The 115,343-nt window shown below is 76.9% G+C and carries 97 protein-coding genes and 3 tRNA genes (1 of these 100 running past the window's edge); 48 read left to right on the forward strand and 52 right to left on the reverse strand.

From position 1 onward, the window contains the following. Positions 1–604: 604 nt before the first annotated feature. From Q0848_RS08860 to Q0848_RS08870, 3 genes are all read right to left on the reverse strand, one after another. Complete coding sequence (locus tag Q0848_RS08860) at positions 605–1,771, reverse strand: zinc-dependent alcohol dehydrogenase (RefSeq protein ID WP_299036741.1); 1,167 nt, start codon at positions 1,769–1,771, stop codon at positions 605–607. A 73-nt stretch (positions 1,772–1,844) separates the two neighbouring features. Beyond that, positions 1,845–2,372 (reverse strand): hypothetical protein, encoded by a 528-nt coding sequence (locus tag Q0848_RS08865; protein ID WP_299036742.1) that lies wholly within the window; start codon positions 2,370–2,372, stop codon positions 1,845–1,847. Between the two features lie 142 nt (positions 2,373–2,514). Beyond that, entirely contained in the window at positions 2,515–3,669 is a 1,155-nt protein-coding gene (locus tag Q0848_RS08870) for an iron-containing redox enzyme family protein (protein WP_299036743.1), read from the reverse strand. Between the two features lie 104 nt (positions 3,670–3,773). Here Q0848_RS08870 and Q0848_RS08875 point away from each other — a divergent pair, with 104 nt between their 5' ends. The 5 genes from Q0848_RS08875 to Q0848_RS08895 all read left to right on the forward strand — a co-directional run bounded on the left by Q0848_RS08875 (position 3,774) and on the right by Q0848_RS08895 (position 7,489). After that, a complete protein-coding gene (locus tag Q0848_RS08875; RefSeq protein ID WP_366146508.1) occupies positions 3,774–3,983 on the forward strand; it encodes a CDGSH iron-sulfur domain-containing protein in 210 nt (69 codons plus the stop codon). Between the two features lie 251 nt (positions 3,984–4,234). Beyond that, positions 4,235–5,293: a CDP-glycerol glycerophosphotransferase family protein gene (locus tag Q0848_RS08880; RefSeq protein ID WP_299036745.1), complete on the forward strand. Its 1,059-nt coding sequence runs from the start codon at positions 4,235–4,237 to the stop codon at positions 5,291–5,293. A 50-nt stretch (positions 5,294–5,343) separates the two neighbouring features. Further along, positions 5,344–5,718, forward strand: coding sequence for a hypothetical protein (locus tag Q0848_RS08885; protein WP_299036746.1), 375 nt, complete (start codon positions 5,344–5,346; stop codon positions 5,716–5,718). 177 nt (positions 5,719–5,895) lie between these two features. Beyond that, positions 5,896–6,612 (forward strand): hypothetical protein, encoded by a 717-nt coding sequence (locus tag Q0848_RS08890; protein WP_299036747.1) that lies wholly within the window; start codon positions 5,896–5,898, stop codon positions 6,610–6,612. Between the two features lie 151 nt (positions 6,613–6,763). After that, positions 6,764–7,489, forward strand: a complete 726-nt coding sequence (locus tag Q0848_RS08895) for a hypothetical protein (protein ID WP_299036748.1) — start codon at positions 6,764–6,766, stop codon at positions 7,487–7,489. Positions 7,490–7,621: 132 nt separating this feature from the next. On the opposite strand, the gene trxA (Q0848_RS08900) is transcribed toward Q0848_RS08895, so the two are convergent. Both trxA (Q0848_RS08900) and Q0848_RS08905 read right to left on the reverse strand, forming a co-directional pair. Then, positions 7,622–8,023, reverse strand: a complete 402-nt coding sequence (trxA, locus tag Q0848_RS08900; protein ID WP_299036749.1) for a thioredoxin — start codon at positions 8,021–8,023, stop codon at positions 7,622–7,624. Between the two features lie 79 nt (positions 8,024–8,102). Further along, entirely contained in the window at positions 8,103–9,434 is a 1,332-nt protein-coding gene (locus Q0848_RS08905) for a GNAT family N-acetyltransferase (RefSeq protein ID WP_299036750.1), read from the reverse strand. Between the two features lie 202 nt (positions 9,435–9,636). Between Q0848_RS08905 and Q0848_RS08910 the strand changes: the two genes are divergently transcribed. From Q0848_RS08910 to Q0848_RS08945, 8 genes are all read left to right on the forward strand, one after another. After that, the gene (locus Q0848_RS08910; RefSeq protein ID WP_299036751.1) at positions 9,637–11,187 is read left to right on the forward strand and encodes a GAF domain-containing protein; all 1,551 of its coding nucleotides are present in this window, start codon (positions 9,637–9,639) and stop codon (positions 11,185–11,187) included. A 40-nt stretch (positions 11,188–11,227) separates the two neighbouring features. Next, on the forward strand, positions 11,228–11,941 hold the full coding sequence (locus Q0848_RS08915; protein ID WP_299036752.1) for a carbonic anhydrase: 714 nt from the start codon (positions 11,228–11,230) through the stop codon (positions 11,939–11,941). Between the two features lie 188 nt (positions 11,942–12,129). Next, positions 12,130–13,470 (forward strand): ABC transporter substrate-binding protein, encoded by a 1,341-nt coding sequence (locus Q0848_RS08920; protein WP_299036753.1) that lies wholly within the window; start codon positions 12,130–12,132, stop codon positions 13,468–13,470. A 227-nt stretch (positions 13,471–13,697) separates the two neighbouring features. Continuing rightward, positions 13,698–14,564 carry a carbohydrate ABC transporter permease gene (locus tag Q0848_RS08925; protein WP_299036755.1) on the forward strand — a complete coding sequence of 289 codons (867 nt, stop codon included), beginning with the start codon at positions 13,698–13,700 and terminating at the stop codon, positions 14,562–14,564. Then, positions 14,564–15,481, forward strand: a complete 918-nt coding sequence (locus tag Q0848_RS08930; protein ID WP_299036756.1) for a carbohydrate ABC transporter permease — start codon at positions 14,564–14,566, stop codon at positions 15,479–15,481. Before Q0848_RS08925 ends, Q0848_RS08930 begins: the two co-directional genes overlap by 1 nt. Before the next feature lie 230 nt (positions 15,482–15,711). After that, the gene (locus Q0848_RS08935; protein ID WP_299036758.1) at positions 15,712–16,548 is read left to right on the forward strand and encodes a DeoR/GlpR family DNA-binding transcription regulator; all 837 of its coding nucleotides are present in this window, start codon (positions 15,712–15,714) and stop codon (positions 16,546–16,548) included. Between the two features lie 79 nt (positions 16,549–16,627). Beyond that, complete coding sequence (galT, locus tag Q0848_RS08940; protein WP_299036759.1) at positions 16,628–17,797, forward strand: galactose-1-phosphate uridylyltransferase; 1,170 nt, start codon at positions 16,628–16,630, stop codon at positions 17,795–17,797. After that, the gene (locus tag Q0848_RS08945; protein WP_299036760.1) at positions 17,794–19,140 is read left to right on the forward strand and encodes a galactokinase family protein; all 1,347 of its coding nucleotides are present in this window, start codon (positions 17,794–17,796) and stop codon (positions 19,138–19,140) included. The genes galT and Q0848_RS08945 overlap by 4 nt, the downstream gene beginning before the upstream one ends. A gap of 45 nt (positions 19,141–19,185) precedes the next feature. Here Q0848_RS08945 and Q0848_RS08950 read toward each other — a convergent pair whose 3' ends face one another. From Q0848_RS08950 to Q0848_RS08960, 3 genes are all read right to left on the reverse strand, one after another. Continuing rightward, the gene (locus tag Q0848_RS08950) at positions 19,186–21,336 is read right to left on the reverse strand and encodes a S8 family serine peptidase (RefSeq protein ID WP_299036761.1); all 2,151 of its coding nucleotides are present in this window, start codon (positions 21,334–21,336) and stop codon (positions 19,186–19,188) included. Positions 21,337–21,466: 130 nt separating this feature from the next. After that, the gene (locus Q0848_RS08955) at positions 21,467–21,685 is read right to left on the reverse strand and encodes a hypothetical protein (RefSeq protein WP_299036762.1); all 219 of its coding nucleotides are present in this window, start codon (positions 21,683–21,685) and stop codon (positions 21,467–21,469) included. 617 nt (positions 21,686–22,302) lie between these two features. Beyond that, positions 22,303–24,723: a S8 family serine peptidase gene (locus Q0848_RS08960; RefSeq protein WP_299036763.1), complete on the reverse strand. Its 2,421-nt coding sequence runs from the start codon at positions 24,721–24,723 to the stop codon at positions 22,303–22,305. A gap of 273 nt (positions 24,724–24,996) precedes the next feature. Between Q0848_RS08960 and Q0848_RS08965 the strand changes: the two genes are divergently transcribed. Together Q0848_RS08965 and Q0848_RS08970 are read left to right on the forward strand one after the other, a co-directional pair. Then, positions 24,997–26,622, forward strand: a complete 1,626-nt coding sequence (locus tag Q0848_RS08965) for a methyl-accepting chemotaxis protein (RefSeq protein ID WP_299036764.1) — start codon at positions 24,997–24,999, stop codon at positions 26,620–26,622. 181 nt (positions 26,623–26,803) lie between these two features. Further along, entirely contained in the window at positions 26,804–28,222 is a 1,419-nt protein-coding gene (locus tag Q0848_RS08970) for a four-carbon acid sugar kinase family protein (protein WP_299036765.1), read from the forward strand. Positions 28,223–28,369: 147 nt separating this feature from the next. On the opposite strand, the gene Q0848_RS08975 is transcribed toward Q0848_RS08970, so the two are convergent. The 7 genes from Q0848_RS08975 to Q0848_RS09005 all read right to left on the reverse strand — a co-directional run bounded on the left by Q0848_RS08975 (position 28,370) and on the right by Q0848_RS09005 (position 35,946). Beyond that, positions 28,370–29,224, reverse strand: coding sequence for an ABC transporter ATP-binding protein (locus tag Q0848_RS08975; protein WP_299036766.1), 855 nt, complete (start codon positions 29,222–29,224; stop codon positions 28,370–28,372). Then, on the reverse strand, positions 29,221–30,291 hold the full coding sequence (locus Q0848_RS08980) for an iron chelate uptake ABC transporter family permease subunit (protein WP_299036767.1): 1,071 nt from the start codon (positions 30,289–30,291) through the stop codon (positions 29,221–29,223). The genes Q0848_RS08975 and Q0848_RS08980 overlap by 4 nt, the downstream gene beginning before the upstream one ends. After that, positions 30,288–31,364: an iron ABC transporter permease gene (locus Q0848_RS08985; RefSeq protein ID WP_366146507.1), complete on the reverse strand. Its 1,077-nt coding sequence runs from the start codon at positions 31,362–31,364 to the stop codon at positions 30,288–30,290. Before Q0848_RS08985 ends, Q0848_RS08980 begins: the two co-directional genes overlap by 4 nt. A 47-nt stretch (positions 31,365–31,411) precedes the next feature. Next, entirely contained in the window at positions 31,412–32,506 is a 1,095-nt protein-coding gene (locus tag Q0848_RS08990) for an ABC transporter substrate-binding protein (protein ID WP_299036769.1), read from the reverse strand. Positions 32,507–32,725: 219 nt separating this feature from the next. After that, entirely contained in the window at positions 32,726–33,745 is a 1,020-nt protein-coding gene (locus tag Q0848_RS08995; RefSeq protein ID WP_299036770.1) for a quinone oxidoreductase, read from the reverse strand. Between the two features lie 76 nt (positions 33,746–33,821). After that, positions 33,822–34,637 carry a GAF and ANTAR domain-containing protein gene (locus tag Q0848_RS09000; RefSeq protein WP_299036771.1) on the reverse strand — a complete coding sequence of 272 codons (816 nt, stop codon included), beginning with the start codon at positions 34,635–34,637 and terminating at the stop codon, positions 33,822–33,824. A 394-nt stretch (positions 34,638–35,031) separates the two neighbouring features. Continuing rightward, the gene (locus Q0848_RS09005; RefSeq protein ID WP_299036772.1) at positions 35,032–35,946 is read right to left on the reverse strand and encodes a manganese catalase family protein; all 915 of its coding nucleotides are present in this window, start codon (positions 35,944–35,946) and stop codon (positions 35,032–35,034) included. A gap of 153 nt (positions 35,947–36,099) precedes the next feature. Here Q0848_RS09005 and Q0848_RS09010 point away from each other — a divergent pair, with 153 nt between their 5' ends. Beyond that, on the forward strand, positions 36,100–36,948 hold the full coding sequence (locus Q0848_RS09010; protein WP_299036773.1) for a TetR/AcrR family transcriptional regulator: 849 nt from the start codon (positions 36,100–36,102) through the stop codon (positions 36,946–36,948). Positions 36,949–36,961: 13 nt separating this feature from the next. On the opposite strand, the gene Q0848_RS09015 is transcribed toward Q0848_RS09010, so the two are convergent. The 5 genes from Q0848_RS09015 to Q0848_RS09035 all read right to left on the reverse strand — a co-directional run bounded on the left by Q0848_RS09015 (position 36,962) and on the right by Q0848_RS09035 (position 43,250). Further along, positions 36,962–37,555 (reverse strand): GNAT family N-acetyltransferase, encoded by a 594-nt coding sequence (locus tag Q0848_RS09015; RefSeq protein ID WP_299036774.1) that lies wholly within the window; start codon positions 37,553–37,555, stop codon positions 36,962–36,964. Beyond that, positions 37,552–38,580, reverse strand: a complete 1,029-nt coding sequence (locus Q0848_RS09020) for a zinc-binding alcohol dehydrogenase family protein (RefSeq protein WP_299036775.1) — start codon at positions 38,578–38,580, stop codon at positions 37,552–37,554. The genes Q0848_RS09015 and Q0848_RS09020 overlap by 4 nt, the downstream gene beginning before the upstream one ends. Before the next feature lie 147 nt (positions 38,581–38,727). Beyond that, positions 38,728–39,963, reverse strand: coding sequence for a cysteine desulfurase-like protein (locus Q0848_RS09025; protein ID WP_299036776.1), 1,236 nt, complete (start codon positions 39,961–39,963; stop codon positions 38,728–38,730). Positions 39,964–40,036: 73 nt separating this feature from the next. Beyond that, positions 40,037–42,490 (reverse strand): SpoIIE family protein phosphatase, encoded by a 2,454-nt coding sequence (locus tag Q0848_RS09030; protein ID WP_299036777.1) that lies wholly within the window; start codon positions 42,488–42,490, stop codon positions 40,037–40,039. Positions 42,491–42,620: 130 nt separating this feature from the next. After that, a complete protein-coding gene (locus Q0848_RS09035; RefSeq protein ID WP_299036778.1) occupies positions 42,621–43,250 on the reverse strand; it encodes a class I SAM-dependent methyltransferase in 630 nt (209 codons plus the stop codon). Between the two features lie 210 nt (positions 43,251–43,460). Between Q0848_RS09035 and Q0848_RS09040 the strand changes: the two genes are divergently transcribed. Beyond that, positions 43,461–44,963: an NAD(P)/FAD-dependent oxidoreductase gene (locus tag Q0848_RS09040; protein ID WP_299036779.1), complete on the forward strand. Its 1,503-nt coding sequence runs from the start codon at positions 43,461–43,463 to the stop codon at positions 44,961–44,963. Between the two features lie 13 nt (positions 44,964–44,976). Here Q0848_RS09040 and dnaB read toward each other — a convergent pair whose 3' ends face one another. Next, positions 44,977–47,547, reverse strand: a complete 2,571-nt coding sequence (gene dnaB, locus Q0848_RS09045; protein ID WP_366146509.1) for a replicative DNA helicase — start codon at positions 47,545–47,547, stop codon at positions 44,977–44,979. A gap of 409 nt (positions 47,548–47,956) precedes the next feature. Here dnaB and Q0848_RS09050 point away from each other — a divergent pair, with 409 nt between their 5' ends. After that, entirely contained in the window at positions 47,957–49,315 is a 1,359-nt protein-coding gene (locus Q0848_RS09050; protein WP_299036781.1) for an MATE family efflux transporter, read from the forward strand. 297 nt (positions 49,316–49,612) lie between these two features. Here Q0848_RS09050 and rplI read toward each other — a convergent pair whose 3' ends face one another. The 6 genes from rplI to Q0848_RS09080 all read right to left on the reverse strand — a co-directional run bounded on the left by rplI (position 49,613) and on the right by Q0848_RS09080 (position 55,677). Beyond that, the gene (gene rplI / locus Q0848_RS09055) at positions 49,613–50,062 is read right to left on the reverse strand and encodes a 50S ribosomal protein L9 (RefSeq protein WP_299036782.1); all 450 of its coding nucleotides are present in this window, start codon (positions 50,060–50,062) and stop codon (positions 49,613–49,615) included. Positions 50,063–50,076: 14 nt separating this feature from the next. Continuing rightward, positions 50,077–50,313: a 30S ribosomal protein S18 gene (gene rpsR, locus Q0848_RS09060; RefSeq protein ID WP_299036783.1), complete on the reverse strand. Its 237-nt coding sequence runs from the start codon at positions 50,311–50,313 to the stop codon at positions 50,077–50,079. Positions 50,314–50,532: 219 nt separating this feature from the next. Further along, positions 50,533–51,096, reverse strand: coding sequence for a single-stranded DNA-binding protein (locus Q0848_RS09065; protein ID WP_299036784.1), 564 nt, complete (start codon positions 51,094–51,096; stop codon positions 50,533–50,535). A 110-nt stretch (positions 51,097–51,206) separates the two neighbouring features. Beyond that, a complete protein-coding gene (gene rpsF, locus Q0848_RS09070) occupies positions 51,207–51,497 on the reverse strand; it encodes a 30S ribosomal protein S6 (protein ID WP_299036785.1) in 291 nt (96 codons plus the stop codon). 133 nt (positions 51,498–51,630) lie between these two features. Next, the gene (locus Q0848_RS09075) at positions 51,631–53,289 is read right to left on the reverse strand and encodes a hypothetical protein (RefSeq protein ID WP_299036786.1); all 1,659 of its coding nucleotides are present in this window, start codon (positions 53,287–53,289) and stop codon (positions 51,631–51,633) included. Positions 53,290–53,394: 105 nt separating this feature from the next. Next, positions 53,395–55,677 (reverse strand): transglycosylase domain-containing protein, encoded by a 2,283-nt coding sequence (locus Q0848_RS09080; protein ID WP_299036787.1) that lies wholly within the window; start codon positions 55,675–55,677, stop codon positions 53,395–53,397. Between the two features lie 457 nt (positions 55,678–56,134). On the opposite strand from Q0848_RS09080, the gene Q0848_RS09085 reads away from it, so the two are divergent. Next, positions 56,135–57,652, forward strand: coding sequence for a hypothetical protein (locus Q0848_RS09085; RefSeq protein ID WP_299036788.1), 1,518 nt, complete (start codon positions 56,135–56,137; stop codon positions 57,650–57,652). Positions 57,653–57,825: 173 nt separating this feature from the next. Here the strand turns inward: Q0848_RS09085 and Q0848_RS09090 are convergent, their stop codons facing one another. Beyond that, positions 57,826–59,328 carry a CCA tRNA nucleotidyltransferase gene (locus tag Q0848_RS09090; protein ID WP_366146510.1) on the reverse strand — a complete coding sequence of 501 codons (1,503 nt, stop codon included), beginning with the start codon at positions 59,326–59,328 and terminating at the stop codon, positions 57,826–57,828. 490 nt (positions 59,329–59,818) lie between these two features. Here Q0848_RS09090 and Q0848_RS09095 point away from each other — a divergent pair, with 490 nt between their 5' ends. From Q0848_RS09095 to Q0848_RS09135, 9 genes are all read left to right on the forward strand, one after another. Continuing rightward, the gene (locus Q0848_RS09095; RefSeq protein WP_366146511.1) at positions 59,819–60,253 is read left to right on the forward strand and encodes an NUDIX hydrolase; all 435 of its coding nucleotides are present in this window, start codon (positions 59,819–59,821) and stop codon (positions 60,251–60,253) included. Next, on the forward strand, positions 60,246–62,939 hold the full coding sequence (locus Q0848_RS09100; protein WP_299036791.1) for a DUF6049 family protein: 2,694 nt from the start codon (positions 60,246–60,248) through the stop codon (positions 62,937–62,939). The genes Q0848_RS09095 and Q0848_RS09100 overlap by 8 nt, the downstream gene beginning before the upstream one ends. Beyond that, positions 62,936–64,645 (forward strand): murein biosynthesis integral membrane protein MurJ, encoded by a 1,710-nt coding sequence (gene murJ, locus Q0848_RS09105; RefSeq protein ID WP_299036792.1) that lies wholly within the window; start codon positions 62,936–62,938, stop codon positions 64,643–64,645. Before Q0848_RS09100 ends, murJ begins: the two co-directional genes overlap by 4 nt. Positions 64,646–64,768: 123 nt before the next feature. After that, positions 64,769–66,841, forward strand: a complete 2,073-nt coding sequence (locus tag Q0848_RS09110; protein WP_299036793.1) for a hypothetical protein — start codon at positions 64,769–64,771, stop codon at positions 66,839–66,841. 27 nt (positions 66,842–66,868) lie between these two features. After that, complete coding sequence (sigM, locus tag Q0848_RS09115) at positions 66,869–67,648, forward strand: RNA polymerase sigma factor SigM (protein ID WP_299036794.1); 780 nt, start codon at positions 66,869–66,871, stop codon at positions 67,646–67,648. Beyond that, complete coding sequence (locus Q0848_RS09120; RefSeq protein WP_299036795.1) at positions 67,645–68,754, forward strand: hypothetical protein; 1,110 nt, start codon at positions 67,645–67,647, stop codon at positions 68,752–68,754. The genes sigM and Q0848_RS09120 overlap by 4 nt, the downstream gene beginning before the upstream one ends. 179 nt (positions 68,755–68,933) lie before the next feature. Beyond that, positions 68,934–69,947 carry a thioredoxin-disulfide reductase gene (trxB, locus tag Q0848_RS09125; RefSeq protein ID WP_299036796.1) on the forward strand — a complete coding sequence of 338 codons (1,014 nt, stop codon included), beginning with the start codon at positions 68,934–68,936 and terminating at the stop codon, positions 69,945–69,947. Positions 69,948–70,035: 88 nt separating this feature from the next. Further along, positions 70,036–70,359 (forward strand): thioredoxin, encoded by a 324-nt coding sequence (gene trxA / locus Q0848_RS09130; RefSeq protein WP_299036798.1) that lies wholly within the window; start codon positions 70,036–70,038, stop codon positions 70,357–70,359. 206 nt (positions 70,360–70,565) lie between these two features. Next, entirely contained in the window at positions 70,566–71,729 is a 1,164-nt protein-coding gene (locus Q0848_RS09135; protein ID WP_299036799.1) for an N-acetylmuramoyl-L-alanine amidase, read from the forward strand. Positions 71,730–71,771: 42 nt separating this feature from the next. Here Q0848_RS09135 and Q0848_RS09140 read toward each other — a convergent pair whose 3' ends face one another. The 10 genes from Q0848_RS09140 to rpmH form a co-directional block, all read right to left on the reverse strand. After that, entirely contained in the window at positions 71,772–72,464 is a 693-nt protein-coding gene (locus tag Q0848_RS09140; RefSeq protein ID WP_299036800.1) for a GNAT family N-acetyltransferase, read from the reverse strand. A gap of 121 nt (positions 72,465–72,585) precedes the next feature. Next, on the reverse strand, positions 72,586–72,780 hold the full coding sequence (locus Q0848_RS09145) for a hypothetical protein (RefSeq protein ID WP_299036801.1): 195 nt from the start codon (positions 72,778–72,780) through the stop codon (positions 72,586–72,588). After that, positions 72,777–73,895 (reverse strand): ParB/RepB/Spo0J family partition protein, encoded by a 1,119-nt coding sequence (locus Q0848_RS09150; protein WP_299036802.1) that lies wholly within the window; start codon positions 73,893–73,895, stop codon positions 72,777–72,779. The genes Q0848_RS09145 and Q0848_RS09150 overlap by 4 nt, the downstream gene beginning before the upstream one ends. 35 nt (positions 73,896–73,930) lie before the next feature. Then, positions 73,931–74,851, reverse strand: coding sequence for a ParA family protein (locus Q0848_RS09155; RefSeq protein WP_366146512.1), 921 nt, complete (start codon positions 74,849–74,851; stop codon positions 73,931–73,933). Positions 74,852–75,944: 1,093 nt separating this feature from the next. Then, entirely contained in the window at positions 75,945–76,580 is a 636-nt protein-coding gene (gene rsmG, locus Q0848_RS09160) for a 16S rRNA (guanine(527)-N(7))-methyltransferase RsmG (protein ID WP_366146513.1), read from the reverse strand. A gap of 149 nt (positions 76,581–76,729) precedes the next feature. Further along, positions 76,730–77,338 carry a R3H domain-containing nucleic acid-binding protein gene (locus Q0848_RS09165; protein ID WP_299036805.1) on the reverse strand — a complete coding sequence of 203 codons (609 nt, stop codon included), beginning with the start codon at positions 77,336–77,338 and terminating at the stop codon, positions 76,730–76,732. A 148-nt stretch (positions 77,339–77,486) separates the two neighbouring features. After that, on the reverse strand, positions 77,487–78,719 hold the full coding sequence (gene yidC / locus Q0848_RS09170) for a membrane protein insertase YidC (RefSeq protein ID WP_299036806.1): 1,233 nt from the start codon (positions 78,717–78,719) through the stop codon (positions 77,487–77,489). Positions 78,720–78,839: 120 nt separating this feature from the next. Continuing rightward, the gene (gene yidD / locus Q0848_RS09175; RefSeq protein WP_366146514.1) at positions 78,840–79,124 is read right to left on the reverse strand and encodes a membrane protein insertion efficiency factor YidD; all 285 of its coding nucleotides are present in this window, start codon (positions 79,122–79,124) and stop codon (positions 78,840–78,842) included. Between the two features lie 71 nt (positions 79,125–79,195). Further along, positions 79,196–79,582, reverse strand: a complete 387-nt coding sequence (locus Q0848_RS09180; protein WP_299036808.1) for a ribonuclease P protein component — start codon at positions 79,580–79,582, stop codon at positions 79,196–79,198. A 7-nt stretch (positions 79,583–79,589) separates the two neighbouring features. After that, entirely contained in the window at positions 79,590–79,727 is a 138-nt protein-coding gene (rpmH, locus tag Q0848_RS09185; protein ID WP_299036809.1) for a 50S ribosomal protein L34, read from the reverse strand. Between the two features lie 610 nt (positions 79,728–80,337). On the opposite strand from rpmH, the gene dnaA reads away from it, so the two are divergent. The 11 genes from dnaA to Q0848_RS09240 all read left to right on the forward strand — a co-directional run bounded on the left by dnaA (position 80,338) and on the right by Q0848_RS09240 (position 93,911). Beyond that, complete coding sequence (dnaA, locus tag Q0848_RS09190) at positions 80,338–81,741, forward strand: chromosomal replication initiator protein DnaA (protein ID WP_366146515.1); 1,404 nt, start codon at positions 80,338–80,340, stop codon at positions 81,739–81,741. A gap of 997 nt (positions 81,742–82,738) precedes the next feature. Beyond that, positions 82,739–83,881: a DNA polymerase III subunit beta gene (dnaN, locus tag Q0848_RS09195; protein WP_299036811.1), complete on the forward strand. Its 1,143-nt coding sequence runs from the start codon at positions 82,739–82,741 to the stop codon at positions 83,879–83,881. 190 nt (positions 83,882–84,071) lie between these two features. Further along, complete coding sequence (gnd, locus tag Q0848_RS09200; RefSeq protein WP_299036812.1) at positions 84,072–85,115, forward strand: phosphogluconate dehydrogenase (NAD(+)-dependent, decarboxylating); 1,044 nt, start codon at positions 84,072–84,074, stop codon at positions 85,113–85,115. A gap of 81 nt (positions 85,116–85,196) precedes the next feature. Next, the gene (gene recF, locus Q0848_RS09205; RefSeq protein WP_299036813.1) at positions 85,197–86,588 is read left to right on the forward strand and encodes a DNA replication/repair protein RecF; all 1,392 of its coding nucleotides are present in this window, start codon (positions 85,197–85,199) and stop codon (positions 86,586–86,588) included. Continuing rightward, positions 86,581–87,186 (forward strand): DUF721 domain-containing protein, encoded by a 606-nt coding sequence (locus tag Q0848_RS09210; RefSeq protein ID WP_299036814.1) that lies wholly within the window; start codon positions 86,581–86,583, stop codon positions 87,184–87,186. The genes recF and Q0848_RS09210 overlap by 8 nt, the downstream gene beginning before the upstream one ends. Positions 87,187–87,674: 488 nt before the next feature. Further along, complete coding sequence (gene gyrB, locus Q0848_RS09215) at positions 87,675–89,705, forward strand: DNA topoisomerase (ATP-hydrolyzing) subunit B (RefSeq protein WP_366146516.1); 2,031 nt, start codon at positions 87,675–87,677, stop codon at positions 89,703–89,705. A gap of 417 nt (positions 89,706–90,122) precedes the next feature. Continuing rightward, complete coding sequence (locus Q0848_RS09220) at positions 90,123–90,284, forward strand: hypothetical protein (protein WP_299036815.1); 162 nt, start codon at positions 90,123–90,125, stop codon at positions 90,282–90,284. Between the two features lies 1 nt (position 90,285). Then, the gene (gene gyrA, locus Q0848_RS09225; protein ID WP_299036816.1) at positions 90,286–93,057 is read left to right on the forward strand and encodes a DNA gyrase subunit A; all 2,772 of its coding nucleotides are present in this window, start codon (positions 90,286–90,288) and stop codon (positions 93,055–93,057) included. Continuing rightward, a complete protein-coding gene (locus Q0848_RS09230; RefSeq protein WP_299036818.1) occupies positions 93,054–93,608 on the forward strand; it encodes a DUF3566 domain-containing protein in 555 nt (184 codons plus the stop codon). The genes gyrA and Q0848_RS09230 overlap by 4 nt, the downstream gene beginning before the upstream one ends. Positions 93,609–93,736: 128 nt before the next feature. Continuing rightward, a tRNA-Ile gene (locus Q0848_RS09235) sits at positions 93,737–93,810 on the forward strand. Between the two features lie 28 nt (positions 93,811–93,838). Beyond that, positions 93,839–93,911 (forward strand) — tRNA-Ala (locus tag Q0848_RS09240). A gap of 82 nt (positions 93,912–93,993) precedes the next feature. Here Q0848_RS09240 and Q0848_RS09245 read toward each other — a convergent pair. Then, positions 93,994–94,875: an aldo/keto reductase gene (locus Q0848_RS09245; protein WP_299036820.1), complete on the reverse strand. Its 882-nt coding sequence runs from the start codon at positions 94,873–94,875 to the stop codon at positions 93,994–93,996. A gap of 228 nt (positions 94,876–95,103) precedes the next feature. After that, positions 95,104–95,967, reverse strand: coding sequence for a DUF5324 family protein (locus Q0848_RS09250; RefSeq protein ID WP_299036821.1), 864 nt, complete (start codon positions 95,965–95,967; stop codon positions 95,104–95,106). Between the two features lie 244 nt (positions 95,968–96,211). Between Q0848_RS09250 and Q0848_RS09255 the strand changes: the two genes are divergently transcribed. Then, positions 96,212–96,739: a peptidylprolyl isomerase gene (locus tag Q0848_RS09255; RefSeq protein WP_299036823.1), complete on the forward strand. Its 528-nt coding sequence runs from the start codon at positions 96,212–96,214 to the stop codon at positions 96,737–96,739. Beyond that, entirely contained in the window at positions 96,736–97,608 is an 873-nt protein-coding gene (locus tag Q0848_RS09260) for a rhomboid family intramembrane serine protease (RefSeq protein ID WP_299036826.1), read from the forward strand. The genes Q0848_RS09255 and Q0848_RS09260 overlap by 4 nt, the downstream gene beginning before the upstream one ends. Before the next feature lie 234 nt (positions 97,609–97,842). Here Q0848_RS09260 and Q0848_RS09265 read toward each other — a convergent pair whose 3' ends face one another. Further along, complete coding sequence (locus Q0848_RS09265; RefSeq protein ID WP_299036828.1) at positions 97,843–98,139, reverse strand: cell division protein CrgA; 297 nt, start codon at positions 98,137–98,139, stop codon at positions 97,843–97,845. A gap of 176 nt (positions 98,140–98,315) precedes the next feature. On the opposite strand from Q0848_RS09265, the gene Q0848_RS09270 reads away from it, so the two are divergent. The 4 genes from Q0848_RS09270 to Q0848_RS09285 all read left to right on the forward strand — a co-directional run bounded on the left by Q0848_RS09270 (position 98,316) and on the right by Q0848_RS09285 (position 100,875). Next, complete coding sequence (locus Q0848_RS09270) at positions 98,316–99,056, forward strand: DUF881 domain-containing protein (protein ID WP_299036830.1); 741 nt, start codon at positions 98,316–98,318, stop codon at positions 99,054–99,056. 93 nt (positions 99,057–99,149) lie between these two features. Continuing rightward, entirely contained in the window at positions 99,150–99,965 is an 816-nt protein-coding gene (locus Q0848_RS09275; protein ID WP_299036832.1) for a class E sortase, read from the forward strand. Continuing rightward, positions 99,962–100,174 (forward strand): hypothetical protein, encoded by a 213-nt coding sequence (locus Q0848_RS09280; RefSeq protein WP_299036834.1) that lies wholly within the window; start codon positions 99,962–99,964, stop codon positions 100,172–100,174. The genes Q0848_RS09275 and Q0848_RS09280 overlap by 4 nt, the downstream gene beginning before the upstream one ends. Positions 100,175–100,242: 68 nt before the next feature. Next, complete coding sequence (locus Q0848_RS09285; protein WP_299036835.1) at positions 100,243–100,875, forward strand: aminodeoxychorismate/anthranilate synthase component II; 633 nt, start codon at positions 100,243–100,245, stop codon at positions 100,873–100,875. An 83-nt stretch (positions 100,876–100,958) separates the two neighbouring features. Here the strand turns inward: Q0848_RS09285 and Q0848_RS09290 are convergent, their stop codons facing one another. The 8 genes from Q0848_RS09290 to Q0848_RS09325 all read right to left on the reverse strand — a co-directional run bounded on the left by Q0848_RS09290 (position 100,959) and on the right by Q0848_RS09325 (position 110,926). Beyond that, positions 100,959–102,962: a protein kinase domain-containing protein gene (locus Q0848_RS09290; protein ID WP_299036837.1), complete on the reverse strand. Its 2,004-nt coding sequence runs from the start codon at positions 102,960–102,962 to the stop codon at positions 100,959–100,961. Between the two features lie 104 nt (positions 102,963–103,066). Next, a complete protein-coding gene (locus Q0848_RS09295) occupies positions 103,067–105,004 on the reverse strand; it encodes a serine/threonine-protein kinase (RefSeq protein WP_299036839.1) in 1,938 nt (645 codons plus the stop codon). Then, positions 105,001–106,476 carry a penicillin-binding protein 2 gene (locus Q0848_RS09300; protein WP_299036841.1) on the reverse strand — a complete coding sequence of 492 codons (1,476 nt, stop codon included), beginning with the start codon at positions 106,474–106,476 and terminating at the stop codon, positions 105,001–105,003. The genes Q0848_RS09295 and Q0848_RS09300 overlap by 4 nt, the downstream gene beginning before the upstream one ends. Next, on the reverse strand, positions 106,473–107,858 hold the full coding sequence (locus tag Q0848_RS09305; RefSeq protein WP_299036842.1) for an FtsW/RodA/SpoVE family cell cycle protein: 1,386 nt from the start codon (positions 107,856–107,858) through the stop codon (positions 106,473–106,475). The genes Q0848_RS09300 and Q0848_RS09305 overlap by 4 nt, the downstream gene beginning before the upstream one ends. Positions 107,859–107,861: 3 nt before the next feature. Beyond that, positions 107,862–109,250: a Stp1/IreP family PP2C-type Ser/Thr phosphatase gene (locus tag Q0848_RS09310; protein WP_299036844.1), complete on the reverse strand. Its 1,389-nt coding sequence runs from the start codon at positions 109,248–109,250 to the stop codon at positions 107,862–107,864. A 5-nt stretch (positions 109,251–109,255) separates the two neighbouring features. Then, positions 109,256–109,765 (reverse strand): FHA domain-containing protein, encoded by a 510-nt coding sequence (locus Q0848_RS09315; RefSeq protein WP_299036846.1) that lies wholly within the window; start codon positions 109,763–109,765, stop codon positions 109,256–109,258. Next, complete coding sequence (locus Q0848_RS09320; RefSeq protein WP_299036848.1) at positions 109,762–110,508, reverse strand: DUF3662 and FHA domain-containing protein; 747 nt, start codon at positions 110,506–110,508, stop codon at positions 109,762–109,764. The genes Q0848_RS09315 and Q0848_RS09320 overlap by 4 nt, the downstream gene beginning before the upstream one ends. Positions 110,509–110,779: 271 nt before the next feature. Then, positions 110,780–110,926 (reverse strand): hypothetical protein, encoded by a 147-nt coding sequence (locus Q0848_RS09325; RefSeq protein ID WP_299036850.1) that lies wholly within the window; start codon positions 110,924–110,926, stop codon positions 110,780–110,782. Positions 110,927–111,197: 271 nt separating this feature from the next. Between Q0848_RS09325 and Q0848_RS09330 the strand changes: the two genes are divergently transcribed. Continuing rightward, positions 111,198–111,280: transfer RNA gene (locus Q0848_RS09330), tRNA-Leu, on the forward strand. Between the two features lie 93 nt (positions 111,281–111,373). On the opposite strand, the gene Q0848_RS09335 is transcribed toward Q0848_RS09330, so the two are convergent. Beyond that, positions 111,374–111,718 (reverse strand): Lsr2 family protein, encoded by a 345-nt coding sequence (locus Q0848_RS09335; protein ID WP_299036851.1) that lies wholly within the window; start codon positions 111,716–111,718, stop codon positions 111,374–111,376. Positions 111,719–111,856: 138 nt separating this feature from the next. Between Q0848_RS09335 and Q0848_RS09340 the strand changes: the two genes are divergently transcribed. Both Q0848_RS09340 and Q0848_RS09345 read left to right on the forward strand, forming a co-directional pair. Further along, complete coding sequence (locus tag Q0848_RS09340) at positions 111,857–113,122, forward strand: PP2C family protein-serine/threonine phosphatase (RefSeq protein WP_299036853.1); 1,266 nt, start codon at positions 111,857–111,859, stop codon at positions 113,120–113,122. Between the two features lie 408 nt (positions 113,123–113,530). Further along, entirely contained in the window at positions 113,531–114,604 is a 1,074-nt protein-coding gene (locus tag Q0848_RS09345) for a homocysteine S-methyltransferase family protein (protein WP_299036855.1), read from the forward strand. A gap of 44 nt (positions 114,605–114,648) precedes the next feature. On the opposite strand, the gene Q0848_RS09350 is transcribed toward Q0848_RS09345, so the two are convergent. After that, complete coding sequence (locus tag Q0848_RS09350; RefSeq protein WP_299036856.1) at positions 114,649–114,843, reverse strand: hypothetical protein; 195 nt, start codon at positions 114,841–114,843, stop codon at positions 114,649–114,651. A gap of 313 nt (positions 114,844–115,156) precedes the next feature. Then, positions 115,157–115,343 carry the 3' portion of a M14 family zinc carboxypeptidase gene (locus tag Q0848_RS09355; protein ID WP_366146517.1) on the reverse strand. Its footprint extends 1,091 nt past the window's final position, so only the last 187 of its 1,278 coding nucleotides appear in the window; its start codon lies off the right edge, out of view — the gene reads right to left on this strand; the stop codon is at positions 115,157–115,159.

Raw genomic sequence — 115,343 nt, forward strand, 5'->3', positions numbered from 1 at the left:
TCCTGAACGCCGCGAAGACGGCATAGTTCAACCCGCAGAGCAGCACGCGCACCTACACCACGCCACGGGACTCAATCTCGCCAAGTGCCTCGGCGGGCAACGGCGTCTCCGACGCCGGCGGTCGGTTGCGCCAAGGGCGTCCCAGCAGGCGACCCCCTACCGGCGACGGCGCAGGTCACAGGCGCGTCGAGGCACTGGCTCGAGGGCGACGTCCCAGCAGACCCGTCCGGACGGTCCGTCCCGCGCAGGTGTCGTACGGGACGCCTTCGGTGGCGCCGGCGGCGGTATGACCGCCTGCCCCTTGTCACCGCTCGGCTTCCTCGCTGGACTCGCGGAGCAGGCGGGTGACGCTCTGTCGGCCACGTCAACCGGCAGCGGTGGACCCGACCACTTCCCCGCCCTCCCAGAGCTCGCCTCGAGGCACCGGCGCAGAGCGAGGTGGCCCGGCCAAGGACCGCGACGAGACCCTGAGACAACGGCACTGCTGGACATCGAGGCGCCGCAGGTCAGCTGGCCGTTCCTACGACAGGTCCGGCGAGTTCCTGCAGCCGGCACCCGTGGCGCTCGTGGCGCCCGCCGCCGGCGGCGGCGGGCGCCACGCCGGTCACGGGCGGAAGACGCTGCGGATGCAGCCGTCCTCCTTCTCCTTGAAGATCCGGTAGCCCTCGACGGAGTCCTCGAGCGGCATGGTGTGCGTCGCCAGCGGCGTCGGGTCGATCTCGCCACGCTGGATGTGCTCGAACATGCGCGGCACGTAGGCCTGCCCGAACTGCTGGGCCGAGCGGATCGTCAGGCCCTTGTTCGTGACGACGCCCATGGGGAAGGAGTCGGTGAGCCCGTACACCCCGAGCACGGACACGGTCCCGCCCTTGCGGCACGCGAGCAGGGCCTCGCGCAGCGCCGTCGCCCGGTCGGTGGACGCGCGCACGGCCTGCTTCGCCTTGTCCACCACCTGCTGGACGCCGGTGCCGTGCCCCTCCATGCCGACGGCCTCGATGACCGAGTCGGGACCGCGCCCGCCCGTCATCTCGCGGAGCGCCTCCTGCACGGAGTCGATCGAGGAGTAGTCGAGGACCTCCGAGCCCTGCGCGCGGGCCAGGTCCAGCCGCTCCGGGAGCCGGTCGACGACGATCGTCCGCCCAGCCCCCAGCGCGCGGGCGCTCGCTGCGGCCATGAGCCCGACGCCGCCGGCGCCGAAGACGGCCACGGTGTCGCCCTGCTGGACGTCGCAGAAGACCGCGCCGGTGTAGCCGGTCGCCAGGGCGTCGGAGACGAAGAGTCCCTGCACGTCGGTGACGCCGTCGGGGACGGTGAAGCAGTTGACGTCGGCGAAGGGCACCCGCAGGTACTCGGCGTGCGAGCCCTGGTAGCCGCCGAAGAGGTGGGTGTACCCGTAGATGCCGCCGCTGGGGTAGCCGAGGGCGGGCTGCTGCAGCGCGGCGTTCGGGTTGGTGGTGTCGCACAGGGACGGCATGTCGTGGTGGCAGTACCAGCACTGGCCGCAGGAGATGAAGGACGGTACCGTCACGCGGTCGCCGACCTTCGTGCGGGTCACCTCGCGGCCCACCTCGACGACCTCGCCCATGAACTCGTGGCCGAAGACGTCCCCCGGGCGCATGCCGGGCAGGTAGCCGTCGATGAAGTGCAGGTCGGAGCCGCACGTCACGGTGAGGCCGATCTTCAGGATGACGTCGTGGGGGTTGAGGATCGTCGGGTCGTCGACGGTCTCGACCGCCAGGTCGTTGACGCCGTTCCAGCACAGGGCGCGCATGGTCAGCTCCTCGCGGTCGTGGTGGTCGTGCGGTGCGGGCGGGTGCCCTCCGCGGCCGTGCGCTGCGCGCCGGTCACCGCTCCGCGCTCCGCGCGGCCGGCTGCGGCGTGATGGTCGGCACCTCGCCGGTCATCACCAGGGCACGGGCCCGGTAGCCGAGCGCCAGGGCCATCGCCCCGGCGGCGAGGCCGGGCACGGGCAGGTCGAGGCGCACGACCTGCTCGGTGCCGAGGTCCTGCGGGGCCTCGCGCAGGACGACGACCACCTCGGAGGCGCTCTCGGAGCCGTCCTCGGGGTCGGCCCAGCGCAGCGTGCGCGGCGAGCCGCCGTCGGACAGGGTCGTCCGCCACTCGGTCGGCTCGTCCGAGCCGGGGCGGGCGATCCGCCACGTCCAGCGGTCGCCCACGACGTCGACGGTGCCGAGCTCGCCGAGCACCTGCGCCATCGCCGACGGGTCGCGCCAGACGGCGGCGACCTCGTCGGCCGGACGGCCGACGGTCAGGGTCTGCTGGACGGCGCCCGAGCGCTTGCCGGTCGCCTCCCCGACGCGCTGGGCGACGCCGCGGACGGCGTTCGCGATCTTCTCCCCTGGTCCGCTCACGGTCTCCTCCTTCGACGGGGGCCGACGAGGCGGCCCTGCGGGTGGTGCGTGCGGGTCTGAGACGTGCGGGTCTGAGACGTGCGGGTCTGAGACGTGCGGACGCCGGCGCCGGGCGCGCCGACGACGCGGCGGGGCCCCGCGGTCAGGCGGCGGCCGCCGCGAGGAGGTCGTCGACGGCCCGCCCGCCGAGCAGCGACGAGCGGCCCGCCTCCCACGACGAGCGCAGGTGCCCTCCCACGAGCTCGTCGAGCGCCAGGCCGGCGGCGGCCCCGAGGAGCACCTCGGAGGTGCGGTCGGGGTGCTGGCGGGCGAACCCGCCCGCCAGGTCGTGCGCGGCGATCTGCTCGTGGACGGCGTCGGCCTCGACGTGCTCGTCGTAGAACCACGTGGCGTCGCGGTCGAGGCCGAGGCGCCGCATCCCCGCGCCGTAGCGGCGGCTCGGCAGCGAGGACGTCATCTCGATGGCCGCCAGGTGGCCCACCACCGCGCCGACGAGGCGCCGGTTGAGCCCGAAGAGGGCCATCGCCGTGGACCCGACCAGCGTCGTCGCGGGCACCTCGTCGACGTAGAGCCCGTAGGTGTCGTCGAGGCCGAGGGCGCGCATGGTCCGCGCGAAGAGGGCGGCGTGCATGCGCTCCGGCCGTCCACCGCCGTACTCGTCCGCCTGGATCTCCACCATGGCGGCCTTGACCGACCCCTCCAGGCGCGGGATGGCCCAGGTGTGGGGGTCCGCCTCCTTGAGGTGGTAGATCGAGCGGTGGACCACGAGCTCGCGGAACTGCTCGAGGGTCCCCCGGCGGGCGAGGTGGTCCGACATCCCGGGCGCGCCGTCGTCGGCCGTCATGGCGAAGAGGACCTCGGGCACCTCGGACGGCGCGACCCCGGTCGGCACGTCGACGACCTGCCGCAGGGCCGCCTCGAGCGCCCCCTCCAGGAGCTGGCGCGCGCCGACGAGCTCGAGGTCCCACTCGAAGCGGTCGCCCGCGCCGCCGAAGCCGCGGAAGGACAGCTCCTGCAGCGTCCACAGCGCCAGCTGGAGGTCCTCGTCGCGCAGCACCTCGTCGGCGCCGAGCGCGCGGCGCTCCAGCTCCGCGGCCGTGGTGCGGCGCGCGTCGGCGGGCGTCGTGCTCCCGCTCGCCAGGACGTCGACGACGGCGGCGGAGACGGGGCCCCGGGGGGTCGGGAGGCCGACGGGGCGCGGCAGCGGGGCCGTCCGCGCGCGTCGTGCCGGCGCGGCGAGCCGCGCGGCGTCGGTGGTCGGTCCTGCGGTGCTGGTGGCGGTGCTCGTCGCCGTCATCGGCTCTCCCGGTCGCGGTGCGTCCCGCCCTGGCTCAGGCTCGGGCGGTGGTCTTCCCGAACCGCCCCCAGGGCGATCCGGTCGGTCAGGACGCTGCCGACGACGTGCTCCCGCTGCCCGGCCCCGAGGGGGCCTCCATCACCGTCTGCCCCGACGGGCCGCTGCTCGTGCGCGGTGACGTCGAGATCGTCGGGACGGACGGCGAGCCCGTGGAGCGGCGCCGCCAGACGGTGGCGCTGTGCCGGTGCGGTCGCACTTCGATCGCCCCGTACTGCGACGGGAGCCACAAGGTGCGCGGTCCGCGGCGGAGGTGACGCGCACCAGCGGGAGCAGGGCTGGGGTGCTGCGCGACGTCGCTGCGGCGTCGTCGGCCCGGGTCCGGACCGAGCCCCACCCTGCTCCGCGCGAGCGGGAGCCGCACGCCGGAGCCCTCCCGGCGCGGCCGTGCTGCTCGGCCGGGACGCCCGCGGCGCGAGCCGGGGCCGGTGCCGCGCGCCACTACCCTCGTCCACCGGCTCCCGGGCACGACCGGCGGAGCCGCACGGCGACGAGAGGAGGCCGGCGCGTGCGCGTCGTCTACAACAGCTTCGGCGGGCGCTACGCCGACAACCCCCGCGCGGTCCACGAGGCGCTGCTGGCCCGCGGGGACGGCGCGGAGCACGTCTGGCTGCTCGACGAGCGGCACCGCGCGGGCTTCCCCGACGGCGTCGCGACGGTCGGCATCGGCACCCCCGAGGCCGAGGACGTCCTGCGTCGCGCCGACGTGGTCGTCGCGAACACGCACATGCCCCTGGACTGGACGCCCACGCCCGGCACCACCTACGTGCAGACGTGGCACGGGACCCCGCTGAAGCGCATCCACGGGGACGCGCACACGAAGTACACCGACGAGGAGATGGCGGCCCTCCAGGCCGAGGTGGACCGCTGGAGCTGCCTCGTCGGCCCCGGCGCCGCGGGGAGCGAGCTGCTGGGCCGGGCCTTCCGCTACGCCGGCCCCGTGCTCGACACGGGGTACCCGCGCAACGACGTCCTGCACGCCCCCGACGCCGGCGAGCGCCGCGCCGCCGTCCGCGAGCGGCTCGGGCTGGGCGCCGACGAGAAGGTCGTCCTGTACGCCCCGACGTGGCGCGACGACGAGGACCTCGCCGAGCCGGGGATCCCGCTGGGGCTGGACGCCGCGCGGCTGGCCGACCGCCTCGGCGAGGGCTGGCGCGTGCTCATGCGCCTGCACTACTTCGTGCGGCGCACGCCCGGGGTGGAGCACGAGCGGGTGCTGGACGTCGGGGACCACCCGGACATCGCCGAGCTCTACCTGGCGGCGGACGCCTTCGTCACCGACTACTCCTCGTCCCTGTTCGACGTCGCGCCGACCTCCCTGCCGGTGCTGCTCTACGCCTACGACCTGGAGCACTACCGCGACCGGCTCCGCGGCTTCTACCTCGACCTCGACGAGGAGTCGCCCGGCCCGGTGCTGCGCACGCAGGACGCGCTGGAGGAGGCCCTGCTCGCGCTGCCGGCGGTCACCGACGCCTGGGCCGAGCGCCGCGCCGCCTTCGTGCAGCGCTGGTGCCCCCTCGACGACGGCCGGGCCACCGCCCGCCTGCTCGAGCTGGCGCGCCTGTGAGCGGAGCGAGCCCTGAGGGACCTGTGAGCGGAGCGAGCCCCGAGGGACCTGTGAGCGGAGCGGCCCCCGGGCCCGAGCGCTCGGTGGGCGCCCGGCTGCCGCGCGGGAAGGGGCTGCCGCGCACCGCGATGCCGCCGTCCGGGCTCGGGGCGCGCCGCACGCGGAAGGGCCTGGCCGTCACCGCCCTCGGCAGCAGCTCGTGCCCCCCGTACCCCGTGCGGGTCGTCCTGGAGCCCGGCGCGGGGACGGGCGGCGCCGGGCGGGTGCGCGTCGACCTCGACGACGCCCACCCCGGGCGGGCCGGGACCGCGGACCGCGTCGCCACCACGCACGTCGTCGCCCTCCCCGAGGGCGCGCCGGCCGACGGCCACCTCCAGGTGCTGCTGGTGCTCGGGGAGCTCGAGGAGCACGTGGCGGTGCACTGAGCCGAGCGGCTCGGCTTGCGAGAGCGGTCCGGTCCTGCTCCCCTTGGGGAAACCACCCCGGACCCGGTGGCGTCCCCCGCAGGAGCTCGCGCGACAGCGCGCCCTCGGACCACGACCCGGACGCCGGCCTCGAGCTCCCACGGAGCGCTGGCGCCCCACTCGCCACGAGGAGATCCCATGGTGCACCAGAACCCCGGCACGCCCGGCGCAGCACGCGCGGCCGGCGCAGGACCGACGCCCGACGGCTCCCACCCCGTCGCCGACACCCGGGCGCCGCGCGAGCAGCCGGCGCAGGCCCCCGCCCCCCACGTCGACGTCGACGTCGTCACGCCCGCCCCGACCGGCGACCAGGTCCGCTGGGGCTCGGTGTGGGCCGGGCTCGTCGTGGCGATCGCCACGTTCCTGCTGCTCGAGATCATCTTCTTCGCCGCGGGCTGGCTCACGCTCGGCCAGAGCGACCCCGAGGCCGGCTCCAGCGCCGACGTCGTGACCAGCGTCATCGCGCTCGTCTCGTTCTTCCTCGGCGGCCTGACGGCCGCCGCCACCGCGCGGTGGAGGAGCATCGACACCGGGATCCTGCACGGGATCCTCGTCTGGGCCCTCGGCCTGGTCGTCTTCCTGCTCATCGCGCTGATCGGCGGGGGCGCGCTCCTCGGCAGCGTCGGCCGCGTGGCCACGGACTTCCTCAGCCTCGGCCAGGTCACCTCGGCCGTGCCGTCGGTCCAGGTCGACGAGGCCATCGCCACGGCCCGCAGCAGCGCCTCCTGGGCCGCCCTCGGCCTCGGCCTGTCCATCATCGCCTCCGCCCTCGGCGGGGTCGTGGGCGCGAAGTTCTGGCCCCGCAAGAGCACCCGCGACGACGCGCAGGCCAGCACGCACGTCGAGCGCGGCTGACCCACCCCTCCGCACCCCGGCCCGGCGGTGGGCGGCCCCGACGACGGCAGCGCCGAGAGCGCGCGCGTCGGGAGCCGCCCGTCGGCGCGCCGACGCCGGCCACACCTGATGACGCGCCCCCGCGGTGCGCCCGACCGAGACGAGCCCCCTCATGAGCACCACCCCCGCCCAGCCCGGCCCTGACGGGTCGCACCCCGTCGACCCCCCGAAGAAGGGCCTGCCCGGCTGGCTCATCCCCCTGATCGCCGCCCTGGTCGCGCTCGCCCTGCTCCTGCTCCTGCTCTCGCAGTGCGGCAACGACGAGGACGAGGAGGACACCGCCGCCGTGGCGCCCGCCCCGACCGCGACCGAGCCTGAGCCGACCGCGCCCCAGACCGTGGAGGACCTCGAGACGCCGTCGCCGACCGCGAGCGCCCCGGCAGCGCCGACGACGCCCGCGGCGACCCCGTCGGCGACGGGAGCCCCCGGGGCCCCCGCGCTGCCGCAGGCCGGCCCTGACGACGTCCTCGTCACGGCGTCCGGCGTGGCCGTGCTCCCCCTCGTCACCGGCGCCACCGACGGCTCGCTCACCGGGGTCGTCGGCGAGCCCGTGACCGCCGACGGCGTCGTCGTCCAGTCCGTCGTCACCGACAAGGGCTTCTGGGTCGGCCCGAGCGCCGACGAGCGCGCCTTCGTGCGCTTCGTCGTCGAGGGCGAGTCCGAGGTCGACATCACCGAGGGCCAGACGCTCGACTTCGAGGGCGTCGTCGTCGAGGCCCCGGTCGGCTTCGCCGAGGAGATCGGCCTCGCCGAGGACGAGGGCCTGTCGCTGCTCGAGTCCCAGGGCGCCTACATCCAGGTCGAGCCGTCCGCGCTCGAGGTCGTGGCCCCCGCCTGATCCGCCGCGCCGGGTCCTCCCGGCAGCTCTCCCGCGCACACGCCGACGGCGCCGTCCCCCACGGGGGGCGGCGCCGTCGGCGTCGGTGCTGGGTCGTCCTGGGTGCTGGGCCGTGCTGCGGTGCTGGGTGGCTCAGCGGGCCTGGTCGGCGCCCTGGTGCTGCTCGGCCTCGTGCTGGGCCATGGCCTCGGTGTAGCGCTGGCGCACCTCGTCCATGTCGAGGCCGCGCAGCTGCCCGATCAGGTCCTCCAGCGCCGGCTGCGGCAGGGCGCCGGGCTGGCTGAAGACGGGGATGCCGTCGCGGTAGGCGACCAGCGTCGGGATCGAGGTGATGCCGTACCGGGCCGCCAGCTCCTGCTGCGCCTCGGTGTCGACCTTGGTGAAGGCGATGTCCTCGTTGGCCTGGGAGACCTTCTCGTAGACCGGGGCGAAGCTGCGGCACGGGCCGCACCACTCCGCCCAGAAGTCGATGAGGACGATGCCGTCGGCGACGGTCTCGTCGTGCTCGGCCAGCGTCAGCTCACGGGTGCTCATGCCGGGCCCAACCAGTGCCCCGGCGCACGTGTTCCCGGGCGCCCCGGCGCGCGCACCCGGGAGCGTGGTGCGCCCGCCGTCAGAACCAGGTGCGCCCGAGCACGGCGGGAGAGGGGTCCCACAGCAGCGCGCCGAGCCGGCGGGCCGCGCCCGGGACGCGCTCGTCCACGGAGCCGGCGGCGACGTGCGGGGCCAGCGGCACCTGCCCGAGGTAGGCGGCGCCGAGCACCGCCACGGGCAGGACGACGTCGGGCTCCGCCGCGGTCGCCTCGGCGCGCCCGGCGCCGTCCGCCCCGACCTCGAGCCGCCAGCGGCCGCCGGCGAGCCCGGCGTCGTCGACGACCTCCAGGACGCACGCGCCGCTGGTCGCGTAGCGGCGGGCGGCGAGCGCTCCCGGGACGTCGAGCAGGCGCACCCAGTGGAAGTCGTTGCGCTCGGACTGCTGGGCCGCCCGCTGGTCCGTGAGCAGGTGCGGCAGCGGCTCGTGCGGCGAGCGGTCCCCCGCCGTGGCGGTGATGACGAGGTCGAGCTCGGCGAGGAAGCGCCACAGCGCCGTCGTCGCGTCCGGGCCGTCCGCCAGCAGGTCGAGGACCCGGGCGCCGGTCGTGGACCGGCGCGAGTCCCAGCTCTCGGCGGCGCGGTAGCGCAGCACCCCGACGACCTCGCCGCCCCGGTCGCGCGCCACGACGGCGGGCCGCTGGGCCAGCGCGTCGTCGCCGTCCCCCAGGTCCTCGACGCCGAGGGCGGTGCGCCACCACAGCCCCTCGCGCGGCGTGGCCCCCGGCGAGGCCGCCGCGAGGCGGTCGTGGAGCGGGGGCGCGACGTCGAGGAGGTCGCCGTCCTCGACGAGCTCGAGCTCGACCCGCCCCTCGCGCACCGGGTCGGTGCGGAAGCGGGCCGCGCGGGCGTCCAGCGTCCAGGTGCAGGCCTCCGTCGCGGCGCCGAAGCCGAAGCGCCCGTAGATGGGCGCCTCCATGGCGATGAGGACGGCGAGGGCGTCGCCCCGCTCCCGGGCCTCGCGCAGGTCGCGGGTCATGTGGCGGGTCAGCACGCCGCGACGGCGGTGCGTGGGGGCGACGACGACCGAGCTGATGGCGTCGGCCGCCACCGCGCGTCCTGCTCCTGCGCCGACCGCTGCCGAGCCCTCCGCTGCCGAGCCCCCGATGCCGGCGGGCACCGGGAGGTCCAGGCCGTAGGAGCGGAAGGTCGAGACGACCCGCCCCCCGGCGACGGCGACGCGGCGCCGGTGGCCGGCGAGGGCCCGCCGTCGGACGTCGGTGGCCTCGGGGGTGGCGCGTCGGGGCTCGAGGAACCCGCGCCGCCCCAGGGCGACCCACTGCTCGTGCTCGTCCTCGCGCAGGTCCCGCAGCTCGAGCCCGTCGCCCTGGCTCCCCTGCTCACCGGTGCTCACGGGCGGCGACGCTAGCGCGGCCCGGGACCGGGGAGCCCGTCCCCACCGCGCCCGCGGGACGTCCCACCGCGGGGAAATCTTCGACGCTCGACTAACCCGTCCGGGCGACGCCGCCCCTCCGGAGGGCGGCGTCTCGCCCCCGCGCGTCAGCCCGACGGCGCGGGCGCCGACGGGAGGAGGGCCACCACACGAAGGAGCCCCGGTGTTCAGCAGAGACAGCACCGCCACGACCCGCCTCCGCGAGGAGATGGAGACCTACCAGGCCGACGTCGCCGCCCTGACCGACGTCGTGCGCGCCGTCGGCGAGGCCTCGACGCCGCACGAGGCCGTCCAGGCCGCCCTCGAGGCGGTGCGGCTGCGCTTCGGCTGGGCCTACGCCTCGTACTGGACGCTGGACCGGGCGGACGCGGTCCTGCGCTTCTCCCAGGAGAGCGGGGACGCCGGCGCCGAGTTCCGCCAGGTCACCCGGGGGGCCTCCTTCGCCGAGGGCGTCGGGCTCTCCGGCCGCGCCTGGCGCCGCCGCGAGCTCGTCTTCGTCGCCGACCTGGCGGAGCTGACGGACTGCGTGCGCGCCGGGGCCGCCGGCCGGGCGGGCGTCCACAGCGGCATCTGCTTCCCCGTCCTCGAGCGCGGCCAGGTGGTCGGCACGATGGACTTCTTCAGCACCGAGCGCCTGGCGCCCGCCGAGGGCCGCCTCGCCGTGCTCCGCTCGGTCGCCATCCTCGTCTCCGGCGCGCTCGAGCGACTGCACGAGGCGGTGCGCCAGGAGAAGGCCGCCCAGGACGTCGAGGCCGTCTCCACGGTGCTCCGGGAGCTGACGACCGCGCCGAGCGAGGTCGAGGCCCTGCGCGTGGCGCTGGAGACGATCCGCCGCGACTTCGACTGGCAGTACGGGTCGTTCTGGCGCCTGGACGAGGACGCCCAGGTGCTGCGCTTCGCCCAGGAGTCCGGCGACGCCGGCGCCGAGTTCCGCCGCGTCACGCTGGAGGCCTCCTTCGCCCGCGGCGTGGGCCTGTCCGGTCGCGCCTGGGACCGCGGCGACCTCGTCTTCGTCGAGGACCTCGGCGAGCTGACCGACTGCGTGCGGCGACCGGCCGCCCAGCGGGCCGGCGTGAAGTCCGGTGTCTGCCTGCCCATCACGGTCGGCGGCCGGCTCATCGGCACCATGGACTTCTTCGCCACCCGCAAGCTGATCATGTACCCGGGCCGCGAGAGCGCCCTGCGCAACACCGCCTTCCTCGTGGGGCAGGCCCTCGAGCGCTTCGCCGCCCAGCAGAAGCTGCGGACGGCCGGCGAGGAGCTGCTCACCTCCATCGGCGAGGTGGAGCGCGGCGTGGTCTCCGCGACCGACGTCGCCACGCGCTCGGGCGCCCTCACCCAGGAGGCCAACGAGCAGGTCGACGCCCTGGGGCGGGCCAGCGCCGAGATCCACGAGGTCGTCGCCGCCATCCAGTCGATCGCGGCGCAGACCAAGCTGCTCGCCCTCAACGCGACCATCGAGGCCGCCCGGGCCGGTGAGGCCGGGAAGGGCTTCGCCGTGGTGGCCGGGGAGGTCAAGGGCCTGTCCGGGGAGACCGAGCGGGCCACCCACGACGTCGACACGCGGGTGCAGAGCATCCAGGAGCGCGTCGACGCCGTGACCGCGTCCCTCGCGGAGATCAACAGCGCCGTCGAGGAGATCAACAGCGTCCAGACCATGATCAGCGGCGTCCTCACGGAGCAGCTGGCCACCACCCGCGCCATCCTCGGCTGACCCGAGCCCAGCGACCCTGACGGCTCCGGAGGAGAACCCCGTGCCCGCTCACCAGACCCCGCCGACCGGGGTCCCCGCCCCGCGCACCGCCCCCGGCACCACCCCCGGCACCGGCACCGGCCCGGGGCCGGGCGCGGGCCACGAGGGCCCTGGCGCGTGGCTCGCCCTGCTCGGGGCCAACGCCCGGTGGGCGCAGGGCCGCAGCGGCGCCGACGAGTCCCGCTCGCCGCTGCGCCGCGCCGCGTTCGTGGGCTCCCAGGCCCCCGTCGCGGCCGTGCTCGGGTGCTCGGACTCCCGCGTGCCCGTCGAGCTCGTCCTGGACCAGGGCGTGGGCGACCTCTTCGTCGTCCGCACCGCGGGGCACGCGCTCGACACGACCGTGCTCGGGTCCCTCGAGTACGCCGTCGGCCAGCTCGGCGTCGGCCTCGTGGTGGTGCTCGGGCACGAGGGCTGCGGCGCCCTCGCCGCGGCCGGGGCCGTCCTCGACGGCGCCCCGCGGCCCCCGGGCGCGCTGGGCGAGGTGGTCGACGCCCTCCTGCCGGCCGTCCGGGACGCCCGCCGGCGCGGCGCGCGCACCCCGCTCGAGGTCACCCACCACCACGCCGGGGCGACGGCGCAGCTGCTGCAGCGCTCGGCGCTCCTGGGGGCGGCGCACGAGCGCGGCGCCGTCGAGGTCGTCGCCGCCAGCTACTCCCTGTCCACCGGACTGGTCACCGCGGCGGTCGGGGCGGTCACGGCCGGGGCAGCGGGGTGACGGCGCGCGGCGGACGCCGTCGCTGATCCGCCTCTGCGTGGTCTGCGGCCACCCTCCGTGTTGTCCCCTCCGCCGGGCCCCGCCTATGTTGGCCGGACCGGCGCCCCCAGACCCTGCTGCGCCTGCCGATCCTCGACGCCTCCCACGGGGGCACCCCGAGGCCGCACGTCCCGTCGACAGGAGCACACATGCGCACACCGGCCACCGGTCCCCGGCTCTCGCCCCCCTCGCTGCGGAGGGGGCCGCTCGCGGCCGCCTCGACCGCCCTGGTGCTCGTGGGCCTGACCGCCTGCGGCGCGGGCTCCCGCACGGCGACGTCGTCCGCGGCCGAGGTGCCGTGCGAGGTGGAGGTCGCCGAGCCGACCACCGTCAACGTGCTCGCCTACAACTCCTCGGCGATCGACCCCTTCACGAACACGATGGTCGCCAGCTGCACGCAGGGGGACCTCACCGTCGCCCACGAGCCGATCGACTTCGACGGCCAGACGCAGCGCACGACGGCGACTCTGGCGGGGGAGGTGGGCACGTACGACGTCCTCGAGACCTACGGCTACATCATCCCGCAGCTGGCCACCGAGGGGTCCCTGCTCCCGCTCGACGACCTGGTGGAGACCTACGGCGAGGAGTACGACCTCGGCGCCCTCAACGAGGGCATGCTCGAGGCGATGTCCTACGACGGGCAGCTGTACGCCGTGCCCATGCAGGCCCAGATGTTCGTCATGGCCTACCGCCAGGACGCCTTCGAGGAGCTCGGGCTCGAGCCGCCGACCACCTTCGCCGAGCTGCGCGAGGTCTCGGCCGCGCTGCAGGAGTCTGGGCAGTTCGAGTACCCCCTCGCGCTCCCGCTGCTGGCCAGCGGCGACCTCGCCACGGCCTACGACGCCGCGCTGGGCTCTCTCGGGGTCGACTACGTCGACCCCGAGACCATGACGCCGAACTTCGACACCCCCGAGGCCGCGCAGGCCCTGGAGGAGCTGAAGTCCCTCGTGCCGTTCATGGACCCGCAGGTCACGACGTTCGACCAGCCGAGCGTGCAGCAGCAGATGTACAACGGCGACGCCGCCATGGCGATCATGTTCTCCGGCCGCATGAACGACCTGACGCTGGAGTCCAACACCCAGTACGCCGCCGACTTCGGCTTCGCGCCGCCGCCCACCGTCGGCGAGGACGGCGCCCAGTACAGCGCCCTGTCGGTCGACGGCTGGTCGATCCCGACCAACTCGGCCGTCGACCCCGAGGTGCTCTTCGAGGTCATCGCCACGTCGGTCTCCCAGGAGGCCTCCGAGGAGGCCGTCCCGGCCGCCTTCCCGGCGCGCGACGGCGCGGTGAGCGAGGACAGCTCCCCCTACGCCGCGGCGGCGATCGACGCCATCGACAACGCGCCGGCCGCCGAGCCCTTCCCGTGGACCGCGCCCATCGCCAACGAGACCCTCCCCGTCGTGGCGCAGGCGATGCTCGACCAGATCACGGTCGAGGAGGCCACCGCGCGCATGCAGGAGATCGCGACCGGCGTCCTCGCCGACTACTGAGCGGCCCCGCACCGACGGGTCCACCGGCACGACCCACCGCGGTGGGCGCTCCCCCCGGGGAGCGCCCACCGCCGGGCACCTGCGGGCGCCCCACCACCGCGGCACGGCGACGGCGCCGGCCCCGCCCCCGACGTCAGCGCGGCCCCGTCGCGCGACCCCGTCCCCGGCGGACGTCCGAGCCCACCCCCGCAGGGGGCGCCGGCGCCGCCTCTCTCCGAGGAGCCGCCGTGCGCCGTCGCGAGTACCTCTACCTGGTCGCCCCCAGCGTCCTGGTCATGTTCGGCCTGCTCGTCATCCCGCTCGTCCGCACGATCCAGTGGAGCTTCGAGCGGGTGCGCTACGGGTCTCCGGGCACCTTCGTGGGCCTGGACAACTACCGCGACGCCCTCACCGACCCGCGCTTCGGCTCGGCGGTGGCGTTCACCGTCGTGGTGACCATCGCCGTCGTCAGCGTGCTGGTGGTCGGCGGCTACGTCCTCGCCGTCCTCGTCAACGGCCTGGGGAAGATGCGCCCGATCGTGCTGGGGCTGCTGCTCGTCTCCTACGTCGTGCCCGGGCTGATCGGCGGGACGATGTTCTCCTGGCTGTTCAACGACAACTTCGGCGGCATCGTCAACCAGGTCATCCGGCTCGTGGGCCTGCCCGAGGTGCTGTGGTTCACCGACACCTGGGCCAACCGCGGGCTCGTGGCGGCCGCGGTGGTCTGGAGCATGATCCCGTTCGCGATGCTCGTCATCCTCGCCGGGCTGCAGGGCGTGCCGAAGGAGATGCTCGAGGCGGCGCGCATGGACGGCGCCGGCTCGCTGCGCACCCACTGGAGCGTCATCGCCCCGAGCATCCGCGGCGTCCTCGGCTTCGTGACGCTGATCTCGATCATGGACGTGCTGCGGCTGTTCGACCAGCTCATCCCGCTCTCGCCGCAGGCGGTGCAGATCGGCAACGAGTCGCTCGTCCTCTACATCTACAACCGGGCGTTCCTCGACGGCGGGCAGCAGCTCGGGCTCGGCAGCGCGATGAACGTGCTGCTCATCCTGCTCATCGTCGTGATGCTCCTGCCCTTCATCCGCGACACCGCACGAGAGGGACGCAGCTGATGGCGAGCTCGGAGGCCGCCCAGCGGCCCACCACCACGCAGGGGCGCGACGCCGGCCGGGGCCGCGCGAAGCTCCCGACCGGCCCGCGCGGGCCGCACACGTCCCGGGCGCGCAAGGTCGCGGCGAACGTCGTCCTCGCCGTCGTGTGCCTGCTGATGCTGAGCCCGGTGCTGTGGACGGCCTTCTCGGTGATCAAGCCGACGAACGTGGCCTTCCTCAACCCGCCGGCGTTCACCTTCACCCCGACGCTGGACGCGTTCGTCAACCTCTGGCAGACGACGAACTTCTACCAGTACCTCGGCAACACCCTCGTGGTCGCCGTGGTCTCGACGGTCGTCGCGCTCGTCATCGGCCTGCCCGCCGCCTACGCGCTCTCCCGCTCGCCGGGCTGGGTCTCGGTGGCGCTGCTCGTGGCGGCGCTCGTGTTCCGCGCCCTGCCGCGCACGGCGGTCGTGCTGCCCATGTACGAGATCTCCCGCTCCCTGGGCATCTACGACACGACCCTCGCGCTCGCCCTGGCGCTGGTGGCGATCAACCAGCCGTTCTCCATCTGGCTGCTGCGGAACTTCTTCGCCGCCGTCCCGAAGGAGATCGACGAGGCCGCGATGATCGACGGCTGCACGCGCTTCTCGATGCTGCGGCTCGTGATCATCCCGCTGATGGGCCCGGGCATCATCACGGCGGCGCTGTTCATGTTCCTGTTCGCCTTCCAGGAGTACCTGACGGCGGTCATCCTCACCGACGTCAGCAGCGCCACGGTGCCCGTCTTCATCGCCACCCAGCTCGGGCAGACGCTGCCGCTGCTGCAGCAGGCCGGCGCCGCGTCGCTCCTGCTGACGCTGCCGGTCTTCGTGTTCGCCTTCGTGGCGCAGAAGTACCTCATCGCCGGGCTCAACTCGGGCTCGGTCAAGGGCTGAGGCGCGCCGCCGGCGGGGGTGTCCCCGCCGGCGGCAGCCCTCCCCGGGGTCGGCCACGATCAGCGATCGCTTCCCCTCGCCACGTCCAGGGTGACGACGAGGGCGTGACCTCTGCACCCCCGGGGGTCCGCCTCGACGGCGACCGCCCGCTGCCCCCAGCGGGAGCACGCCCAGCGCCTGGGGCCCGGACGCCTCCCGACCGCCCCGTGCTTGTCAGGTCCGGACAGGAGATGACACGCTCGGACGCGTCAGCGTCGTGGTCGACCACCGAGGGGGCGCACGTGCTCGCCGAGGAGCGCCGCCAGGCCGTCGTCGACCTCGTCCGCGTCCGAGGAGCCGTCCGGCTCGCGGAGCTGGCCGAGGCGCTCGGCGTCTCGGAGATGACGGCGCGCCGCGACGTCGCCGAGCTCGCCGCCCGGGGCCTGGTCGACCGCGTCCACGGCGGGGCGATGGCCCCGCGCGCCACGAGCACGGACGAGCCGGGCTTCGCCGCGAAGTCCGCGCTCCACGTGGGGGCCAAGACCGCGATCGCCCGCGAGGCCGCCGCCCTGGTGGGGCCGGGCACGTCCGTGGCGCTCTCGGCGGGGACGACGACCCACCTCGCCGCCGGGCTGCTCCGCGAGGTGCCCGGGCTCACCGTCGTCACCAACTCCCTGCCGGTCGCCGAGCTCCTCAGCGGGCCCGGCGGCGGGGACGACGACCGCCAGGTGCTGCTCGTCGGCGGGCGCCGGACGCCGTCCCGGGCGCTCGTCGGGCCGCTGGCCGTCCGCGCGCTCGAGGTGGTCAACGTCGACGTCCTGCTGCTCGGCGCCCACGGGCTCGACCCGCAGCGGGGCCTGACGACGCCGACGCTCGAGGAGGCCGAGACCGACCGCGCCCTCGTCCGCGCGGCGCGCCGCGTCGTCGTCCTCGCGGACTCCTCGAAGTGGCGCGTCGTCGGTCTCGCAACCGCCGTGCCGCTGGAGGACGTCGACGTGCTCGTCACCGACGACGGCCTGCCGCCCGGCGCGCGCGCCGAGGTCGCCGCCCGCGTCGGCCGGCTCGTCGTCGCCGGGGACGCCCCGTGACCCCCTCGGCGCGCGACCGCCTCGTCCCGTGCCCGCCCGACCTGATGACCGCCTCGCACCACCGACCGCGGAGGACCCCGTGACCGCTCCCCCGACCAGCGCCGGCGCTCCGGCGTCCGCCGTGCGCGGCCCCGGCAGCGAGCAGCTGCTCGCCGACGGGCGCACGCTGCGCTACTACGACGACGAGGGGGGCTCCGGGGCGGGCCGCGAGCGCCCGGACGAGCGCCCCCTCACCGCGGCCGACCGCGGGCGCGCCGGCGAGGTGCGCCAGGACCCCCTGACCGGGGACTGGGTCGCCGTGGCCGCCCACCGGATGACGCGGACGTTCCTGCCGCCCGCCGGCCAGTGCCCGCTGTGCCCGAGCGGGAGCGCCGGGTCCTCCGGCGCACCGTCGGAGGTGCCCGCCGCGGACTACGACGTCGTCGTGCTGGACAACCGATTCCCGTCCTTCTCCGCCGGGGCGGTGGGCCCCGAGCCCGGCAGCCTCCTCGACGGGGAGGAGCTGTGGCCCGTCGGCCCCGCGGGCGGGCGCACCGAGGTCGTCTGCTTCTCCGCCGACCACGACGCCTCCTTCGGCGACCTGGGCGTCGAGCGCCTGCGCACCGTGGTGCGGGCCCTCGCCCACCGCACCGAGGAGCTCTCCGCGCTGCCCGACGTCGCCCAGGTGTTCTGCTTCGAGAACCGCGGCGAGGAGATCGGCGTCACCCTCAGCCACCCGCACGGGCAGGTCTACGCCTACCCGTACCTGCCCCCGCGCACGCAGGCGCTGCTGGCGCGGGCGCGCGCGCACCGCGCTGCAGGAGGCGGCAACCTCCTCGCCGACGTCCTCGCGGCCGAGAAGCGGGCGGGCACCCGGGTCGTGCTGGAGGCCGAGCACTGGACGGCGTACGTGCCGGCCGCCGCCCGCTGGCCCGTCGAGGTGCACCTGGCGCCGCACCGCGACGTGCCCGACCTCGCCGCCCTCGAGGACGACGAGCGCGAGGAGCTGGCGCACGTCCAGCTCGACCTCGTGCAGCGCCTCGACCGCTTCTTCGACGAGGTCGAGCACCTGCCCTACATCTCGGGCTGGCACCAGGCGCCGACCGGGGAGGGCCGCGACCTGGGGCGCCTGCACCTGCAGGCCTTCTCGCTGCTGCGCTCCCCCGGGCGCCTGAAGTACCTCGCCGGCTCGGAGTCCGGCATGGCGGCGTGGGTCAGCGACCGCACCCCGGAGGCCATCGCCGAGCGCCTGCGGGAGGTGGCCCGATGAGCCGCGAGCAGGGGGACCAGCGCCGGGGCGACGTCGACTGGGTCGCGGCGCCGGACCCGGACCGGGCCCTGGAGGACGTGCGGGCGCTCTTCGCGCAGGTGCACGGCGGTGAGCCGGCGGGGGTCTGGGCCGCGCCCGGCCGCGTCAACCTCATCGGCGAGCACGTGGACTACGCGGGCGGCACGTCCCTGCCGCTGGCCCTGCCGCACCGCACGCTCGTCGCCGTCCGCCCGCGCGAGGACGGCCGCGTGCGCGTCGTGTCGGCGTGGGCGCCCGAGGACGTCTGGGAGGGCTCGCTCGCCGACGTCCGCCCCGGCACCGGCGGCCGCGCGGGCACCGTGCCCGGGTGGCCGGCCTACCCGGCCGGCGTGCTCTGGGCGCTGGGACCCGACGCCGGGCGGGGCGGCGTCGGGCCGGGCTGGGACGTGCCCGGGGTGGACCTGGCCGTCACCTCCGACGTCCCCGTGGGGGCGGGCCTGTCGAGCTCGGCGGCGCTGACGTGCTCCACGGCGCTCGCCGTGGCCGACCTCGTGGGGCAGGGCACCCACGAGCAGGGCACCCACGAGGAGGGCACCCACGAGGAGAGCACCCACGAGGAGGGCACCGACGAGGACGCCCTGCGCCGTCAGCTCGTCGCCGCGTGCGTGCGCGCGGAGAACGAGGTGGCCGGCTCCCCGACGGGCGGGATGGACCAGCAGGCGTCGCTGCGCGCCCGCGCGCAGCACCTGCTGCTGCTCGACTCCGCGGACGGCTCGGTGGAGCACGTCCCGCTCGCCCTGGAGGAGCACGGCCTGGTGCTCCTCGTCGTCGACACGCGCGCGCCGCACCGGCTCGTGGACGGGCAGTACGCGGACCGCCGGGCGGGCTGCGCCCGCGCGGCCGAGCTGCTCGGCGTCCCGCACCTGGCGCGGGCGGCCGACACCAGCGGCGTCGAGGAGGTGCTCGACCGGCTCCGCGCGGCCAGCGCCGAGGACGACGTCGTGCGGCGGGCCCGGCACGTGCTCACCGAGGAGCAGCGCACCCGCGCGCTCGTGGACCTGCTCCGGCAGGGGAGGCCGCAGGACGTCGGGCCACTGCTCGACGGCTCGCACGCCTCCCTGCGCGACGACCACGAGGTCTCCTCGCCCGAGCTCGACGTCGTCACCGACGCTGCCCGCGCGGCCGGCGCGCTCGGCGCGCGGATGACGGGCGGGGGCTTCGGGGGCTCGGCGGTCGCCCTGGTGCGCGAGGGCGACGTCGACGCCGTCGCGCGGGCGGTCACGCGGGCGAGCGCCGAGGCCGGGCACCCCCGGCCGCAGCTCGTCTCCGTCGTCGCCGCCGGGGGGGCCGAGCGCCTCGCGTGACCCGTGCGGCGGGGCCCGCCGGGGGGGCGGCGGGGCGCGGTGGCGCTACCGCGCGACGGCGGCCGCGGTGCGCGCCGAGTCCGGTCCGACGCCGGCGGCGTTGACCGCCCGGACGACCGCGGTGTAGCGCGCGCCGTTCCGCAGTCCCTTCGCGGTGAGCGACGTCGCGCCCTTCGGGGCGGCGAGCGTGACGTCGCGCCGGGTGCCGCTCTCCCGCACGACGACCTGGTAGCCCGTGATGGCCGCGCCGCCGTGGCTGCTCGGCGCGGCCCAGCGGAACGTGACCGTCCGGTCCGAGCTCTTCGAGGACCCGCCGGCGGCGGAGACCGACCGGGGCGCGGACGGCAGGGTGCGGGGCCGGGCGACGACGGAGGCGGCCGGCGAGGCCCCCGGGCCGTTCACCGCCGTGACGCGGACCTCGTAGCCGAGCCCGTTGACGAGCCCCCGCACGGTCACCGAGCCGCCCGTCGTGGTCAGCCGCTGGTCCTCCTGCCCCTTGCCCCGGACGAGCACCTCGTACCGGGTGATCTTCGAGCCGCCGTGCGAGGCCGGGGCCGCCCAGGTGACGACGGCCGAGCGGTCGCCGTCGCGCACCGCGAGCCGCTGCGGCGCGGTCGGCGTCGTGGCGGGGCGGGCGACGGCGGTCGGGGCCCACGGACCGGCCCCGCCCGCGTTCCGCGCGCGGACCCGCACCTCGTAGCCGAGCCCGTTGACCAGGCCCGTGGCCGTCCACGTCGTCGTGCCGGCGGGCAGGACGGGGCGCTGCACGGGCTGGCCCTTGCCCCGGACCTCCAGCTCGTAGGCGGTCGGACGCCCGCCGCCGGACGTCGTGGACGGCGCGCTGAAGGAGACCGCGGCGCGCCGGTCGGTGGAGACGACCCGGACCCGCTGCGGGGCGGCGGGCAGCACCGAGGTGCTGGCGCGCAGCAGCGCGAGCGCCTCGTCCGGGTCCACGAGCCCGTAGCCGGTCGCGACGTCGCGACCGGGCGCGCCGAGGTCCTCGGCCGTCGACGTGAGCGCGGCCGAGATCTCCGCGGGCGCGGCCGTCGGCACGGCGGCGGCCAGGGCGGCAGCCGCCGCGGCCACGTGCGGGGTGGCCATGGAGGTGCCGCTCGAGCCGCCGTACCGGTTCCCCGGCACGGTCGAGAGGACGCCCGAGCCCGGTGCCGCGAGGTCGGCGTGCGAGCCCTGGGAGGAGTACGGGGCCCGGGCCAGCGAGCGCTCCAGGGCGGTGACGCCGAGCACCTCGGGCAGCGCGGCGGGGTAGGACGTGGGGGACCCCCGCAGCCCCTCGTTGCCCATGGCGGCCACGACGACGACGCCGCGGCGGACGGCGTGCGCGACGGCGGCCGCGAGCACGCGGTCGCTCTCCGGGCCGCCCAGCGACAGGTTGATGACGTCGGCCCCGTGGTCCGCGGCCCACGCCACGCCCTCGGCGATGTCGGAGGTGTACCCCGTGCCGGTCGCGTCCAGCACGCGGACGGGCAGCACCTGCACCCGGCCCAGGACGCCCTGGCCGCCCAGGCCGTTGCCGACCAGCGCCGCGACGGTGCCCGCGACGTGGGTTCCGTGCCCGTTGCGGTCCCTCCACCCGTCGCCGGCCCCCACGTAGTCCGTGCCGCGCAGGACGACCCCGGCGAGGTCCTCGTGGGTCCCGTCCACCCCGGTGTCCACGACGGCGACCACGGGAGCGGTCGGCGCCGCCGCCGCGCGCAGCGCCTCGGCGCCCAGGGCGTCGAGCCCCCACTGCTCCCCCCGTCGCGGGTCGGTCGCGGCCGCGGTGGCCCTGCCGGCCGTCGCCGCCGGGGGGGCGACGGCCCCGATGGCCCGCATGGTGCTGTCGACCGCGGCCGCCTCGACCGAGGGGAGCTCGTCGAGGACCTGGGCGACCTCGGCGGCGTCCGACGCCTCGACGGCGACGCGCTCCACGGCGAAGGACCCGTCGTCCCCCTCGACGGCGACGGAGACGACGGCTCCCTCGCCCGGGTCGACGAGCGCGTCGAGGACCTCGGCGGCCGCGGGGGCGGCCAGGTCCTCCACGACGTCCTCGGGCAGGACCTCCTCGAGCGCTTCGACGGCGGCCGCGGCCGGCACCGTCGCGACGGCCGTCGCGGCGGAGGCGGGAGCGGCGGCGGGCACCGAGACGGCGGCGACGGCGATGACGGCCAGGGCGCTGGCGCGGCGGCGGAGGGTCACGAGGTCGATCATCGGCGTGCCGGGCGCCGCTCCGAAGCCCTTTCACCCCATCGGTGCGCGGGCCCGGTGCGACGGCCCACGTCCGGCCCTGCTCGTGCGGGGGCGGGCGGTCGCCGCACCTCCCGCGCGCTCAGCCGCCGGTCGAGGGAGGGGGCGCCAGCTCCTGCGGGGGCGACGCGGGGTCGGCGAGGTGGACCCGCCCGTCGAGGAGGACGGCGTCCTCGAGCGCCACCCCGTCGAGGGCGCGCACGGGCACGGGGACCGGCGTCCGCGGGACGCCCTCGTGCAGGTCCGCGTCCCCGCACGGCGGGACGACGCCGCGCAGCTCGGGCCCCGTGGGTGCCGGCACCTGCGCCCCGGCGGGCGGATCCCACCGGACGTACCGGCGCCCGTCGACCTCGACCGCCGCGAGGCAGGAGCTCCCGACGGCCGGTGGCACCGGCGCGGCGGGGGTCGGTCCGCCAGGGGTCGGTCCGGCGGGGGTCGGTCCGGCGGGGGGCGGTGCGACGGGGGGCGGTGCGGCGGGCGTCGTCGGCGCGCCGCCGGTCGCGGCCGGCGGGGAGGGCGGCGGGGAGGGCGGCGGGCCCGGCCCCCCGCCGGGTGCGCCGCACGCCCCGAGGAGCAGCGCGACGGCGACGGCGAGGGCGGGCCGGTCCCGGCGAGCGCGTCGTGGTCCCACGGGACCTGGGACGCGGGCGGGCCGCATCGCGGTTCCCGCCCTGCCACGGGCGCCCGCTGGTTCCGCAGCGCTCGCCGGTCCCACAGCGCTCGCCGGTCCCACAGCGCTCGCCGGTCCCGCAGCGCTCGCCGGTCCCGCAGCGGCTCGCCGGTCCCGCAGCGGCTCGCCGGTCCCGCAGCGGCTCGCCGGTCCCGCAGCGGCTCGCTCCAGCGCACCGCCCGCACCGCCCGAGGCGGTGCGGGCGGGCGTCGGCGGGCGGCCGGCTACCGGGTCACCGGGTCACCGGGCTACCGGGCCGCCACGAGCGCGGTGCGCGCGGACGCGGCGCCGGCGCCGGCCGGCGTCACGGCCTGGACGGCGACGCTGTACCGGACGCCCTTGCGCAGCCCCGTCACGGCGGCGGTCTGCGCCGCACCGCCGGACGTGGTCGCGCGGACGGTGACGACCGAGTCCTTCCGGGCGCCCTCCGCGCGGAGGAGGAGGCGGTAGGCCGAGACGGCCGTCCCGCCGTCGGAGGCCGGGGCCGACCAGGTCACCGAGACACCGGTGGCCCGGTCCCTCGTCGAGCCGGAGGCCGAGGAGACCGAGAGGGGCGCCGAGGCGGTCGTCCGCGGGCGGACCGCGACCGTCGCCGCGGGCCCCGCGCCGTCGGCGGTGAGCGCCCGGACGTGCACCGCGTGGTCGACGCCGTTCACCAGTCCGGTGACGGTGGCGGCGCGGGTCGTTGCGGCGGTCCGCACGACGACGTCCGCCCGCCCGGGGGCGGAGACGACGACCTCGTAGCCGGTCAGCGCCGACGCCCCGGTGCTCGTGGGCGCCGTCCAGCTGACGGCGGCGCGGGCGTCGCCCGGCACGGCGCGCGGCGAGCGCGGGGCCGTCGCGGGCGCCACCGGGCGGACGGCCGTGGTGGCGGGCTCTCCCAGGCCGACGCTGCTGCGGGCGCGCACGTCGACCTGGTAGGTCGTCGCGTTGACCAGGCCCGTGACGGCCAGCGAGCGGACCTCCGCGGCCGTCGTGAGGACGCGGTCGGTGCGCCCCCTCGTCCGCAGCCGCACCTTGTAGCCGGTGACCTCGGCGCCGTCGACCTGCGGGGGCGCCGTCCAGCTGACGCTCGCGCGCGCGTCGCCGGCGACGGCCGTGACGGACGCCGGCGCGGCCGGCAGCGCCGGCTGCACCTCCGGCTCCGGGGTCGGGATCGGCTCGGGCTCCGGGGTCGGCGTCGGCGTCGGCGTCGGGGTCGGCTCGGGCGTCGGGGTCGGCTCGGGCTCCGGGGTCGGCGTCGGGGTCGGCTCGGGCTCCGGGGTCGGCGTCGGGGTCGGCTCGGGCGTCGGGGTCGGCTCGGGCGTCGGGGTCGGCTCGGGCTCCGGGGTCGGCTCCGGGTCCGCGGCCGGGGTCGGGGCCGTCCCCGCCAGCTGCGCGGCGCGCTCGACGGCCGCCACGGGGGCGACCCGGCCGTGGCCGTGGAGGTCGTCGAACCCGGCGGCGCCGAGGTCGAGCGCCGTGCTGGTGAGCACCTCGGTGACCTGGGCCGGCGTCAGCGCCGGGGCGACGCCGCGCACGGCGGCGGCGGTCGCGGCGGCGTAGGGCGAGGCCATGGAGGTGCCGGACATGCCCACGTACTCACCGCCCGGGTACGTGGAGACGATCGCGGCGCCGGGCGCGGCGACGTCGGCGTGCGCACCCGTGGAGGAGAAGGGCGCCCGCACGTCCCGCGCGTCCGTCGCCGTCACGGCGAGCACCCCCGGGTAGGCGGCCGGGTAGGACGTCGGGTAGCCGCTGCGCCCCGCGTTGCCCATGGCCGCGACGACCAGGACCCCGTGGTCGGTGGCGTACCGGACGGCGCGGGCGAGCACCGGGTCGTCCCCGGGCCCGCCGAGGGAGAGGTTGAGGACGGAGGCGCCGCGGTCGACGGCCGCGACGACGCCCTGGGCGATCACGGCCGTGCTGCCGCTGCCGTCGGCCCCCAGGACGCGGACCGGCATGACCCGCGCCCCGCCGACGAGGCCCTCGACGCCGACGCCGTTGCCCACCTCGGCGGCGACGACCCCCGCGACGTGGGTGCCGTGGCCCTGCGGGTCGGTCGAGCCGTCCCCGCTGCCGGCCACCAGGTCCAGCCCGGGCACGAGCGCGTCGTCGAGGTCGGGGTGGGTGCCGTCGACGCCGGTGTCGAGGACGGCGACGACCGGGGTGGCGCCCACGAGCGGGCGCAGGTCGTCGGCGCGCAGCACGGACAGCGGCCACTGCCGGGAGCGCAGCGGGTCGGGGGCCGCGCTGGTCGTGCTGCCGGAGGCGAGGACCGGGGCGCCGAGGGCGCGCACGGTGCCGGCGACGGCGGCCTCCTCCACGGAGGCGAGGCCGTCGAGCAGGCGCGCGACGCCGGCGGCGTCGGCCCGGGCGACGTCGAGCGCCTCGACCACCAGGCCGCCGTCGGCGTCCTCGACGGCGACGGACACGACGGCGCCCGCGCCCGGGGCCACGAGGGCGTCCTCGACGCGGTCCTCCTGGGCTGCGGTGAGGTCGCGGACGACCTCGACGGGAAGGACCTGCTCGGCGAGCAGGTCGGCGGTCGGGGCGCCGGTGGCGGCCCGGGAGGCGGTCGAGGACACCGGATGGGACGCCGGCTGGGCGCCGGCGGGCAGGGCTGCGAGGGGCAGGGCGAGCACGGCGGCTGCCGCGACGAGCGGGAGCCTGGCGGGAGAGGTGGTCACGGGAGCGGCTTCGGCACGTGCTCGCCGGCCGAGGCGCCGCGGCCGGCCGGCTCACCCGCTCGTCGTCGCGCTCACCCGCACGCCGCGCCGGACGGGTGGGGACTCCTCCCCCGGTCGGCGCAGCCGGCTGCCGGGACGCGCTGGACCCAGGACCTCCCTGGTCGGGCCCGGACCCCGATCGGTGCCCCGGTGGGCTCAGCCCGGGCACCCGCGGGCCGATGGACGGCCAGGGGCTGTCGACCGCGCAGCGCCAGCACCGACCAGGAGGCACCGATGGACGCCAGAGACCTCTCCCGCCGCGGCACCGAGGAGGCCGCCTCCGGGGGGTGGTTCGCCGACCGCTCGGTCGCCGCGAAGATCGCCGCGGCACTCGCCGTCGTCGCCCTGGTCGCCCTCGCCGTCGCCGGCGTGGGCGCGGCGAAGATGGCGTCGCTGCGCTCGACGGCGCAGGTGCTGGCCACCGACGGGATCGCCCCGCTCGTCGAGCTGTCGGCCGTCCAGCGCGGCTTCCAGGCGGCCCGCGCCCGGATCGTGGAGTACCCCGCGGCGACCCCCGAGGTGCGCACCGAGCTGCTGGTGCAGCTGGACGAGAAGCTCGGCGACATGGAGGGCGCCCTCGAGGCCTACGCCCCGCAGGCCGCCGACCCGCAGGCCGTCGCCGACCTGCGCGGGGCCGTGGAGGACATCCTCGCGGTCACGCAGGAGCGGCTCGTCCCGATGGCGGACGCCGGCGACGTCACCGGCGCCGCGACGGTCTACCGCGAGGAGGTCCTGCCGCTCGTCACCGTCGGGGCGGAGGCCATCGAGGTGGCCGGGGTGGCCCAGGAGGCGCAGGCCCTGGGCCAGGTGGAGGAGGCGACGAGCACGGCGTCCGGCGCCGTGGCGCTGATCGGCGCGGTGCTCGTGATCGGGCTCGCGCTCGCGACCGCGCTCGCCGTCCTCGCCGTGCGGCGCATCACCCGGCCGCTGGCCCGGGTCTCGGCCGTCCTCGACGCGATCGCCGACGGCGACCTGACCAGCTCCGCGGACGTCACCTCGCGCGACGAGGTCGGGCGGATGGCCGCCTCCCTCGACCGGGCGACCACGAGCCTGCGCGGCACCGTGGCGACCCTGGCCGCCACCTCCAGCACCCTGTCGGCCGCCAGCGAGGAGCTCTCGGCCACGAGCGGCGAGATCGCCGGCGGCTCCCAGCAGGCCTCGGCGCAGGCCGGCGCCGTCTCGGACGCCGCCGACGAGGTGTCCCGCACCGTGGCGACCCTCGCCGCCGGCGGCGAGCAGATGACCGCCTCCATCCGGGAGATCGCCGAGAACGCCTCGCGCGCGGCGCAGATCGCCGCCCAGGCGGTGGCCAGCGCGTCCTCCGCCGACGCCACCGTCAGCCGCCTCGGCGCCTCCAGCGCGGAGATCGGCGCCGTCGTGCGCGTCATCACCGCCATCGCGGAGCAGACGAACCTGCTGGCCCTCAACGCCACCATCGAGGCCGCCCGCGCCGGTGACGCGGGCAAGGGCTTCGCCGTCGTCGCCGGCGAGGTCAAGGAGCTGGCGCAGCAGACGGCGCAGGCCACCGAGGACATCACGCGCCGCGTCGACGCCATCCAGCACGACTCGACCTCCGCGGCCACCGCCATCGCCGAGATCAGCCAGGTGATCGACAGCATCAGCGACTACCAGACCATGATCGCCTCGGCGGTGGAGGAGCAGACCAGCACGACGGCGTCCATGAACCGCGACGTGGCCGGTGTGGCGGACAGCTCCGGCGCCATCGCCGCGGGCATCGGCGGCATCGCCGCGGTGACCGACTCCACCTCCAAGGGCATCGGCGAGACCCGGCGCGCCGCGGGCGAGCTCGCGCGGCTGTCCTCGGAGCTGCGGGCGGTGGTCTCCGGCTTCCGGGTCTGAGCGGTCGCCGCCCCCGGGGGCAGCGGCGCCGTAGGGTCGGGCGTCGCGGCGGCAGCCGCCCGTCCCGCGAGCCCCGCGAGGGGCGGTCGGCGCGCTCGTCCGCGGCGCCGGACGTCGGAGCCCGGTGGCTCCCGCGGCCGGCGGCGGGAGACCGGACGTCCGACGACGGAGCGGAGGAGCGATGGAGCTCGACGACGTGCTGCGGGGGGCGCCCCCCGAGGCCGGCGTGACGGCGGCGCAGGTGGCCGAGGCCGTCCGCGGGGCGGGCACCACCCTGGTGGTCCTCGACGACGACCCGACGGGCACGCAGTCCGTGGCGGACCTGCCCGTCCTGACGCGCTGGGAGCACGACGACCTCGCGTGGGCGCTCGAGGGCGGCCCCGCGCTGTACGTCCTCACCAACTCGCGCAGCCTCGACCCGGCGTCGACCGCGGAGCGCACCCGCGAGGTGGTGCGCACCGCGCTGGCCGCCGCCGGCTCCCGCGGCGAGCGCGTGACCTTCCTGTCCCGCAGCGACTCCACGCTGCGCGGCCACTTCCCGCTCGAGACCGACGTCATCGCCGAGGAGCTGGAGGCCGCCGGGCACGCCCGCCCCGACCTCGTGCTCCTGGCCCCGGCCTTCCCCGACGCCGGGCGCGTCACCGTGGACGGCGTCCACTGGACGCGCGAGGGCGGGCGGATGGTGCCCGTCGGGGAGTCGGAGTTCGCCGGCGACGCCACGTTCGGCTACCGCAGCTCGAGCCTGCCCGAGTGGGTCGCCGAGAAGACCGGCGGCGCCGTCGCGGCCCGCGACGTGGTCGTGCTCGACCTGGCGACCGTCCGCCGCGGGCCGGACGCCGTCGCCGACCTGCTGCGCGGCGCGCCCCCGGGCTCCGTCGTCTCGGTGGACGCCGCCACGCAGGGCGACCTGCAGTCGACGGCGCTCGCGTGCGCCCGCCTCGAGGGCGAGGGCCGCACGCTCGTCTACCGCACCGGGCCGGCCTTCGTGCGCGCCCGCGTCGGCCAGGACGCCCCCGCCGTCGTCCGCGGCGTCGACGTCGGGAGCGGCTCCGGCGGGGGCGGTCTCGTGGTCGTCGGCTCGCACACGGGCCTGACCACCCGCCAGCGCGACCGCCTCGTCCGGGCCCGGCCCTCCACCGAGGTCGTCGAGCTCTCCGTGCCCGTCCTCGTCGACGACGCGAGCCGCGACGGCCACCTCGAGGACGCCGTCGCCCGCGTGGTCGAGGCCCTCGGCCGCGGCGACGTCCTCGTGCAGACCAGCCGGGACCTCGTCACCGGCGACGACGCGAGCAGCAGCCTCGCGCTGTCGCGCACGGTGTCCTCCGCCGTGGTGGACCTCGTCGCGCGCGTCCTCGCGCTCCGCCCGCCCCGCTTCGTCGTCGCCAAGGGCGGCATCACCTCCCACGACGTCGCCACCCGCGGCCTGGGCATCAGCCGCGCCGTCGTGCGGGGGCCGATGCTCCCCGGGCTCGTCTCCCTGTGGGAGCCCGTCGACGGGCCTGCCGCGGGCGTCCCCTACGTCGTCTTCCCGGGCAACGTGGGCGACGACGACGGCCTCGCGCAGGTCGTCGAGCGCCTCGCCGGCGACGCCCCGGGCTGAGCCGCTCCGGCGACGACCGGGCCGGCCCGACGACCGCGCGCACGGGGAGGACGAACCCCGCCCTCGTGCGCCGGAGGCCGGCGTCGTGCCTGGTCGGCGACCTGCGCGCGCGACGCCCGAGGACTTCGTCCTCCCCGTCGGCGGGGCTCAGCCCGCGTCGGGGCGGCGGCCTCCGCCGACCCCGAGCTCGTCGCGCACGCCGTCCACGTGGTGGCGACCGATCGGCAGGACCATCGGGCGGCCGGAGACCGGGTCGAGCACCACGCGGCTCTCCAGGCCGAAGACGGCGCGCACGACCTCCTCGGTGAGCACCTGCGCCGGCGGGCCCGGGGCCGTCGCCAGCCCCCCGCCCGCCATCGCGACGAGGTGGTCGGCGTAGCGCGCGGCGAGGTTGAGGTCGTGCAGCACCATGACGACCGTCGTCCCGCGCGTGCGGTTGAGGTCGGTGAGCAGGTCCAGCACCTCCACCTGGTGGGCGACGTCGAGGAAGGTCGTCGGCTCGTCGAGCAGCAGCAGGTCGGTGCGCTGGGCCAGGGCCATCGCGATCCAGACCCGCTGGCGCTGGCCCCCGGAGAGCTCGTCGACGGGCCGGTCGGCCAGCTCGCCGGTCCCCGTCATGGTCATGGCCTCGGCGACGGCGGCGTCGTCCTCGCGGCTCCAGCGCTGCAGCGCGCGCTGGTGGGGGTGACGCCCCCGCCCCACGAGGTCGGCGACCGTGATGCCGTCGGGGGCGATCGGCGACTGCGGCAGCAGCCCGAGCGTGCGGGCGAGCTGCTTGGCCGGCATCCGGTGGACGTCGCGGCCGTCGAGGACGACGCGCCCCTCGCGCGGTGCCAGCAGGCGCGACATCGAGCGCAGCAGCGTGGACTTGCCGCAGGCGTTGGCGCCGACGACCGCGGTCACGCGGCCGGGCGGGACCTCCAGGGCGAGGTCCTCGACGACGGTGCGCCCGGCGTACCCGAGCGTCAGCCCCTCGGCGTGCAGGCGGTGGGCGTCGGTCACAGGGAGCCTCCGGTGCGGTGCGTGCGCACGACGAGGTAGACGAGGTAGGGGGCGCCGAGGACGCCGGTGACCACCCCCACGGGCAGGCGGGTGCCGAGCGCGTGCTGGCCCGCGAGGTCGGCGACGAGGACGAGCAGCGCGCCGACCAGGGCGGCGGGCACGAGCGGGGAGCCCCCCGGGCCGACGACGCGGGCGGCGATCGGCCCGGAGAGGAAGGCGACGAAGGCGATGGGCCCGGCCGCGGCGGTGGCGAAGGCGACCAGCCCCACCGCCGCCACGAGCAGCAGCAGGCGCGTGCGCCCCACCCGCACCCCGAGCGCCGACGCGGTGTCGTCGCCCAGCTGGGTCGCGGCCAGGTCGCGCGAGAGCAGCAGCAGGAGCGGTCCGAGGAGCGCCAGGGCGACCAGCAGGGGCCGCACCTGCTCCCACGTGGCGCCGTTGAGGCTGCCGGTCAGCCAGCGGGACGCCGCCTGCTGGTCCCAGACCGCGGCCTCGGACAGCAGGTAGGTCGTCACGCTGTCGAGCATCGCGGCGACGCCGATGCCCACGAGGACCAGCCGCGTCGTGGCCGAGCTCCGCCCGGCCGACAGCGCGTAGATGAGCAGGGCCACGGACAGGCCCCCGGCGATGGCGAAGGTGGAGACCTGGGAGGCGCCGAGCGAGAGCGTGACGATGCCGAAGGTGGCGGCGGCGCTGGCGGCCGAGGTGATGCCGATGACGTCGGGGCTCGCGAGGGGGTTGCGCAGCATCGTCTGGAAGGTCACGCCCCCGAGCCCGAAGGCGACCCCGGTGAGCACCGCGAGCACCGCGCGCGGCAGCCGCAGCGTGCCGACGGTGAAGGACGCGCCCGGCACCTCCTCGCCGAGGAGCACGCGCAGCACCTCGCCCGGGGGGTACGTCGTCTGGCCGACCACGAGGCTGGTGGCGAGCAGGACGACGACGAGGACGGCCATCACGGCGACGACGGCGCGCCGCCGCTGCGAGCGGCGGCGGCGTCCGCGGGCGACGTCCTCGGCGGTGACGACGGCCGTGCCCGCGCGGGCGGGGCGGGTCTCCAGGGCGCTCACAGCTCGCGGATCCTCTGCCGGCGCACCAGGGCGATGAACAGCGGGGCGCCCACCAGGGCGGTGACGATGCCGACGTCGATCTCCGCGGGCCGCGCGACGACGCGCCCCACGACGTCCGCGCCCGTCAGGAGCGCGGCGCCCGCCACGGCGGAGAAGGGCACGAGCCAGCGGTGGTCGACGCCGACGAGCAGGCGGCAGGCGTGCGGGACGACGAGCCCGACGAAGGCGATGGGCCCGGTGACGGCGGTGGTCGCGCCGCACAGCACGACGGCGCCCGCGGAGGCGACGCCGCGCGCGAGCGCCACGCGCTCCCCCAGCCCGGCCGCGAGGTCGTCCCCGAGCGCCAGGGAGTTGAGGGTCCGCGCCGTCGCGAGGCACACCAGGGCGCCGGCGGCGAGGAAGGGCAGCACCTGCTGGACCGAGCCCCACGTCGCGCCGCCGACGCCGCCGACGAGCCAGGAGCGGACGCCGAGCGCGATGTCGTTGCGGGGCAGGACGACGGCCGTCGTCAGCGAGGTGAGCGCGGCGGCCGTGGCCGCGCCCGCGAGCGCGAGCTTGAGCGGCGTCGCGCCCCCGCGCCCCAGGGAGCCGACGGTGTAGACGAACCCCGCCGCGACGGCGGCCCCCGCGATGGCGACCCAGGCGTAGGAGGCGGCCGACGTCAGCCCGAAGAAGGCGATGCCGACGACCACCGCCAGCGCCGCGCCGGTGTTGACGCCGAGGATGCTCGGGTCGGCGAGCGGGTTGCGGGTGACGCCCTGCATCACCGCGCCCGCCACCCCCAGCGCAGCCCCCGCGAGGACGGCGAGCGCGGTGCGGGGCAGCCGGACGGCGACGGAGGCCTGGTCGAAGCCGTCGACGGACCCGCCGAGCACCGCCCCCAGCGCGGCCAGGACCTCGCGCGCCCCCACCTCGCGGGAGCCGACGCCGACGGACGCCGCGACGAGCCCGAGGAGGACGCCGACCCCCACCAGCAGCCACAGCGGTCGCAGGTGCGCGCCGCCGCGCGCCCGCAGCGCCGGTGGCGCTGCGGGCGACGCGCCGGCGGGCGAGGGCGCCACGGCCGGGGTCATCGAGGGGCCGGGGTCATCGAGGTGCCGGGCTCATCGAGGGGCCGGGCTCATCGCGCGGAGTCGGCGGCCTCAGCGGCCCGGGCGGCCTCGGCGAGCATCCCGACGTAGTCGTCGAGGACGTAGGGGATGGCGAGCGTCGTCGGGTTGGACGCCGTCCCGATCGGCCCGTCGCTCGGCAGGGCGACGATCGCGTCGCCCTCGACCGCGGGGATCTGCGACAGCAGCGGGTCGCCCTCGAGGGTGGCGACGAGGTCCTCGCCGCCGTAGGTGACGATCACGTCGACGTCGTCGAAGACGTCGGCCCGCTCGGCGCTGACGCTCCCCGAGAAGCTGTCGTTGCCCTCGGAGGCCTCCTGCACGCTCTGCGGGACGGTCATGCCGAGGTCGGCGAAGAAGGCGACCCGGGTGTCCAGCGGCGTGTAGAAGTTCACGGTGCTGAGGTCGGTGGTGTCGACGTGCGTCATGAACATCGCCGAGGCGCCCTGGACCTCCGGGTGCGCGGCGACGGCCTCGTCGATCTGGGTCTCGAGGTCGGCGACGAGCGCCGCGCCCTCCTCCTCCATGCCCAGGCCCTGGCTGTTCAGCGCGATCGTGTCGCGCCACGAGGTGCCCCACGCCACGTCGGGGTAGGCCACGACCGGGGCGATCTGGCTGAGCGTCTCGTAGTCCTCCGGCGTCAGCCCGGAGTACGCGGCGAGGATGACGTCGGGCTGGGTGTCCGCCACCGCCTCGAAGTCGAGGCCGTCGGTCTCGTCGAACAGGACCGGGGTCTCGGCGCCGAGCTCGGTGAGCCGCTCCTCGACCCAGGGCAGGACGCCGTCGCCGTCGTCGTCCCCGAAGGTCGCCTCCGCCATGCCGACGGGCACGACGCCGAGGGCGAGGGGCACCTCCTGGTTGGCCCACGCCACCGTCGCGACGCGCTCGGGGCGCTCCTCGATCGTCGTGGTGCCCAGGGCGTGCTCGATGGTGACGGGCGTCCAGTCCCCGCCCTCGGCGCCGGAGGCCGCGGCCGCGGTGCTCCCGCCGGCGGGCGCCTCCTCGCTCCCGCCGGCGCTCGCGGCGCCGTCGGACCCGCAGGCCGAGACGCCCAGCAGGAGGAGGGCGGCGAGGGCGCCGGCAGCGGGTCGGGCGGCAGCAGTCATGGCAGGACCTCTCGGGCGACGGCACGGCGGGCGCCCGCGGCGCGCTCGCACCGGGCACCGCGGGGGGCGGGCGCGGGGCCTCGGGCCCCCCACGACGCGGGCGCGCCGTGATGAGGGCGCCTAACCACACACCGGCTGCGCCCGGTGCCGACCGCCCGGGCCGGGCGCGCCTCGCGCCCGCCCCGGTCAGGGCGACCGGGGCGCTCGGGCGCCCGGCGGTCAGCTGCGGCCGAGCTCGGCCTCCGCCTCCCCGGCCGGCAGGACGAGGAGCTTGCCGGTGGTCCGGCGCGCCTCGAGGTCCTCGTGCGCCTGGGCGAGGTCGTCCAGGGCGTAGCGGCCACCCACCCGGACGGACAGCTCGTCGCGGGCCGCCCAGCCCAGCACCGCGTCCGCGCGCTGGAGCAGCTCCTCGCGGGTGCGCGTGTAGGCGGCGAGGGAGGGACGGGTGACGTAGAGGGAGCCCTTGGCGTTGAGCTGCTGCGGGTCGAGGGGCTCGACCTGGCCGCTGGCGCCCCCGAACAGCACCATCACGCCCCGCGGGCGCAGGGCGTCCAGGCCCTCGGCGAAGGTGGCCCGCCCGACGCCGTCGAACACGGCGGCCACGCCCTCGCCGCCGGTGAGCTCGCGGGCCCGGGCGGCGAAGCCGTCGTAGCCGAGCACCTCCTCGGCGCCCGCCTCCCGCGCCAGCGCGGCCTTCTCGGGCGTCGACGCCGTGGCGAGCACCCGACCGCCGCGCAGGACGACCATCTGCGTGAGGAGCAGGCCGACGCCGCCGGCGGCCGCGTGCACGAGCACGACGTCGCCCGGCGCCACCGGGTACGTCGACGCGGACAGGTACTGGGCCGTGAGGCCCTGGAGCATCAGCGAGGCGGCCGTCTCGGCGTCCACGCCCTCGGGGACGGGGACGGCCTCGGCGGCGTCGACGACGACGCGCTCGGCGCAGCTGCCGGGAGCCTGCTTCCACGCCACGAGCTGCCCCTCGGCGAGGGCCCCGTCGACGTCCCCGTCACCGCGTCCCGCGCCGTCCCCGAGGGCGAGCACGCGCCCGGCGCCCTCCAGGCCCAGCCCGAACGGCGCCTCGCGCGGGTAGACCCCGCTGCGGTGGTAGGTGTCGATGAAGTTCACGCCCGCGGCGTCGACCTCCACGAGCACCTGCCCGGGGCCGGGGCGCGGCTCGTCGACGTCCACCACCTCGACGACCTGCGGACCACCCGTGCGTCGGACCTGCGCAGCTCTCACGCCGCGAGCATCCCGCAGCGCCCCCGCCACCGCCCCCCGGCGCGGGGGCCCGGCGCGGGGGTCTCGGCGCCCCGCCTCAGCGGGTGCGCTCGACGGCGCCCTGGCCGTGGACCTCCTGCGCCTGCGCGACCACCTGCGCCGCGAGGTCGCGCAGCTTGGTGTTCGTGCGCTGGCTGCGCCGGCTCAGCTCGGCGAAGGCCTCGTCGGGGGAGAGCCCGAGGGCGGCCACGAGGACCCCCTTGGCCTGCTCGATGACGGCGCGCGAGCTCATCGCCCGCTGCATCTGGTCGGCCAGCTCGGCGGTCTCGGTGTACAGCGCGGCCTTGGCGAGCGCGGCCCCGGCGTAGCCGGCGAAGACGCGCGCCAGCTCCACGACCTCCTCGCTCAGGGGGTCGCCGCCGCGCGTGAAGAGGTTGAGCGCGCCGACCGACCGGTCGACCCAGGGGACGCCGACGGAGAGCACCGACCCGACGCCGTGGCGCTGGGCCAGGGCGCTGAAGCCGGGGTACGTCGGGTCCGCCCCCGTGTCCCGGATGCGCACCACGCCCCCCGAGCGGGCGGCGTCCATGCAGGGGCCGAAGCCGTCCTCGTACTGGCGCTCGTCGAGCAGCGCCGACACCTGGTCGGTGAAGGCGGCGCTGCGCGCGCTGCCGTCGGCGTCGACGAGCGTGATGGACAGGGCGTCCACGTCGGGGAGCACCTGGGTCGCGAGCTCCGACACCTGCTGGAGGACCTGTCCGAGCGGCTGGTCGAGCCGGATGCGGCCGAGCTCGGCGAGGGCGGCGGAGCCGGCTGCGCCGGGCGGCGTGACCGGGTCGGGCGGGGCTGCGGGGGAGCTGCCGGCGGGTGCGGGGCGCCGGCCGGGCTCCCCGCTCGGGTCGTGCAGAGCCATCGTCGCGTCGTCCTGGGCCCCGTGCGCCTGTCGGCGCGCACCTGCCGTCGAGGGGTCGGCCCGACCCGTCGACGTCCGCGGTGGAGCTGGTGTCTCAACTCCGCGAGGTGGCGCACCGCCGCCTCGCGAACCGCGAGCGAGGACCGAAAGTACCCGGTCTGGCGGCCTCTGCGCGCCGCGGTCGCGCCGGGGCCTCGCGCGTCCGGCGGCACGACCCGTGGGGCGTCCCGGACCTCCCGGGGCGGTGCCTCGCCTCCGAGCACCCTCGTCCGGGAGCGGGGTCCGAGGGCTGGTCCGGGAGCCGGGCCCGGAGCTGACCCGGGCCCGACGCCGCGGCGCCCCGGCCACCCGCCGTCGCGGACGACGGACGGCCGGGGCGCCGCGGTGGGCCTGGTCAGTCCAGGGCGTCCTTGACCTTGTTCACGAGGCCCTCGCCGGCCTGCTTCACGGCGCCGCCGGGCGTGCCGGGCTTGCCCGGTCCCTGCGAGCCGTCGTAGGTGGCGAACAGGTTCGGGTCGGGCGCCGGCAGGGTGCCGATGTCGTCGGTGAGCGGCGGCGCGTCGGCGACGTACTCGATCTGGCCGTCGCCGAGGAGGGTCGGCCCCTGGGCCCAGCGGCCCTCGCCCGCGGCGCTGCCCGGGTTCGGGGAGTAGAACGCCTTGTTCCAGCGCTGGTCCTCCTCCTCGCCGTTCGAGTGCTCCACGACCTCGTGGTAGCCCTCGGAGACGAGCTCCTCGATGGCGAGGAGCCACTGCTGCTGGTGCCAGGTGTCGCGCGCGAGGTTGAACTGCAGCATCGCCTTGACGCCCGGGTCGTCCGTCATGCCGTACAGGCGCGAGGTCTGCAGGCGGCCCTGGGCCTCGGCCGCGGCGTTGGCGCGGAAGTCGGCCAGCAGGTTGCCGCTCGCGACGATGTAGCTCGCGTTCCACGGCACGCCCATGCTGTTCGTGGGCATCGGCCCGCCGCCGGCGACGATGGCGTGCTGCGGGTTCTGGCCGCCCAGCGTCGCGGCGAGGACGGGGTTGGCGGCCGCCGCGGCGGCGGTCGTCTCGGCCGGGGCGCCCTCGAGGAGGCGCGCGAGCATCGTCGTGAGCATCTCGACGTGCGCGATCTCCTCCGTCCCGATGTCCATGATCATGTCCTTGTACTTGCCCGGGACGCGGCAGCTCCAGCCCTGCCAGAGGTACTGCATCATCACGGTCATCTCGCCGTACTGACCGCCCAGGATCTCCTGGAACTTCATGGCGTAGAGGGCGTCCGGCTTCTCCGGCTTCGCCTCGAACTGCAGCTCCTTGACATGGCGGAACATCGATCCTCCTGGGTGTCGAGCGCAGGTGCGTCGTCCGGACGCCGGCTTCTCGAGCGCCCGCCCCGAGAGTGCCCCGGGACACCGCGCACCGCCCGTCGAGCCGCCGCCGGCCCCGTGGAGGGGGCGCCTGCGCGCCGCAGACGTGATCTTGCGATGATGATCCAGATCGGGGGGATGGCGCGCAGGGCGGAGGACAGCGACAGCGTGGACGAGCGACCCGGTGAGCCCCGTCCTGACCAGCCCGGACCCGGCCACCCCGTCCCCGACCAGCCCCGCCCCGACCACCCGAGCCCGGGGCCGGGGCGCGGTCCCCGGGGAGCCCGCGGGGAGATCCGCCGGCGCATCACCGAGGCGGCGCTGCGCTCCTTCGCCGACCACGGCCTGGACGGCTCCAGCACCCGCGCGATCGCCCGCGAGGCCGACTGCGACCCCGCGCTCGTGCGCTACTACTTCGCGAGCAAGCAGCAGCTCTTCGCCCACGTGACCGAGCGTCCGCAGGCCCTGGGCGACCAGCTGGACGCGATGGCCTCGCTGCCGCACGGCGAGCGCGCGGCCTACCTCGCGCACCTGGTCGCGACCTGCTGGGACGACCCCTCCACGGGCGCCTTCTGGCGGTCCCTGCTGCGCACGGGGGCGACGGACCCCGGCGTGGCCCGCACGGTCGAGGACACCTGGTCGGAGTTCGTCTCGCTCGGCATCGCCCTCGACCCGGCGTGGCCCGCGGACGGGTCGCGCGGGGACGCGTCGGGGGCAGACGGGCCGGGCGAGGACGCGACGGGCCAGGACGCGACGGGCCAGGACGCGACGGACCAGGACGCAGAGGGCCAGGAGGTGGCCCGCCGGCGGCGCAGCGTCGTCGCGCTGACCAGCATCACGGGGATGCTGGCGGCCGTGCACCTGTGGTCCTCCGCGCGCGCCCGCGACCTCAGCCAGCAGGAGAGGTCCGCGGCGCTGGCCGCCCTCCTGCAGGGCTGCTTCACCGCTGCCGCCCCCGGCGACTGAGCCCGCGGGCCCCTCAGGCCGTCGACCGGGCCAGGACGACGAACTCCAGGTCCTCGCGCCGGGGCCGGCCGAAGCGCTCGTCGCCGTAGGGGAAGGGGCGCCGCTCGCCGGTGCGGCTCCAGCCGCGCCGCTCGTACCAGGCCACCAGCTCGGCGCGCTGCGCGAGGACCGTCATCTCCAGGTCCGTGGCGCCCAGCGAGTCCCGCGCGTGCGCCTCCGCACCCGCCAGGACGGCGCGGCCGGTGCCCGCGCCCTGGTGCGCGGGGTCCACCGCCACCATGCCCACGTACGCCAGGCGCCCCTCGCCGGTGGTGCCGCCGGCGGCGGGGTCGGTGCCGGCGGGGTGGGCGCCCGTCGACGCCGCCGGGGAGCGGGCCTCCACGTGGCAGCAGGCGACGAGGCGCCCGTCCTCCTCGAGCAGGAGCACGGCCGAGCCGGGGGCGGCGACGAGGGCCCCCACGGCGGCCGCGTCGGTGCGCTGCCCGTCCAGGAGGTCGGCCTCCGTCGTCCACCCGGCGCGGCTCGCCTCCCCGCGGTAGGCGCGCTGCACCAGGGCGACGACCGCCGCGACGTCGTCGGGACCGGCCGTGCGCAGCACCGCGGTCACCAGCCCTCGACGACGACCTTGCCGACCACGGCGCCGCTCTCGACGCGGGCGTGCGCCGCGCGCAGGGCGGCCGCGCTGATCGGGCCCGAGCGCTCGGCCAGCGTCGTGCGCAGGTGGCCCTCGTCGACCATGCGCGCCACCTCGTCGAGGACCTCGCCCTGGCGGGAGGGGTCGTCCCCGTGCAGCGAGCGCGTGAACATGAGCTCCCAGTGCCAGCTGATGCTCTTGCTCTTGAGCGGCAGCAGGTCCAGGCCCTCGGGGTCGTCGATCGCGACGACCTGGCCGAAGGGCCGCAGGACCTCCGCGAAGAGCTCGACGTTCCCCTCGGAGTAGGCGCTCACGACGACGTCGACGCCCCGGGGCGCCACCTCGCGGACCGCCGCGGCGACGTCGCCGGAGCGGTCGACGACCACGTGGGCGCCGAGGTCGCGCAGCCACGTGCGGCTCTCCTCGCGCGAGGCCGTCGCGACGACCGTCATGCGCGTGAGCAGGCGGGCCATCTGCACCACCATCGAGGCGACGCCCCCGGCCCCGCCCACGACCAGCAGCACGCCCTCGCTCCCCGCGTGCAGCCGGGCGCGCTCCATGAGCACCTCCCAGGCGGTCAGCGAGGTGAGCGGCATCGCGGCGGCCTCGGCGTCGTCGAGGGTCCGCGGCGCGCGGCCGACGAGGCGCTCGTCGACGGCGTGCAGCTCCGCGTCGCTGCCCTGCCGGTCCAGCGCCCCCGCGTACCAGACGGCGTCGCCGACGGCGAAGCGCTCGACGTCCGCGCCGACGGCCTCGACCACGCCCGCGGCGTCGTAGCCCAGCACGCGCGGCTCCCCGCCGGGGTCCGCGCTGCGGCGCACCTTGGTGTCCACCGGGTTGACCGACACCGCGCGCACCCGGACCAGCACGTCGCGCGGGCCCGGCTCGGGGACGGGCAGCTCGACGTCCACGAGGCTGCGCTCGTCGCCCGCGGGCAGCGGCTGGGTGGTCGCGACCGCGCGCACGGTCGCCGTCGGGGACGCGGAGGGCTCGCTCATGGCGTCGACGCTACTGCGGGCCGGACCCGCCCCCCCGCCCGCGCGACCGCCCCGCGCGCCCGCGTCACCCGGCGCGCGGGCGCGCTCACCCGGGCGTGCTCCGCCGGACGGGTGAGCGGGGCTGCCGCCGGGCCGGGGGACGCCAGCTCAGGCGCGGGCGCCGTCCGCGACCTCGGCGACCGCCGCGAGGAGGCGGTCGACGTCGGAGTCGTCCGTGTACGGCGCCACGCCGGCGCGCACCATGCCGCCGGAGCCGCGCAGCCCCAGCACCTCGACGAGCTCGCGCGCGTAGTAGTCGCCGTCGGAGACCGCGACGCCGCGCGAGCCCAGCCAGCGCGCGACCTCCCGCGGGGTGGCGCCCGCCACCCGGAAGGAGACCGTCGGCGTGCGCCGCGCGGGGGCGCCGACGCGCGTCACGGCGCCCATCCCCTCCAGGCCCGCGAGCAGCCGCGCGAACACCCGGTCCTCGCCGGCCTCCAGCGCGGCCATCGAGGCGACCAGGCGGGTGCGCCGGTCCTCGCCCGGCGCACCCGGCACGAGGTCGGCCAGCAGGTCGACCGCCGCGGTGGCGCCCGGCATCAGCTCGAAGGGCGGGGTGCCGTGCTCGAAGCGCACCGGCACGTCGTCGGAGGCGGGCAGGAGCTTGTCGGGCTGCAGGCCCTCCAGCAGCACCGGGTCGGCCACGACCGCGGCCATGTGCGGGCCCATGAGCTTGTAGAGCGACAGGGCGTACAGGTCGGCGCCGAGCTCGGCGACGTCGACGGGCGCGTGCGGGGTCAGGTGCACGCCGTCGACGTAGGAGGTGGCGCCGACGGCATCGGCGGCCGCGGTGATCGCGGCGACGTCGGGGCGCGTGCCGAGCGCGTTGCTGGCCCCGGCGACGGCCACGAGCCGGGTGCGCTCCGTGATCTCGGCGACGGGGTCGACGAGCTCGCCGGTCGCCGGGTCGACGTCGACCCACCGCACCGTCGCGCCCGCGCGGGCGGCGGCCTGGGCCCAGGGCCGGACGTTCGCGTCGTGGTCCAGGCGGGTGAGCACCACCTCGTCGCCCTCGCCCCACGTCTTCGCGAGCGCGCCGGCCATCACGTAGGTGAGGTGCGTCATCGACGGGCCGAGGACGACGCCCTCGGGCACCCCGCCCACGAGGTCGGCGACGGCCCGCCGGGCGTCCTCGACCGCCTGCTCCGCCCGCCGGCTGGCCGCGTGCGGGCCCTTCCGGTTGGACACGGCCGACCCGAGCATCGCCGCGACGGCGCCGGCGACCGGCGCCGGCACCTGCGTGCCGCCGGGGCCGTCGAAGAAGGCCAGGCCCTCGGCCAGCGCCGGGACCTTCGCCCGCAGCGCCTCGACGTCGACGGGCGGGAGGGGGGTCTGCTCGCTCACGCGGACACCCTGGCAGCGGTGGGCCGCGGGAGCGCGGGGACGCGCGGGGCGAGCCGGCGCCCGGACGGGCGAGTCAGTCCGCCGGCTCCGGCGGGACCTCGGGCGGCACCACCTGCGGGCCGGCCTCGGGCGGGCGCGGCTGGTCCTGGGGGTGCAGGCGCACGGCGAGCAGGGCCACGTCGTCTTGGCCCTGCTCGGGCAGCAGCCGCTCGAGCAGCGCGTCCAGGACCTCCTCGAGGGGCCGGTCCACGACGTCCGCGAGCTCGCGGCGCAGTCGCGCCATCCCCGCCTGCAGCCCCAGGTCGCGGCGCTCGACCAGGCCGTCGGTGTAGAGCAGGAGCGTGCTGCCGCGGTCGACGACGACCTCGCCCTCGGTGCGGGGGCTGTCGGGCAGGATCCCGAGCAGCAGGTCCGTGCGGCGGGCGAGCAGCTGCTGCACCTCGCCGTCGGGCGTGGCCAGCATCGGCGGCGGGTGGCCGGCGTTGGACCAGCGGATGCGCGTGAGGCCCTCGGCGCGCATCTGCGGCGTCTGCTCGACGCGGGCGACGACGGCCGTGGCCGTGGTGTCCAGGAGCAGGCCCTCCATCGCGGCGTCGAGGCCGGCCAGGGTCTCCCTCGGGCCCTGCCCGCGGTGGAAGGCGATGCCCCGCAGCAGGCCCCGCAGCTGGCCCATCGCGGCCGCCGCCCGGGTGTCGTGGCCCACGACGTCGCCGATGACGACGACCGTGTCGCCGTCGGGCTGCAGGAAGGCGTCGTACCAGTCCCCGCCGACCCGCGCGGCCTCCGCGGCGGGCACGTACCGGACGGCGATCTGGGTGTGGTCGGGAGCGGGCGGCGCGGTGAGGAGGCTGCGCTGCAGCTCCTCGGCGAGGGACAGCTGCACCCGGTAGAGCCGGGCGTTGTCGAGGCCCACGCCGGCGCGCTCGGCCAGCTGCTGCACGGCCGCCAGGTCCGCCGGGCCGAACCCGGGGCCGGCGGCCCCGCGGAACGCGGTGAGCAGCCCGAGCGTCCGACCCCGGGCGACGAGGGGGAACACGGCGCCCCACTGCGGGGCGAGCTCGTCGAGGGCGTCGCGCGCCGCGCCCGGGCGCAGCACCCGGGCGACGGCCTCGTGCGCCGGCTCCGGCATCACGGCGGGGCGGCCCGAGGCGAGGGCCCGGTCGAGGTAGCTCGTGTCGTCGAGCGCCTCCAGGCGGTTCGCCGCGTACCGCGCGACCACCGGCCGCTCCGCCTCCTCGACGTGCCAGGTGCCCACGTCCTGCAGCGCCCCGTCGTCGCGCACCAGCGTGACGACGCACCAGTCGGCCAGCACCGGCACCACGAGCTGGGCGAGCCGGGCCACCGCCGCCTCGGGGTCCAGCGTGGCCGCGAGCTCGGTGCTGACCCGGGAGAGGACGTCGCGCCGGGCGACCTCGCGCGCCTGGCGCTCGTCGGCGGCGCGGCGCGCGGTGACGTCGGTGAAGTACACCGAGAGCCCGTCGACGACGGGGAAGACGCGGACCTCGTACCAGCGGTCGAGGGGGGCCGGGTAGTGCGCCTCGAAGGTGCTCGGCCGCCCCTCGTCCATCGCGCGGCGGTACTCGACGTCGAAGAGGCTGCCGGGCGCGGCTGGGAAGAGGTCCCACACGACCCCGCCGAGGAGCTCCTCGCGGCGGCGTCCGAGCAGCCGCTCGGCCTCCGCGTTGACGTAGGTGAAGCGCCACCGCCGGTCGAGGGAGAAGAAGGCCGCCGACATCGACTCCAGGACGCGGCGGACGCCGGCCTCGGCGGACTGCACGTCCGTCGTGTCGTACGCGGCTCCCAGGAGCCGCAGCCCGCCGTCGCCCCCGCGGACGACCTTGCCCCGCGCCGAGATCCACCGCACCACCCCGCCCGGCAGCACGATGCGGTACTCGGACGCGAAGTCCCCGACGGCGTCGATCGCCGCGGCGATGTCGGCCATGACGCGGTCGCGGTCCTCGGGGTGGAGGCGGACCTCGAAGTCCTCGAGCCGCCGGCCGAACCCCTCCGGGTCGTAGCCGAAGATGCGGATGAGCCGGTCGTCCCACTCGAGGCGGCCCGTGGCCACCTCGAGGTCGAACCCGCCGACGCCGGCGGCCTCGATGGCCAGGCCCCACCGCAGCCGGCTCCCCTCGAGCTCGTCCGCGAGGTCGGTGCGCTGGTTCTCGGTCACGACCGCGGCGGCGACCTCGACGAGGACAGCCACCTCGTCGTCGGTCCACGTCCGGGGCGTCGCGGTGGTGACCGCGAGCGCGCCCGTCGACTGCCCCGCCGCGACCAGCGGGACGGCGAGGACGGCGCCGACGGCGCCGGCGCGCACCTCGGGCGCGTCCGCCGTGCGGGGGTCCCGGGCGGCGTCGTGGACGACGAGGGGACCCGCGCCGGCTCCCGCCACCAGGGGGTCGGACCCCAGCGCGGCGGCGTCGGGGTGCAGCCGCACGCCGTCCGCGGCCAGGACCCGGCGCGCGAGCCCCGCGAGGCGCTGGCGGGCGGTCGGGGACGTCGAGGACGTCGAGCCGTCCGCCACCGCGACCTCCCCTGCACCGTCCGCCCCCGCGGGCTCATCGTGCCTCACGGCGCGCCCCCCGCACGGGAGCGCCTCCTGGGCCGCGGCGCGGCCTCCGCGCGGGACGCGGCCCCGGCGCTCGTGGCCCCGCTCAGCGCAGCGGCAGCGTGCCGCCCCGGACCTCGACGTGCCCGCGCAGGAACGTGGCGGCGCTGACGTCGTCGAGCTCCTCGACGCACCTCCACGGCCGCGCGTCGACGTGGACGCCGCCCGCCGCGCACGCGACGCGGGAGGCCAGGCGCCGCAGGAGGGCTCCGCGCGCCACGGTCGTGTCGACGACGGCGACGCGCGCGCCGGGCCGTGCCGCCTCGAGCGCGGTGCGCCACGCCCTCGGCCACGCGGGCATGAGCGAGAGGCAGTAGGGGAGCAGCACGGCGTCCGCGGGGCCTCCGAGGGCGTCGCGCAGGCGCCGGGCGGGCACCTGCTCGGCGTCGGCGAGCACGAGGCGGACGCCGTCCCCGCCGAGCCGGTCCGCCCGTCGTCGCGCCGCCGCGAGCATGCTCGGGCTCGCGTCCAGGCCGACGACGCGGCCACCGGGGCCCGCAGCCGACAGCAGGGCGGGCAGGTCCGGTCCCGTCCCGATCCCCACGACGAGCACGCGGCTGCCCGGTTCCACGTGGATCATCTCGACGGCGGCCTCGCGCCCGGGGGCGTAGAGCCGTTCCCCGGAGACGAGGTCGTAGAGCCGGCCGAGGTGGGCGTAGCGGGCGACGGCGGGCACGGCGGCTCCTCGGCTCGGTCGGCGGCGGACCGCGCGGCGGTCGCAGCAGCCTCTCGCGCCGCGGGTCCGCGGGTCCGCGGGCACGGGGCGAGAGCCGCGCCCAGACTGACGGGCACCGAGCGGCCGCCCCGACGGACTGCCGGGGCCGCGCGGCCGGAGCGGCAGGCGGGGCGGGCGGGCGCGACGACCGGGACGCCAGGAGGAGCAGCGATGACGGTGCAGAGCACGGGGTCCGACCCGGCGGCGGACACGTGGCCGGAGGGGTCGCGCCTGACCGAGCGGGACGCCGCGACGACGTGGGACCTGCTCGTCGTCGGCGGCGGGACGGCGGGACTCGTCGGCGCGCAGACGGCCGCCCTGCTGGGGGCCCGCGTGCTGCTCGTCGAGCGCGACCGCACCGGCGGTGAGTGCCTCTGGTCGGGGTGCGTGCCGTCGAAGGCCCTGCTGGCGGCGGCCTCGGCGGCGGCGGACGCCCGCCGGGCCTCCCGCCTGGGCGTGCACGCCGAGGTGTCGGTGGACTTCCCGGCCGTGATGGCGCACGTCCGACGCGCGATCGCCGACATCGCGCCCGTCGACGCCCCGCAGGCCCTGGAGGCCGCCGGCGTGCGGGCCGTGCGCGGCACGGTCGTCCTCACCGGGGCGACGACCGCCGCGGTGGACGGGCGCGAGGTCCGCTTCGCGCGCGCGCTGCTGGCCACCGGCTCCCGACCGGCTCCCCTCCCGCTGCCGGGCGTCGACCGGGTCGCGCCGCTGACGGCCGACGACGTGTGGGACCTCGAGGAGCTGCCCTCCCGGCTGGTCGTCCTCGGCGGCGGCACGACGGGCACCGAGCTGGCACAGGCTCTCGCCCGCCTCGGGGCGCAGGTGACGGTCGTGGAGGCCGGCGAGCACCTGCTGCCGCGGGAGGACGCCGACGCGGCGGCGGTCGTCACCGCGGCGCTGCGGGCGGACGGCGTCGACGTGCGGACGGGGGTGCGCGCCGCGTCGGTGCGCCCGGGCAGCTCTGGCGCCGGCGTCCTGGTGCTCGAGGACGGCGACGAGCTGGCCTTCGCGCGGCTGCTGCTCGCGGGGCCGCGCCGACCCGTCCTCGACGGGCTGGGGCTGGCCGCCGCCGGCGTCGAGGTCGACGCGGACGGCCGGCTGGTGCTCGAGCCGGGCCTGAGGACGACGAGCCCGAGCGTCTGGGCGGCCGGCGACGTCACGGGCGAGGACCTCTACACCCACACCGCCGGCGTGCGCGGCTCGGACGCCGCCGTCACCGCCGTCCTGGGTCTGCCGCGGCGCCCGAGCCCGGTCGTGCCGCGGGTCACCTTCACCGACACCGAGCTCGCCGCGGTCGGCGAGCCCACGACCGGGGACGCACCCGGCCGCCGCGTGCTGCACCTGGCGCACGACCACGTGGACCGCGCCGTCGCCGACGGGCGCACCGAGGGCTTCACCCGCCTGGTCGTCGACCGCCGCGGTCGCGTGCGCGGGGCCACGGTGGTCGGTCCGCGCGCCGGGGAGGTGCTGGCCGAGCTGACCGCCGCCGTGCTCGACGGGACGACGACGAGCGCGCTCGTGGCCCGGACGCACCCCTACCCCACGTACGGCGACGGGCCCTGGAACGCGGCCATCGCCGACTACCGCGCTCGGCTGGGGAGCCCCGTCGTGAGGGCCCTCACCCGCACCGTCGTGACCGCCCGGCGGTGGCGGCGCGCCCGGAGCGCCTGACCGAGAGGCGGCGTCAGCCGCCCTGCGCCATGTCGACGAACCGCGAGTAGTGGCCCTGGAAGGCGACCGTGATGGTGTCCGTGGGGCCGTTGCGGTGCTTGGCGACGATGAGGTCGGCCTCACCGGCGCGCGGGGACTCGCGCTCGTAGGCGTCCTCGCGGTGGAGCAGGATCACCATGTCCGCGTCCTGCTCGATGCTGCCCGACTCGCGCAGGTCCGACATCGCCGGCTTCTTGTCGGTGCGCTGCTCGGCGCCGCGGTTCAGCTGCGAGATGGCGATCACCGGCACCTCGAGCTCCTTGGCCAGCAGCTTCAGCGCGCGGGAGAACTCCGAGACCTCCTGCTGGCGGCTCTCGACGCGCTTGCCCGAGCTCATCAGCTGCAGGTAGTCGATGACCACGAGCTTGAGACCGTGCCGCTGCTTGAGGCGCCGGCACTTGGAGCGGATCTCCATCAGCGACATGTTCGGCGAGTCGTCGATGAAGAGCGGCGCCTCGCTGACCTTGCCCATGGTGCGGGCGAGGCGGGTCCAGTCCTCCTCGCGCATCGTGCCCTTGCGCATGTGCTGCAGGGAGACCGTCGCCTCGGCCGACAGCAGGCGCATGGTGATCTCGTTGCGGCTCATCTCCAGGGAGAAGACCACCGACGGGAGGCCGTTCTTGATCGACGCCGACCGCGCGATGTCCAGTCCGACCGTGGAGTTGTGGGTCGGCACCATGGCCCGGGTCGCCAGGTAGAGGTGGCTGGGGTGGTCGATCTGGACGCACCGCACCGGCACGCCGGGCACCGGCCGCACCTCGGTGATGTAGCGGCGGCGCGTCCGCTGCTCGACGCGGTCCTTGGTGCGCTCCTTGTGCACGAGGCGCTTGCGCTCGAGCCGGAAGACGTCGTCGTGCGTGGTGAAGGTCAGCGTCCAGCAGGTCGAGGACTCCTCGCTGCGGCCCCGCACGCGCCTCGTCGAGGTGCCGCAGCGGTAGCCGAGGCTGAGGACGAGCTCGCGCACGTCCTCGAGCAGCCGCTGGTCCGTGAGCGCGATCTGCACGCTCCCCGTGGGGTTGACCGTCCCGTCCGTGTCGAGGAGACCGGCCAGCAGGGCGCGGCGCTGGGCCTCCGAGGCGCGGAGGTACGCGCCGGGGATGTGCTTGCGCCCGAGGACGCCGAGGCCCCGCAGGAGAGCTGTCACCGTGCCGTGGTCGTCCCGGCACGCCTGGCAGCGGCGCAGCCCCGAGGACGGACGCCCGCAGTCGGGGCACGTCGGGGCCGGGACGGGTGCGGAGACGGCCTTCGCACGGCCCCCGCAGGAGCGGCCGCACGAGCGGACCTGCGATGTGCGGGGGGTGAACGCCGCCCCGCACACGACGCAGGAGCGCGGCTCCGGCTCCGGCTCAGGCGGGCGCAGGACGTAGGTGAGACCGGTCTGGCCCTCCACCACGAGGCCCTCGGCCTCCAGGTGCATCGCGATCTCCGGGTCGGCGGAGGTGTACCGGGCCCCGGCGGAGTCGCCGTCACCGAGCCACACGCCGAGCGCGTACGGCGGCAGCGGCAGCTCGGCGGCGGGTAGCTGCAACGGCGCGGCCGTGCTCACCGAGTGGTTGAGGCGCCGGTCAGCCGTCTCCAGCCGCACCGTGGCCGCGATCTCCTCGGTCGTCCGCACGGCAGCGCTCGCCGAGCCCCTGCGCGACGCGCGGGTGTCGGTGAGCCACTGGTGCTGGGCGTCGGCGACGACGCGGGTGCCGTCGTCGAGCACCACCTCGTAGCACGTGCGGTTGAGGAGGACGTCCGTAGCGGCGACGACCTCGGTCGGTGTGCCGTCCGCCGCGAGCAGCCGGTCCCCGACCTGCACCTCGCCCATCGTCGTCCACCCCGTCGGCGTGGGCAGCGGCGTGTCGAGGGCCAGCGCCTTCCCGATCGCGGGCCTCGCCGCGATGACGATCATCTGCCCGGGATGCAGTCCGTTCGTCAGCTGGTCGAGGTCGGCGAAGCCGGTGGGGACGCCGACCATGCCCTCGCCGCGGTGGCTCGAGGCCTCGATCTCGTCGATCGTGCCCTCGATGATGTCGGCGATCGGCAGGTAGTCCTCGCTGCTGCGCCGCTCGGTGACCTTGTAGACCTCGGCCTGCGCGGAGTCGACGATGCCGTCGACGTCGCCGCCACCGGAGGCGTAGCCCATCTGCACGATGCGCGTGCCCGCCTCGACGAGGCGGCGCAGCACGGCGCGCTCGCGGACGATCTCGGCGTAGTAGCCGGCGTTGGCCGCCGTCGGCACCGAGGCGATGAGCGTGTGGAGGTAGGCGGCGCCGCCCACCCGGCCGAGGTCGCCGCGGCGGTTGAGCTCGGCCGCCACCGTGACGGCGTCGGCGGGCTCCCCGCGACCGTAGAGGTCGGTGACGGCCTCGAAGACGCTCTCGTGGTTCGGCCGGTAGAAGTCGGTGCCGCGCAGCACCTCGACGACGTCGGCGATGGCGTCCTTGCTGAGCATCATGCCGCCGAGGACGCTCTGCTCCGCGGCGACGTCCTGCGGCGGCGTGCGGCCGAGGTCCTCCGAGGGGGGCCCTGCTGCCTCGAACCGGTCGACCTCCGCCAGGCTCACCAGCCCACCCGCCCTCTCGCGACCCTCGGCTCCGCCGCCGACCTCTCGGTCGCCGGCGCGCGAGCCCGATCGGGGTCCGCCCGGCGGACGTTAGGGGCGGGCACCGACAGCGGTCGAACTGCGCGCGCACACCCCCTGTGCACAGGGCTGTGCACGGGTGTGGACAACCCTGGCGCGCCGTCCACAGGGTGTGGGCAGACCTGGGGACGACGATGGGGGCGCCACCGCGCGGACCCGTCCTGACCTGCTCGGACGTCGTGCACCGGGTGTGGACGGGAACTCGCCCCGAGGTGTCCGAGGGGCGGACACCAGGTGTCCACGCCCGTGGGAGTCCGCAGCCGGGCCGCAGGCGTCGCCGCGCCCACCGCGCCGGAGCCCCGTGGGCCGGTGCGAGGATCCGCGCGTGCTGCGCCTGCCCGAGCGACTGCGCCCGCGGCCGGTGGACCGGGAGGTCGCCCGTCTCGCCGTCCCCGCCTTCGCGGCGCTCGTGGCCGAGCCGCTGTTCCTCCTGGTCGACTCGGCGGTCGTCGGGTCCCTGGGCGTCGTCCCGCTGGCCGGCCTGGGGATCGCGGGCACCGTGCTCACGACGGCCGTCGGGATCTTCGTGTTCCTCGCCTACGCGACGACCGCCGCGGTGGCCCGGGGGCTGGGGGCCGACGACCTGCCGTCCGCCCTGCGCCAGGGGGTCGACGGGATGTGGCTCGCGCTGGGGCTGGGGGTGCTGACCGCTGCCGCCGCCTGGCCGGCGGCCCGGCGGCTCGCGCTCGGCCTCGGGGCGAGCCCCGAGGTGGCCGACGCCGCGGCCACCTACCTCCGGGCGTCACTGCCCGGGCTGCCGGCGATGCTCGTCGTCCTGGCCGCCACGGGCGTCCTGCGCGGGCTGCAGGACACCCGCACCCCGCTCGTGGTGGCCGTGGCCGGGGCGCTGGCCAACGTGCCCCTCAACCTCGTCCTCGTGCTGGGCCTCGGCCCCGTGCCCGCGCTGGGGCTCGCCGGCAGCGGCTACGGCACCGCCCTGGCGCAGGTGGGGATGGCGACCGCGCTCGTGGTCGTCGTCGTCCGCGGGGCGCGCCGCACCGGGGTCGCGCTGCGCCCCGGCGGCGCCGGCGTGCTGCGCTCGGTCCGCGACGGGCTGCCCCTGCTCGCCCGGACGGCCGTGCTGCGCGCCTCGATCCTGCTGACGACGTACGCGGCCGCCAGCTCCGGGGACACGGCGCTCGCGGCCCACCAGGTCGTGGTCGTGATCTGGTCCGCGCTGGCGCTCGGCCTCGACGCGCTGGCCATCGCCGGCCAGGCCCTCACCGGCCGCAGCCTGGGCGCCGGGGACGTCGAGGGCGCGCGGGACGTGCTGCGCCGGCTCGTGGGCTGGGGCGCCGTGCTGGGCGTGCTGAGCGGCCTCGTCGTCCTGGCCGGCCGCACCCTCGTGGCCCCGCTCTTCTCCCCCGACGACGGGGTGCGCACCGCCGTCGCAGCCGCGCTCGTCGTCGTCGCGCTGGCGCAGCCGCTCGCGGCCTACGTCTTCGTGCTCGACGGCGTCCTGATCGGCGCCGGGGACGGGCGCTACCTCGCCGTCGCCGGCGTGGTGGGGCTCGCGGCCTACGCGCCGCTCGTCGCCGCCGTCGTCCTCTGGGCGCCCGGGGGCACCGCGGGCCTGGTGTGGCTGTGGGTCGCCTTCGCCGGCGGCTTCATGGCCGTGCGGGCGCTCACGCTGTGGCGCCGCTCCCGCGGGGACGCCTGGGCCGTCGCCGGCGCGGTCCGCTGACCCACGGCGCCGGACCACCGGCACGACGACGACGACGTGCCCCCACGCCCTCCGCACGGCACCAGGCCGTCGAAGTGCCGCCCGCACGCCCCCTGCACGTCACGAAGACGTCGAAGTGCCGCCCGCACGCCCCCGGCACGTCACGAGGACGACGAGGTGCCGGTCGCACGCCGCCCCGCACGGCACCACGACGACGAGGTGCGGGGTGCGGGGTGCGCAGGACGACGACGGCCCCCTCGCCGCAGGGCGAGGGGGCCGTCGGGGACGCCAGGAGAGCGTCCGGTGGTGCGGGGCGCGTCAGGCCGAGGGGACGACCTCGACGTCGACGCTGGCCTGGACGTCCGGGTGGAGCCGGACGCTGACCGTGTAGGTGCCGAGGGCCTTGATCGGCTGGCCGATCTCGACCTTGCGGCGGTCGACGTCCTTGCCCGTGGCCGCCTTGACGGCCTCGGCGACGTCGCCCGGGGTGATGGCGCCGAAGAGGCGCCCGCCGCGACCGGCGTTGGCCGGCAGCCGGACGGGGTTCTCCTGCAGGGAGGCACGGATGCTCTGCGCCTCCTCCACCGAGTTGATCTCACGGACGCGGCGCGCCCGCTGGATGTCGTCGACCTGCTTCTGGCCGCCCTTGGTCCAGGGCGTGGCCAGGCTGCGGGGCAGCAGGTAGTTGCGGCCGTAGCCGTCCTTGACGGTGACGACCTCGCCGGGCGCTCCGAGGCCGGAGACCTCCTGCGTCAGGATGAGCTTCATCTCGTGCCCCTTCCTCAGCGCGCGGAGCTGCTGTAGGGCAGCAGCGCCATCTCGCGGGCGTTCTTGATCGCCTTGGCCACCTGGCGCTGCTGCTGGACGGAGACGCCCGTCACCCGCCGGGCGCGGATCTTGCCCCGGTCGGAGATGAACTTCCGCAGCAGCGCGGTGTCCTTGTAGTCGACGTAGGTGATCTTCGCCGCCTTGAGCGGGTTCGACTTCTTCTTGGGCTTGCGGAGGACCGGCTTGGCCATCGTGGAGCTCCTCGTCTGGAGCCCGGGTCCTGCCGAGGGCCCGGGATGGGGATGTGGGAGGGGGTCGGCCCCGACCGGTGGGTCGGGGCGACCGGCGACGGCGCTCGCGCGCCGCCGCGGTGGCGGCGACCGGTCCGTCAGGACCGGGCGCCGCGCTGGAGGACCGGGACCCGGGGGTCAGGACCCGAGGGTCACGCCCGGGTCAGGGGCGTGCGGTGCTCAGAACGGCGGCTCGTCGCTCTGCCCGCCGCCCCAGCCACCGCCGCCGCCGGAGGACTGCTGCCCCCCGCCGGACGCCGGGGCCGTGGCCCACGGGTCGTCCTGGCCGCCGCCGGAGGACTGCTGCCCGCCGCCGCCGTAGCCGCCGCCCTGCTGGCCACCGCCACCGCCGCCGAAGCCACCACCACCACCGCCGCCGCGCTGCGTGCGCTGGGCCTTGGCCGTCGCGTAGCGCAGCGACGGACCGACCTCGTCGGCCTGCAGCTCGTTGACGGTGCGGTTCTCGCCCTCCTTGGTCTGGAAGGACCGGGAGACGAGACGGCCGGTGACGATGACGCGCTGGCCCTTGCCGAGCGACTCGGCGACGTTCTCGGCCGCCTCGCGCCAGATCGAGCAGCGCATGAACAGCGTCTCGCCGTCCTTCCACTCGTTGCTCTGGCGGTCGAACTGCCGGGGCGTGGAGGCGACGGTGAAGTTGGCCACGGCCGCCCCCGAGGGGGTGAAGCGCAGCTCGGGGTCGGCGGTCAGGTTGCCGACCAGGGTGATCGTGGTCTCGCCTGCCATGGCTCCTCCTCGCGGGGTGGGCGGTTCTCGGTCCCCCGGACGCTAGGGGTGGGGCGCGACAGCCCGCAGGCGTCGTGCACAGCCCCGGCGCGCCGGGGGCCGGGAGGTCGTCAGTGCAGCTCGGGCCGGACGAGCTTGGTCCGCAGGACCGACTCGTTCAGGTTGAGCTGGCGGTCGAGCTCCTTGGCCACGTCGGGCTCGGCCTTCATGTCGACGACCGCGTAGATGCCCTCGGGCTTCTTGTCGATCTCGTAGGCCAGCCGGCGCTTGCCCCAGATGTCCACCTTGTCGATGGAGCCGCCGCCGCGGCGGACGACGTCGAGGAACTTGTCGAGCGACGGGGCGACGGTGCGCTCCTCGAGCTCGGCGTCCAGGATGATCATCATCTCGTAGTGACGCATGCGAGTACCCACCTCCTCTGGTCTCAGCGGCCACGGTCTCTCCGTGGCAGGAGGGTGTCAGCGTCACGGCCCCGCCCCGGGCGCGCTCGGGCGCACGGGGACCAGGGACCGATCGCCTCCCAGGGTAGTGGACTCAGCGCGCCGTCCCCGCCGGAGGCGGCCCGGGCGCCGTCGCGGGGCGCAGCACGGGCCCCGACCCGGTCGTCGGAGCGGGCGCCGGCCCCGGCTCGTCCTCCGGGCTCCCGCGACGCGCCGGCGGGAGGGCGGGGTCGTCGACCCCCAGGGACGGCGCCGACCGGGGCGAGCGCACCGCGTCGCGCTCGGGGTGCAGCGACACCTCCACCGCACGGCCCGCCAGGACCAGGAGCGCGCCCAGGCGCGCCACCACCAGGAGGGCGTAGGCCCACGGGGGCAGGCCGCGGTCGGGGACCGCGAGGCCGTAGAGGTACAGCCACGTCCCCGTCGCCGCGGCGGCCTCCACGGCCCCCCAGACCAGCAGCAGCCGCCAGTGCGGCAGCGCGAGGACGGCCAGCGGCAGCACCAGGACGGCCGCCTGCGGCGGCAGCGCCGGAGCCGTGACGAGGGCGACGACGAGCAGCAGCAGGGCGACCACGGGCACGCGGGGCGGCCGGGGCGCGCGCAGCACCAGCGCGACGACGCCCAGGACGCCGACGACGCGCAGCACCAGGGAGGCCGCCGTCGTCGTCCCGTCCGCGGGCGGGACGCCCAGCAGGTCGCCGAGGAACCACACCGAGCCGTACCCGGCGCCGGCGACGACCCTGGCGGTGACGGCGTCGAGCCACACGCCGACGTTGTCGAGCAGCACCGGGAAGCCGCCCGCGAACCACACCAGCGCGGCGGCCGCGGCGGTCCGCAGCTCGGCGTCCAGGACGGGCCGCTCCTGCTCCTGGCTCTCGAGGTCGTCCCCCGGCCCGGCGGCGGCCGACGGCTCCGGGCGCTCGGCGCGCGCCACCGCGTCGTCCCGACGGCGCCGCCAGCGCACGAGCAGCAGCGCCCCGACCACGACCAGGCCCGCCAGCGGCGCCACGAGCGCCGCGAGGCCCAGCAGCAGCCCGCCGACCACGGCGCGCCCGCGCGCCGACGCCCACAGGCCCGCCACCGCCAGGGCGACCGGGACGAGCTGCACGCCCACGAGGGCGCAGACGAGGACCACCGGCGAGCCCGCGAGCAGCAGGGCGTCGGAGGGCCGCCTCGCGGACAGGTGGACGACGCCCGCGACGGCGACCACCAGCGCCACCGCGGCGAGCACGACGCTCGCGTCGAAGACGTCCCGTCCCGCGGTCTCCTCGCCGGGGGCGACCCCGGCCAGCCTCCCGAGGCCCCAGAGCAGCCAGCCGACGCCGAAGGGCGCGTCGAGGAAGTCGGCGCGCTCGTAGCGCTCGAAGTAGGGGACCACCTCGTCCAGGTAGGCCCCCCGGAAGACGAGCGGCACGTCGCTGTAGCAGGCGTGCGTGTAGAGCCCCGGGGCCGCCCAGAGGGTCTCGCGGCAGTGCTGGCGCAGGAGCACGGCCCCGGCGAGCACGAGCAGGCCCAGCGCGGACCCACCGGCGAGGGCCGCCCGCAGGGGGTGCCGGCTGGTGCGCACGCGGCGTCCGGCCGGCCCTCCGGCGACCGGGGCGGCCGCGCGGGCCAGCTCGTCCTCGCGGGTCGGCAGGACGACGACGGCGCCGTCCTCCCGGTCGTCGTCGGCGGAGCCTCCCCCGGCGTCCGTCCGGCCGTCCGGGTCGCCCGCGGGCGGCGGCGGGGCGGGGCTCTCCTCCCAGCTGCTCACGCGCGCGAGTGTGGCAGGCGCAGCGCTCCCGCTCGGGGAGTCCCGTCAGGACGTCCCGCGCGCCGGTCCCGCGCCCGGGTCAGGCGCTGGGGTCAGGCGCTGGGGTCAGGGGCGCTGGACGGCCTCGTCGCGCCCGGGGGCGGACTGCTGACCCGGCTCGTCGCCGTCCCGGGGCGCCGGCACGGCCGGGGCGGAGGCGCCCGACGTCGGCTCGACGGGCCGGCTGGGCGGGTCCTCCGGCTCGGGCTCCGGGTCCGGCTCCGGGTCCGCGGTCGGCTGCGAGCGCGTCGTGGGCTCCGGCGCCGGCTCGGGCTCCGGCTCGGGCTCCGGCTCGGCGGTCGGCTGGGAGGGCGTCGTGGGCTCCGGCTGCGCGGTGGCCGTCGGCTCGGGCTCCGGCTCGGGGGTGGACCGGCTGGTGCGCGTGGACTCCGAGGAGCCCGAGGAGCCGGATCCCGACGACTCCGAGGAGTCGGAGGACTCGGAGGAGCTCGAGGACCGGCGCGAGGAGGAGCTCGAGCGGCTGGTGGAGCCGATGTCGGCGCGCTCGGGGAAGTCGACGACCTCCATGCCGTCGGTCGCCTCCTCCATGTACTCCTGCCAGATGCGGGTCGGGAACGTGCTCCCGGTGACGGTGCTGACGCCGCCCCACGGCTCCATGCCCTCGCCCTCGGCGGCGTCGGTGTCGAACACCGACACGACGGTGGCCAGCTGCGGCGTGTACCCCGCGAACCACGCCGACCTGGCGTTGTCCGTGGTGCCGGTCTTGCCCGCGGCGGGGCGGTCGAGGTCGATGGTGCGCCGGACGCCGCCCTCCTCGACGACCTGCGACAGGGCGTAGGTGGTGTCCGCCATGACGTCCTCGTCGAAGACCCGCTCGGTCTGCGTCGAGCCGCGGTACTGGAGCTCGCCGGCCCGGGTCACCTCGGCCACGACGTGCGGGGTGGTGCGCACCCCCTGCGCCGCGAAGGTGGCGTAGGCCCGGGCCATGTCGACGACCTTCGGGGACGAGGTGCCGAGGACGTTGCTCGGGACGGCCAGCAGCTCGGTGGTGCTCTCGGGGAGCCCGGCGCGGGTCGCGACGTCCACCGTGGCCTCCGGGCCGACGTCGATGTTCAGCGGCACGTAGACCGTGTTCGTCGACGTGACCGTCGCCTGCACGAGGCTCTGCCGGCCCTGGCTCTCGTTCCCGAAGTTCTGGACCCGCCACGGGTCGCCGTCCTCGTCGGGGTAGTCGCTGAAGTACCGCGGGCTGTCCCCGCTGTAGCGGGTGCGCAGCGACATCCCGTCCTCGAGCGCGGCCACGAGCGTGAACGGCTTGAAGATGGAGCCGGCCTGCACGTTCTCCTGGGTCGCCACGTTGAGCTGGCGGTCGAGGTAGTCGGGGCCGCCGTACATGGCGCGCACGGCACCGGTGGCGGGATCGATCGAGACGAGCGCCGCCACGACGCCCTCGGGCCGGTCCTCGGACGGGAAGGCGTCCTCGTCGTCCATCGCCGCGACGGCGGCCTCCTGCATCCGCGCGTCGAACGTCGTGGTGATCGTGAGGCCGCCGCCGTCCAGCTCGTCCTCGCTGAAGCCGCCGGTCGTCGTCAGCTCGTCGCGGACGGCCTGCAGGAGGTAGCCCCCGGGGCCGCCGTAGGTGCGCGGCTTCGGCGGCTCGATGGTCTCCGGGAGGGCGAGCCCGCTGCGCGCCGCAGGACCGATGGCGCCCGTCTCGACCATGCCGTCGACGACGTACTCCCAGCGCTGCTGGGCCGCCCCGGGGTCGACGGCCGGGTCGAACGCCGACGGCGAGGGCACGATGCCGGCCAGGAGCGCGGCCTGCGACGTGTCGAGCTGGCCGACGTCGACGCCGAAGTAGGCCCGCGAGGCCTCCTGGATGCCGTAGGCGCCGCGGCCGTAGTAGATGGTGTTGAGGTAGTCGGTGAGGATCTGGTCCTTCTCGAGCTCCTGGTCGACCTTGAGCGCGATGAAGGCCTCGCGGACCTTGCGCTGCAGCGACCGGGTGTCGTCACCGGTGTAGTAGTTCTTCACGTACTGCTGGGTGATGGTGGAACCGCCCTGCGTGGCGTTGCCCCGCACGTTCGAGACGAAGGCGCGCACGATGCTCGTCGGGGAGACGCCGCGGTTGTCGTAGAAGCTGCGGTCCTCCGCGGCGATGATGGCGTCGCGCACGTCCTGGGGGATCTCCTCCGTCTCCACCGGGGTGCGGTTGAGGTCGGCGAAGGTGCCCAGCTCCGTCGTGCCGTCGGAGTAGTAGACGGTCGTCGTGGCCTTCTGGCCCAGCTCGGTGGGCTCGGGGATCTCGGTCGTCGCGTACCCGACGGCGAAGGCCGCCCCGCCCAGCACGATCCCGGCGACCAGGAGGCTGCCGAGCACCAGCAGCACGCGGCGCCCCAGGGAGCGCCGCGGGCGGCGCGGGGCAGCTCCGCCGCGGCGGGCGGAGCCTCCGGGTCGGCGGGCGGGCGGGTTCGGGCGGGAGCCTCGTGCCACGGGTGTCTGTCCCTCGGTCTTCCTCGTCGGCGTCGGTCGCGTGCGGTCGCCCCGGCCGGGGCTGGCGGGGGACGCGGGCGTCCTCCGGCGGCGAGCGGTCCTCGCCTCGAGCGGTGCGCCCGCTCGCGTCCTGCTGGGCCGGTGGGAGCCGACCCCCGGAGCCACCACCCGTCCGGGTGATCGGCGCCACGGGGCTCCTGCTTGAGCGCCGCAGCGCGCCGGTCGGCGCACCGCGCAGGGGCCGCAGCCGAGTCGAGAGTATGCGCACCCGCGCTGGGCGCTTCCTGACCGTCCGGTGCGGGAAGGGCGGGCAGCGGTGCCCGGCGGCGGCGCCGGGGGCCAGGATGGCCGCGTGAGCGCCCGACCGCGCCGGGGTCGCCGGGAGCCGCGGGACGCCGAGAGCTCCGGGGGCGCGACGGCGCGGGACCTGCGGCCGCGGCCCGTCCCCGCCGGCCCCGTCCCCGCGAGCGCCATCCCCCCGGGCGCCGTCCCCCCGGGCGCCGTCCCCGCGGGGTCGGCCGGGCTCGCGGCGCTCCCCCGCCTCCTGCGCGGGCGCGACCTGCGCCGGCTGCTGCTGGTGCGCCTGCTCTCGCAGTCCGGGGACGGCGCCTTCCAGCTGGGCCTCGCGGGGCTCCTGCTGTTCTCCCCCGAGCGCGCCCCGACGCCGCTGGCCGTCGCCGGGCTGCTGGCGCTCGTGCTGCTGCCCTACACGCTGGTGGGCCCCCTCGTGGGGACCCTGCTGGACCGGTGGCGGCGGCGCACCGTCCTCGTCGTCGCCGGGGTGGCGCGGGCCGCTGCCGTCCTCGGGACCGCCGCCGTCGTCCTCGGCGGCTCCGCGGCCCAGGGAGCCCTGCTGGTGCCCGCGGTCCTGCTCGTGCTGAGCGTCAACCGCCTCGTCCTCGCCGCCCTGGGCGCCGGGCTGCCCGCCGTCGTCGCCGGCCGGGACCTCGTCCTGGCCAGCGCCGTCGTCCCGACGGTCGGCACGCTCGCCCTGGCGCTGGGGGCCGGGGCCGGCACCGTCCTGCGCGTGGTCGCGGGCGCCGGGCCGACCGCCGACGGCCTCGTGCTGGCCCTGGCGGCGACCCTCGTGGGCGCCTCCGCGCTCGCCGCGCTGCGCCTGCCGCCGTCGGCGCTGGGCGGCGGGTCGGGGACCACCGACGGGTCGGGGACCGCCGACGGGTCGGGGGCCGGGGACCCGGCGGGGGCCGGGGTCGGCGCCGGTACGTCCGCCGGCGCGGGGCGCGCCGTCGCCGAGCTCCGCGACGGGCTCCGCCACCTCGCGCACCGACCGGCCGCCGCCCGCGCCGTCGCGGCGCTGGGGGCGTCGCGGGTCGCCTACGGGGTGCTCGTCGTCCTGGTCGTCGTGCTCGCGCGGACCCGGCTGGCCCCCCGGGACGACCCGGACGCCGCCCTGGCGCTCACCGGCCTGGTGCTCGGCGGCGTCTCGGTCGGCATCGCCGCCGCCGTCGCGACGACGCCGAGCGGCGCCGCCCGCCTCGGCCCCCGGCGGTGGGGCGCCGGGTGCCTCGCGCTGGGCGCCCTCGCGGCGACGGCCCTGGCGCTCGCCCTGCCCGGCGGGGGCGCGACCGCCCTCCTCGCCGGCGCCGCCGCCCTGGGGCTCAGCGGCCAGGGGCTGAAGATCTGCGTCGACGCCGTCGTGCTGCGCTCGGCCGGCGAGCGCCACCGCGGGCGCGTCGTCGCCGTCCACGACGCCGTCTTCAACGGCTGCTTCGTGCTCGGGGCGCTGCTCGCGGCGCTCGTCCTGCCGCTCGGACCCTCGGACGCCGCCGTGGCCGCGCTGCTGCTGCCGCTCGCCGCGCTCCTGGCCGGGGCGGCGCTGCTGCTCGCGCGCTCGCCGGAGGCCGCCTGACCGACCGGACCGGTCGCCCCCCGGCTCGTCGAGCCCGCGCCGGCCGAGGCCGCCCACCGAGCCCCCGACCGAGCCCCCGAGGAGCACTTCGCCGAGCCCTCCGTCGAGATGGAGGTCTGCGTCAGCCGACCGGCGCGTCGGGACCCCAGACCTCCATCTCGACGCGCGCCGCGCTACTGCGGCGGGGACTCCGGCTGCTGCGACTCCGACTCCGACTCCTGGGACTCCGACTGCTGGGCCCACCACGCGAGCAGCTCGGCGCGCGCGGCCTCCTCGCCGAGCGGTCCGCGGTCCAGCCGCAGCTCCAGCAGGTGGCGGTAGGCGCGGCCGACGACGGGACCGGGTCGCGTGGCGAGGGTCGCCATGATCTGCGCGCCGTCCAGGTCGGGGCGCACGGCGGCGAGCTCCTCGGCCGCCTGGAGCTCGACGACGCGCTGCTCGAGGGAGTCGTAGGCGGCCGCGAGGCGGGCCGCCTTGCGGGCGTTGCGCGTCGTGGAGTCCGAGCGGGTCAGCTTGTGCAGCCGGGGCAGCAGCGGACCCGCGTCGGTGACGTAGCGCCGCACGGCCGAGTCGGTCCACTCCCCGCCGGAGTAGCCGTGGAAGCGCAGGTGCAGCTCGACCAGCCGGGCCACCGCCTTGGTGGTCGCGGTGTCGAAGCGCAGCGCCTTCATCCGCTTCGCCGTCATCTTGGCGCCCACCACCTCGTGGTGGTGGAAGCTCACGCCGCCGCCGCTCTCGAACCGTCGCGTCGCCGGCTTGCCGATGTCGTGCAGGAGCGCCGCCAGGCGGAGCACGAGGTCCGGCCCCGGGACGTCGCCGCCGGGGCCGTCCTCGAGGTCGATGGCCTGCTCGAGCACGGTGAGCGTGTGCTCGTAGACGTCCTTGTGGCGGTGGTGCTCGTCGATCTCCAGCTGCAGCGCGGGCAGCTCCGGCAGCACGCGCTCGGCGAGGCCCGTGCCGACGAGGAGCTCCAGCCCCTCCCGCGGGTGCGCCCCGAGCAGCAGCTTCTCCAGCTCGACCCGCACGCGCTCGGCCGAGACGATGCCGATGGTCGACGCCCGCTCGGTCATCGCCTCGACGACGGCCGGGGCCACGCGCAGCCCGAGGGTCGAGGCGAAGCGCGCGGCCCGCAGCATCCGCAGGGGGTCGTCGGCGAAGGACTCCTCCGGCGAGCGCGGGGTGTGCAGCGCGCGGTGGGCGAGGTCGCGCAGCCCGTCGCACGGGTCGACGAAGGCACCGTCGGGCAGCCGCACGGCCATCGCGTTGACCGTGAAGTCGCGGCGCACCAGGTCCTCGTCGAGGGAGTCCCCGAACTCGACGACGGGCTTGCGGCTCTCCCGGTCGTAGAGGTCGGTGCGGTACGTCGTCACCTCGACGACGACGTCTCCCCGACGGGCCCCGATCGTGCCGAAGGCGGCGCCGACGTCCCAGGTGGCGTCGCCCCAGGCCGCGAGCAGCCGGGCGGTCACCTCGGGGCGGGCGCTGGTGGTGAGGTCCAGGTCGACGTCCGCCGGGCCGGTGAGGCGGCCGAGCAGCGCGTCGCGGACCGGGCCGCCGACGAGCGCCAGCTCGTGCCCGGCCTCGGCGAAGACGCGGCCCAGCTCCACCGCGCCGGGGGCGAAGTCGAGGAGCGCGGCGACCGCGGCGTCGCGCGCGCCGGCGACGGCGGCGCCCACGCCGGCACCAGCGCTCCCGGGGCTCCCGGGGGCGGGACCGGAGGCGTCGACGGCGGCTGGCTCGGGCACCCTGGAGAGGGTGCCAGACCCGCGGGAGCGCGCCGGACGGCGCGAGCCCGGCCGCACCGGTCCCGCCGGGGTCGCCGGCCGGCGGCGCGCGAGGTCCGGCGGCGCCCCGGCGAGACCGTGTGACAGGTCGGTCACGACCGGCGCCCGCCCCCTCGCGGCACCGGATCACCGCAGGTCGCGTCGTTACAGTGCAGGCATGTCCGCCTCCTCCGGCCGTCCGCTGCCGCGGGCGCGTGCGCCGAGGGAGGACCTGTCCGACGCCGTCGAGGGCGCTGGCGCCGCAGCCCCGGCCGACGTCGCGGCGGTCGAGCTCTCGGGGACGGGCGCACCCCGCACGGGGCAGCGGCGCGCCGAGGGCGCTCCCGCCCACCGGACGCCCCAGGCCCCCCGCGCCCGCGGGAGCCGCGCCCGGGGCGCCACCGTGGAGGAGACCTCCGCCGGCGGGCTCGTCGTCCGCGAGGCCGGGGGCGTGGCGCAGGTGGCGCTCATCGCCCGCGTCAACCGGGCCGGTCGGCTCGAGTGGTGCCTGCCCAAGGGCCACCTCGAGGGCGAGGAGACCCCGGTCGAGGCCGCCGTGCGCGAGATCGCCGAGGAGACCGGCATCCTCGGCGAGCCCGTGCGCCCGCTGGGGACCATCGACTACTGGTTCACCGCGGAGGGCCGGCGCATCCACAAGACGGTGCACCACTTCCTGCTCCGCGCGACCGGCGGGCGCCTCGGGGTGGAGGGCGACCCGGACGCCGAGGCCGTCGAGGCGGCGTGGGTGCCCGCCCCCGAGCTCGAGCGCCGCCTGGCCTTCCCCAACGAGCGCCGCATCGCCCGGGCGGCCGGGGACCTGCTCGGCGACGGTGGCTGAGCGGGCGCCCGGTCGCGCCACCGCTGCCCTCGTCGCCCTCGGGGCGGGGGGCGCGATGGCGCTCGGCGCCGTCGTCCCCGCGCGCGCGGCGGCCCCCCCGGCGCCGTCGCCGGCGCCGTCGCCGGCGCCGTCGCCGTCCCCGAGCCCCGTCCCCCAGGACGCCCCCGCCCCCGCGGACGCCCGGGACGACGTCACGGTCGAGATCACCGAGCTGCGCAGCACCCCCCTGGCGCCGGACGACGTCCTGTCCGTCGGCGTGCGCGTCGTCAACGGCACGGACGAGCCCGCCGAGGCGCTCACCGCCGAGCTGCGCCTGCAGCGCGAGGTGCTCGCCACCCGCGACGCCGTGGCGGCGTGGAGCACGGCCCCGGCCGACGCCGCCGCGGGAGCGGTCGTGCTGGGGGCTCCGCTGCTGCGCCCGCTGGCGCCCGGCACCGCCCGCGAGCTCGTCCTGAGCGTCCCCGCCGAGGACCTCGGCCTCCCCGACCCCGCCGACGGCTGGGGACCGCGGGGTCTGGCGGTCGACGTCGTCGACGCCCGGGGGTCGCGCCTGGACGCCGACCGCGGCCTCGTCGTCTGGTACCCCGCCGAGGGCGAGGGCGACGGCCTCCCCGGTGCCGAGGACCCCGTGCGCGTGAGCGTCGTCGTCCCGCTGACCGGCGCGGCGCCCGACGTCGCGACGGCCCTGGTGCCGGACGAGACCATGAGCCGCCTCGTCGACGGCGACGAGCCCGGCTCGGGCAGCGGGCGGCTGGGGCGCCTGCTCGCCGTGGCCGACCGGCCGGGCACGACCTGGGCGCTCGACCCGCTGCTGCTGGACTCCTCCCAGCCCTCACCCTCCTCGCCGGCGCCCGCCGCGCCGGCCGAGGAGCCCGCCGCCGAGGAGGACCCGTCCGCCCAGGAGGACCCGTCCGCCCAGGAGGAGCCCGCCGGCGAGGGCGAGGACGCCCCGGCTCCCGACGCGGGGTCCGCCGAGGCGGAGCCCGAGGACCTCGACGAGCCGGCGGACCTCGACGAGCCGGCGGACGCCGAGCAGGAGGCCGGTGACGAGCCGGCGGACGCCGACGAGCTCCCCGCGGTCCCGAGCGGCGCGCGCCTCGCGCCGGGTGCCGCCTCCCCGACCGCGGGCGTCGCGGCCTGGCGCGCGGCCCTGCTCGCCGCCGCCCCCGGGCACGAGGTGCTCGCGCTCCCCCGGGGCGACACCGACCTGCTCTCCGTGGCGGACGCCGAGCGGCCCGAGGTGTGGCTGGGCGGGCTCCGGCAGGCCGCGGCCTCCCTCGAGCGCGCCGGGCTGCCGCTGGCCGAGCCGGACGCCACCGGCGCGGGCGTGCGCGCCGACGTCGTGTGGCCGGCCCGCGGCCAGCTCGACGGGGACGCCGCGGACCTGGCCGCCCGCGGCGGGGCCCGCGGCGTCGTCGTGGCCGAGACCCTGCTGGCCGCGGGCGTGCCGGACGCCGCCCCGGGCCCCCCCGCGGACGGCGTCGTGCCGCTCGCCGCGGGCAGCGGCGAGGACGCCCCCGAGGAGCAGCGGCTGTCGGGCCTCGTCGTGGACGGGCGGCTGTCGTCGGTCCTGGCGGCGGCGGGCGCCCCGGTCGGCGGCCGGGTCCCGGCCGAGCCGCCCCAGCTCGTCGGGGCGCGCCTGCTCGCCGAGACGGCGGCGCTGGCGCTGGAGGAGCCCGGCTCCGCCCCGTCCCGGCACGCGCTCGTCGTCGCGCCGCGCGCCTGGGACGTCGGCGCGGCCGAGGGGACGGCGGCCCTCGAGGCGCTCACCGGGGCGCCGTGGACGACGCCGGCCCCCGTCTCCGCGCTGCTCACCGGCGACGTCGCCCGGGGCACCGCCGCCGCCCTGCCCCCCGACGCCGACGGCGCCCCGCCGGCGCCCCTGGACGCCGACGTGCTCGCGGCGGCGGCCGACTCGGTGGACGTGGCCGACGGGCTGCGGGGGACGCTCACCGACGCCTCCCCGCTGGTGGCCGCGCGCCTGCGCGCCGTGGCGGCCGCGGCGCTCGCCCAGCGGTCCGTGGACGACTGGGCCGCGAGGGTCGAGGCCGCGGTGGCCGACGTGACCGCGCTGGCCGGCGGGGTCCGGCTGCTGCAGGGCGGCACCGTGACCGTGGTCGGCGCGGAGACCTCCGTGCCGGTCACGGTGGCCAACGGCCTCGAGCAGGCGGTCGAGGTCGTCGTCACCGCCCGGGCGCCGTCACCGCGCGTGCGCGTCCTGCGGGACGTCCCGGCGACCGTCGCCGCCGGCTCCCGCAGCCAGGTGCTGGTCCCGGTCGAGGCCGTCGGCGGGGGGGACACCGAGCTCCGCATCCAGCTCCGGAGCCCCGACGGCGAGCAGCTCGGCCAGCAGGTCGTCGTGCCCGTCCAGGTCCGGCTGGAGTGGGCGGAGTGGGGCACCGCCGGCGTCGCGGCGCTCGGCGGCGTGGTGCTCGTCGCCGGCCTGGTGCGCAGCGTCCGCCGGGTCCGCCACCGGCCGCCGGGCTCGGGGCCGCGCGTCCCCCCGGGCGCCGGCCCCCCGCCGGACCACGCGGCGCGGGGCGGCTCACCGCCCGGTGAGCCCGGCGACGACCCCCGCCGGCCGCCGCCGGGCGACCGGCGGACCGCGCGCACCAGCCTCCCGACCTCCCCCCAGCCCCAGGACGGGGGCGCCCGCCCGGGCGCGCCCGCCGAGGAGACCCGATGAGCACCCCGAGCACGAGCCCCGCCGGCGGAGCCGCCCCGCCGCCCGACGCCGGACCCGACGCCGCCGTCGCGCCCGCAGCGGGCGGCCTGCGCTCGCTCGTGCGCTCCAGCAGCGTGATGGCCGCCGGCACGGCCGTCAGCCGCGTCCTCGGGCTGGTGCGCTCGATCGTCCTGGTCACGGCGATCGGCGCGGTCGGCACCGGCGCCGACGCCTTCGACGTCGCCAACCGCATCCCGAACATCGTCTACCTGCTCATCGCCGGGGGCGTGCTCAACGCGGTCCTCGTGCCCCAGATCGTCCGGGCCTCGCGCGACGCGGACGGCGGGAAGGTGTTCGTCGACCGCCTCGTCACCCTGGTCGTGGCCGGGCTCGCCGCCGTCACGGGCGTCTGCCTGCTGGCGGCGCCGCTGCTCGTCTGGGCCTACGCGTCCAGCTGGGGCGGGGACGAGCTGCGCCTCGCGACGGCGATCGCCCTGTGGGTGCTGCCCCAGGTCTTCTTCTACGGGCTCTACACGGTGCTGGGCCAGGTGCTCAACGCCCGCGGGAGCTTCGGCCCCTACATGTGGGCCCCGGTCGTCAACAACGTCGTCGCCATCTCGGGCCTGCTCGTCTTCCTCGCGCTGTTCGGCCGCGCCGAGGAGGGGGTGGGGCTCGAGACCCTCTCCTCCGGCATGGTCGCGCTCCTCGCGGGCACCGCGACGCTCGGCGTCGTCGCCCAGGCCCTCGTGCTGCTGGTGCCCCTGCGCCGCCTCGGTTTCACGTGGACCCCTCGGTTCGGCGTCCGCGGCGTGGGCCTGCGCAGCGCCGGGACGGTCGCCCTGTGGACCTTCGGCGGGATCCTCGTCTCCCAGGCCGCCTTCCTCGTCACGACGCAGGTCGCGGTCTACGCCACCGAGGGGGCCGGGGAGCCGCTCCCGGAGGACGTCGTCGTGCCCGGCCCGGCCGTCCTGGGCCTGGCGTACCTCCTCTACGTGCTCCCGCACTCGCTCGTCGCCGTCTCCGTCGTCACGGCCCTGTTCACGCGCCTCGCCGGCCGCATCAGCGACGGCGACGAGACCGGGGCCCGCGCGGACATGTCCCTGGGGCTCCGGCTGCTCGGCGTCGTGTCGGTCTTGTCGGCCACGGGCCTGGTCGTCCTCGGCCCGCCCGTCGGCGTGCTCCTCTTCGGCGCCGGGAGCGGTGGCGTCATCGGCGCGACCGCCGCGGCCATGGCGCTCGGCCTGCCCTTCTACAGCGCCCTCTACCTCGTGCAGCGCGGCTTCTACGCCCGCGAGGACGGCCGTCGCCCCTTCGTCGGCGTGGCCGTGGCGGCCGCGACGTCGACGCTGCTCAACGTCGTCGTGGCCCTGACGGTGCCGGCGGAGCGGGTCGTCGTGGGCCTGGGGGTCTCCCAGGCCCTGGGCAACGTCGCCGGGCTCGTCACGGCCCTGGTGCTGCTGCACCGGACCGCCGGCTCCTTCGACGGGTCCCGCGTCCTGCGCCTGCACGTGCGGGTGCTGCTGGCCGCCGTCGTCGCCGGCCTCGCCGGCTGGGGCGCGAGCAGCGGGGTGCAGGCGCTCCTGAGCGGCATCACCAGCAGGCCCACCGCCCTGGCGGTCGTGCTGGTCGCGGGAGCGGTCGTCGTCGTCGTCTACGTGCTGATGCTCCGGGTGACGCGCGTGCGCGAGCTCGACGACGTCGTCGCGCAGGTCCGCCGCGGCCGCTGACCTCCCGGCCGCGGAGCAGGACGGCGCCTAGCCTGGCGAGGGCCGCCGGCGGGTCCGGGCGGCACGGGTCCCCGACGCACGCGGGGGGGCGCGCAGGGCGCCGGACGACGGAGGTGGCAGCAGGTGGAGGCAGCAGTCGCGCTGGCGGAGGGCGGCGCCCTCGCGGGGCGGTACCGGCTGGACCGGCGCACCGGGGGCACCGCGCCCGCGGGCGCCGGCGCTCCTGCCGGCAGCACGCAGACGTGGCGCGGGCACGACCTCGTGCTGGACCGCCCGGTGGAGCTGCTGGCCGTGGCCGGCGGCGCCGAGGACGTCGTGGACGCCGCCCGCCGCGCCGCCCTGGTCGACGACGTCCGCGTCCTGCGCGTGCTCGACGTCGGGGACGACGCCGGCTGGGCCTTCGTCGTCACCGCCTCGGTGCCCGGGGAGAGCCTCGCCGCGCTCGTCGAGCGCTGCGGGCCGCTGCCCGCCCCGCTCGTGCGCACGCTGGTCGGGGAGGCGGCCCAGGCGCTGGAGCGCGCCCGCGCGCTCGGGCTGCACCACCGCCGCCTCAGCCCCTCCTGCCTCCACCGCGCCGCCGACGGCGGGGTCGTGGTGACGGGCGTGGAGGTCCGCGCCGCCGTCGACGAAGGCGGGCCGGCGGGGGCGCCCGCGGGCGACGTCGACCCCGGGGTCGCCGCGCGCGCCGACGCCGTGGCCCTCGTCGCGCTCGTCTACGCCGGCCTCACCGGGCGCTGGCCCGGTCCGCTGGGCGGCGAGGAGGCGGTCGACCCCGCCGGCACGGACGACGCCGACGGCCGCGCCCTGCCACTGGCCCCGCGCGTCGACGACGGACCCGTCCCGCCCGGCGACCTCGTCGACGGCGTCCCCGCGGACCTCGACGTGCTGTGCGCCGTGACGCTCGGCCCCCACGAGGACGGGCCCCGCACCCCCGGGGAGCTCGCCGAGCAGCTGGCCCCGTGGGGCTCGCCCTACGGCGACGGCCGCCCCGGCGGCGGAGGCCGGCGGGAGCTCGCCGAGCTCCTCGGGGCCGGGGTGCCCGCGGCGCGGCGCCACGGCGGTACGGGCAGCAGCCCGGCCCCCCGGGCGGCGGGCGGCCCCGGGGAGGGGTCCGGGGACGGGCGTCCCGAGGACCGGTCCGCCGCGGACGACGTGGCTGAAGGCGAGCGCGTCCAGGGCGAGCGCGTGGGCCGGGACGGCGCCGCGGTGCCCGTGGGAGCCGTGGCCGCCCCCGCGGGGGCGGGCGTCGTCGCCGCGGGGGCTGGCGCCGTCGCCGCGGCCGCGGTGCCCGGCGCGGTGCCCGGCGCGGTGCCCGGCGGCGTCGGACGACCGCGCGCGGTGCGCCGACCGCCGCAGCCCACGGGCGGGGGCGCCGTCCCGGGCGGGCGGTCCGCGCCGGGCGAGTCCGGGGCGGGCCCGGGCGCAGGAGCCGGCGGCGGGCCGGGAGCCGGCGGCGGGCACGGCGGCGCCGGTGCCGGCGACCCCGGCGCCGCGGACGACCGCGGGGGGCCGCGCGCCGGCTCGACGGCGGCCGCCGCACCGGCCGAGCGGCCGGCGCGCGTCCAGACGGCGGTGGTGCTCGTCCTCGTGCTGGCCGCCGTCGCCGCCGCGCTGCTGCTCGCCGTCGGCGTCCTCACCGACCTCTGGGGCGGGGACGACGGGGCGGCACCGCCGCCGGTCGCCACCGCCACGGCGACGGCGACGCCGGAGGAGGAGGTCGCCGAGGAGGCGGGAGAGCCCGAGCCCGAGCCCGGCCCCGAGCCGTCGTCCGCCCCTGCAGTCGCGTCCGCGCAGTCGCTGGACCCCCTGGGCGACGGCGAGGAGGGGGACGCCTCGGTCGACGACGCGCTCGACGGGGACCCCGGCACCGCCTGGACGTCCTCGACCTACGCGACGGCGGCCCTCGGCAACCTCAAGGAGGGCTTCGGGTACGCCCTCGACCTCGGCCGGGCGTCGACCGTCTCGGCCGTCACGCTCACCACCGCCGGCACCGGGGGGACGGTCGAGGTCCGCACGGCGCCGGGGGCCGAGCTCGACGGCTCCGAGGTCGTGGCCACGGCCGAGCTGACGGGCGACGCGACGGAGGTCGTGCTCCCCGAGCCCACCTCGACCCGGCACCTGGTCCTGTGGTTCACGAGCCTGCCCGACGTCGGGGACGGCTACCGCGTGGAGATGTCCTCGGTCCAGGTGCGGTGAGCCCCGTGGGCGGGGGGTGACCCGGTCGTGAGCGCGGAGCCGCGGAGCCCCGGGCCCCGGGAGGACCCCCGCGACGACGCCGAGCTCCTGCGGGCCCACCTCGCCGGGGACGGCGACGCCTTCGGCGAGGTGGTGCGCCGTCACGCGCCGCGGCTGTGGGCCGTGGCCCTCGGCGTGCTCGGGGACCGCGAGGAGGCCGCGGACGCCGTGCAGGACGCCCTCGTGTCCGCGCTGCGGGCGGCGGGCTCGTTCCGCGGCGACGCGGCGGTCACGACCTGGCTGCACCGCATCGTCGTCAACGCCAGCCTCGACCGCCTGCGGCGCGCGCGGGTGCGGCGCACGGTCCCCCTGGACGCCGAGGGGCCGGGGAGCGGGGCCGCCGGCCCGGCGGTGGAGCGCCTCGCCGCCCGGGGCGACGCGCACGCCGCGGTCGACCTGGAGGTCGACGTCGGGGCGGCGCTGGCCGAGCTGCCCGAGCACCAGCGCGCCGCCCTGGTGCTCGTCGACCTGCAGGACCTCCCCGTCGCGGAGGCGGCGGCCGTGCTCGGCGTGGCCGTCGGCACGGTGAAGTCCCGCTGCGCGCGCGGCCGCGCGGCCCTGGCGGTGCTGCTGCGCGCCCGGGGGCTGGACCCCCGCCGCGGCAGCGGGCCCTCGCCCGCCCCCGCGGCCCCGGACCTCGCGGGGAACCGCACCGGCGCCCGCGACGTCCGAGAGGTCGGGACGGCGACCGGAGCTCCGCACCGCCGTCCCCCCGCCGCGCCGCACGTCGACCCCGCCGCCCGCGCCCACCCCGAGGAGGTGCCGTGACCCGCCCCCGCCCCCCGCGCGACGAGGACCCCGACGAGGGCGGGCACGACCCCCGCGGAGGTCGGGGCTCCGAGGACGGGAGGGGCGGCGACGCCGGGACGAGCGGCGGCGGAGCCGGGCGCGGACGACCCGCCGGGGACGCGCCGGGGGAGGACGCACCGGGGCGCGGGGACCACCCGAGCGAGGAGGCGGTGGACGCGCTGCTGGACGTCGACCTCCACGAGGTGCGCGACCGCGGCGGACGGGGTGGCGACGGGCCGCCCCCCGAGGCGCTGACGGCGGCGCACGTCCTCGCGTGCGAGCGCTGCCAGGCCGTCCTCGCCGACATGCGCGGGGTGCGCGGCCTGCTGCGGCGCCAGGGCTCCGGCACCCCGCCGCCCCCGGACGACCTGGCTGCGCGCATCACCGCCGCGGTGGCCTCCGACGCCGCCCGCGAGCGCCGCGCGGTCCGGGCCCGGCGCCGTCGCAGCGCGCTGGCCCTCGCGGCGTCCGTCGCGCTGGTGGGCGGGCTGGGCACCGCGCTGGCGCTGGAGGTCCGCGAGGCGCAGACGGGCGGCGCGGACATCGCCTCCGGCGGTGGGGCCGCAGGTGGTGGGGCCGGTCGCGGGGCCGGCGCAGCGGCCGGCGACCCCCTGGTGGTCGCCTCGGGCACCGACTACGCGCTCGGCTCCCTGGGCGACCAGCTCCGCGCCGTCCTCGACGACCCCGCGAGCGCCGGCGCGAGCAGCGGCGCCGGCGTCGGGCCCGGAGGGCCCTCGGACGGGCCGGACCGCTCGGCCGGCGCGGAGCCCGACGCGGCTCCGGCGGAGCCGCGCGACGGCGGGACGCCCGCCGCGGCCGAGGCGGCCGGTGCCGCTCCGACGGCGCCCAGCGGCCTCGCCCTGCCCGCGGACCTCGACCCGTGCCTCACGGCGCTCGGGCGCCCGGACGCCGAGGTCGTGGCGGTCGACACCGCGCGGTGGGAGGGCCGTCCGGCCGACGTCCTGGTGCTGCACGAGAGCGCCCCCGACCCCGGCTCGGCGTCGGGGCTGGCCGTGTGGGTGGTGCGCCTCGGCTGCCGCGGCGGCCAGGACGCCCTCCTGCACTACGAGGTCGTCGAGCGCTGACGGGGTCGGGAACAGCCGCGTCGGCACGTGGCGTTGAGCCGGTCGACCGACGCACCACCCGGCAGGGGCCGTGCGGCGGCGGTGCCTGGGAGGATCCGGGACCGCAGCCCGGCGCGGCGGGCCCGGGGATCGTCCCGGCCGGCCCGACCCGCCACCGACCAGCGAGGAGCGCAGACAGCGTGAGCGACGACGTCCGCAACGTGATCATCGTGGGCAGCGGCCCGGCCGGCTACACCGCGGCCATCTACGCCGCCCGAGCCAACCTCGCACCGCTGGTGGTGGCCGGCTCGGTCACGGCCGGCGGCGCGCTCATGAACACCACGGAGATCGAGAACTTCCCGGGCTTCCCCGACGGGCTCATGGGGCCGGACCTCATGGACAAGATGCAGGCCCAGGCCGAGCGCTTCGGCTCCGAGGTCGTCTTCGACGACGCCGCCGAGATGCACCTCGAGGGCGACGTCAAGACGGTCGTCCTGGGCAGCGGGGAGGTGCACCGCGCCCGCACGGTGATCCTGGCGCTCGGCTCGGCCTACCGCGAGATCGGCCTGGAGAACGAGAAGCGCCTGTCCGGCCGCGGCGTCAGCTGGTGCGCCACGTGCGACGGGTTCTTCTTCAAGGACCAGGACATCGCCGTCGTCGGCGGCGGCGACTCCGCGGTGGAGGAGGCCACCTTCCTCACCCGCTTCGCGCGCTCGGTCACCCTCGTGCACCGCCGCGAGGAGCTGCGCGCCTCGAAGGTCATGCAGGACAGGGTCTTCGGCAACGACAAGATGCGTTTCGCGTGGAACACCGAGGTCGTGGACGTCCTCGGCCAGGACAAGGTCTCCGGGCTGCGCGTGCGCAGCACCGAGGACGGCACCGAGCGCGACCTCGACGTCACCGGCCTGTTCGTCGCCATCGGCCACGACCCCCGCGTCGACCTGGTCAAGGACCAGGTGACGATCAACGACCACGGGTTCATCGACGTCCAGGGCCGGTCCTCGCGGACCAACCTCCCGGGCGTGTTCGCGTGCGGCGACGTCGTCGACCACGAGTACATGCAGGCCATCACCGCGGCCGGCAGCGGCTGCACGGCCGCGCTGGACGCCGAGCGCTACCTCGCCGAGCTGGGTGACGCCGGGGGCCCGAGCCCGGACGCCAGCCTCATCGAGGCCAAGCCGGAGATGGCCGGCACCGCGGGCAACCGCCCCTGAGCGCCCGGACCTCGACAGCCACCCCCAGCAGCGCCCCGGCGCCCCCGGGGTCACCGCTCCCCCAACCCCGCACCCCCGAGGAGACACCGTGAGCACCAAGCCGGTCACCGACGACACGTTCGACGCCGAGGTCCTGAAGGCCGACAAGCCCGTCCTCGTCGACTTCTGGGCCCCCTGGTGCGGCCCCTGCCGCCAGGTCTCCCCGATCCTCGAGGAGCTGTCGACGGAGTACGCCGACAAGATCGAGGTCGTCAAGGTCAACACCGACGAGAACCCCCGCATCGCGGCGAGCTACGGGATCACCTCGATCCCCACGCTGAACGTCTACTCCGGCGGCGAGCTCGTGAAGTCGCTCGTCGGCGCCAAGCCCAAGCCCGCGCTCGTCCGCGAGCTGTCCGACTTCCTGTCCTGACGACGGCGCCCCCACGGGCGCCGCAGCGCACCCCGTCCGCTCCACCGGGCGCGGGACGACGGCTCTCGGCCCTACTGGGCCGGGAGCCGTCGTCGTCCCCGGGGGCCTCCGGCCCCACCGGCGTGGTACCAACTCCCTCCGGCCCGCAACACGCGCGACCCGCCGGCGGCCCGCCGCCCGCGACCCGACCGCCCCAGGAGGCTCTCGTGACCGGTCCCCAGCACCTCCTGCGCCGCGGCGACGCCGGCCCGCGCGTCGCGGCCCTGCGCGAGCTGCTGGACCGCGCGGGCGCCGGCGGCGCCGCCGCCCGCCAGGGCGAGGAGGAGCTCTTCGACGGCGCGCTCGAGCAGGTCGTGCGCGCCTTCCAGCAGGACCGGGGACTGCGGGCCGACGGCGTCGTCGGGCCCCAGACCTCCCGGGCCGTCGACGGCGCCCGGTGGCGCCTCGGGGACCGCGTGCTGCGCTTCGTGCCCGGCCACCTGATCCACGGGGACGACGTCAGCGCCCTCCAGGACAGGCTCCTGGCGCTCGGGCTCCTGGACGACCGGCGCGACGGGCGCTACGGGCCGCGCACGGAGGCCGGCGTCCGAGAGCTCCAGCGCAGCACCGGGACCGCTGTCGACGGCGTCCTCGGCCCCGAGACGCTCGAGGCCCTCCGGCGCCTGGACCGCTCCGTCGGCGGTGGGGACGCCAGCGCCCTGCGCGACGCCGAGCGCACCGCTCAGGCCCGGCGCCGCCCCTCCGGGCGGGTGGTCCTCGTCGACCCCGCCCACGGCGGCGCGGACCTCGGGTCGGTCGGCCACGGGCTGGACGAGGCCGCCGTCGTCCTCGACCTCGCCCAGCGGCTGGAGGGCAGGCTGGCGGCTGCCGGGACGACCGCGGTGCTCTCCCGCGGGGCCGAGCAGCGCCCGGCCCCCGAAGAGCGCGCGGAGCTGGCCGAGTCCGTCGGCGCCGACGTGGTGGTCTCGCTCCACTGCGACGCGCTGGTGCGCCCGGGCGCCGACGGCGCCGTCCCCGGCTCTCCGGCCGCCGGGCTGGCCACGTTCTCGTGGGGGTCGGGCCCTTCCCGCTCTGCGGAAGGCGCGCGCCTGGCCGGCCTCGTCCACCGCGAGCTCCTGGCGAGGACGGACCTGGCGGACTGCCGCACGCACACGTGGAACACCGACGTGCTGCGGATGACCCGGATGCCGGCCGTGCGCGTCGAGCTCGGCTACCTCACGTCCCCGGACGACGCCGCGCGCCTGGCCGACCCGGCCTTCCGGGACCGCTGCGCCCAGGCCCTGGCCGCCGCCGTGCACCGCTTCTTCCTCCCCGACGACGAGGACGTGCCGACCGGCGTCCTGCCGGTCGTCGCCGCGCCGGGCGGCTGAGGGAGCGACCGCCTCGGGGGCGCCGCGCCGGCTCGCCGCTCGCTACCCCAGTGCGGGGACGCGCAGCTCCGCCAGGATGCGGTCCAGGGCGCGCTCGACGTCCTCGCGCCAGGCGAGGGCCGTCCGCAGCTCGAGGCGGAGGCGGGGCCACCGCGGGTGGTCGCGGACGACCTCGAAGCCGACCTCGAGGAGGAAGGCCGCAGGGACGTGGCAGCCCCCGCCCAGGTGGGCCGGTGGGAGGGACTCGCCGCCCCGGCCGGCGGCGTCCCACGCGATCCCGGCGCCCTGGCTGCCTCCTGACGCGTCGTCCTCGCCCGCGTCGGCGAAGGCCTCGACCGCTCGGACACCACGACGCGTCAGGTCCTTCGCCGCCCCCTGCACCAGCATCCGGCCGAGCCCTCCGCCGCGGTGGTGCGGCAGGACACCGGCAGTCATGAGCAGCACGGCGTCGGCGCTGACCGGTGAGGTCGGGTACCCCAGCGAGCGGGGCACGAGATGCGGCGGCGCGTAGGTCACGAAGGCCGCCAGCTCCGTCCCGACGTGCGCGACGCGGCCGCACGACCCCCACTCCAGGAGCGTCCGGGAGAGCCACGCCTCCTTCTCGAGGGCCGGGTCACCGTTGCGTCGGGCCGCTGCCGCGGCGGCCTCGTCGAGCTCCCAGCGGACGCACGACCGGCACGGGTCGGGCAGCGCGGCGACGTGCTCGAGCGCCAACGGGCTGATCGACCTGCTCACGCCCACCTGCTCCCTCTCGGCTCCGCGCCCGCCGTTCGCAGCCGACTCCGGCCGCCATGTTCCACGTGGAACGCACCTCCCGCGCGGCGTCGGGACCTCAGGTCCGCCGACCCCGGACGCGTCAGCGGGGACGCCGAGGGTCGTACACGGCCTCACGGCGGCGGGGCTGCAGCAGCGCACCGACGAACGCCGCCGCTGCGCCGAGGGAGAGACCCAGGCCCACGACGGCCACCGTGTGACGGCGGCGCGCCCGCTCGAGGTCCAGCGGTGCCGGCGCGGCCAGCGGGCGCGGGCGCGGGCGCGGGCGGGACCTCACGCCGCGTCGCCCTCGTCCGCGCCCGAGACCCCCTCCACGGCGAGCACGCCGAGGATGCGCTCGAGGTCCTCGCGCCCGGCGAACTCCACCGTCATCCGCCCCTTGCGGCGACCGACGCTGATGGTGACCCGGGTCTCCAGGCGCTCGGACAGCGCCGACGCCACCGCCTCGGCGCGCTCGTCCCGCGGCGCGGCGCTGAGGCGACGACGGGGCTTGGCGACGCCCTCGCCCGTCGCCACCGCCTCCTCGGTGGACCGGACGGACAGGCCCTCCGCGACGACGCGCTGCGCGAGCCTCTCCATCGCGGCGGCGTCGGGCAGACCGAGCAGGGCACGCGCGTGGCCCGCTGACAGCACGCCCGCAGCCAGGCGGCGCTGCACCAGCGGCGGCAGCTTCAGGAGCCTCAGCGTGTTGGAGATCTGCGGCCGTGACCGGCCGATCCGCCGTGCGAGCTCGTCGTGGGTGCACCCGAAGTCCTCGAGCAGCTGACCGTAGGCCGCCGCCTCCTCCAGGGGGTTGAGCTGGCTCCGGTGCAGGTTCTCCAGCAGCGCGTCGCGCAGGAGGACGTCGTCGTCCGTGCCGCGGATGATCGCCGGCACGACCGCCAGGCCGGCGCGCTGACTGGCCCGCCACCGCCGCTCGCCCATGACGAGCTCGTAGCGGGGCCCGCTCCCGTCCTCGCTCGGCACGGGACGCACGACCACCGGCTGGAGCACCCCGACCTCGCGGATGGAGTGCTCCAGCTCGGCGAGCTCGTCCTCGTCGAAGACCTGGCGGGGCTGCCGGGGGTTCGCCCGGACGGCGTCCACGGGGATCTCCGCGAGCCGGACGCCCGGGACCTCGACCAGGTCGTCCCCCTCGGCCCGACGGGGCGACCGGTCCTGGGCCCCCACGCCGCCGGACGCCGCACCGTCCTCGGCCGCCGGGACGGCCGCTCGGTCCGCGGCGTCGCTGTCAGGCTCGGCCGCCGAGCCGTTCCACGTGGAACCGGCGTCCTCGACGGGGGTCGCCGGTCGCGCCACCGGGAAGAAGACGTCGTGCGGGCGCTCACCCTCGGGTGCCGTGGGGATGAGAGCTCCCAGGCCGCGCCCGAGGCCCCGTCGTCGTTCCGTCATGCTGCTCAGACCGTCCTGCTCGTCGGGTGTCGACCTCAGCGCGCGCTAGGGGCCGGGGCGAACCGCTCGGCCAGCTCCTGCGCCGCGGCGAGGTACGACAGGGCCCCACTGGACCCAGGGTCGTAGGTCATCACGGTCTGCCCGTAGGAGGGAGCCTCCGACACGCGGACAGATCGGGGCACCGTCGTGGAGAGCACCGAGGAGGGGAAGTGCTCCCGCACCTCGTCAGCGACCTGCGCGGCCAGACGCGTCCTCGCGTCGTACATGGTGAGCAAGATGCTCGAGACGTGGAGCGCCGGGTTGAGGTGGCGGGTGATCATGTCGATGTTCTTGAGGAGCTGGCTCAGCCCCTCCAACGCGTAGTACTCGCACTGGATGGGGATGAGGACCTCCTCGGCGCACACGAACGCGTTGAGCGTCAGCAGGCCGAGGCTCGGGGGGCAGTCGACGAAGACGTAGTCGGGGACCGGCGAGCCGGTCGCCGCGCACCGCTCCAGGTACCCCCGCACGGCGCCGCGCAGCCGCGTCTCGCGGGCGACCATCGACACCAGCTCGATCTCCGCGCCGGCGAGGTCGATCGTGGCGGGAGCGCACAGCAGCCCGGGCACGTCCGGGCACCGCTGCAGGACGTCCTCGAGCGGCACCTCGTCGACGAGGACGTCGTACAGGCCGGGCACCTCGGCGTGGTGGTCCACGCCCAGGGCCGTGGACGCGTTGCCCTGGGGGTCGCTGTCCAGGACGACGACGCGCAGCCCCGCCTGGGCGAGCGCCGCCGCGATGTTCACCGTGGTCGTCGTCTTGCCGACGCCGCCCTTCTGGTTGGCGACCGTCAGCACGCGCGTGCGCTCGGGCGGTGCCAGGGGCCGGCCGCTCAGGGCGATCCGACGACGGGCGTCCTCCGCGACCGCACGCGCCAGCGGGGTCGAGTCGTCGACCTCGGGCAGCGAGCCCGCCACCTCCGCCCGCTGCGCGTCGTCTCCACCGGCGTGGACCGGGAGGCCTCCGCGGACGGGCGGGTCGGCGTCCACCGCCGCCACCGGCAGGTCGTCGTCGACCGAGGGCGCACCGGGGTTGAGCGAGGCGTCAGCGTCCACCGGTGCGGTGGGGAGGTCTTCGTCGGTCGGGTCGGCGTCCACCCGCGCGGCCGGGGCGTCCTCGTCGGTCGAGGCAGCCGCTACCGCCACGGCGGGGAGGTCTTCGTCGGTCGGGTCCGCGTCCGCCCGCGCGGCCGGGCCGTCTTCATCGGTCGGGTGGCCGCTGCTCCCACGGGCACCGCTGAGCTGGGCCTGGCCAGCGTCCTCGACCGACGCGGTGTCTCGGACGTGCGCAGCGAGGGACGTCCCCTCCGTGAGCTCGGTGGTGCCCGGGAGGTCGGCAGCGTCGTCGCGGACCTCTGGCTCCGGCTCGGCCTCCCGCTGCGGGACCCTCGCGTCCTCAGTGACCAGGTGCTCGAGGGCCGAGGGCGAGCCCGTCGAGGACTGCTCGCCGACTGAGCGGTCCTCGAGCGGGGCGACCACCGTGACCTGGTCCACGGGAGCCCGCTCCTCGAGAGCGCTCTCCTCGGGAACCCGGTCCTCGGGAAGCCCGCCCTCGACAGCCCGGCCCTCGGCCGCCTCATCCTCAGGAGCCTGGTCCTCGGCGGGGCTGTCCCCTGTGGTCAGGTCCACCAGAGCGGTGTCCTCAGGAGCGAGGTCTCCGCGCGAGTCGACCTCGGTGACCTGACCCCCGGCACCAGGACCCCCGCCCGGGAGCGGAGAGGCCGTCATGTCGCCGCGGACGTCCGCCGAGGGCTTCTCGCCGTCGGGCTCCGCTGAGCGGGGAGCCCCGTCCGCCGCTGGCACAGCGACCACGGGAACCATCCGCCGCTGAGGCGCGGCCGGCACCGTCTCGACGTCTGTTCCACGTGGAACCGCGGGCCACCCGAGCAGGCTGTCGAGCCGTCCGCTCTCGGAGCCGGGCCACCCCGGTGCCGTCGTCGTGCGCACCAGCGCCCCGCCTCCCTCTCGTCGCCGCTCGTCCTGCACGCCACGCGCCGGCGAGAGGGGCGGATCAGCCGCGTCGCCGCGCCTGCGCGCTGCGGTGCCCGACCCTAGCCCGCACCACGGTGGTGGCCTCGTCGAGCATCCCCACCCCGCAAGACAGCACCTCGGGCTCGAGGAGGCCGACGCGGCGCAGCGCCTCGGCGTGCTCCTCCACCTCAGCCGCCGCCGATCCCCCCTTGATGGCCAGCAGCTGTCCCCCGGGGCTGACGAGGGGAGCGCACCAGCGCGCGAGGCGGTCCAGCGGCGCCACCGCTCGTGACGTCACGACGTCCGCCGTCTCGTGACCGGCCAGCTCCTCGGCGCGCGCCCGGACGACTCGCACGCGCAGGGGAGGACCGACCGAGGCCTCGTCCACCGCGGCCACGGCGTGCTCTAGCCACCGCACCCGGCGCAGGGCCGAGTCGACGAGGACCAGCTCGAGGTCGGGCCGCGCCATCGCCAGCACCAGGCCGGGCAGTCCGGCGCCGCTGCCCACGTCGAGGACCACGGCCCCCTCGGGCACCAGCTCGGCGACCACGGCGCAGTTGAGCACGTGCCGGGTCCACAGGCGAGGCACCTCGCGCGGGCCGATGACCCCGCGCACGACTCCCTCACCGGCGAGCTCCCGCACGAGCAGGCGCGCCTGCGCGAGCCCCGGGCCCAGGACGCGCTCGGTGACGTCCGGCTCGGGCGGCAGCACGAGCTGATCGCCCTCCTGCCCGACCGGCGCCCCCGCTCGACCAGCGCCGATGGAGCTCGGGGCGTCGTGCCCGACGGGTCCCTCCGCCGCCGCCGCGCCCTCCGTCGGCGCGGTCAGGACGCGGCCGTGACGACGACGTGGCGGTCGGCCGACGTGCCCTCGGACTCCGACCGGAGCCCGGCCTCGGCGATGACGTCGTGGACGATCTTCCGCTCGTAGGGGTTCATCGGCGCCAGGTGGACCGCCTCGGCCCCGGCGCGGACCTGCTCCACGGCCTCGCTCGCCATCGCCGAGAGCACCGTGCGCCGCTGGGCCCGGTACCCCGCGACGTCCAGCACGAGACGGCTCCGCTCGCCGGTCCGCGCCTGCACCGCCAGCCGGGTCAGCTCCTGGAGCGCGTCGAGGACCTGTCCGTCCGGACCGACCAGCTGCCGCAGCGACCCTGGCGCCGACTCGTCCTCGAGGACGGAGACCGACGCGCGCCCGTCCTCGACGTCGATGTCCAGGTCGCCGTCCAGGTCGGCGATGTCGAGGAGCTCCTCGAGGTAGTCGGCGGCGACGTCGCCGTCCTCCTCCAGGCGAGACCGGCCGGAGGTCGCCTGCTCCCCGCCCTCGCCGACGACACCGGCGTCGCCCTCCGCCCCAGCCGCGACGGAGTCCGCCCCAGCCGCGGGCGCCTGCGCGGGGACCGCCTCGTCCTGCTCGTTCTCGCTCGTCGTCATGCTGCCTCCTGTGCTGCGCGGCTCGTCGCCGCTGGTCCTCCGGTGCGGACCCGCGCGACCCTGCCGCCCGGGCCGGTCCGCACCGGCTCGTCGTGCGCTGCCGGTACCGGGGCGGCGCGACCCGCAGGCCGCGCCGCCCGCGCCGTCGTCAGCTGTCGCGTGAGGGGCGCGCGGCGGGGCGCGAGCCCTGTCGGCCGCGCTTGCCCCCCCGCGCACCGCCCGACGGCCGGCGGTTGCCCGGGGAGCGAGCGGGACCCCCGCTGGAGCCCTTCACCGCGTCGGTTCCCGCCCCAGCCGGACCGCCCGCCGGGGGCGCCGCCGGCTCGTCACCAGCGTGACCCCCGCCCGGCGTCTGGCCCTGGGCGCCGCCAGCGGCGGGCGTGCTCCCGCTCGGCGGCTGGACCGGTGACGTCGACGGCTGCGCCCCGGCCGCTCCCGGACGCCGGTTCTTGTCCTTGCGGCGCGGCTGCACCCGCTGGCCGCGAGGCGCCTCCGCCGCGGCGGCGGGGCCGGTCGGCGCCGTCCCGGTCAGCTCGGCGACGGTGATGCCCTGCTTGCGCGCCTTGCGCTCGAGCTGCTTGGTCTCCGCCGCCGAGCCGGGCGCCGGCATGTTCCGGATGACGTAGAACTGCTGGGCCATCGACCACACGTTCGTCGTGAGCCAGTAGACGAGGACGCCGATGGGGAAGTTGACGCCGGTCACGGCGAAGACGAGCGGCAGGATGTACATGATCATCTTCTGCTGCTGCGCCATGGGGTTGTCGGCCATCGAGGCCGGCATGTTCTTGGTCATCAGCTGGCGCTGCGTGGTGAACGTCGTCACCGACATCAGCACGATGAGCAGGACGGTGACCAGCTTGGTCACGCCGTCGTCGCTGCCCAGGAAGGTGGCCGACAGCGGCGCCCCGAGCAGCGTCGAGGCCTCCGCCTGCGCCGCGACCTCCTGGGTCATGCGACCGATGGGCTCGCGGGCGCCCGACGCGATGGCGCTCAGGCCGTTGAGCACCTGGAACAGCGCGAAGAAGATCGGCATCTGCAGCAGGATCGGCAGGCAGGAGGCGAAGGGGTTGGTGCCGGCCTTCTTGTAGGCCGCCATCGTCTCCTCGGTCATCTTCTGCCGGGAGGCGGGGTCGGTCTTCCCCTTGTACTTCTGCTGGATCTTGCGCACCTCGGGCGCGACCAGCTGCATGCCCCGCGACGCCTTGATCTGCTTGACGAACAGCGGGATCAAGACGACGCGGATGACGACGACGAGGGCCACGATCGACAGCGCCCACGTCCAGCCGGACGTGGCGTCCATGCCGGCCGAGGTGAGCAGGTCGTGCGCCGTCACCATGATCCAGGCGACGACGTACTCGATGGGGCGGAGGAAGTCGAGCATGGGCTCCTGCCGTGTGGGCGTGGGGCCGGGCCGGCCCGGTGCGGGGCGGTCTGCCGGGTCTGTCGTCGTGCGGGTCGGGCCGTGCGAGGCGCCTCACGGGTGAGGCGACACCTACTCCTCTCAGGGAGGAGGACTGGTGGTGCCGGTCCGGGAGAGCCGTGACGGCTCGCCGAGCGGCTCCTCGGGGGCTGGCTCGCCCCGCTCCCTCCGAGGGACGTGGTCGACGCCGCCCGGGTTCCACGGGTGGCACCGCAGCAGGCGCCGGGTGGTGAGCCAGCTCCCGCGGAGAGCTCCGTGCTCGCCGAGCGCCTGGACGGCGTAGGCGGAGCACGAGGGGTAGAAGCGGCAGACGGGCGGGTACCAGGGGGAGACCACCAGCTGCCACGCCCGCACCAGGAGCACCAGCGCGAGACGGGGCCACTCGCGGGGGCTCCTCGCCGTCCGCGGCGCGGGCGCTCCCGGGGCGCGGGTCGCGCTCACCGCGCGCCCCCCGCCCGCCGACGGCGCTGCGCCGTGCGCAGACCCCCGTCGAGGTCCGCTGCGAGCTCGTCGGTGGTCGCGCGCGCGGACGGCGGCAGGGCGCGCACCACGAGCTCGCTGCCGTCGGGGAGGACGTCGAGCCGGTCCGCCACGAGGTGCCGGAGCCGCCGGCGGACGCGGTTGCGGACGACCGCGCCGCCCACGGCCCTCGACACGACGAACCCCGCCGCCGCGGGCTGCGGTGGCGGGGTCGGGCCGTCCTCCTGGACGCCGGTCGGCGTCACGAGGTGGACGACCAGGGTCGTGCGGCCCGCCCGGGCGCCGCCGCGCACCGCGCGCCCGAAGGCGTCCGCGGTGCGCACACGACGTCCGGGCGGGAGCACGGCCCGCTCAGGCGGACAGCTCGCCGCGGCCCTTGCGGCGCCGGGCGGCGAGGATGGCGCGGCCGGCGCGGGTGCGCATGCGCAGGCGGAACCCGTGCGTCTTCGCGCGTCGGCGGTTGTTCGGCTGGAAGGTGCGCTTGCTCACGTCTGCTCCACGGTGTCTGGCGCGCTGCCGGCCAGCGCACGGAGGTCTCTGGTCAGCGCGCCGACCCCTCCGCAGGAGGCTCCCTCTCACGAGGGGCTCGGGCGGTGCGGAGGTCGGGCCCAGACCGCATCACGGTAGGTGGACGCTGCTGCTCCGGTCAAACGGCAGCGGCGGGCAGCGGCGCGGCGCCGGGCGGCCAGCGGCGCTGCGGGAGAGCCCCCGGACCGGTCGCAGGAGCAACGCACGATCATGCGGTCCCGGGGGGTAGTGTCCGCGCACCGACACGCCGGTGGTCCGTGCCCAGGTGCGCCAGACGCCCCCGAGCCGCCACCCGGGCGGGTCGGCGGACGTGGCCGGGACGGCGCGGGGGCCGCAGGTCGACCGCGCCCCGGTGTGCTACCCACAGGTGTGGACAAGTCTGTGGACCGTCCTCGCGGCGCCGGTCGTCGCACTGCAGGATCACCTGGTCGCCACCCCTGAGCGGGGCTGCGTCAGCACCCGCCCCGTCCGGGGCGGGCCGCACGAGCACCGCGGTCGTCGCACGAGGAGGAGGCGCGTGAGCACGGACAGCACCGGCCAGCCCGACCTCCCGCTCGCCTGGGCCAGGGCCATGGGCCGCTTCCGGGAGGACGAGCGCATCACCGCGTCCAACCTGGGGTTCCTGCGCCACACGAGGCCGCTCGGGCTGCTCGACGGCACGCTGCTCCTCGCCGTCCGCGACGAGCTCACCAAGAACGTGCTCGAGCAGCGCGTCCGGGACGTCGTCGTCGGCGTGCTCGGGGACGAGCTCGGCCGGCCGGTGCGCCTGGCGATCACGGTGGACTCCTCCCTCGACGTCGACGCCCTGGACGTGGACGCGTCCGACGACGCGCCCGACGGCGACGACGACGAGCCCGGGGCCGCGACGGTCGGGGGACCGGTGGAGGAGGCGCCGTCACCGGTGGCCGTCCGCCCCCGCGACCCCAGCCGCCCGAGCGAGCCCACGCGCCTGAACCCGAAGTACACCTTCGACACCTTCGTCATCGGCGCCTCCAACCGCTTCGCGCACGCCGCCGCGGTCGCCGTGGCCGAGGCGCCCGCGAAGGCGTACAACCCGCTGTTCGTCTACGGCCAGTCCGGGCTGGGCAAGACGCACCTGCTGCACGCCATCGGCGACTACGCCGCGAAGCTCTACCAGGGCGTGCGCGTGCGGTACGTGAACTCGGAGGAGTTCACCAACGACTTCATCAACTCCATCCGCGACGACAAGGCGTCGGCGTTCCAGCGCCGCTACCGCGACGTCGACGTGCTGCTCATCGACGACATCCAGTTCCTGTCGAACAAGGTGCAGACGCAGGAGGAGTTCTTCCACACCTTCAACACGCTGCACAACGCCGACAAGCAGGTCGTGGTCACCAGCGACCTGCCGCCGAAGCAGCTGTCCGGCTTCGAGGAGCGCATGCGCTCCCGCTTCGAGTGGGGGCTGATCACCGACGTCCAGCCCCCCGACCTCGAGACCCGCATCGCCATCCTGCGCAAGAAGGCCGCCGGCGACGACCTCTCGGCGCCGGACGACGTCCTCGAGTTCATCGCGAGCAAGATCTCCACGAACATCCGCGAGCTCGAGGGCGCCCTGATCCGGGTGACGGCGTTCGCCAACCTCAACCGCCAGGGCGTGGACCTGCCGCTGGCCGAGGTGGTGCTCAAGGACCTGCTCACCGACACCGGCACGGGCGTCATCACCGTGGCCACGATCATGGCCCAGGCGTCGGACTACTTCGGCGTGACGATGGAGGACCTCGGCGGCGCCTCGCGCTCCCGGACGCTGGTCACCGCCCGCCAGACGGCCATGTACCTGTGCCGCGAGCTCACCGACCTGTCCCTGCCCAAGATCGGGCAGGCCTTCGGCGGCCGCGACCACACCACGGTCATGCACGCCAACCGCAAGATCCGCGAGCAGATGGCCGAGCGCCGCTCGACCTTCAACCAGGTCACCGAGCTGACCAACCGGATCAAGCAGCAGCACCGCGCCTGATCGCCCGGCGCCCACCAGCCCGTCGCAGACGGCGATCCTCCCCGGGGCACCCCGAGGGCAGACGCACGACGACCCACCCCCACGACGCCCGCCTGCAGGGCGAGCAGGCGACGCCCCGTCCCCCGGCCGACGACCCCAGCCGAGGTCGCAGCTCGGCCCGAGCGCGGAGGCGACATCCCCACGAGCGCGCGGGCGGGTGGCCTCCGGGGCACGTGAGGCGAGCGTCTCGAGCGGGGCGCAGCGCCCGCACGAGCGCGTAGCCAGTGCCCCGGAGGGCGCCCGCCCGCGCGCGCCCAGCCACACCGGTCGCACGGCCAGGCCGCCGCACCCGTCGCACGGCCACGCAGCCACACCCGTCGCACGGCAGCAACCACGCCACCCGCGCGGAGCACGAGGTCCTCCGCGCCCGCGCGCCCACCCGGCGACGGCACCCGACCCCGCCGCGGACCCCTCGAGCGGCCCTCGAGGACTCCTTCGGGACCCCCCAGGACGGGCCCCCAGGACGGGCCCCCAGGGGCCCCGCACCCAGTTCTCACAGGTGTGCACAACCCTGTGGACATCTGTGGAGATCCCCCCGTGCGCGTCCACACCCCCGTGGACGGAGCAGACGCGCCGCTGCGGCGTGCACAGCCGCGCGGGTCGGGCTCGGGCCGCCGCCCCCACGCCGTCCCCCGGGCGCCACGCGGCGCGACCTGGGAGTTCGCCTCGTCCTCCACAGCGTCCACAGCGCCTATGACGAGGACGAGCCTCCCCGGATGAGACTGGTCCGCGCACAGCTGGTGGGGGGCCGATCTGGGGACAGCGCCTCGCGGACCCGGTCGGACCGCGAGGCCGAGAGCCCGGGACGGATGCCCGGCTTGGGACGCCCCAGAGGACTCGCGGGCCGCGGGAGGCCCGTCTGCCGTAGGGTCGGCGACCGCGCCCAGCGTCCGCCGGGCAGCACCAGCGGACGCACGCCCGCCGCACCAGCGGGGGCGCCGAGGAGAGGGCGGTCGACGTGAGGTTCAGGGTCGAGCGGGACGTGCTCGCCGAGGCGGTCACCTGGACCGCCCGCTCCCTCCCCACCCGTCCGCCGGTGCCGGTCCTCGCCGGACTGGTGCTCGACGCGGACGCCGGCGGGACGCTCGCCCTGGCGGGCTTCGACTACGAGGTGTCCGGCCGGGTCGAGGTCGCCGCCGACGTCGAGGAGGCGGGCCGCGTGCTCGTCTCGGGCCGCCTGCTGGCCGACATCGCGCGGAGCCTGCCCAGCCGGCCCGTCGAGGTGGTCAGCGAGGGGTCGAAGGTCACGCTGACGTGCGGGGCGAGCCGCTTCCAGCTGCTGACCATGCCCGTCGAGGAGTACCCCGCGCTGCCCGTGATGCCCGACTCCAGCGGGGTCGTGGCCGGTGACGTGCTCACCCAGGCGGTCGGCCAGGTCGTCGTCGCCGCCAGCCGCGACGAGACCCTGCCGATCCTCACGGGCGTCCGGATGGAGATCGAGGGGGACCGGCTGACCCTGCTGGCCACCGACCGCTACCGCCTGGCGATGCGCGAGCTGCCGTGGACCCCGGCCTCCCCGGGCGCCTCCACGACCGCGCTCGTCCGGGCTCGCACGCTCTCGGAGGTCGCGCGCTCGCTGGGATCGGGCGGCGGCGAGGTCGTCGTGGCGCTGTCGGACGGCTCCGGCAGCTCGGGCACGGCGATGATCGGCTTCGAGGCCGGGGGCCGGCGCACCACGTCGCTGCTCGTGGACGGCGAGTACCCCAAGGTCCGGTCCCTGTTCCCCGCCGAGTCGGCCGTCCGCGCGGTCGTCTCCCGCGAGGAGCTCGTCGACGCCGTGCGCCGCGTCTCGCTCGTGGCCGAGCGCAACACCCCGGTGCGCCTGTCGTTCAGCGAGGGCCAGGTCGTGCTCGAGGCCGGCGCCGGTGACGACGCGCAGGCCAGCGAGGCCCTGCCGGCGACCCTGGACGGGGAGCCGCTGGAGATCGCCTTCAACCCGGCGTTCCTGCTCGACGGGCTGGGCGCCCTGCCGACGCCGCACGTGCGGCTGTCCTTCACCCAGCCCACCAAGCCGGCCGTCCTGACGGGCCAGCCCGAGGCGGAGGGCGACGACGACCCCGGGTACCGCTACCTCCTGATGCCGGTCCGGATGGCCGGCTGACCCCGTCCCCGAGCGGCGGCTCGCACGCGGGCGCGCCAGGGTGGGTGTCGTGCGCGAGGCGCCCCCGGACCAGACGTCCGAGCGCCGCCCCCCGGGGCAGCCCGCGGGCGCGCACCGAGCAGACGGCACGCCAGGCAGCCCCGGCAGCACCGAGGGGCTCGAGCACCGCGGCAGCGGTGGGAGGAGCGGCATGAGCGAGAGCACGAGCACGAGCGGCAGCACGACCCCGGTGCACCACCTGGGCATGGTCGGCCTGGGGCGCATGGGCGGCGGGATGCGCGACCGCCTGCGCGAGGCGGGCCTGGAGGTCACCGGCTACGACCGCGACCCCGACGTCACCGACGTCGAGAGCCTCGAGGCGCTGGTGGCGGCGCTGCCGGCGCCGCGCGCCGTGTGGGTCATGGTCCCGGCGGGGGCGGTCACCCACGGCGTCATCACCGAGCTCGCCGGCCTCCTCGAGGAGGGCGACCTCGTCGTGGACGGCGGCAACTCGAAGTGGACCGAGGACGAGGAGCACGCCCAGCAGCTCGACGCGAAGGGGGTCCGCTTCGTCGACTGCGGCGTCTCCGGCGGGGTGTGGGGGCTCGAGGTCGGCTACGGGCTGATGTGCGGCGGCGCCGCGGAGGACGTGGAGCGGATGCTGCCCGTCTTCGACGCGCTGCGTCCGGAGGGCCCTCGCGAGGAGGGCTTCGTCCACGCCGGCCACGTCGGTGCGGGGCACTACGCGAAGATGGTCCACAACGGCATCGAGTACGGCCTCATGCAGGCCTACGCCGAGGGCTTCGAGATGCTGTTCGCCAAGGACATCGTCACCGACGAGACCGGCTGCTTCAAGGCGTGGACGCGCGGCACCGTCGTGCGCTCCTGGCTGCTGGACCTGCTGGTCCGGGCGCTGGAGTCCGACCCGGGCCTGGGGAACATCAAGGGCTACGTGGACGACTCGGGCGAGGGTCGCTGGACCGTCCAGGAGGCCGTGGAGAACGGCGTCCCGGCGCCGGTGATGTCCGCCGCCCTGTTCGCGCGGTTCAGCTCGCGCCAGGACGACTCGCCGGCGATGAAGGCGGTCGCGGCGCTGCGCAACCAGTTCGGCGGGCACGCCGTGCAGACGGCGGGTCCCAGCTCCGGCGGCGGTGACACCCCCGAGAGCGAGCAGGGCGCGACGACCGGTGACGAGACCGACGCCGCCCACGCGGGACCGACGTCGGGCACCTCGGACGTCGACCACCAGGCGTGAGGCAGGTCGGGACCTCGCGGGCCGTGCGCCCGCGAGGTCCCGGGGAGCGGGGCAGCAGGAGCGGAGCGGGAGGTCGGCGCGGTGCACGTGGCGCACCTGTCGCTCGCCGACTTCCGCAACTACGAGCGCGCTGAGCTGCCGCTCGAGCCGGGGGTGACGGCGCTCGTCGGCCCCAACGGGCAGGGCAAGACCAACCTCGTCGAGGCCCTGGGGTACGTGGCGTCCCTGTCCAGCCACCGGGTGTCCCACGACGCCCCCCTGGTGCGCGCCGGCGCGGAGCGGGCCGTGGTGCGCGCGAGCGTGGTCCGCGACGGCAGGTCCCTGCTGGCGGAGGTGGAGATCAACCCCGGGCGGGCCAACCGGGCCCGTCTCGGCCGTGCGGCCCTCCCCCGCGCGCGCGAGCTCGTGGGGACGCTGCGCACGGTGCTGTTCGCGCCCGAGGACCTCGCGCTGGTCAAGGGCGACCCGGAGGGTCGGCGGCGCTTCGCCGACGACCTCCTCGTCCTGCTGGCGCCGCGGCTCGCGGGGGTGCGCGCGGAGTACGAGCGGGCGCTCAAGCAGCGCAACGCCCTGCTGCGCTCGGCCGGGTCGACGAGCGCCGCCCGTCGCGGCGCCGGCCCGCTCCCGGGGATCGAGGTCTGGGACGCCCAGGTCGCGACCCTCGGCGCCGACCTGCTGTCGGCCCGCCGCTACCTGCTGGCCCGGCTCGCGCCGTACGTCGCGCGCGCCTACGACGCCGTCGCCGAGACGGCCCCCGGCGGCACGGGTGCGGGAGCGGCCGCGGCCGGCGCGCCGGCCGACGTCGTCCGCCTGGCCTACCGCAGCTCGCTGGCCGAGCACCGCGGGGAGGGCGAGGAGGACCTGTCGGCCGAGGCGGCGCGCGAGGGCGGCGCCCCGCCGCGCGACGTGCTCGCGGCCCAGCTCGTCGAGGCGATGGAGCAGCTGCGCCGGCGGGAGGTCGAGCGCGGGCTGACGCTCGTCGGCCCCCACCGCGACGACGTCCTGCTCTCCCTGCGCGGGCTCCCGGCCCGCGGCTACGCGAGCCACGGCGAGTCGTGGTCCTACGCGCTGGCCCTGCGGCTCGGCGCCTACGAGCTGCTGCGCAGCGAGGGGCCGGGCACGCCCTCGGAGCGCGAGCCCGTGCTCGTCCTGGACGACGTCTTCGCCGAGCTCGACGCCCGGCGGCGGGCGCGCCTGGCCGAGCTCGTGGCCGATGCCGAGCAGGTGCTGCTGACGGCGGCCGTGCCCGAGGACGTGCCCCCCCAGCTGACCGGGCGGCGCGTCGCCGTGCGCGCGGGGTCGCTGGGCCTGCCCGTGGCGGACGCCGAGCGGGAGGCCGCCGGCGCGGGGACGGACGGCCCCGACGGCCCTGATGGCTCCGACGGCCCTGATGGCTCCGACAGCCCGACGGCGGACGAGGGCGCAGGCGCGGACGGCGCGGACCGTGCGGACGAGGAGACCGGTCGTGGCTGAGGGGCCGCGGCCGCCCGGCCCCGCCCCCGGGGGGCAGGGCGACGCGCCCGGCGACGACGCGGGCGCCGACCCGTCGGCGGACGCGGTGCGCGCCGCGCTCGGCCGGGCCCGCGCGGCCGCCCGCGCCCGCGGGGCGCTGCCGGGGGCGGCGGGCAGCGGCGGTCGGGCGGCCGCCGAGAAGCGCCAGCGGTACGAGCGCGACCGCCGGGGCACGTCCATGTCCGGCGCCCGTCCCGACGACCGCGACCCGCAGACGATGGGGCGCAGCGTGGACCGGCTCGTCGGGGAGCTCGGCTGGTCGGCGCCCGTGGCGGTGGGCGGCGTCATCGGTCGCTGGGAGCAGGTCGTCGGGTCCGAGGTGGCCGCGCACGCCACCCCCGAGCGCTTCGACGACGGCGTCCTCGTCGTGCGCGCCGACTCCACGGCGTGGGCCACCCAGCTGCGGCTGCTCGAGCCCGTCATCGCCCGTCGCCTCGACGAGGAGCTCGGCGCCGGCGTCGTGACGAGGCTCCAGGTCCGAGGACCGGGCGCCCCGTCGTGGCGGCGCGGCGGCCGCCGCGCCCCCGGTGGCCGCGGACCGCGGGACACCTACGGCTGACCACCGGGTGCGCAGCCCCGGCCGGAGGGCCGCCTCGACGCCCGTGGGCCGTCCAGCGTCCGCGCGGCGCGGTCACGTACCCCCCGTCCAGCCCGGCACCTCATCGGCTCAGAACGGCGCTGGAGGCCCCCGAGCGGCCCGGAGTCCCGGGAAGAGCGTCCGCGCGGGGTAGAGTTCCCGGTGATCAGCAGGGTCCCGCGCGCACGTGCGCGCCGACGCCTGCGCAGCACTCCCGGAGGGACCCCCGCCTCGTGACGAGCACCGGAGCAGACGGCGCGCCCGAGCACCCCGACGACGCGGGCACCGGGGAGGCGCCGCGCCCCGACGCGCACCCGGTCCCCGAGGGCGCCGCCACCGGTCCCGACTCCGGCGTCCAGGACCGCTCGCAGCTGGAGCACGACGACGTCGCCGACGCCGAGCAGGTCGCGCCCGTGTCGCAGGACGGCGCCGGCCTGGACCCGAGCGCCCGCCCCGAGGACGCCGCCTCCCTGGCCTCGCAGGTGAAGGAGGGCAGCTACGGCGCCGACGCCATCACCGTCCTCGAGGGCCTCGAGGCCGTCCGCAAGCGCCCCGGCATGTACATCGGCTCGACCGGCGAGCGCGGCCTGCACCACCTGGTCTACGAGGTCGTGGACAACGCCGTCGACGAGGCGCTCGCCGGCTACTGCACCCACATCGAGGTGGTCCTGCGCGCCGACGGCGGCGTCTCGGTCACCGACGACGGCCGCGGCATCCCCGTCGACGTCCACGCCACCGAGGGGCGCTCGGCCGTCGAGGTCGTCCTGACCGTCCTGCACGCGGGCGGCAAGTTCGGCGGCGGCGGGTACGCCGTCTCCGGCGGGCTGCACGGCGTCGGCGTCTCGGTCGTCAACGCGCTCTCCGGGCGCCTCGACGTCGAGGTCCGCCGCCAGGGCCACGCCTGGCGCCAGAGCTACCGCCTCGGCGTCCCCCAGGCGCCCCTCGAGCGCGGCGAGGAGACGGGCGACACCGGCACCACGGTCGTCTTCTGGCCGAGCGAGGACGTCTTCGAGACCACGACCTTCGACTACGAGACCCTGCGCGGCCGCTTCCAGCAGATGGCGTTCCTCAACAAGGGCCTCACCATCAGCCTCGCCGACGAGCGCGGCGCCCTCCCCGCGGCGGACGGCGAGCGCGCGGGTGACGACGACCCCGACCTCGACACCCCGGACGGCGACGTCGCCGACGACGGCGCCCAGCGCGGCGTCACCTACCGCTACGACGGCGGGCTCGTCGACTACGTCACCCACCTCAACGCCTCCAAGAAGGTCGACGTCGTCCACGAGGGCGTCATCTCCTTCGAGACCGAGGACCCCGAGCGCCAGATCGACGTCGAGATCGCCATGCAGTGGACGGGCGCCTACTCCGAGAGCGTCCACACCTACGCCAACACCATCAACACGCACGAGGGCGGCACCCACGAGGAGGGCTTCCGCTCGGCGCTGACCTCGCTGGTCAACCGCTACGCGCGCACCAAGAACCTCCTGCGCGAGAAGGACGACAACCTCACGGGCGACGACATCCGCGAGGGCCTCACCGCCGTCATCTCCGTCAAGCTCGGCGAGCCCCAGTTCGAGGGCCAGACCAAGACCAAGCTCGGCAACACCATCGCGCGCACCTTCGTGCAGCAGGTGGTCAACACCGAGCTCGGCGACTGGCTGGAGCGCAACCCCTCCGCCGCCCGCGACGTCATCCGCAAGTCGATCCAGGCCTCCGCCGCCCGGATGGCGGCCCGCAAGGCCCGCGAGGCCACCCGCCGCAAGGGCCTGCTCGAGTCCGGCGGCATGCCCGGCAAGCTCCGCGACTGCCAGAGCAAGGACCCGGCCCGCTCGGAGATCTTCGTCGTCGAGGGCGACTCCGCCGGCGGCTCCGCCGTCCGCGGCCGCAACCCCGAGACCCAGGCGATCCTCCCCATCCGCGGCAAGATCCTCAACGTCGAGAAGGCCCGCCTCGACCGCGCGCTGGGCAACAAGGAGGTCCAGGCCCTCATCACGGCCTTCGGCACCGGCATCGGCGAGGACTTCGACTCCACCAAGCTCCGGTACCACAAGGTCGTCCTCATGGCCGACGCCGACGTCGACGGCCAGCACATCGCCACGCTGCTGCTGACCCTGCTCTTCCGCTACATGCGCCCCCTCATCGAGGGCGGTCACGTCTACCTGGCCCAGCCCCCGCTGTACCGCCTCAAGTGGACCCAGGGCGACCACCAGTACGTCTACACCGACCGCGAGCGCGAGGCCATGACCAAGGAGGGCATCGCCGCCGGCCGTCGCCTGCCCAAGGAGAACGGCATCCAGCGCTACAAGGGCCTCGGCGAGATGGACTACTCCGAGCTCTGGGACACCACGATGGACCCGGACACCCGCACCCTCCGCCAGGTCACCATCGGCGAGGCCGCGGGCGCGGACGAGATCTTCTCCATCCTCATGGGGGAGGACGTCGAGTCGCGCCGCTCCTTCATCCAGCGCAACGCCAAGGACGTCCGCTTCCTGGACATCTGATCGTGGCGTCGGTGATCCACGTGGAACGTCGCGTCGTGGTCGGGTGCGCCGTGGCTGGGGGCGCTGGGGGTCGGGCACGTCGGGGGCACTGGCTACGCACCCGCGCTGGGCTCACGCCCAGCACGGATGCTCGCCTCACGTGCCCCCCGACGGGCCCGACCCCCAGCGTTCGAGCACGTCACCCACCCGCACGCGACCTTCCCCGTGGCTCCTTCGCCCCGGTCAGGCGCCCGGGGGCGGACGTCCTCGGCGGGCGGGGGCCGGAGCGGCCGGCTCGCCGAGGTGGGTCTCGACGCGACCACGCGGATGGTGACGCCCACGAGCGCGAGGCGGGTGGTGACGCCCACGAGCGCGGGGTGGGCGGCCAGGGGGCGGCACGTGAGGCGAGCATCCGTGCTGGGCGGTAGCCCAGCGCGGGTGCGTAGCCAGTGCCGCCCCCTGGGTGCCCGCCCCGCGCACCCGACCACGACGACGGCGACCACGACGACGACGACGACGGCGACCACCACGCACCCGAGCACGGCGGCGCCCACGACGACGGCGCCCACGACGAGCGCCTCCCCCCTGACGAAGGACTGACGTGAGCGAGACGACACCGCCCGAGGGGCCCATCACCGACCGGATCGAGCCGGTCGACCTGCAGCTCGAGATGCAGCGCAGCTACCTCGACTACGCCATGAGCGTCATCGTCGGGCGCGCGCTGCCCGAGGTGCGGGACGGGCTCAAGCCGGTGCACCGGCGGGTGCTGTACGCCATGTACGACGGCGGGTACCGGCCGGACCGCGGGTTCAACAAGTGCAGCCGCGTGGTCGGGGACGTCATGGGGCAGTACCACCCCCACGGCGACAGCTCGATCTACGACACCCTCGTGCGGCTCGCGCAGGACTGGACGCTCCGGTACCCGCTCGTGCAGGGGCAGGGGAACTTCGGCTCGCCGGGCAACGACCCGGCGGCGGCGATGCGGTACACCGAGTGCCGACTGGCGCCGCTGGCCATGGAGATGGTCCGCGACATCGACCAGGACACGGTCGACATGCAGCCGAACTACGACGGGCGCACCGAGGAGCCCGTCATCCTGCCCAGCCGGTTCCCCAACCTGCTGGTCAACGGCAGCGCCGGCATCGCCGTCGGCATGGCGACGAACATCCCGCCGCACAACCTGCGCGAGGTCGGGGCCGGGGTGCAGTGGTTCCTCGAGAACCCCACGGCCAGCCGGGAAGAGCTGCTCGAGGCGCTGCTGGAGCGCGTCAAGGGCCCGGACTTCCCCACGGGCGCGCTCATCACGGGCCGGCGCGGCATCGAGGACGCCTACCGCACCGGGCGCGGGTCGATCACGATGCGCGCGATCGTCGAGGTCGAGGAGATCGCCGGGCGCACGTGCCTCGTCGTCAAGGCGCTCCCCTACCAGGTGAACCCCGACGACCTGGCGCAGAAGATCGCCGAGCTCGTGCGCGACGGGCGGATGGCCGGCATCGCCGACATCCGCGACGAGACGTCGGGGCGCACGGGGCAGCGCCTGGTGGTCGTGCTCAAGCGCGACGCCGTGGCCAAGGTGGTCCTCAACAACCTCTACAAGCACACGGCGCTGCAGCAGAGCTTCGGCGCCAACATGCTGGCGCTGGTCGACGGGGTGCCGCGCACCCTGTCCCTCGACGGGTTCGTGCGGCACTGGGTGGACCACCAGATCGAGGTCGTCGTGCGGCGCACCCGCTACCGGCTGCGCCAGGCCGAGGAGCGGGCCCACATCCTGCGCGGGCTGGTGCGCGCCCTCGACGCGCTCGACGAGGTCATCGCGCTCATCCGCGCGGCCGCCACGGTGGAGGTGGCGCGCGACGGGCTCATCGAGCTGCTCGGCATCGACGAGCTGCAGTCGCGGGCCATCCTCGACATGCAGCTGCGGCGCCTGGCCGCCCTGGAGCGGCAGAAGATCGTCGACGACCTCGCGGCGCTCGAGGTGGAGATCGCCGAGTTCCAGGCGATCCTCGCCTCGCCCCAGCGCCAGCGGGACATCGTGTCCGCCGAGCTCGCCGAGATCATCGACAAGTACGGCGACGAGCGGCGCACCGAGATCGTCCCCTTCGACGGGGACATGTCGGCCGAGGACCTCATCCCCGAGGAGGAGGTCGTCGTCACCATCACGCGCGGCGGCTACGCCAAGCGCACGCGCACCGACGCCTACCGCTCCCAGCGGCGCGGCGGCAAGGGCGTGCGCGGGACCGCGCTGCGCGGGGACGACGTCGTCGAGCACTTCTTCACCACGACGACCCACCACTGGCTGCTCTTCTTCACCAACCTCGGCCGCGTCTACCGGGCCAAGGCGTACGAGCTGCCCGAGGGCTCTCGGGACGGGCGCGGCCAGCACGTGGCCAACCTCCTCGCCTTCGCCCCCGGCGAGCAGATCGCCCAGGTGCTCGACATCCGCGACTACGAGCAGGCGCCGTACCTGGTGCTCGCCACGCGCCGGGGGCTCGTCAAGAAGAGCCGTCTGAGCGACTACGACTCGCCCCGGGCCGGCGGCCTCATCGCGATCAACCTGCGCGGGGCCCAGACGGCGGAGCTGGACGTCGCCGCCGACGGCGCCGAGGTCGAGGGCGACGAGGCGCCGCCCGTGGCGGTCGCCGTCGGCGGGGACGAGCTCGTGTCCGCCGTCCTCGTCGAGGCGAGCGACGACCTGCTGCTGGTCTCGCGCAAGGGGCAGTCGCTGCGCTTCACCGCGACGGACGACGCCCTGCGCCCGATGGGGCGCGCCACCTCCGGCGTCACCGGCATGCGCTTCCGCGAGGACGACGACCTGCTCGCCCTGGGCGTCGTGCCGCAGGGCGCCCCGTGGGACGTCTTCGTCGTCGTCGAGAACGGCATCGCGAAGCGGACCCCCGTGGACGCCTACCGCGTCCAGGGCCGCGGGGGCTACGGCATCAAGGTGGCGCGGCTGTCCGACCGGGGCGGCGACCTCGTGGGGGCGCTGCTCGTGGAGGACGGCGACGAGGTGCTCGTGGTCATGGGCCGCGGGCGCATCGTCCGCAGCCGCGTCGACGAGGTGCGCCCGACCGGGCGCGACACGACGGGCGTGCGCTTCGCCACGCCCGACGACGGCGACGCCATCATCGCCGTCGCCCGCAACGCCGAGCGGGTCATCGAGGACGAGGTGGCCGCGGCCGACGCCGAGGGGGTGGCTCACTCGGAGGTCGGGTCACAGGTCGGAGACGAGGGCGCGGCGCGGCGCGACGACACCGCACCCTCGGGCGGCGATGGCGTAGCGTCCCCCGACGAGGGTGGCGCCGAGGACGACGCGCCCGGGACCGACGACGAGCCCGGGACCGACGGGGTGGACGAGCGAGGGAGTGGCGCGTGAGCGCGAGCGAGGCGCGGACGCAGCAGTCCACCGCCGGCGGGACCAGGTCGGCCTCGGAGCGCGCTCCGAGGGCGGGGCAGCAGCCCCGCGACGGCCAGGACCCGCAGCAGCGGACCTCGTCGTCGGCCGCCGGCCAGCGCGACGGGCAGGGCCCGGTCGGTGCCGCCGGCCGGGCGGCGCCCGCCGGGAGCACGCAGCGCCGGGTGCGCCTCAGCGTCTCCCGGGTCGACCCGTGGTCGGCGCTGAAGCTGTCGTTCCTGCTCTCCGTCGTCGTGGGCATCGCCCTGGTGGTGGCCGCCGGTGCGCTCTGGACCGTCCTCGACGCCGTCGGCGTCTACGACAGCGTCAACCAGCTGATCGCGGACTTCGGCGGCCCGGACACGGCGGACGTCACGGACTTCGTCGCGTTCTCGCAGGTGGTCTCGGCCGCCACGGTGCTGGCCGTCGTCGACGTCGTGCTGCTGACGGCGCTGGCCACGCTCGGGGCCATCGTCTACAACGTCGCCGCGGCGCTCGTGGGCGGCCTGCGGGTCACCCTCACCGACGACTGACAGCCGCTCCCCCGGCTCACCCCGCCCCGGCTCCGGCGGCGCGGTTTGGGCCGTCCAGGGCCGCTGGGGTAGCCTCTGCGCTGCAGCACGGCGCGGTCGTCCTCCGGGGAGGCCGCGTCGAGCGTCCCGGGCCTATAGCTCAGTCGGTTAGAGCGCTTCCCTGATAAGGAAGAGGCCAGAGGTTCAAGTCCTCTTAGGCCCACCGCTGGCGCCCTGCGCCGGTCGCCCCCGGGGGCGTGGCGCAACTGGTAGCGCACCTGCTTTGCAAGCAGGGGGTTAGGGGTTCGAGTCCCCTCGCCTCCACCCGGTGCCACGACGAGGCCCCCGGACCGACCGCGGTCCGGGGGCCTCGTCGTGCCAGGGTCGCTGCTCCCCGGGCTCGCGGTCAGGCGGCCCCGGTGAGCGAGCTCATGTCCTGCTCGGAGAGCTCGAGGCCCGCGGCGCCGAGGTTGTCCTCGAGGTGGCCCACCGAGCCGGTGCCGGGGATGGGCAGGATGACCGGCGAGAGCCGCAGCAGCCACGCCAGCGCCACCTGCGAGGCGCTCGCGCCGGTGCGCTGCGCCACCTCGTCGACTGGCCCGCCCGGTCGGGCCAGCTCCCCGGCGGAGACCGGCGCCCACGGGATGAAGCCGATGCCCTCCTCGGCGCAGTGCTCGAGGACGTCGGCGTCGGTGCGGTCGGTGAGGTTGAAGCGGTTCTGGACCGTCGCCACGTCGACGATCGAGGAGGCCGCCCGGATGTCCTCCACCGAGACCTGCGAGAGGCCCACGGCGCGCACCTTGCCCTCGTCCAGCAGGTCGCGCAGCAGGCCGAGCTGGTCGTCGCGGTCGACCTGCGGGTCGATGCGGTGCAGCTGGAACAGGTCGATCGCCTCCACGCCGAGCCGGCGCAGGCTCAGCTCGCACTGCTGGCGCAGGTACTCGGGACGGCCGACGGGGTGCCACTGGTCCGGCCCGGTCCGCGTCAGACCGGCCTTCGTGGCGATGACGAGGCCCTCGGGGTAGGGGTGCAGCGCCTCGCGGAGGATCTGCTCGCTGACCTCGGGCCCGTAGGAGTCGGCGGTGTCGATGAAGTCCACCCCGAGCTCCACGGCGCGCCGGACGACGTCGCGGGCCGTCCCGCGGTCGGCGGGCTCGCCCCAGATGCCGGGGCCGGTGATGCGCATGGCGCCGTAGCCGAGGCGGTGGACGGGGCCGACGCCCGGGATCTCGAAGACCCCGCTGCGGCGCGCGTCGGGGGTCTGGGTGCTGGGGGTGCTGTCAGTCACGGTGCTCTCCTGGGCTGGTCCTGCGCGGTCGGGCCCGCGGTCGTGCGGCCGCCGAGGCGGCCGGCGCGGGCACGGGGCCCACACCACTCCTGCCGCGCCCTGCCCGCCACCCGGGAGGGCCGCTCGGCGGACGGGCGGGTGGACGGGGGGCGCCCCGGGCGCGGCCGGGACGCACGACGGCCCGCCCCCAGCGGGGACGGGCCGTCGGTGGTGCGGTGCTGCGGGGGATCAGGCGGTGTGCTTGCCCTGCTCGCCCTCGCCGGAGGGCTTGTCGGCGTCCGCGGCGGACGACGGGGTCGTGTCGCCGATGCCCGTGGCCGAGACGCCCGTGGAGGAGTCGGTGCCGCTCGGCGACGTGGTGGCGGTCCCGGAGGGGCCTGCGGCGCCGGTCGCGAACTCGGTGCCGATCGTGGTGCCGTCGTCGACCTCGGTGGTCTCGCCGGCGGCCGCGGGGGCGCCGGAGTACGCGGAGGTGCCCGTGCTGGCCGCCCACGGGTCCTGCGAGGGCTGCGAGGACTTCCACGCCGCGAACGCGGCGCCCCCCGCCGCGCCCAGGACGCCGAGGACGAGCAGGACCTTGCCCGCACCGCCCTTGTTCCGGCTCGACTGGCGCTTCTCGACCGTCTTGCCGGCCTTGTCGGCCTTCTTGCCAGCCTTCTTGCCGGCCTTCGTCAGCGACTTCTGCGACGCCTTCAGGGACCCCGACAGGGGCTTGTAGGCGTCGTCCACCTTCTCGGACGCCGCGCCCGCGGCCGCGTTGAGCGACTCCACGAGACGGGGAAGGAGGTCGTCGACGAGCTTGTCGTGCGCGGCGTCGACGGCGGGCGCGAGGGTGCCGGCCGCGGCGGCGACGCGGGGCGCCGTCACCTCGAGGCTGCGGTCGCGAGCGCGCTCGTAGCGCGGGGTGGCCCAGTCGCGGGCGGCACCGGCGTACTGGGTGGCGCTCGTCTTCGCCGTGCCCGCGTACTGGGTGGCGCCGTCGCGCGCGGACACGGCGGCGGGGCCGAGGCGGCCCGCGAGCGCGGCCGTCTGGTCGCGCAGCTGCTTCGCCGTCTTCTCGCTGCGGGTCAACTTCTTCTTCCCGAAGTGCACGCGGTCCTCCTTGCGGATCGGAGCCGCACCGGGTGTGCCGGCCGCGGCGTGTGGCTGGGACTGGGTCTGTGCTCTCGGTCCGCCCTCCGCACGGGGCGAGGGCGAGTCAGTGGAGCATCCTGCCCTCCGCGGGCCCCTCGCGCCGCTCGGGGCCACGACTGGTGGAACGGGAGCGCTCCTCCGGGTGCCCGTCCGGGCGGCGTCGGCTCGCGGGCACCCCGGGGGTGCGTGGGAGGATCGGGCCATGTTCGCGACTCTGCACACGTCCGCCGGTGACATCCGCGTCGAGCTCTACGAGAACCAGGCGCCCAAGACCGTCAAGAACTTCGTGGGCCTGGCCACGGGCGAGCAGGAGTGGACCGACCCCCGCACGGGGCAGGCCTCCTCCGAGCCGCTCTACTCCGACATCCTCTTCCACCGGATCATCAGCGGCTTCATGATCCAGGGCGGTGACCCGCTGGGCACCGGCACGGGCGGCCCCGGCTACACGTTCGACGACGAGATCCACCCGGGCCTGGACTTCACCCAGCCCTACGTCCTCGCCATGGCGAACGCCGGCTCCCGCGGCGGCAAGGGCACCAACGGCTCGCAGTTCTTCATCACCCTCGCGCCCACCACCTGGCTGCAGGGCAAGCACACGATCTTCGGCGTCGTCGCCGACGACGAGAGCCGTGCGGTCGTCGACGCCCTCGGCGCCGTCGCCACGGGCTCCGGCGACAAGCCGCGCGAGGACGTCGTCCTGCGCAGCGTCGAGGTCGAGCGCTCGGCGTGACCACCGGCGGTCCGGGCTCGCCGGGCCTGCCCGGCGAGCCCGGAGCCGCGGTGCCGGTGTGCCCGCGCCACCCCGACCGCGAGTCCTACGTGCGGTGCCAGCGGTGCGGGCGCCCCACCTGCCCCGAGTGCCAGCGGGAGGCCCCGGTCGGCGTCCAGTGCGTCGACTGCGTGGCGCAGGCGCGTCGTGAGGCGCCCGCCGTGCGGACGGCCCTCGGCGGTCGCGCGCGCGGCGGGCGGCCCGTGGTCACGCTGACCCTCATCGGGGCCTGCGTGGTGATGTACGTGCTGCAGGTCGTCAGCCAGGACGCGGTGACCAACCTGCTCGCCTTCTACCCGCCGGTCGCCGAGTCCCAGCCGTGGCGCTACCTGACGTCGGCGTTCCTCCACAGCCCGGGCGGCGTCCTCCCCCTGCACCTGCTCTTCAACATGTACGTGCTCTACCTCACCGGACCGGCCCTCGAGCAGCTGCTCGGCCGGGGGCGCTTCCTCGCGCTCTACCTGGTGAGCGCGTTCGGGGGGTCCGTGGCGTTCCAGCTCGTGTGGGCGCTGACCGGTGGCCCCGCGAGCCTCGCCGTCGGCGCCTCCGGAGCCGTCTTCGGCAGCTTCGGGGCCCTGCTCGTCGTCCAGCGCCGGATGCAGGTCCCCGTGGGCCAGATCGGCGTGGTCCTCGCGATCAACCTGGTGCTGTCGTTCGTCCTCCCCGGCATCGCCTGGGAGGCGCACCTCGGCGGCCTCGCCACGGGCGCGGCCGTGGCGGCGCTGCTGGTGCGGGCGCCGCGCCGGCCCGCGCTGCAGGTCGTCGGCGTCGCCGCCGTGGCCGCGGTGTGGCTCGTGCTGGCGGTCGTGGCCTCGCTCGCGGGCCCCTGAGCCCACCACCGCTCGTCCACAGGCCCCGTCCCCACCCTGGGGACGGGGCCTTCGCCGTCCTCGGGGACGGGGCCCGCCTGTGGACGACGACGGAGTTCTCCACACTGTGGAGAACTCCTGGGGATGAACGACACGCGTGTCGTTCCCCTGGTCAGCGGCCCCGCTCGACGGGCGTCGCGGTCGTCCGAGCCGGTCGGCGGCGTCCGTCGTCCACCGACCGCGCGGGGACGGGGCTCAGCGCCAGCGGGTGGTCATGAGGAAGCCGACGAGCACGATCGCGAAGCCGACGACCAGGTTCCAGCTGCCGATGCCGGGCACCGGGTACTGGTTCTGCGAGACGTACCAGACGACGATCCACGCCAGGCCGAGGAGCATCAGGCCGAGCATGACCGGGACGTACCACCGCGGGTTCGGCGCCGCCGGCCTCGCGGTGCGAGACGTGGTGGGAGGGCCGTCGGGCGTGCGCGCCGCCGCGTCCTCGGGCGTGCGAGGGGTGGTCTTGCCGCGGCGTCGGCCTCGGGACTCCGGCATCGGGTGCTCCTCGGGGTGCGTCGGGTGCGGTGGTCGAGCGCCCCGCCCCGCTGCCCGTCCCGGTGCGCGGCCGGCCGGCAGCGCCCGGGCCGGCGGCGGTCTGCGGCGGGCGGCCCTCCCGCGGTCCGCGACGGACGGACGGGAGCGCGCGCAGGGGCTGTGCGTAGCCTAGTCGCGTGCCCAGCCGACGACCGAGAGCGCGGACGCAGCTCTCCCGCGGGGGGTCGGCCGCGGTCGCGGGGGTGCTCTGCCTCGCGGGCCTGCTCTTCGCCACGAGCGCCGACACCTCCGACGGCTCGGACCTGCGGCAGGAGGACGAGGACCTGCGGGCCCTCGTGCTGGACGAGGGCCGGCAGGTCGAGCGGCTCGAGGCCCGCGTCTCGGACCTGCGGTCCGGCATCGCCGAGCTGAGGGGGGGCGGTCTCCCGGACGCCGCCGGGTCCGCGTCCGCCGTCGACCTCGCCGAGGCCAGCCACACGGCCGCCGCCGAGGGCGAGGGGGTCGTCGTCGTGCTCGCCGACGCACCTCGGGAGACCGCCCTGGCCGGCGGCTACTCGCTGCAGGACACCGTCGTGCACTCCCAGGACGTCCAGGCCGTCGTCAACGCCCTGTGGGAGGGCGGTGCGGAGGCCATGGGCGTCATGGACCAGCGCGTCATCGCGACCACCGCCGTGCGCTGCGTCGGCAGCACGCTCCGGGTCCACGACCGCTACTACCCGCCGCCGTACCGCATCGAGGCGGTCGGGGATCCCGAGGCGCTGCGGGCGGCGCTGGACGCCTCGGCCGAGGTGGCCCTCTACCGCTCCGCGGCCGTCGACCTCGGCCTCGTCTACGAGGTGAGCGAGGACGACCTCGAGCTCCCGGCCTACGGCGGCGCGCTGACCATGTCCTACGCCAGCGTGGCCCCGGCGGCCTGACCACCGCGCGGCCCCGCGCGAGCCGTCGGTCCAGCCGCGACCTCGGCGTGCCGATGACCCCCTCGAGGGCGTCGTCGGGCGGGGGGAGCGGCAGTGCGGGGATCGGGTGCGGCCGTCGGGTCGCCGCGGGCACCTGGCGCGCGCACCGCTGCCCCGCCCCCCGCGGCCCCGGCTCGGCCCGCCCCCGCGGCGGCGGTCGCGGCGTCCCTGCTGGGCGAGCTGCTCGTCACCGCCGGTGCGGTGCTGCTGCTCTTCACGGCCTGGCAGCTGTGGTGGACCGACGTCGTGGCCGAGCGGGCGCAGGCCGCCACGACGGCGGAGCTCGCCGAGGACTGGCTGAGCGCCGGGTCCGCGGCCGTGCTCGCGTCCGCGGAGCCGCCCGCCCTGGAGGAGCCGGCGCCCGGCGCCGCCTTCGCGGTCGTCCACGTGCCCCGGTTCGGCCAGGACTGGCAGCCGCGGCCCGTGGTCGAGGGCGTCGGCGCGAGCGACCTCGAGGCGGGCGTCGGGCACTACCCGGGCACGGCGCTGCCGGGCGAGGTCGGCAACGTCGCCCTCGCGGGGCACCGCAACACCTACGGGCGCCCCTTCCACCAGGTCGCCGAGCTGCGCCCCGGTGACCCCGTCGTCCTCGAGACGGCGGAGGGCTGGTTCGTGTACCGCGCGACGACGTCCGAGGTCGTGCGCCCGGAGCAGGTCGAGGTGGTGGCCCCGGTGCCGGGACGCCCGGGCGCCGTCCCCGTGGAGAGGGTGCTGACCCTGACCGCCTGCCACCCGATCGCGTCCGCGCGGGAGCGCTACGTCGCCCACGCCTCCTTCGACCGCTTCGTGCCGCGCGAGCGCGGGGCGCCCGCCGAGCTGGCGGCCACCGCCACCGCCGCCACGGGGCCGTCCGCCGGGACGCCCGCGTGAGCGCGTACGGCGCCCTGTGGCGCCGGCTGCCCGGCCCTCTGCCCGTGCGGGTGCTGCTCGCGCTGCTGCTCGCGCTCGCGGTGGTGGCCGTGCTGTTCCGGTGGGTCTTCCCCGCGGCCGCGCCCTCCGTACCCTGGAACAACGGCACGGTCGACGCTGCTGCCCCTCACGCCGCCGCACCAGCACCAGCACCCGCACCCCCGTCCTGACGGGCCGGGCCCCCGCTCCGCGAGAGCGCCGGGCCCCGCCGGGGCGGGCACGAGCCCCGGAGAGCCGCATGAGCCCGTCCCCCCGCATCCTCGTCGTCGACAACTACGACAGCTTCGTGTGGACGATCGTCGGCTACCTCCAGCAGCTGGGCGCCGCGTGCGAGGTCGTGCGCAACGACGAGGTGGACGGGTCCGCGGCGCGCGACGTCGACGGCGTCCTGATCTCCCCCGGGCCGGGCGCCCCCGCCGACGCCGGCTCGAGCCCCGCCCTGGTGCGCGCCTGCGCCGACGTCGGCACGCCCATGCTCGGCGTCTGCCTCGGCCACCAGGTGCTCGCCGAGGTCCACGGAGCCGTGGTGACCCACGCCGAGGAGCTGATGCACGGGCGCACCAGCGAGGTGCACCACGCCGGCCGCGGCGTCCTGGACGGCCTGCCGGCCCCCTTCACGGCCACGCGCTACCACTCGCTGGCCGTCGTCGACCAGACGGTGCCCGAGGAGCTGGTCGTCACGGCCCGCACGCCCGGTGGCGTCGTCATGGCCCTGGAGCACCGCGACGCACCGCTGTACGGCGTGCAGTTCCACCCCGAGTCGGTCCTGACGCAGGGCGGCCACCGGCTGCTGGCCAACTGGCTCGCCGTCTGCGGCGACGACGGCGCCCCCGCGCGCTCGGAGGGCATGGCGCCCCTCGTCGCCCGCTGAGCTCGTGGCCCGCTGAGCTCGTGGCCCGCTGAGCTCGTCGTCCGCCGAGGCCCTCGCGCCGTGGTCCCGGTCGCGGCGCTCGGTCAGCCGGTCGTGGTCGGCGCGGCCGTCGGCGTCTCGGTGGCCGTGGGCCCGGGGGTGGTCGGCGCCGTCGTGGGAGTCGGCTGCGGGGTGCTCGTGGGCTCGGTCGGCGGCGAGGTCGGGGTGGTCGTGGGCTCCGGCGTCGCCGTGGGGGTCGGCGGCGGCGGGGGCGGGGGCGGGGGCGGGGTGGCCACGACGAGCACCACGGTCGAGCCCTGCGGCACGGCGCCCTCACCGGGGCGCTGGTCGACGACGGTGTTCTCCTCCTCCTCGCTCTCGGAGAACTCCAGGCGCGACTGCAGCCCCAGTGCGGCGAGCGCCTCCCGCGCCGCCAGCTGCGGCAGCCCCGTGTAGTCGTCGATCTCCACCGTCCCGTCGGAGAGGACGAGGTCCACGGCGCTGCCCGGCTCCGCGGTGGATCCCTCCGAGGGGTCGGTGCGGACGACCGACCCCTCGGGGACGCGCTCGTCGGAGACGCGCTCGACCTCCCCGAGCTGCAGGTCCGCGGACTGCAGCGCCCGCAGCGCCTGCGCCTCGGTCAGCCCGGCCAGGTCCGGCACCGCCACGAGGCCGGGGCCCGTGGAGACCACGACGGCGACCGTGCTGCCCTCCGGCGCGCTGGTCGACCCCTCGGGGTCCTGCTCGGCCACGCGGCCCTCGGCCACGTCGTCCGAGGGCGCGCTCGTCTGGGCGTAGACGAGGCCCTGCTGCTCGACGGCCGCCCGCGCGGCCTCGCGCGTCGAGCCGACGACGTCGGGGACGGTCCGCAGCGCCGCGTCCCCGTCGTCGGAGCCGACGAGCTGGGGCACGAGCACGGCGGCCAGGGCGACGAGGGCCAGCGCGACGAGCGCGGTCAGGACGACGACGGCGCGTCGCCCGCGCTGGCCCGTGACCGGCTCGTCGTCGTCCCCGTCCTCCGCGAGCGGCACGGGGGCGAGGGGTGCGGTCGGCATGGCCGTCGTGCTCGCCGCCGCCACGGCGGCCGGCGGGGCCGCGTCCAGCCCGCGGGCGGCGTCCTCCAGGTCGCGCCGGAAGGCGTCGGCGTCCGGGTACCGGTCCTCGGGCTCCTTGGCCATCGCGCGCAGCACGACGCGGTCCATCCCGAGGGGGAGGCCGGGGTGGTGGGTCGAGGGCGGGTCGGGCGTCTCGCTGACGTGCTGGTAGGCCAGGGAGACCGCCGACTCGCCGAGGAAGGGAGGGCGGCCGGTCAGCAGCTCGTAGAGGAGGCAGCCGGTCGAGTACAGGTCCGCGCGGGCGTCCACCGGGCGCCCCCGGGCCTGCTCGGGCGAGAGGTACTGGGCGGTGCCGAGGACCGCCGACGTGTGCGTGGCCGTCGCGGAGGCGTCGGCCAGGGCCCGGGCGATGCCGAAGTCCATGACCTTGACCCGGCCGTCCGGCGTGAGCATCACGTTCGCCGGCTTGATGTCGCGGTGGACGATGCCGGCGCGGTGGCTGTAGGCGAGGGCGGTGAGCACCCCCGTCGTGATCGTCACGGCCATCTCCACGCCGACGCCGGGCTGCTCCCGGGGGTCGAGGGCCCGCGTCGCCTCGTCCGCCTCCCCGGCGACCCGGGAGCCCTCGGCGGGGGCGGGCTCCCGGTCCGCCGCGACGGTCGGCTCGTCGTCGGCGGGCCGGTGCCGGGCGAGCCCGTGCTCTGCGGACCGGTCCTCTGCCGGCTCGTGCTGGGCCGGGCGGTGCTGGGCCAGCAGGTCGCGGACGGTGGCGCCCCGGACGAGCTCCATCACGAGGAAGGGCACGGGCGGGTCGTGCGGGCCCAGCGCGTCCTCGCCGACGTCGTGGACGCCGACGACGGAGGGGTGGTTCAGCGCCGCCACGGCGCGGGCCTCGCGCCGGAACCGGGAGAGCACCTCCGGGTCGTGGGCGAGGTCGGGCCGCAGCAGCTTGATCGCCACCTGGCGCCCGAGGACGCGGTCGTGCGCGACGCGGACGGAGGCCATGCCGCCCCGGCCGAGGACCTCCCCCAGCTCGTAGCGCCCGGCGAGCACCTGCGCGCCCTGGTCGCTCCGGCCGTCCCTCGCCCAGGGCTCTCCGGGGCCCGCGACCGGGCTCTCGTCCCGGCCGGGCGGACGACCGCGCGGGTCGTCCGGCGTCACGGGCGCCCGCTGTCGTCCACCGCGGCGGACGCGCGGGCGCGACCTCCCTCGACGTCGCCGCGCGACCGCGCGACGGGGGCTGCCGCCCCGGGAGCCGCGTCCGAGGCCCCGTCCCCGGCGCGGTCCTGCGAGCTGCCGTCGCCGGAGCCGTTCCCCGCGCCGCCGTTCCCGCCGCCGCTGCTCCCCGAGCCGCCGTTCCCGCCGCCGCTGCTCCCCGAGCCGCCGTTCCCGCCGCCGCCGTTCCCGCCGCCGCTGCTCCCCGAGCCGCCGTTCCCGCCGCCGCGGTTCTCGGAGCCGTTCCCGGCGCCGTCGCCCGCGGGGGCCGCGCCGGCGCCCCCGGGCGCGGTGACGCCGCCGCGCGCCGCGCCGGCGTCGGTGGACGTGCCGTCGTCGGGCGGTGTCGTCGGCTCCGGCTCCTCGGGCTCCTGGGTGGGCTCGGGCTCCTCCTGCGTCGGCTCGGGCTCCTCGGGCTCCTGGGTCGGCTCGGGCTCCTGGGTCGGCAGGGGCTCCTGGGTGGGCTCGGGCTCCTGCGGCTGCGGCTCGCGCGTGGGCTCGCTCGGCGCGGGCGCCTGCGCGTAGGTCACGAGGAGCGCCTGCGTCAGGGGCAGCTCGCCGTCGGGGCTGACGCCGAGGACGTCGCCCGGGTCCTCGTCGTCGGAGACCCGCCCCTCGGTGTCGACGTCCGTGAACCCGAGCGCGGCGAGGTCGCGCAGCACGGCGTCGAGGGGCTCGCCGACGTAGTCGTCCTCGTCGACGTCCACCGTCTCGACCTCGGTCGGCGTCGACGAGGGCGTCGACGTGGTGGCGGTGGCGCTCGGCACCGGGGTGGCGCCCGGGTCGTCGTCGCCCGTGAGGAGGGAGTACCCCAGCGCCGCCAGCGCCGCGAGCAGCAGCAGCGCGAGGACGACGACGACGGGCGTCCGCGAGCGGCCGCTGCCGGGGCTGGGCTCCTGCTGGCCGGGCCGCGGCCCCGGCACGGGGGAGGAGGGCACGGGAGGCGTCACGGGGCCCTGCACGCGCGTGACGGCGGTGGGCGGGGCGGCCATCGCCGCGGTGGCAGCCGCTGCCGCGCCGCCGACCAGGCCGGCGGCGACCAGGGCGCGGTGGGCCCCCGCCTCGTCCCCGCGGCCGAGGGCCGCAGCGACGGCGGCCAGCTGGCTGCCGTCCGCGGGCCGGCGGGCCGCGTCCTTGCGCAGGCAGACCTCCACGAGCTCGCGCACGCCGGCGGGCACGTGGTCGGGCAGGGGCGGCGGCTCGTCGTTGACCTGCGCCATGGCCACGGCGACCTGCGAGTCGCCCGTGAACGGGCGCTCGCCGGTGAGCATCTCGTGCGCGACGACGCCGAGGGCGTAGACGTCGCTCGCGGGGAGGGCGGGACGGCCCATGGCCTGCTCGGGCGCGAGGTACTGGGCGGTCCCCATGACCTGGCCGGTGCGGGTCAGCGGCGCCTGGTCCCCGGCGCGGGCGATGCCGAAGTCGGTGACCTTGACGCCGCCGTCGGGCGTGATGAGCAGGTTGCCGGGCTTGACGTCGCGGTGGACGACGCCGGCGGCGTGGGCGGCGCCGAGCCCGGAGGCGGCCTGCGCCACCACGCGGACGGCGCGCAGCGGGTCCATCGGGCCCTCGTGGGCGATGAGGTCGGACAGCGGCGCCCCGGGCACGAGCTCCATGACCAGGTAGGCCGACCCCTCGACCTCGCCGTAGTCGAAGATGCCCGCGATGTTCGGGTGGCTCAGCGCGGCCGAGTGGCGGGCCTCGGCGCGGAAGCGCTCGAGGAAGCCCGGGTCGCCGGTGAACTCCTCCTTGAGGATCTTCACCGCCACCTCACGGCCGAGGACCTCGTCGCGGGCGACCCACACCTCGCCCATGCCCCCGACGGCGATCCTGCTCGTCAGCTCGTAGCGCCCGAGCACGTCGCCCGCGGAGGGCCTCATCGGTCGATCACCGCTTCCATCACCTGGCGCGCGATCGGCGCCGCCGTCCTGCCGCCGGAGGCCTCGCTCCCGGCGTCACCGCCGTTCTCGACCACGACCGCGACGGCCACCTGGGGGTCGTCCGCCGGCGCGAACGCCGTGAACCACGCGTGGGGGTCCTCGGCCTCGCCGTCGCCGTCGGTGTCGCCGACCTCGGCGGTGCCCGACTTGCCGGCGACGTCGACGCCGCTGATCTGCGCGGCCGTGCCCGTGCCGTCCTCCACGACGAGCTCCATCATCTCCGTCAGCGCCGCCGCGGTCTCCTCCGACACGGCGCGGCCGAGCTCGCGCGTCCCGGGGGCCTCGACGACGGACAGGTCCTCGGCGTTCACCGAGGCCACCATCTGCGGCTGGACGAGCACGCCGCCGTTGGCGATGGCCGCGCTCACCACGGCCACCTGCAGCGGCGTCACGCGGACGCTCTCCTGCCCGATCGCGGCGAGCGCCCGCCGCGGCTCGTCGAGGTCCTCGGGGTAGCGGCTCGGCGTGACGTCCAGCGGGATCTCGAGGCTGCGGCCGAAGCCGAAGCCGGCCGCCGTCTCGGCCATCGCGTCGTCGGGCAGCGTCAGGCCGAGCGAGCCGAAGGCGGTGTTGCAGGAGATGCGCAGCGCGTCGGCGAGGGAGACCTCGTCCCCCGCCCCGCAGGCCTCCCCGCTGACGTTCGGCAGCGAGATGCTCGTCAGGGGCAGGGGCAGCTCGGCCGGCCCCGGCAGCACCGACTGCGGCGTGTAGTCGCCCGTCTCGAGCGCGGCCGCGGCCGTGACCAGCTTGAAGACCGACCCGGGCGGGTAGGTGTCGCCGCCGATGGCGCGGTTGACGAGCGGGTCGCCCGGCTCCTCGAGGAGCCGGGCGTAGGCCTCGCGGACGGCCTCGGTGTCCAGCGAGCTCAGCTCCGCGGGGTCGTAGGTCGGCGAGGAGACCATCGCGAGCACGCGGCCGGTGCTCGGCTCCAGCGCCACGACCGCTCCCCGCTGGCCGCCGAGGGCGTCCAGCGCGGCCTCCTGCACCTCGGGCTGCAGCGTCAGCTCCACCGAGGCCCCCGAGGGCTGGCGCCCGGTGACGAGGTCGGTGAGCCGGCGGTAGAAGAGCTGGTCGGCCGTCCCGGCGAGCAGGGACCCGAGGGCGTCCTCGACGCCGGTGGCGCCGAAGACGACGGAGTAGAAGCCGGTGACGTGCGCCCAGTCCTCGCCCTCGGGGTAGGTCCGCTGGTAGGCGATGGGTCCCTCGGCCTCGACCGACTCGGCGAGCAGCTCGCCGTCCGCCGCCGTGATGGGCCCGCGGTCGCGGCCCAGCTCGGCCAGCAGCGTCCGGGAGTTGCGGGGGTCGTCGCGCAGGGAGCCGGCGTCGACGAACTGGACCCACGTGGCGCTGCCGAGCAGCAGCGCGAAGAGGAGGGCGACGACGACCGACAGGCGGCGCAGGGGCGTGTTCACACCGTCCCCACGATCTGGGTCTCGCTCGTCGCGGGCCCGACCGGGGCGGGCTGCGCCGTCGGCGCGGGGCGGCGGGCGGCGTCGGAGATGCGCAGCAGGAGGCCGATGATGATCCAGTTCGTGAGCAGCGAGGAGCCGCCGGCCGCCAGGAACGGCATGGTCAGGCCGGTGAGGGGGATGACGCGCAGCACGCCGCCGGCGACGACGAAGCACTGCAGGGCGACGGTGAAGGCGAGCCCGCCGGCGAGGAGCTTGCCGAAGCCGTCGCGCACGCCGATGGCGGTGCGCAGGCCGCGCTCGACGACGACGAGGTAGAGCGCCAGGAGCGCGAAGAGGCCGGCGAGGCCGAGCTCCTCGCCCATGCTCGCGAGGATGAAGTCGCTGTTGGCGAAGGGCACGATGTCGGGCCGCCCGCGGCCCAGGCCGGTGCCGGTGAGCCCGCCGGCGGCGAAGCCGAAGAGGCCCTGCACCAGCTGGTAGCTGCCGCCGGCCGCGCGGTCGTAGACCTCGGGGTCGAAGGGGTCCAGCCACCCGGAGACGCGCTGCTGGACGTGGCCGAACAGGTGGTGGGCCAGGTAGGCGCCGCCGGCGAACAGCGCGAGGCCGATGGCGATCCAGCTGACGCGCTCCGTGGCCAGGTAGAGCACCGCGACGAAGAGGCCGAAGAAGAGCAGCGACGTGCCGAGGTCGCGCTGCAGCACCAGGACGCCGACGCTGCCCGCCCAGGCGACGAGGATCGGGCCGAGGTCCCGCCCGCGCGGCAGCTGGAGGCCGAGGAGGCGCCGGCCGGCGAGGGAGAGCGTGTCGCGCGCCGTGACGAGGTAGCCGGCGAAGAAGACCGCCAGCGTGATCTTGGCGATCTCCCCGGGCTGGAAGGAGAGCGGGCCGATCCCGATCCAGATCCGGGCGCCGTTGATGGTCCGCCCGAGGAACGGCAGCAGCGGCAGGAGCAGCAGGACGAGGCTGGCCGCCATGGCGACGAAGGTGTACCGCCGCAGCACCCTGTGGTCCCGCAGCGCGATGACGACCGCCGTCGCCGCGACCACGCCGATGGCGGACCACAGCAGCTGGCGGGAGCCCTGCGCGGTGCCCTCGGCGAGGTCCAGGCGGTGGATCATCGCGAGGCCGAGGCCGTTGAGCGCCACGGCCACCGGCAGCAGGACGGGGTCGGCGTAGGGCGCGCGCCAGCGCAGGACCCCGTGGACCACGCCGGCCAGGACGGCGAGGCCCCCGCCGTACCAGAGCACCCCCGGGCTCCAGGTCCCGTCGACGCCCAGGCCCACGAGCCCGTAGCTCAGCGCGGCGACGCCGACGGACAGCAGCAGCAGGAGCAGCTCGGTGCCGCGGCGGCTGCGGGCGACGTGCTCGGTGACGACGGCCACGGGTCAGCTCCCCCCGGTCAGCGCGGCGCAGCCCGCGGGCGCGGGCGCGGGCGAGGGGGCCGGGGTCGGCTCCGCCGTCGCGACGGGGGCCGGGGCGGTGGGAGCCGCGGGCGCCGGGGCGCCGGCGGTGGGGGCCGCCGTGGCGGGGGCCGTGGGCGCCGGGGTCGCCGGTGCGGGCGCCGGGGCGGGCTCCGGCGGCGCGGGGCAGGCCTGGCCGAGCAGCGTCGTGACGACGCGGCGGGCCGCGGGCAGGTCGTCGACCGTGATGCCCTCGCTGACGGCGTTGCGGGAGACGGGGCGCAGGTCGGTGAGCTCGAGCCCGGCGTCCTCGACCACCGAGGACAGGCGCAGCGGCCCGACGTCCTGCGGCAGCCCGCGGAAGACGGCCACCTGCCCCGCCTGGTCGGCCCCGACGTAGTACTGGTCCTGGCTCCAGCGCCAGGCGGCGGCGACGCCGGCGAGCAGCACCAGCAGGATGACGGCGCCGGACAGCAGCCGCGGCCACGCGCTGCGGCGCGGCTCGTCGGCCAGGTCGTCGTCGTCCTGCTCGGGCTCGGTGCGCCCGAGGGCCGCGCCGCGCGCCGCCGGCGAGGTGGCGTCGCCCGTGCGCCGGGGGCGCTGGGCCGCCGCGGCGCCCACGACCTCGGTGTGGTCGGGGGGCGAGGTGGCGACGTCCACGACGTCGGCCACGACGACGGTCACGTTGTCGGAGCCGCCGCCCCGCAGGGCCAGCTGGACGAGCAGGTCGGCGCACTCCCCGACGTCGGCGACGCCGGACAGGGCCTCGGAGATGGTGCGGGCGCCGACCATGCCGGAGAGGCCGTCGGAGCACAGCAGCCAGCGGTCCCCGGCGCGGGCCTCGCGCACGGAGGTGTCGAGCTCCTGGCTGGAGTCGATGTCGCCGAGGACGCGCAGCAGCACCGAGCGCTGCGGGTGGTGCTCGGCCTCCTCGGCGGTGATGCGGCCCTCGTCGACCAGGTGCTGGACGAACGTGTGGTCGTGGGTCACCTGCGTGAGCTCGCCGTCGCGCAGCAGGTAGGCCCGGCTGTCGCCGATGTGGGCGAGGGCCAGCCGGTCGCCGGTGCGCAGGATCGCCGTGACGGTGGTGCCCATGCCCGCGAGCGCGGGCTCCTCGCGGACGCGCTCGGACAGGCGCCCGGACGCCCGGCGCACGGCCTCGGCGAGGTGGCGGGGCGCGTCGGCGCCGTGCGACTCGCCCTCGAGGCGGCTCAGCTCGCCGACCGCGATGGAGGAGGCGACGTCACCGCCCGCGTGCCCGCCCATGCCGTCGGCGACGACGAGCAGGTGGGGGCCGGCGTAGGCGGAGTCCTGGTTGGAGGAGCGGACCAGGCCGATGTCCGAGCGCGCCGCGTAGCGCAGGGCGGTGGGCACGGCGCCTACCGCCGCAGCTCGAGGACGGTGCGGCCGATGCGCAGCTGGGACCCGGCCGGCAGCGGCGCGGGGGCGCCGAGCGGGTCGCGGCCCAGCAGCGTGCCGTTGGTGGAGCCCAGGTCCTCGACCCACCAGCGCCCGTCGCGCGGGAAGAGACGGGCGTGCCGGCCCGAGGCGTAGTCGTCGTCGAGCACGAGGGCGCACTCGGGCGAGCGGCCCACGAGGACGGGTCCGCCGCCGAGCGCCAGGCTGGTGCCGCGCAGGGGCCCCTCCACGACGACGACCTGGCGGGGCACCGTGCGGTCCTCCGGGGGCGGCGGCGGGGGCGGCGGCGACGCGCGGCGGTCGCTCCCGGGCCTCCTGCGCTCCTGGCCCTGCGCCCGGTCGCCGGAGGGGCGGGAGACGACGCGCGTGCCGAACACGTCGCGGCGCAGGACGCCGACGACGCTGAGCACCAGCACCCACAGGAGCACCAGCAGGCCCAGGCGCAGGACGGTGTACGTCAGCTCGCTCACCGGGCGGCTCCGCCGAGCTCGTCGAGGTGGCCCGTGTCGGGGCGGCCGCGGCGGTCGTGGTCCCGGCTCGAGAAGGTGATGCGGGTGCGCCCGATGCTGACGACGGCGCCGTCGACGAGCGGCCCGCCGTCGGTGCGCCGTCCGTCCACGTACGTGCCGTTCGTCGAGCCGAGGTCGCGGACGCTGGCGCGCCCCCCCTCGACGCGGATCTCGACGTGCCGGCGCGAGACGCCCGGGTCGTCGACGACGACGTCGGACTCGCTGCCGCGCCCGATGACCGTGGTGCGCCCGGTGAGCTGGTAGCGGGTGCCGTCGACGTCGACGACGGGGTGCGCGGGCGTGGCCGCCGCCGCCGTGGCCGGGGCGATCGACCCCTTCACGCGGGCGCTGCGGACCCGGAAGACGCCCGTGTCCAGCTCCTCGTCGCGCTCGAAGGCCACCGAGACGGGCCCGAGGAAGGAGTAGTGCTGGGTGCGCGCGTGCTCGGTGACGGCGTCGGAGAGCTCCTCGCCGAGGGCGTCGTCCCACGTGGCGATGCGCTCGTGGTCGCCGGGCCCGAGCGCGATGGTGAAGGCGTTGGGCACGAGGGTGCGCTCGCGGCTGAGCACCTGGGCGGAGGTGTCGGTCTCGCGGCGCAGGGCGCTGGCGAGCTCGACGGGCTGCACCTCGCTCTTGAAGGCCCGGGCGAAGACGCCGCTGACGGCGCGCTCGATGCGCTTCTCGAAGCGGTCGAGGACTCCCACGGCGCCCCTCCCTCCACGGCTCCCGGACGACCCGGCGGCCCGGGACGGTCGTCGCCACCCTAGCGACGGCGCCCGGCGCGACCGTCCGACGACGCGGCGCGGGCACCCGTCCGCCGCGGGCGGTGCGACCCCGTGACCGACGCCGCTCCGCACCCGCTCGGGACCGCCCGCCTGCGCCTGGTCCCGCCGGAGCGCTCCTGCGCGGCGGCGCTCACCGCCCTGCACGTCGGCCCCGAGGTGGCCCAGCGCCTCGACGGCGAGCCGCACGTGGTCAGAGGCCTCCAGCGGGGCGCAGGACCGCCGCCAGGGAGCCGAAGACGGCCGCGGGGTCGGGCAGCCGGTGCAGCGTCGCCACGGGGGAGACCGCGTCGACGGGCTCCGCGACCACCAGCGGCTCGCGCAGGTCCGCCGCCAGCACGGTCAGGCGCTCGCGGCCGACCCGTCCACGACGACCACGTGCCCGCGGGGCAGCCTGCCGAGCAGGGCCTCCGTGTCGCGCCCGGTGCCGGCTCCGACGTCGAGGACGCGCTCGTCCCCCCGCAGCGGCAGCGCCTCCAGCAGCCGGCGCCCCCACCGCAGTCGTCGTCCCGGTCGTCGCCCGGCCGGCCGGCTGGGCGACGGGCACCGCGGGCGGGCCCTCCGAGGGCGGGAGGGGCGACCCCCGCCCCGTGCTAGCGTTCACACCGCTCGCGCGAGTGGCGGAATGGCAGACGCGCACGGTTCAGGTCCGTGTGCCCGAAAGGGCGTGGGGGTTCAAGTCCCCCCTCGCGCACCGCGAGTCAGCAGCCCCGGACCTCCCCGGTCCGGGGCTGTCGTCGTCTCCGGGCCCGTCCGCGGGGCGCCGCCTGGCGCGCCCCGCGGGCGGTCAGCGCGCGGCGTCGTAGGCGTCGAGGACGGACTGCTTCACCCGGCCGCGGTCGGCGACGGGGTGCCCGTTCTCCCGCGCCCAGGCGCGGACGTCGTCGAGGTCGGTCCGCTTCGGCCCGGCGGCGGCCCGGCCGGTGCTCGAGCGGCCGGTGGAGCCGGTGGACCGGCCGCCGGACCTCCGCGCCGCGGCGATCCACTCGGCGAAGGACTCCTCGATCGCGGCGGCGTGCTCGTCGTTCAGGTCGATCTCGTAGCTGGCGCCCTCGAAGGCGAAGGTGACGGTCCGGGTCGCCTCCGAGCCGTCGAGGTCGTCGGTCAGCACGATCTGCGTGGTCTGGGCCATGGCCCTGATGATGGCAGCGCACCCGGCCGCGGGCCCGGCGCCCCGGCCGACGTCGTCCTCTCGGGGTAGCGTCGTGCGCCCCGGCCGGTCGGGCGGGTGCGGTGGCGCCGTCGCCGCTCGACACCGGAGGTCAGCGCCGTGCCCCAGAGCTCCTCCGCCGGCGCCTCCTCGACGGCCGTCGTGGGCCCGCCCGGGGGGCAGGGGCTCCTCCTGGCCGCCCTCGAGGCGGTCGACCAGGCCGTGTGCGTCGCCGACGTCACCGAGCCGGACGAGCCGCTCGTCTACGTCAACCCCGCCTTCACGCGCACCACCGGCTACGCCGCGGCGGACGCGCTGGGTCGCAACTGCCGCTTCCTGCAGGACGGGCTCGACGTCGGTGACGCCCCGGCCCGCATCCGCGCACTCCTGTCCGACGGCGGGGCCGGTGTGGTCACGCTGCCGAACCGCCGCGCGGACGGGCGGGTCTTCTCCAACGAGCTGTCGCTGTCCCCGCTGCGCGACTCCGGCGGGCGCGTCACCCACTACGTGGCCGTCCAGCGCGACGTCACGGCGCGGGTCGAGGCGGAGCGCTCGCGCGACGTGCTGCGCGCCGAGCAGGAGGAGATCGCCGACCAGCTGCAGCGGACCCTCGTGCCCCGCTCCCTGCCGGCGCTCGAGGGGTACCGGACGGCGGTGCGGTACGCACCGGCCACCCGCCCCGACGGGTCCCGCGGGGAGGTCAGCGGCGACGTCTACGACGTCCTGCGGCGTCCCGGCGGCGGGTGGTACGCCTTCATCGGCGACATCTCGGGCCGAGGACCCCGGGCCGCCGCCACGACCGGGGTGCTGCGCTGGACGCTGCGCGGGGCGGCGGCCGGGCAGGCCGACCCCGCCGCGCTGCTGCGCGAGGTGGGCGGCGTCGTCCACGACGCGATGGACGGCCGCTTCGCGACCCTCGCCCTGGTCGCGCTGCCGGCGCCCGAGGGCGGGACCGGGGGCGACGGCGCGGCGACGGACGGCTCGTGCGACGCGGCGGTCGTCGCGCTCGCCGGCCACCCCCGGCCCGTGCTGCTGCCCGCGGACGGGCCCCCGCGGCTCGTCGGGCGCCACGGCTCGCTGCTCGGCGTCCTGCCCGACGTCACCGTGCACGAGGAGCCCGTCACCCTGCGGCCCGGCGACCAGCTGGTGCTCTACACCGACGGCGTCACCGAGGCGATGGACCCCGGCCGCCGCATGCTCGGGGAGGACGGCCTGCTCGCCGCCCTGGCGGCCCTGCCCGCCGCCGACCGCAGGGGCGCCGAGGCGTCGGAGCGCACCGCCGACGCCGTCACCTCCGCGGTCGAGCGCCACACCGCCGGCCGCGGCTCGGACGACCTGACGCTCCTCGTCCTCGCCCGCAGGGACGACGCCGGCCCGCCGTCCTGAGCCCGCGGGCCGGCGCTCGCGGGCCCGCGCCACCCGCCCGGGACCTCCTCGAGCGGTCTCCTCGAGTCGTCCCGACCTGTGCGGTAACGTCCCGGCGCGGATGGCCAGCCCTCTGCGAGAGCGGTGGTCACGGAGGGACCCGGTGAGGATCCGGTGGATCTCCCCCAGCGGCGAGCAGGAGCGAGAGCCGTCATGAGCACCGGGCCCGACACGTCAGCCGCGCGAGGGGCGGCGGGCACCTGCGCCGCGCCCACGAGCCCCGACACCCCACTGCGCCGGGCGACCTCCGCCCGGCGCCCGCCCCGGCGCCCCGGCGCGACCGACCTCCACGGCCGGCGGCCGTCGTGGTCGGCGCCGTCCGTCGCACCGCCGGCGCGTCCCGCACCGTCCACGAGGAGATGACCCGGCATGGCCAGCAGCACCGACCGCACCCCGTCCACCGGGACCCTGACCGAGCGCCTCGACGCCGGGCCGCTGATCTGCGCCGAGGGCTTCCTGTTCGAGCTCGAGCGCCGCGGCTACCTGACCGCGGGCGAGTTCGTGCCCGAGGTCGCCCTGGAGGACCCCGACGCGCTGAGGGCCCTGCACCGCGACTTCCAGCGGGCGGGCTCGGACGTCGTCGAGGCCTTCACCTACAACGGCCACCGCGAGAAGATGCGGGTCATCGGCAAGGAGGAGCTGCTCGAGCCGCTCAACCGCGCCGCCCTGCGCATCGCCCGCGAGGTCGCCGACGCACGGCCCGGTGACCTGGTGGCCGGCAACATCTCGAACACCAACATGTGGGACCCCGCCGACGCCTCCACGCAGGCCGAGGTCCGCGGCATGTTCGAGGAGATGGTCGGCTGGGCGGTCGAGGAGGGCGCCGACATCATCGTCGGCGAGACCTTCTACTACGCCGGCGAGGCGCTGACCGCGCTGGAGGTCGCCCGGTCGAGCGGCCTCCCGGTCGTCCTCACCGTCGCGCCGATGGCCCAGAACGCCATGATGGACGAGGTCGGCATCGTCGAGGTCTGCCAGCGCCTCGAGCAGGGCGGCGCCGACGTGGTCGGGATGAACTGCTTCCGCGGCCCGGAGACGATGATGCCGTGGCTGCGGGAGATCCGTGCGGCGGTGAGCTGCCACGTCGCCGCGCTCCCCGTGCCGTACCGGACCACGGACGCGGAGCCGACGTTCTTCAACCTCACCGACGACCGGGGCGTCACCGTCCCGTCCCCTCACGGCCGCACCTTCCCGACGGCGCTGGACCCGCTGTACACCAACCGGTACGAGATCGGGAAGTTCGCCGTGGACGCCCACGAGCTCGGGGTGAGCTACCTCGGGGTCTGCTGCGGCGCCTCGCCGATGCACATCCGGCAGGTGGCCGAGGCGGTCGGCCTCACCACCGAGGCGAGCCGGTTCTCCGAGAACATGTCCAACCACTTCATGTACGGCGACAACGCGCGCCTGCCCGAGCACATCAAGGCGCTCGGCTCGGAGGCCTGAGCCCTCGGAGGCCTGAGCCCTCGGAGGCCTGAGCCCTCGGAGGGCTACCCCTCGGGGTAGCCCTCCGAGCTCAGCTGGTGCTGCACCCGCTCCTCCTGGTCGCGCCAGCGCCGGCGCGCGTCGAGCGAGCCGTGCTGGACGGCCAGGCGCACCACCCAGTACGACACGAAGAGGCCGAGGGCGATCAGCGCGAGGTACACGAGCGCGGCGACGATCAGCACGGGGACGTCGGGAACCATCGCCCGACCCTACGGGGACGGCTGCAGGGGTCGCGGCGGGCCGGTGGTGCTCGCGCGGCGTCCGGCACCCGTCTGCGGCGGACCGCGGGTGCGGACCCGGGCCGTGCGTCGGCCCACCGTGGTGATCTGCCCGGCCGGCACGTGCGCCGCGCCCACCCGCACCTCGGTCACCGGCTCGACGGTGCGCAGGCTCCAGCGCCGCGTCGCCGACCACGGCGGGGGCTCCTGCCCGTGAGGTGATGACGTGCCGACGGGGCCCGCCGCCCCCGGGTGGGGAGGGAGCGGGCCCCGCGGCGCCGGGAGGCGTCCCGGCTCAGTCCAGCGGCACGCCCGCCTGGCGCAGCACCCGGGCGTCCTCCTCCTCGCCGACCCCGACGTTCGGGCCGCGCGGGGGGATGCGGTCGTACTCGGCGGGGTCGATCTGCTCGACGGCGCCGCTGGCGACGGCGGTGAGCATGCCGTCGAGGCCGATGAAGACCGAGCGGGTCAGCGCGGCGCGC

This window comes from uncultured Pseudokineococcus sp. (assembly GCF_947495735.1).
Classification (GTDB): Bacteria; Actinomycetota; Actinomycetes; order Actinomycetales; family Quadrisphaeraceae; genus Pseudokineococcus.

Excerpts from the sequence above, each read along its gene's own strand:
- Q0848_RS08860 (WP_299036741.1), bottom strand. The coding sequence starts at position 1,771 with ATGCGCGCCCTGTGCTGGAACGGCGTCAACGACCTGGCGGTCGAGACC.
- Q0848_RS08870 (WP_299036743.1), bottom strand. The coding sequence starts at position 3,669 with ATGACGGCGACGAGCACCGCCACCAGCACCGCAGGACCGACCACCGAC.
- Q0848_RS08890 (WP_299036747.1), top strand. The coding sequence starts at position 5,896 with ATGGTGCACCAGAACCCCGGCACGCCCGGCGCAGCACGCGCGGCCGGC.
- Q0848_RS08895 (WP_299036748.1), top strand. The coding sequence starts at position 6,764 with ATGAGCACCACCCCCGCCCAGCCCGGCCCTGACGGGTCGCACCCCGTC.
- trxA (WP_299036749.1), bottom strand. The coding sequence starts at position 8,023 with ATGAGCACCCGTGAGCTGACGCTGGCCGAGCACGACGAGACCGTCGCC.
- Q0848_RS08920 (WP_299036753.1), top strand. The coding sequence starts at position 12,130 with ATGCGCACACCGGCCACCGGTCCCCGGCTCTCGCCCCCCTCGCTGCGG.
- Q0848_RS08930 (WP_299036756.1), top strand. The coding sequence starts at position 14,564 with ATGGCGAGCTCGGAGGCCGCCCAGCGGCCCACCACCACGCAGGGGCGC.
- Q0848_RS08935 (WP_299036758.1), top strand. The coding sequence starts at position 15,712 with ATGACACGCTCGGACGCGTCAGCGTCGTGGTCGACCACCGAGGGGGCG.
- Q0848_RS08945 (WP_299036760.1), top strand. The coding sequence starts at position 17,794 with ATGAGCCGCGAGCAGGGGGACCAGCGCCGGGGCGACGTCGACTGGGTC.
- Q0848_RS08965 (WP_299036764.1), top strand. The coding sequence starts at position 24,997 with ATGGACGCCAGAGACCTCTCCCGCCGCGGCACCGAGGAGGCCGCCTCC.
- Q0848_RS08970 (WP_299036765.1), top strand. The coding sequence starts at position 26,804 with ATGGAGCTCGACGACGTGCTGCGGGGGGCGCCCCCCGAGGCCGGCGTG.
- Q0848_RS08985 (WP_366146507.1), bottom strand. The coding sequence starts at position 31,364 with ATGACCCCGGCCGTGGCGCCCTCGCCCGCCGGCGCGTCGCCCGCAGCG.
- Q0848_RS08990 (WP_299036769.1), bottom strand. The coding sequence starts at position 32,506 with ATGACTGCTGCCGCCCGACCCGCTGCCGGCGCCCTCGCCGCCCTCCTC.
- Q0848_RS09000 (WP_299036771.1), bottom strand. The coding sequence starts at position 34,637 with ATGGCTCTGCACGACCCGAGCGGGGAGCCCGGCCGGCGCCCCGCACCC.
- Q0848_RS09005 (WP_299036772.1), bottom strand. The coding sequence starts at position 35,946 with ATGTTCCGCCATGTCAAGGAGCTGCAGTTCGAGGCGAAGCCGGAGAAG.
- Q0848_RS09010 (WP_299036773.1), top strand. The coding sequence starts at position 36,100 with ATGATGATCCAGATCGGGGGGATGGCGCGCAGGGCGGAGGACAGCGAC.
- Q0848_RS09020 (WP_299036775.1), bottom strand. The coding sequence starts at position 38,580 with ATGAGCGAGCCCTCCGCGTCCCCGACGGCGACCGTGCGCGCGGTCGCG.
- Q0848_RS09040 (WP_299036779.1), top strand. The coding sequence starts at position 43,461 with ATGACGGTGCAGAGCACGGGGTCCGACCCGGCGGCGGACACGTGGCCG.
- rplI (WP_299036782.1), bottom strand. The coding sequence starts at position 50,062 with ATGAAGCTCATCCTGACGCAGGAGGTCTCCGGCCTCGGAGCGCCCGGC.
- rpsR (WP_299036783.1), bottom strand. The coding sequence starts at position 50,313 with ATGGCCAAGCCGGTCCTCCGCAAGCCCAAGAAGAAGTCGAACCCGCTC.
- Q0848_RS09065 (WP_299036784.1), bottom strand. The coding sequence starts at position 51,096 with ATGGCAGGCGAGACCACGATCACCCTGGTCGGCAACCTGACCGCCGAC.
- rpsF (WP_299036785.1), bottom strand. The coding sequence starts at position 51,497 with ATGCGTCACTACGAGATGATGATCATCCTGGACGCCGAGCTCGAGGAG.
- murJ (WP_299036792.1), top strand. The coding sequence starts at position 62,936 with ATGAGCACCCCGAGCACGAGCCCCGCCGGCGGAGCCGCCCCGCCGCCC.
- Q0848_RS09150 (WP_299036802.1), bottom strand. The coding sequence starts at position 73,895 with ATGACGGAACGACGACGGGGCCTCGGGCGCGGCCTGGGAGCTCTCATC.
- Q0848_RS09165 (WP_299036805.1), bottom strand. The coding sequence starts at position 77,338 with ATGACGACGAGCGAGAACGAGCAGGACGAGGCGGTCCCCGCGCAGGCG.
- yidC (WP_299036806.1), bottom strand. The coding sequence starts at position 78,719 with ATGCTCGACTTCCTCCGCCCCATCGAGTACGTCGTCGCCTGGATCATG.
- dnaA (WP_366146515.1), top strand. The coding sequence starts at position 80,338 with ATGGGCCGCTTCCGGGAGGACGAGCGCATCACCGCGTCCAACCTGGGG.
- gnd (WP_299036812.1), top strand. The coding sequence starts at position 84,072 with ATGAGCGAGAGCACGAGCACGAGCGGCAGCACGACCCCGGTGCACCAC.
- Q0848_RS09255 (WP_299036823.1), top strand. The coding sequence starts at position 96,212 with ATGTTCGCGACTCTGCACACGTCCGCCGGTGACATCCGCGTCGAGCTC.
- Q0848_RS09265 (WP_299036828.1), bottom strand. The coding sequence starts at position 98,139 with ATGCCGGAGTCCCGAGGCCGACGCCGCGGCAAGACCACCCCTCGCACG.
- Q0848_RS09285 (WP_299036835.1), top strand. The coding sequence starts at position 100,243 with ATGAGCCCGTCCCCCCGCATCCTCGTCGTCGACAACTACGACAGCTTC.
- Q0848_RS09295 (WP_299036839.1), bottom strand. The coding sequence starts at position 105,004 with ATGAGGCCCTCCGCGGGCGACGTGCTCGGGCGCTACGAGCTGACGAGC.
- Q0848_RS09335 (WP_299036851.1), bottom strand. The coding sequence starts at position 111,718 with ATGGCCCAGACCACGCAGATCGTGCTGACCGACGACCTCGACGGCTCG.
- Q0848_RS09345 (WP_299036855.1), top strand. The coding sequence starts at position 113,531 with ATGGCCAGCAGCACCGACCGCACCCCGTCCACCGGGACCCTGACCGAG.
- Q0848_RS09350 (WP_299036856.1), bottom strand. The coding sequence starts at position 114,843 with ATGGTTCCCGACGTCCCCGTGCTGATCGTCGCCGCGCTCGTGTACCTC.